Origin of the sequence: Sporolactobacillus sp. THM19-2, from assembly GCF_004153195.1 — a bacterium.
GTDB lineage: Bacteria > Bacillota > Bacilli > Bacillales > Sporolactobacillaceae > Sporolactobacillus.
In genome coordinates, this window is record NZ_SEMC01000002.1 from 1 (window position 1) to 115,343 (window position 115,343).

The 115,343-nt window shown below is 45.7% G+C and carries 106 protein-coding genes, 3 pseudogenes and 1 riboswitch (1 of these 110 running past the window's edge); of the genes and pseudogenes, 13 read left to right on the top strand and 96 right to left on the bottom strand.

The genetic code is table 11. The annotated features are described in order from the left end of the window. Window positions 1-791 precede the first annotated feature (791 nt). The gene (locus EWH91_RS01875; RefSeq protein WP_129928328.1) at window positions 792-1,073 is read right to left on the bottom strand and encodes a VOC family protein; all 282 of its coding nucleotides are present in this window, start codon (window positions 1,071-1,073) and stop codon (window positions 792-794) included. A 4-nt stretch (window positions 1,074-1,077) separates the two neighbouring features. Next, entirely contained in the window at window positions 1,078-1,776 is a 699-nt protein-coding gene (locus tag EWH91_RS01880; RefSeq protein WP_165364210.1) for a DUF2971 domain-containing protein, read from the bottom strand. 310 nt (window positions 1,777-2,086) lie between these two features. On the opposite strand from EWH91_RS01880, the gene EWH91_RS01885 reads away from it, so the two are divergent. Further along, the gene (locus tag EWH91_RS01885; protein ID WP_240697229.1) at window positions 2,087-2,572 is read left to right on the top strand and encodes a DUF6431 domain-containing protein; all 486 of its coding nucleotides are present in this window, start codon (window positions 2,087-2,089) and stop codon (window positions 2,570-2,572) included. On the opposite strand, the gene EWH91_RS01890 is transcribed toward EWH91_RS01885, so the two are convergent. Next, a complete protein-coding gene (locus tag EWH91_RS01890) occupies window positions 2,534-3,157 on the bottom strand; it encodes a CRISPR-associated endonuclease Cas3'' (protein WP_240697230.1) in 624 nt (207 codons plus the stop codon). The two genes, EWH91_RS01885 and EWH91_RS01890, sit on opposite strands and share 39 nt — an antisense overlap. Before the next feature lie 300 nt (window positions 3,158-3,457). Between EWH91_RS01890 and EWH91_RS01895 the strand changes: the two genes are divergently transcribed. Continuing rightward, entirely contained in the window at window positions 3,458-3,703 is a 246-nt protein-coding gene (locus tag EWH91_RS01895) for a hypothetical protein (RefSeq protein ID WP_129928331.1), read from the top strand. On the opposite strand, the pseudogene EWH91_RS01900 reads toward EWH91_RS01895, so the two are convergent. After that, window positions 3,664-5,274, bottom strand: a pseudogene (locus EWH91_RS01900) (IS1634 family transposase). The gene EWH91_RS01895 and the pseudogene EWH91_RS01900 sit on opposite strands and share 40 nt — an antisense overlap. Before the next feature lie 190 nt (window positions 5,275-5,464). Between EWH91_RS01900 and EWH91_RS01905 the strand changes: the two are divergent. Next, window positions 5,465-5,710 carry a hypothetical protein gene (locus tag EWH91_RS01905; RefSeq protein ID WP_129928332.1) on the top strand — a complete coding sequence of 82 codons (246 nt, stop codon included), beginning with the start codon at window positions 5,465-5,467 and terminating at the stop codon, window positions 5,708-5,710. 158 nt (window positions 5,711-5,868) lie between these two features. On the opposite strand, the gene EWH91_RS01910 is transcribed toward EWH91_RS01905, so the two are convergent. The 35 genes and pseudogenes from EWH91_RS01910 to galU form a co-directional block, all read right to left on the bottom strand. Next, window positions 5,869-6,966: a polysaccharide pyruvyl transferase family protein gene (locus EWH91_RS01910; protein WP_165364211.1), complete on the bottom strand. Its 1,098-nt coding sequence runs from the start codon at window positions 6,964-6,966 to the stop codon at window positions 5,869-5,871. Continuing rightward, a complete protein-coding gene (locus tag EWH91_RS01915; protein ID WP_129928334.1) occupies window positions 6,963-8,372 on the bottom strand; it encodes a lipopolysaccharide biosynthesis protein in 1,410 nt (469 codons plus the stop codon). The genes EWH91_RS01910 and EWH91_RS01915 overlap by 4 nt, the downstream gene beginning before the upstream one ends. 326 nt (window positions 8,373-8,698) lie before the next feature. Then, window positions 8,699-8,827, bottom strand: coding sequence for a hypothetical protein (locus EWH91_RS14850; RefSeq protein WP_256359828.1), 129 nt, complete (start codon window positions 8,825-8,827; stop codon window positions 8,699-8,701). A gap of 116 nt (window positions 8,828-8,943) precedes the next feature. Continuing rightward, entirely contained in the window at window positions 8,944-10,251 is a 1,308-nt protein-coding gene (locus tag EWH91_RS01920; protein WP_129928335.1) for an O-antigen ligase family protein, read from the bottom strand. A gap of 141 nt (window positions 10,252-10,392) precedes the next feature. Further along, window positions 10,393-11,954: pseudogene (locus EWH91_RS01925) on the bottom strand (IS5 family transposase). Between the two features lie 165 nt (window positions 11,955-12,119). Further along, window positions 12,120-12,794, bottom strand: a complete 675-nt coding sequence (locus tag EWH91_RS01930) for a glycosyltransferase (protein ID WP_165364212.1) — start codon at window positions 12,792-12,794, stop codon at window positions 12,120-12,122. A gap of 437 nt (window positions 12,795-13,231) precedes the next feature. Next, window positions 13,232-14,350: a glycosyltransferase family 4 protein gene (locus EWH91_RS01935; protein ID WP_129928337.1), complete on the bottom strand. Its 1,119-nt coding sequence runs from the start codon at window positions 14,348-14,350 to the stop codon at window positions 13,232-13,234. Window positions 14,351-14,427: 77 nt separating this feature from the next. After that, window positions 14,428-15,501: a glycosyltransferase family 4 protein gene (locus EWH91_RS01940; protein WP_129928338.1), complete on the bottom strand. Its 1,074-nt coding sequence runs from the start codon at window positions 15,499-15,501 to the stop codon at window positions 14,428-14,430. A gap of 41 nt (window positions 15,502-15,542) precedes the next feature. After that, window positions 15,543-16,457, bottom strand: a complete 915-nt coding sequence (locus EWH91_RS01945; protein ID WP_129928339.1) for a glycosyltransferase family 2 protein — start codon at window positions 16,455-16,457, stop codon at window positions 15,543-15,545. Further along, window positions 16,454-17,395: a glycosyltransferase family 2 protein gene (locus EWH91_RS01950; protein ID WP_129928340.1), complete on the bottom strand. Its 942-nt coding sequence runs from the start codon at window positions 17,393-17,395 to the stop codon at window positions 16,454-16,456. Before EWH91_RS01950 ends, EWH91_RS01945 begins: the two co-directional genes overlap by 4 nt. Before the next feature lie 32 nt (window positions 17,396-17,427). Beyond that, window positions 17,428-17,541, bottom strand: a pseudogene (locus EWH91_RS14945) (sugar transferase); the annotation flags it as partial. A 463-nt stretch (window positions 17,542-18,004) separates the two neighbouring features. Further along, the gene (locus EWH91_RS01960) at window positions 18,005-19,327 is read right to left on the bottom strand and encodes a UDP-glucose dehydrogenase family protein (protein ID WP_129928341.1); all 1,323 of its coding nucleotides are present in this window, start codon (window positions 19,325-19,327) and stop codon (window positions 18,005-18,007) included. 16 nt (window positions 19,328-19,343) lie between these two features. Beyond that, entirely contained in the window at window positions 19,344-20,111 is a 768-nt protein-coding gene (locus EWH91_RS01965) for a tyrosine-protein phosphatase (protein ID WP_129928342.1), read from the bottom strand. A 50-nt stretch (window positions 20,112-20,161) separates the two neighbouring features. Further along, entirely contained in the window at window positions 20,162-20,857 is a 696-nt protein-coding gene (locus EWH91_RS01970; protein ID WP_129928343.1) for a CpsD/CapB family tyrosine-protein kinase, read from the bottom strand. Next, window positions 20,844-21,605, bottom strand: a complete 762-nt coding sequence (locus EWH91_RS01975) for a YveK family protein (RefSeq protein WP_129928344.1) — start codon at window positions 21,603-21,605, stop codon at window positions 20,844-20,846. The genes EWH91_RS01970 and EWH91_RS01975 overlap by 14 nt, the downstream gene beginning before the upstream one ends. Before the next feature lie 230 nt (window positions 21,606-21,835). Further along, window positions 21,836-22,531, bottom strand: a complete 696-nt coding sequence (locus EWH91_RS01980) for a sugar transferase (protein WP_129928345.1) — start codon at window positions 22,529-22,531, stop codon at window positions 21,836-21,838. 330 nt (window positions 22,532-22,861) lie between these two features. After that, window positions 22,862-27,502 carry a S8 family serine peptidase gene (locus tag EWH91_RS01985; protein WP_240697231.1) on the bottom strand — a complete coding sequence of 1,547 codons (4,641 nt, stop codon included), beginning with the start codon at window positions 27,500-27,502 and terminating at the stop codon, window positions 22,862-22,864. A 35-nt stretch (window positions 27,503-27,537) separates the two neighbouring features. Beyond that, complete coding sequence (locus tag EWH91_RS01990; protein WP_129928347.1) at window positions 27,538-27,882, bottom strand: hypothetical protein; 345 nt, start codon at window positions 27,880-27,882, stop codon at window positions 27,538-27,540. Window positions 27,883-27,960: 78 nt separating this feature from the next. Beyond that, window positions 27,961-28,809, bottom strand: coding sequence for a dTDP-4-dehydrorhamnose reductase (rfbD, locus tag EWH91_RS01995; protein WP_129928348.1), 849 nt, complete (start codon window positions 28,807-28,809; stop codon window positions 27,961-27,963). Next, complete coding sequence (gene rfbB / locus EWH91_RS02000; protein ID WP_129928349.1) at window positions 28,799-29,821, bottom strand: dTDP-glucose 4,6-dehydratase; 1,023 nt, start codon at window positions 29,819-29,821, stop codon at window positions 28,799-28,801. The genes rfbD and rfbB overlap by 11 nt, the downstream gene beginning before the upstream one ends. Further along, complete coding sequence (gene rfbC / locus EWH91_RS02005; protein WP_206184268.1) at window positions 29,821-30,384, bottom strand: dTDP-4-dehydrorhamnose 3,5-epimerase; 564 nt, start codon at window positions 30,382-30,384, stop codon at window positions 29,821-29,823. Before rfbC ends, rfbB begins: the two co-directional genes overlap by 1 nt. A 34-nt stretch (window positions 30,385-30,418) precedes the next feature. Then, complete coding sequence (gene rfbA, locus EWH91_RS02010) at window positions 30,419-31,291, bottom strand: glucose-1-phosphate thymidylyltransferase RfbA (RefSeq protein WP_129928351.1); 873 nt, start codon at window positions 31,289-31,291, stop codon at window positions 30,419-30,421. Between the two features lie 605 nt (window positions 31,292-31,896). Further along, on the bottom strand, window positions 31,897-34,359 hold the full coding sequence (locus tag EWH91_RS02015; RefSeq protein WP_129928352.1) for a GW domain-containing glycosaminoglycan-binding protein: 2,463 nt from the start codon (window positions 34,357-34,359) through the stop codon (window positions 31,897-31,899). Between the two features lie 162 nt (window positions 34,360-34,521). Further along, entirely contained in the window at window positions 34,522-36,813 is a 2,292-nt protein-coding gene (locus EWH91_RS02020; RefSeq protein WP_129928353.1) for a YfhO family protein, read from the bottom strand. A gap of 240 nt (window positions 36,814-37,053) precedes the next feature. Continuing rightward, a complete protein-coding gene (locus EWH91_RS02025; RefSeq protein ID WP_165364213.1) occupies window positions 37,054-38,079 on the bottom strand; it encodes an acyltransferase in 1,026 nt (341 codons plus the stop codon). Window positions 38,080-38,189: 110 nt separating this feature from the next. Next, window positions 38,190-39,638, bottom strand: coding sequence for a flippase (locus tag EWH91_RS02030; RefSeq protein ID WP_129928355.1), 1,449 nt, complete (start codon window positions 39,636-39,638; stop codon window positions 38,190-38,192). A 3-nt stretch (window positions 39,639-39,641) separates the two neighbouring features. Continuing rightward, window positions 39,642-40,763, bottom strand: a complete 1,122-nt coding sequence (glf, locus tag EWH91_RS02035) for a UDP-galactopyranose mutase (protein ID WP_129928356.1) — start codon at window positions 40,761-40,763, stop codon at window positions 39,642-39,644. Next, window positions 40,763-41,830 carry a glycosyltransferase gene (locus EWH91_RS02040; protein ID WP_129928357.1) on the bottom strand — a complete coding sequence of 356 codons (1,068 nt, stop codon included), beginning with the start codon at window positions 41,828-41,830 and terminating at the stop codon, window positions 40,763-40,765. The genes glf and EWH91_RS02040 overlap by 1 nt, the downstream gene beginning before the upstream one ends. 61 nt (window positions 41,831-41,891) lie before the next feature. Beyond that, complete coding sequence (locus EWH91_RS02045; protein WP_129928358.1) at window positions 41,892-42,914, bottom strand: glycosyltransferase family 2 protein; 1,023 nt, start codon at window positions 42,912-42,914, stop codon at window positions 41,892-41,894. Between the two features lies 1 nt (window position 42,915). Further along, window positions 42,916-44,124 (bottom strand): hypothetical protein, encoded by a 1,209-nt coding sequence (locus EWH91_RS02050; RefSeq protein WP_129928359.1) that lies wholly within the window; start codon window positions 44,122-44,124, stop codon window positions 42,916-42,918. A gap of 27 nt (window positions 44,125-44,151) precedes the next feature. Next, on the bottom strand, window positions 44,152-45,219 hold the full coding sequence (gene waaB / locus EWH91_RS02055; RefSeq protein WP_129928360.1) for a lipopolysaccharide 1,6-galactosyltransferase: 1,068 nt from the start codon (window positions 45,217-45,219) through the stop codon (window positions 44,152-44,154). Window positions 45,220-45,249: 30 nt separating this feature from the next. After that, window positions 45,250-46,377, bottom strand: a complete 1,128-nt coding sequence (locus tag EWH91_RS02060) for a glycosyltransferase family 1 protein (RefSeq protein WP_165364214.1) — start codon at window positions 46,375-46,377, stop codon at window positions 45,250-45,252. 62 nt (window positions 46,378-46,439) lie between these two features. Continuing rightward, window positions 46,440-47,285, bottom strand: a complete 846-nt coding sequence (locus EWH91_RS02065) for a DUF4422 domain-containing protein (protein ID WP_129928362.1) — start codon at window positions 47,283-47,285, stop codon at window positions 46,440-46,442. A gap of 70 nt (window positions 47,286-47,355) precedes the next feature. Continuing rightward, window positions 47,356-48,048, bottom strand: a complete 693-nt coding sequence (locus EWH91_RS02070) for a sugar transferase (protein WP_129928363.1) — start codon at window positions 48,046-48,048, stop codon at window positions 47,356-47,358. Between the two features lie 32 nt (window positions 48,049-48,080). Then, window positions 48,081-48,962 (bottom strand): UTP--glucose-1-phosphate uridylyltransferase GalU, encoded by an 882-nt coding sequence (galU, locus tag EWH91_RS02075; protein ID WP_129928364.1) that lies wholly within the window; start codon window positions 48,960-48,962, stop codon window positions 48,081-48,083. A gap of 529 nt (window positions 48,963-49,491) precedes the next feature. Here galU and EWH91_RS02080 point away from each other — a divergent pair. Both EWH91_RS02080 and EWH91_RS02085 read left to right on the top strand, forming a co-directional pair. Continuing rightward, entirely contained in the window at window positions 49,492-50,148 is a 657-nt protein-coding gene (locus EWH91_RS02080; RefSeq protein ID WP_129928365.1) for a potassium channel family protein, read from the top strand. 40 nt (window positions 50,149-50,188) lie between these two features. Beyond that, window positions 50,189-51,541: a TrkH family potassium uptake protein gene (locus EWH91_RS02085; protein ID WP_129928366.1), complete on the top strand. Its 1,353-nt coding sequence runs from the start codon at window positions 50,189-50,191 to the stop codon at window positions 51,539-51,541. Between the two features lie 1,133 nt (window positions 51,542-52,674). Here the strand turns inward: EWH91_RS02085 and EWH91_RS14410 are convergent. The 15 genes from EWH91_RS14410 to EWH91_RS02155 all read right to left on the bottom strand — a co-directional run bounded on the left by EWH91_RS14410 (window position 52,675) and on the right by EWH91_RS02155 (window position 66,416). Beyond that, window positions 52,675-52,815: a hypothetical protein gene (locus tag EWH91_RS14410; protein WP_165364215.1), complete on the bottom strand. Its 141-nt coding sequence runs from the start codon at window positions 52,813-52,815 to the stop codon at window positions 52,675-52,677. Window positions 52,816-52,861: 46 nt separating this feature from the next. Next, a complete protein-coding gene (locus EWH91_RS02090; protein WP_165364216.1) occupies window positions 52,862-53,095 on the bottom strand; it encodes an IS3 family transposase in 234 nt (77 codons plus the stop codon). A gap of 116 nt (window positions 53,096-53,211) precedes the next feature. Then, window positions 53,212-53,712, bottom strand: a complete 501-nt coding sequence (locus tag EWH91_RS02095) for a helix-turn-helix domain-containing protein (protein WP_129928368.1) — start codon at window positions 53,710-53,712, stop codon at window positions 53,212-53,214. 100 nt (window positions 53,713-53,812) lie between these two features. Beyond that, window positions 53,813-55,315, bottom strand: coding sequence for a sucrose-6-phosphate hydrolase (locus EWH91_RS02100; RefSeq protein WP_129928369.1), 1,503 nt, complete (start codon window positions 55,313-55,315; stop codon window positions 53,813-53,815). A gap of 57 nt (window positions 55,316-55,372) precedes the next feature. Continuing rightward, window positions 55,373-57,325 carry a glucose PTS transporter subunit IIA gene (locus tag EWH91_RS02105; protein ID WP_129928370.1) on the bottom strand — a complete coding sequence of 651 codons (1,953 nt, stop codon included), beginning with the start codon at window positions 57,323-57,325 and terminating at the stop codon, window positions 55,373-55,375. 91 nt (window positions 57,326-57,416) lie between these two features. Beyond that, complete coding sequence (licT, locus tag EWH91_RS02110) at window positions 57,417-58,244, bottom strand: BglG family transcription antiterminator LicT (RefSeq protein WP_129928371.1); 828 nt, start codon at window positions 58,242-58,244, stop codon at window positions 57,417-57,419. 648 nt (window positions 58,245-58,892) lie between these two features. Then, window positions 58,893-60,287 (bottom strand): allantoinase AllB, encoded by a 1,395-nt coding sequence (allB, locus tag EWH91_RS02115; RefSeq protein WP_129928372.1) that lies wholly within the window; start codon window positions 60,285-60,287, stop codon window positions 58,893-58,895. Window positions 60,288-60,651: 364 nt separating this feature from the next. Next, window positions 60,652-61,083, bottom strand: a complete 432-nt coding sequence (fabZ, locus tag EWH91_RS02120) for a 3-hydroxyacyl-ACP dehydratase FabZ (RefSeq protein ID WP_129928373.1) — start codon at window positions 61,081-61,083, stop codon at window positions 60,652-60,654. Window positions 61,084-61,099: 16 nt separating this feature from the next. Further along, on the bottom strand, window positions 61,100-61,435 hold the full coding sequence (locus tag EWH91_RS02125; protein ID WP_240697232.1) for a DNA-directed RNA polymerase subunit beta: 336 nt from the start codon (window positions 61,433-61,435) through the stop codon (window positions 61,100-61,102). Between the two features lie 12 nt (window positions 61,436-61,447). Further along, window positions 61,448-62,305, bottom strand: a complete 858-nt coding sequence (locus EWH91_RS02130) for a flagellar hook-basal body protein (RefSeq protein WP_129928374.1) — start codon at window positions 62,303-62,305, stop codon at window positions 61,448-61,450. Between the two features lie 24 nt (window positions 62,306-62,329). Further along, a complete protein-coding gene (locus EWH91_RS02135; protein WP_129928375.1) occupies window positions 62,330-63,148 on the bottom strand; it encodes a flagellar hook-basal body protein in 819 nt (272 codons plus the stop codon). An 82-nt stretch (window positions 63,149-63,230) separates the two neighbouring features. Further along, the gene (mreB, locus tag EWH91_RS02140) at window positions 63,231-64,232 is read right to left on the bottom strand and encodes a rod shape-determining protein (RefSeq protein ID WP_129928376.1); all 1,002 of its coding nucleotides are present in this window, start codon (window positions 64,230-64,232) and stop codon (window positions 63,231-63,233) included. 191 nt (window positions 64,233-64,423) lie between these two features. Further along, window positions 64,424-64,693 carry a sporulation transcriptional regulator SpoIIID gene (gene spoIIID, locus EWH91_RS02145; RefSeq protein ID WP_129928377.1) on the bottom strand — a complete coding sequence of 90 codons (270 nt, stop codon included), beginning with the start codon at window positions 64,691-64,693 and terminating at the stop codon, window positions 64,424-64,426. 292 nt (window positions 64,694-64,985) lie between these two features. Further along, window positions 64,986-65,372: a hypothetical protein gene (locus EWH91_RS02150; protein WP_129928378.1), complete on the bottom strand. Its 387-nt coding sequence runs from the start codon at window positions 65,370-65,372 to the stop codon at window positions 64,986-64,988. Window positions 65,373-65,402: 30 nt separating this feature from the next. Continuing rightward, a complete protein-coding gene (locus tag EWH91_RS02155; RefSeq protein ID WP_129928379.1) occupies window positions 65,403-66,416 on the bottom strand; it encodes an NERD domain-containing protein in 1,014 nt (337 codons plus the stop codon). A 118-nt stretch (window positions 66,417-66,534) separates the two neighbouring features. Between EWH91_RS02155 and EWH91_RS02160 the strand changes: the two genes are divergently transcribed. Continuing rightward, the gene (locus tag EWH91_RS02160; RefSeq protein ID WP_129928380.1) at window positions 66,535-66,885 is read left to right on the top strand and encodes a hypothetical protein; all 351 of its coding nucleotides are present in this window, start codon (window positions 66,535-66,537) and stop codon (window positions 66,883-66,885) included. Between the two features lie 26 nt (window positions 66,886-66,911). Here the strand turns inward: EWH91_RS02160 and EWH91_RS02165 are convergent, their stop codons facing one another. The 14 genes from EWH91_RS02165 to EWH91_RS02230 form a co-directional block, all read right to left on the bottom strand. Further along, window positions 66,912-67,445, bottom strand: coding sequence for a chromate transporter (locus tag EWH91_RS02165; protein WP_129928381.1), 534 nt, complete (start codon window positions 67,443-67,445; stop codon window positions 66,912-66,914). Further along, window positions 67,442-68,023 (bottom strand): chromate transporter, encoded by a 582-nt coding sequence (locus EWH91_RS02170; protein WP_129928614.1) that lies wholly within the window; start codon window positions 68,021-68,023, stop codon window positions 67,442-67,444. Before EWH91_RS02170 ends, EWH91_RS02165 begins: the two co-directional genes overlap by 4 nt. A 149-nt stretch (window positions 68,024-68,172) precedes the next feature. After that, complete coding sequence (locus EWH91_RS02175) at window positions 68,173-69,159, bottom strand: ABC transporter ATP-binding protein (RefSeq protein ID WP_129928382.1); 987 nt, start codon at window positions 69,157-69,159, stop codon at window positions 68,173-68,175. Beyond that, window positions 69,150-70,142, bottom strand: a complete 993-nt coding sequence (locus tag EWH91_RS02180; protein WP_129928383.1) for an ABC transporter ATP-binding protein — start codon at window positions 70,140-70,142, stop codon at window positions 69,150-69,152. The genes EWH91_RS02175 and EWH91_RS02180 overlap by 10 nt, the downstream gene beginning before the upstream one ends. Before the next feature lie 13 nt (window positions 70,143-70,155). After that, window positions 70,156-71,061 carry an ABC transporter permease gene (locus EWH91_RS02185; protein WP_129928384.1) on the bottom strand — a complete coding sequence of 302 codons (906 nt, stop codon included), beginning with the start codon at window positions 71,059-71,061 and terminating at the stop codon, window positions 70,156-70,158. Then, window positions 71,061-72,017 carry an ABC transporter permease gene (locus EWH91_RS02190; protein ID WP_129928385.1) on the bottom strand — a complete coding sequence of 319 codons (957 nt, stop codon included), beginning with the start codon at window positions 72,015-72,017 and terminating at the stop codon, window positions 71,061-71,063. The genes EWH91_RS02185 and EWH91_RS02190 overlap by 1 nt, the downstream gene beginning before the upstream one ends. Before the next feature lie 17 nt (window positions 72,018-72,034). Further along, window positions 72,035-73,576 (bottom strand): ABC transporter substrate-binding protein, encoded by a 1,542-nt coding sequence (locus EWH91_RS02195; protein ID WP_129928386.1) that lies wholly within the window; start codon window positions 73,574-73,576, stop codon window positions 72,035-72,037. A gap of 74 nt (window positions 73,577-73,650) precedes the next feature. After that, on the bottom strand, window positions 73,651-75,258 hold the full coding sequence (locus EWH91_RS02200) for a gamma-glutamyltransferase family protein (RefSeq protein ID WP_129928387.1): 1,608 nt from the start codon (window positions 75,256-75,258) through the stop codon (window positions 73,651-73,653). A 272-nt stretch (window positions 75,259-75,530) separates the two neighbouring features. After that, the gene (locus EWH91_RS02205; protein ID WP_129928615.1) at window positions 75,531-75,980 is read right to left on the bottom strand and encodes an Lrp/AsnC family transcriptional regulator; all 450 of its coding nucleotides are present in this window, start codon (window positions 75,978-75,980) and stop codon (window positions 75,531-75,533) included. Window positions 75,981-76,264: 284 nt separating this feature from the next. Then, a complete protein-coding gene (gene spoIIQ / locus EWH91_RS02210) occupies window positions 76,265-77,146 on the bottom strand; it encodes a stage II sporulation protein SpoIIQ (protein ID WP_129928388.1) in 882 nt (293 codons plus the stop codon). A gap of 346 nt (window positions 77,147-77,492) precedes the next feature. Next, window positions 77,493-78,494, bottom strand: coding sequence for a stage II sporulation protein D (gene spoIID / locus EWH91_RS02215; protein ID WP_129928389.1), 1,002 nt, complete (start codon window positions 78,492-78,494; stop codon window positions 77,493-77,495). Between the two features lie 399 nt (window positions 78,495-78,893). Then, the gene (gene murA / locus EWH91_RS02220) at window positions 78,894-80,228 is read right to left on the bottom strand and encodes a UDP-N-acetylglucosamine 1-carboxyvinyltransferase (RefSeq protein ID WP_129928390.1); all 1,335 of its coding nucleotides are present in this window, start codon (window positions 80,226-80,228) and stop codon (window positions 78,894-78,896) included. A gap of 79 nt (window positions 80,229-80,307) precedes the next feature. Continuing rightward, window positions 80,308-81,048: a YwmB family TATA-box binding protein gene (locus EWH91_RS02225; protein ID WP_129928391.1), complete on the bottom strand. Its 741-nt coding sequence runs from the start codon at window positions 81,046-81,048 to the stop codon at window positions 80,308-80,310. Window positions 81,049-81,151: 103 nt separating this feature from the next. Then, a complete protein-coding gene (locus tag EWH91_RS02230; protein WP_129928392.1) occupies window positions 81,152-81,385 on the bottom strand; it encodes a DUF1146 family protein in 234 nt (77 codons plus the stop codon). 319 nt (window positions 81,386-81,704) lie between these two features. Here EWH91_RS02230 and EWH91_RS02235 point away from each other — a divergent pair, with 319 nt between their 5' ends. The 5 genes from EWH91_RS02235 to thiE all read left to right on the top strand — a co-directional run bounded on the left by EWH91_RS02235 (window position 81,705) and on the right by thiE (window position 85,306). Then, window positions 81,705-82,253, top strand: coding sequence for a peroxiredoxin (locus EWH91_RS02235; protein WP_129928393.1), 549 nt, complete (start codon window positions 81,705-81,707; stop codon window positions 82,251-82,253). 59 nt (window positions 82,254-82,312) lie between these two features. Next, a riboswitch (TPP riboswitch) is annotated at window positions 82,313-82,420 on the top strand. Between the two features lie 136 nt (window positions 82,421-82,556). Beyond that, window positions 82,557-83,063, top strand: coding sequence for an energy coupling factor transporter S component ThiW (gene thiW, locus EWH91_RS02240; RefSeq protein ID WP_129928394.1), 507 nt, complete (start codon window positions 82,557-82,559; stop codon window positions 83,061-83,063). After that, window positions 83,060-83,866, top strand: coding sequence for a bifunctional hydroxymethylpyrimidine kinase/phosphomethylpyrimidine kinase (thiD, locus tag EWH91_RS02245; protein ID WP_129928395.1), 807 nt, complete (start codon window positions 83,060-83,062; stop codon window positions 83,864-83,866). Before thiW ends, thiD begins: the two co-directional genes overlap by 4 nt. Further along, on the top strand, window positions 83,863-84,684 hold the full coding sequence (gene thiM / locus EWH91_RS02250) for a hydroxyethylthiazole kinase (RefSeq protein WP_129928396.1): 822 nt from the start codon (window positions 83,863-83,865) through the stop codon (window positions 84,682-84,684). The genes thiD and thiM overlap by 4 nt, the downstream gene beginning before the upstream one ends. Further along, window positions 84,665-85,306: a thiamine phosphate synthase gene (gene thiE / locus EWH91_RS02255; RefSeq protein ID WP_129928397.1), complete on the top strand. Its 642-nt coding sequence runs from the start codon at window positions 84,665-84,667 to the stop codon at window positions 85,304-85,306. Before thiM ends, thiE begins: the two co-directional genes overlap by 20 nt. Here thiE and EWH91_RS02260 read toward each other — a convergent pair. The 27 genes from EWH91_RS02260 to rpoE all read right to left on the bottom strand — a co-directional run bounded on the left by EWH91_RS02260 (window position 85,291) and on the right by rpoE (window position 111,504). After that, window positions 85,291-86,256, bottom strand: a complete 966-nt coding sequence (locus tag EWH91_RS02260; RefSeq protein ID WP_129928398.1) for a nuclease-related domain-containing protein — start codon at window positions 86,254-86,256, stop codon at window positions 85,291-85,293. The two genes, thiE and EWH91_RS02260, sit on opposite strands and share 16 nt — an antisense overlap. 250 nt (window positions 86,257-86,506) lie before the next feature. After that, the gene (locus EWH91_RS02265; RefSeq protein WP_129928399.1) at window positions 86,507-87,421 is read right to left on the bottom strand and encodes a low molecular weight phosphatase family protein; all 915 of its coding nucleotides are present in this window, start codon (window positions 87,419-87,421) and stop codon (window positions 86,507-86,509) included. 81 nt (window positions 87,422-87,502) lie between these two features. Continuing rightward, entirely contained in the window at window positions 87,503-87,931 is a 429-nt protein-coding gene (gene atpC / locus EWH91_RS02270; protein ID WP_129928400.1) for an ATP synthase F1 subunit epsilon, read from the bottom strand. 40 nt (window positions 87,932-87,971) lie between these two features. Continuing rightward, window positions 87,972-89,381 carry a F0F1 ATP synthase subunit beta gene (atpD, locus tag EWH91_RS02275; protein WP_129928401.1) on the bottom strand — a complete coding sequence of 470 codons (1,410 nt, stop codon included), beginning with the start codon at window positions 89,379-89,381 and terminating at the stop codon, window positions 87,972-87,974. A 67-nt stretch (window positions 89,382-89,448) separates the two neighbouring features. Further along, the gene (gene atpG, locus EWH91_RS02280) at window positions 89,449-90,318 is read right to left on the bottom strand and encodes an ATP synthase F1 subunit gamma (protein WP_129928402.1); all 870 of its coding nucleotides are present in this window, start codon (window positions 90,316-90,318) and stop codon (window positions 89,449-89,451) included. Between the two features lie 32 nt (window positions 90,319-90,350). Continuing rightward, entirely contained in the window at window positions 90,351-91,865 is a 1,515-nt protein-coding gene (atpA, locus tag EWH91_RS02285; RefSeq protein WP_129928403.1) for a F0F1 ATP synthase subunit alpha, read from the bottom strand. Between the two features lie 7 nt (window positions 91,866-91,872). Next, the gene (locus tag EWH91_RS02290) at window positions 91,873-92,418 is read right to left on the bottom strand and encodes a F0F1 ATP synthase subunit delta (RefSeq protein WP_129928404.1); all 546 of its coding nucleotides are present in this window, start codon (window positions 92,416-92,418) and stop codon (window positions 91,873-91,875) included. After that, entirely contained in the window at window positions 92,415-92,900 is a 486-nt protein-coding gene (gene atpF, locus EWH91_RS02295; protein ID WP_129928405.1) for a F0F1 ATP synthase subunit B, read from the bottom strand. Before atpF ends, EWH91_RS02290 begins: the two co-directional genes overlap by 4 nt. 111 nt (window positions 92,901-93,011) lie before the next feature. Next, window positions 93,012-93,236, bottom strand: a complete 225-nt coding sequence (gene atpE / locus EWH91_RS02300) for a F0F1 ATP synthase subunit C (RefSeq protein ID WP_129928406.1) — start codon at window positions 93,234-93,236, stop codon at window positions 93,012-93,014. Window positions 93,237-93,306: 70 nt separating this feature from the next. Further along, window positions 93,307-94,047, bottom strand: coding sequence for a F0F1 ATP synthase subunit A (gene atpB / locus EWH91_RS02305; RefSeq protein ID WP_129928407.1), 741 nt, complete (start codon window positions 94,045-94,047; stop codon window positions 93,307-93,309). A gap of 296 nt (window positions 94,048-94,343) precedes the next feature. Then, on the bottom strand, window positions 94,344-94,565 hold the full coding sequence (locus tag EWH91_RS02310) for an AtpZ/AtpI family protein (RefSeq protein WP_129928408.1): 222 nt from the start codon (window positions 94,563-94,565) through the stop codon (window positions 94,344-94,346). 373 nt (window positions 94,566-94,938) lie between these two features. Then, on the bottom strand, window positions 94,939-95,568 hold the full coding sequence (upp, locus tag EWH91_RS02315) for a uracil phosphoribosyltransferase (RefSeq protein WP_129928409.1): 630 nt from the start codon (window positions 95,566-95,568) through the stop codon (window positions 94,939-94,941). A 147-nt stretch (window positions 95,569-95,715) separates the two neighbouring features. Next, window positions 95,716-96,972 (bottom strand): serine hydroxymethyltransferase, encoded by a 1,257-nt coding sequence (gene glyA, locus EWH91_RS02320; protein WP_129928410.1) that lies wholly within the window; start codon window positions 96,970-96,972, stop codon window positions 95,716-95,718. A gap of 417 nt (window positions 96,973-97,389) precedes the next feature. After that, window positions 97,390-97,968, bottom strand: coding sequence for a TIGR01440 family protein (locus tag EWH91_RS02325; RefSeq protein WP_206184261.1), 579 nt, complete (start codon window positions 97,966-97,968; stop codon window positions 97,390-97,392). 133 nt (window positions 97,969-98,101) lie between these two features. Next, window positions 98,102-98,671, bottom strand: a complete 570-nt coding sequence (locus EWH91_RS02330) for a manganese efflux pump MntP (protein WP_129928412.1) — start codon at window positions 98,669-98,671, stop codon at window positions 98,102-98,104. 106 nt (window positions 98,672-98,777) lie between these two features. Further along, complete coding sequence (locus EWH91_RS02335; protein WP_129928413.1) at window positions 98,778-99,821, bottom strand: L-threonylcarbamoyladenylate synthase; 1,044 nt, start codon at window positions 99,819-99,821, stop codon at window positions 98,778-98,780. 108 nt (window positions 99,822-99,929) lie between these two features. Beyond that, window positions 99,930-100,562 carry a stage II sporulation protein R gene (gene spoIIR / locus EWH91_RS02340; protein WP_129928414.1) on the bottom strand — a complete coding sequence of 211 codons (633 nt, stop codon included), beginning with the start codon at window positions 100,560-100,562 and terminating at the stop codon, window positions 99,930-99,932. Window positions 100,563-100,626: 64 nt separating this feature from the next. Further along, window positions 100,627-101,496: a peptide chain release factor N(5)-glutamine methyltransferase gene (prmC, locus tag EWH91_RS02345; RefSeq protein WP_129928415.1), complete on the bottom strand. Its 870-nt coding sequence runs from the start codon at window positions 101,494-101,496 to the stop codon at window positions 100,627-100,629. Beyond that, the gene (gene prfA / locus EWH91_RS02350; protein WP_129928416.1) at window positions 101,493-102,566 is read right to left on the bottom strand and encodes a peptide chain release factor 1; all 1,074 of its coding nucleotides are present in this window, start codon (window positions 102,564-102,566) and stop codon (window positions 101,493-101,495) included. The genes prmC and prfA overlap by 4 nt, the downstream gene beginning before the upstream one ends. A gap of 101 nt (window positions 102,567-102,667) precedes the next feature. Continuing rightward, entirely contained in the window at window positions 102,668-103,240 is a 573-nt protein-coding gene (locus EWH91_RS02355) for a thymidine kinase (RefSeq protein ID WP_129928417.1), read from the bottom strand. 602 nt (window positions 103,241-103,842) lie between these two features. Then, window positions 103,843-104,088, bottom strand: a complete 246-nt coding sequence (locus tag EWH91_RS02365) for a type B 50S ribosomal protein L31 (RefSeq protein ID WP_129928418.1) — start codon at window positions 104,086-104,088, stop codon at window positions 103,843-103,845. Between the two features lie 161 nt (window positions 104,089-104,249). Next, window positions 104,250-105,524, bottom strand: coding sequence for a transcription termination factor Rho (gene rho / locus EWH91_RS02370; RefSeq protein WP_129928419.1), 1,275 nt, complete (start codon window positions 105,522-105,524; stop codon window positions 104,250-104,252). A gap of 474 nt (window positions 105,525-105,998) precedes the next feature. Beyond that, window positions 105,999-106,805 carry a zinc ribbon domain-containing protein gene (locus EWH91_RS02375; RefSeq protein WP_129928420.1) on the bottom strand — a complete coding sequence of 269 codons (807 nt, stop codon included), beginning with the start codon at window positions 106,803-106,805 and terminating at the stop codon, window positions 105,999-106,001. Window positions 106,806-107,052: 247 nt separating this feature from the next. Next, on the bottom strand, window positions 107,053-108,348 hold the full coding sequence (locus EWH91_RS02380; protein ID WP_129928616.1) for a UDP-N-acetylglucosamine 1-carboxyvinyltransferase: 1,296 nt from the start codon (window positions 108,346-108,348) through the stop codon (window positions 107,053-107,055). A 207-nt stretch (window positions 108,349-108,555) separates the two neighbouring features. Continuing rightward, window positions 108,556-108,942: a response regulator gene (locus tag EWH91_RS02385; protein WP_129928421.1), complete on the bottom strand. Its 387-nt coding sequence runs from the start codon at window positions 108,940-108,942 to the stop codon at window positions 108,556-108,558. A 132-nt stretch (window positions 108,943-109,074) separates the two neighbouring features. Beyond that, complete coding sequence (locus tag EWH91_RS02390) at window positions 109,075-110,673, bottom strand: CTP synthase (RefSeq protein WP_129928422.1); 1,599 nt, start codon at window positions 110,671-110,673, stop codon at window positions 109,075-109,077. A gap of 390 nt (window positions 110,674-111,063) precedes the next feature. Further along, window positions 111,064-111,504 (bottom strand): DNA-directed RNA polymerase subunit delta, encoded by a 441-nt coding sequence (rpoE, locus tag EWH91_RS02395; RefSeq protein WP_240697233.1) that lies wholly within the window; start codon window positions 111,502-111,504, stop codon window positions 111,064-111,066. Between the two features lie 368 nt (window positions 111,505-111,872). Here rpoE and EWH91_RS02400 point away from each other — a divergent pair, with 368 nt between their 5' ends. Further along, window positions 111,873-113,306, top strand: coding sequence for a hypothetical protein (locus tag EWH91_RS02400; RefSeq protein ID WP_129928424.1), 1,434 nt, complete (start codon window positions 111,873-111,875; stop codon window positions 113,304-113,306). Window positions 113,307-113,590: 284 nt separating this feature from the next. Beyond that, the gene (locus EWH91_RS02405; protein WP_129928425.1) at window positions 113,591-114,799 is read left to right on the top strand and encodes a phospholipase D-like domain-containing protein; all 1,209 of its coding nucleotides are present in this window, start codon (window positions 113,591-113,593) and stop codon (window positions 114,797-114,799) included. Window positions 114,800-114,852: 53 nt separating this feature from the next. Here the strand turns inward: EWH91_RS02405 and argS are convergent, their stop codons facing one another. Further along, window positions 114,853-115,343 carry the 3' portion of an arginine--tRNA ligase gene (gene argS / locus EWH91_RS02410; RefSeq protein WP_129928426.1) on the bottom strand. It continues 1,180 nt past the right edge of the window, so 491 of the gene's 1,671 nt are visible here — the last part of the coding sequence; its start codon lies beyond the right edge, outside the window — the gene reads right to left on this strand; its stop codon occupies window positions 114,853-114,855.

Below are 115,343 nucleotides of genomic sequence, written 5' to 3' on the forward strand. Positions count from 1 at the left end.
AAACCCTTCGTAAGTACATGCCTATATTATATTACAGGTGAGTTTCAACATCAAGCATAGTTATCCACAGATGTGTGCCTATGGATAACTTTTGGATGACCTATTATGCACATGTGGATAATTTAAATAAATCCCTAGAACAAGGGATTCTTTTAATCGCTCACTTGAAAGATTGTGCCTACAACTGTCGAAGTCGAGATTGAGGTCATTTATAAATCAAGAGAACAAAAATATATTATTAAAGAAGAATTCTATTCTTATGGATAAAATTAAAAACTCATATGCATGTAGTGGTGTCACTGTAAAAGGCATAATTGAGGATTTATTAAAAAAATGGAAATTTCCTTATAACCAAATACTGTTAGTCATAAGGTAAGATGACAGAGACGAGAGAGAAATGAAATCCCGCTGTTTTTCTGGAGGGGCTGGCAAAGAGCTATTCAAGATAGAAAAAAAGGAATAGCTACTTCAGAGCAAGTTAGAATTTTAGAAAAAGGACATTGGAAAGCACCATAAACCGTAAAATAAATGGAGGATAAATATGAACATAATATGAGCTAAAGGTATACTCATTTAAAAAAATAATGAACAACCAAGAGGGAAGTCTGCCCAAAATTCGCTCCTATTCTCCTAAATATTAGATAATAATGGTTTGAAAACGCAAATTGACTTCGATAATCGCAAGGGACTGGAAAATAACTTGTTTTTTGTTTGATATCGACAACTATTGCTGAGGTATGAATAATTCAGGTTCATAATAAAAATAGTGTAGATATATTTTCTTCTAGCAATTATTTAAGAATCTGACACACCTCAAAAATTTCCCGGTTGGGTCCAAAGAAATTGAAATACTTGATTCCATGTTCCCAATAGGGGAGTTCCTGAATGCCCTCATCTTTAAATTCAACATTTAATTCTTTTACGGCACGAAACGCTTTTTCAATCTCATCAGTATCCAAGGCAATGTGATTGATCGCGCCTGGATGTCCTGCCGTTTTTTCCTCCCAGCTTTCCAGTACAAAATCTCCCAACTGATAAAATCCAACACGACTTCCATTATTTTTTGAATACAATATTTTATTTGCGAATTTTCAATTCAGATGATTTAAATTCAAAATCAGTTAGGTTTGTATATTTTTTTACAATACTTTTTACGACATCATTATCTTCTTCTGCATTTAAAGGGCTTAATAATATCTCCATTTCCTCAAAAACATTTTCGTTAAACGGGAAATCTATATAATCATTATTAAAGGTCATCTTAATCAAATCTGATTGCATGAGTTCTACCATTTCTTCTGGTTTTCCTTTTAAATATTTTCCGCTTTGGTTATTTCGATAGTATTCTAGCGGAATCGCTATTAATCTATATCGCCATTCAGATTGTCCTGACCAATAATTTCTTTTGAAACGCCCTAAATATCTAGTATCGAGATTAAAATTAGCTGTTACTTTACCACACTTTTTACAAACTTCATTGTCTTTTTTTACTACAGATAGATTAATCAAATAATCATCTTTTGTATAAGTTATTGGTATAAGATCAGGCTGATAGGGCGGGGATATAGAAACATCACATTTGTCACCAATCTGTCTGCTTAATTTAAATATTTCTTTTTCATTTAACCCAGTGCTAAAAAGATTTCTTGGGAGTCCAATCCTAACACCATTTACTCCACCCGTATATGTCCTCCACATTTCTACAGATTCTTGCACTAAATCAGTCCAACAGGACACAAAACATATTTTTCCAATATTTTTATAATCAGAAGTCATTGACTCCTCCATATCATCAACGACCCCTAGACTAGAAAACCTAAATGTTTTGTTCTTCATAATTAATCCGAAAGTTTCTACACTACAGTAATGATATAAAAGATTTGTCAAATAACTATACCCCTCTATGTTTATATAATTAAAAGCCTACACTTAACCCTTTAAACTCTTTTCCAAATTTAACCAAATTCTCTAATGGTTCCCCCTACATTAATTATATAGAATGTACCTAAAATTCACACGATTTTTATATCAGACTATCCGCTAGTTGATAACCATTCATGTGTTTTTAGTTAAGAGTACAGAAAAGGTGCCTTGTCCCTGTTGCGGAGAAAAGCTTAACGTCATTGGTAGTCGGCGGAGAAACTATCGTGAACGATCTGGAGAAAAAAAGGTACTGGTGATTCGGCGTCTGCGGTGTACAGACTGCCAAAAGATTCATCATGAACTTCCAGACTTTCTCGTGCCCTATAAACGATATCAGGCAGACTGTCTGGAAAAAGCACTGAGCGAACCTGAAACTTGCGATATCGCTGCAGATAATGCAATGATTTACCGCTGGGAAAAGTGGTTTTGCGCCCTGGCTGATTATTGGATCAACTGCCTGCACGCCATACACCTTTGTTTTCAATTAGAAAAGGACCCGGTGAACCCGATGCCCACAGGTTCACTGACTGTACTCGAACAACTTGGGCAGATCGTTAGCACAGGATCCGGCTGGCTGTCACGAATGACCAGACCGATTGCCAACGTGAATCTATGGGTACAGACCCGTCCTACATTCCTGTCCGAGTGACTGGCATCTAGAATCATGATGTAACTGTATACTGAGTGCTTCCCCCTGCCGTTTTAAACTCGTCCCATAATCAAAATATCGTTCTGTATCCAGAAAATCAGAATCGACAAGTGCCGAAAAACACATTCTCATCAGCATTTCTTTATATGCAAATGAAGATTTACTATCCGTCTTCTCTTCAAGCGGCAGTCTGGGAAACCGATTCAAAATGTCTTTAACCTTTTTCATCTCTGTTTGTGGCAATGCCGGAATCGTTTTCAAATATTCCGGGGCGCCAGAAATCTTTTCATTAATCACCCTTTGTACATCTGGCAGGCCTGCGTGATGCCCCGCCACAATCGCTGCCGCCATGATAATACGCTCATCTTGAACTTCCTGAAACATGGCCCAAAGCGCAATAGAACCACCAATAGCATGTTGCACTGACCCGCGAATTTTTTTATCTGCTTTTATGTACTGTACAAATGGGGTAGATTTTTTCCCCAAATCATGCGCAATCGCAGCAATGGCCGTGATTCCGTATCGATCAAACGTATGACTAACGTGCCTTACTTGAAAATATGTCCCCCTAATATGCTCGTCCAAATAATGTGGCTCTTGATTTTCAGACTCAGAAGAATGGGCAATATATCTGATTTTTGTCACCTTCTGTGAATTAGAATTTAGTTAACCTGATTATAATTAGAGCTAGCTGATTTTACTTATTAGAGGTCGTTCCCGGCTGATATCTGAATGAAGCTTCTAGGATCCAAACACATATTCGTATTCATCGCAAATGCCCGGATATATGGCATTTATCCTTGTATATAATTTCGACAAAATTGCTGAATAGTCCTGCTATATCAACATTTTTTATGTTCAGTAAATTTATACAGACTAAGCGCAATGATTTACAGAGCTGCTGCAACCACCTATTATGGCAGCAAAATCTATCAGGCTCAGGATGAGATGCAGAAAGAAACACAGAAGTATTTGGAGATTAAAGAGCAGCAGGAGTTGGCCCGTCATGTGTCGAAAAAAGACACACAGCCCGTCAATTCTCTGCTGGTAAGCGCAACCAAAGCGGTGATCCTGGATCACCTGGATTCCCGTTACACATCACTAGGTAACGGGATGTCCAGAGCTTTATAAATATGCTTCTGAGCATTCAAAATTTCGCCAACTCTCAGCGCGCTGCCCGGAGATTCAAAGGCCTCGATCACATCCAATTTATCGAGTAGGGATTGGAGAGTGTAATCTTTGAAAAGCTTTTGCGCCTGCATTTTTGTCTTGATGTGTGCAAGCAGGATCAATCCAACAAAACCCACAAAAAGCTTTCCGTCTAAAGTGGCTTCTGATGAAACCAGCATGCGACGCAAGTTCATCCGCTCTTTTATGTCCCCAAAGCACTTTTCAATGGGGTCTTTCCCCCGATAGATCTCCAGCGCCTGGATCGCATCCATTTTTTCATTGGAAAGCAATGAGAAATATCCGTAATAGCGCTTGGCTTTCTCGACTGCCTGATGATTCACTGCAATCTGCACACCCCGCTTAGGTGTTGATTTAACCGTGAAATACTTTTTGTAAAACGCTTCATGTTCCGGAACGCGCTTACCGGTTTTCAGCTCTTGATGATGGCGCATCAGCTTGCGATCGAATTTTTTTTGATCTTCGGCCGCCTGATCGACATTATAGTAAAGATGCAGATAGACCCGGCGCTTCGCTTTGATGCGATCTCCTTTATACGGCCGATCCTGTGTATAGTTCCAGTTTGTTCTCACCGTCAAGGCGTAAAGATCGTACTGCTCATTCAAATTTTCGAAGGTGTCCAGCCCATCATAGACTTTATCCAGTTCTTTACGCACCCAGGATAATGAGGTACGGACAGAAATCAAAAACTTCAGATGTTTCTTCATCAAGGCATTGATATTTGCCTCACTGTAAAAGCCTCGATCCATCACCAGTTTGATCTTTTCAAAGCCGAGGGCTTTGAAATCACCTAAAAGATTCAGGACCGTCTTGACATCGGGAATATTTCCAGCCAATTTCCGATAATAAAAAGGCAGCCCGCTTGTTTCACCAAAGATCAGGGCTAAGTTGATTTGAGGAAGGCGATCATCTTCCTTGTTCTTGCCATAGGCGACCTGTTTCAGCACCTCTGAATAGCTGGAGATACTGGTCGTGTCATAAGCCCAATATTCATTCTCCTGGCAACGCTTCTTGCGACATGAGAAAAACCGGTTCCTGCCTTCTTCAGAGATGGATGAAAAAACAGTACTGCTTCGCTGAGAAGTCACGTTTTTCCCGTACGGATGCTTATGTAAATGATCCCATTTCTCAAAGCGACTCAGAGGACTTGGGTGTTCCAGAATCATATAATAGGCAATCGACAGAATCTGTTGATAGTGTCTCGGGAAACAGTGCTTGAGATCCTCTGTGAGGCCCAACTGTTCACCGATTTGATCCAGCAGATAGGTGGCTCCATAGAAAACACGCCTCGCTTTGGTGGCAGGAACAGGCCCACGTTTTTGCTTTTTTTCAGAGGCTTGCTTTCGACGTTTCCCACGACCGTCAGTCGGAACGATTTTACCGGCCTTTTCATCGACACGACCAATGAGTTTGCGCCGCGAACGTGGTTGTTTCTTCTTTTTATCCCAGTAAGATTATGACTTATAGGCATAGGTGAGGCCGCTGCGTTTGTCCTTTTGTTTGATGATCACCATCTTGGTCAACTCCTAGTGATGTAATTATAATACATCACTAGGTATAAGTAAAATGAAAGGGATCACAAGCACCTGTGCAATCGGCTTTATGATACCTTTAGGCAAATCATAGTGTGGAGATACGGGAATCTAGGCTGAATTTGAAAAGCACCATCTTGTCTTAAACGACAAATTCTATCCTCTGGGGCGTGTGGTCGCTCGGACAAACTGGTATGCGAATCAGGCAGAACTGCAGCTTGGCGAATTCAGAAATGGTGATGAAATTAAGGAATTCGTTGAAGATTTAGGATTCGAAGTGACCTCTGAGCATCTGATCCAATCTGAAACGGAGGATACGCAAATACTTAGATCCGTTGATTATGGCTGGTACACCCTATACGAAGAAATCTACCAAAGAGGATTGACCAGGACGCGCCATACGATCTGGGTTATTTGAATGCATATAGAAAATTATATTTGTCAACTGAAAAATTCCCCACTTAGTCACCTGGATTCCCGTTACACATCACTAGGTAACGGGAATCCAGGTTTCAGGCCCGAAGCTGTCTGAAAATTATAATTACCGAAAATTGGGATTGGTTCAGCAAACTCTACTTAGAAATTTTGACTGTCCAGTAATTGATCAAGATATTTGAAATTCAATAATGCGTTATCCGATTTATTTTTTAAATCAATTGTCACCGAATGAATATCTTTAAGTTTCTCTGTAAGCTGATTATGAAAATTGCTTTCATAAATACTAATATATGAGTCAGAACCTACGCTCTTATAGAAATAATCCATCTTGGGACTGTAATTTAAACTTATTGTTTTTGTTCCCATTAATTCCGAGATCATGCTTCCATGCAGTCGTCCAGAAATATGAAAATCTGCATTTTTAATTAGTTTAGTAATATGATCAATGTCATTGTTGATATCAAAAACAACATTGACCCTGAACTGTTTTAACTTGCCGTGTAATATTCTGCAACTTGTTACATCATGATTAATATCTAATGCACTTAAAACAACTTTCGAGGAGGGTTCTCTTTTTACTATCGAATGCACTATTTCGTCCATTAATTTAGACTCCGATTCGAAAGAAATATAATTATGTAAATTTCTCCAAGTGATTAGTATATAATTACTAGTTTCATCTTCCAACCTTATAGGCTTTATGGTGTTATTAAAGACATAATAGTAGACTAAATCCTCTACTAAATGGAATTGATTAAGATCACCCACCAATTGTTTCGCTCTTATCAATGATGAGGAATCTCTAAAAGTGATTAATGAACTTCTTTTAAGCAGCCAAGCCGTTTTTATTATTCGCTTTTTCTTTTTCAAGTGACCTATTCCAACCCCAATATAGCCTATAGAACCACCTAACATTTTAATTATTGAAAAATAAGAAAAGTTTCCATCACCATCTTCATCCGTAAAGATAGTTCCACCTCCCCAAATATTTATATACTTCGATTTTGATGATATTTTTCTGAGGAATCTCAGTTTTTCAATTTTTGAGTACCTATATATTTCGATAAATTCAGTATTATCCTTGAAATTACAATATCTATGCTTCAGCATTCCTCCAGAGTAAAGATCAACTAATGTAACCTTTACTTTTTTTTGAAAATAATATTGGAGTAATGATTTCATCATCATATCATCACCATAGTTAACTCCATAGTATCCCCAAAGCACAAGTCTCACAATATGCTCCTCCATTTCATGATGATTTTTTTAAGTATTTTAAATATAAGCAGCCTATTAATAAAATAAAACAGAAATCCTGAGACTATGATTCTTATTATAATTACTACAGGTGAATTAATATAATAGAATATAATAAAAGCAGATAATATTAGGGAATATAAAATAAATTCTTTTTTATTAATCGTGATTTTAAAATACTGCTTAGTTTGAAAAATACGTATACCCCACATACTTAGGAAAGCAAGCATAGTTGATATAGCAGCACCTTGAATTCCCCAAAAAGGCACCATTATTAAATTACCTACAATATTAACTATGCACCCAATAATTGAACTATAAAAAGCCTTTATTGTTTCAAGTGAACTTTGAAAACCTGTGCCATAGAATGATGAAAATGCAGAAAAAGTCACAGCTATATATAAGAAGGGTATGTATAGATAAGATGCTTGATAGTCAGAATTAAATAACGAAAAAATGATTAAGGGAGTCCATGCAAGCAATATAAATAGGCAAGAAAATTGTATCTTTATAAAAGAATTGAAAATAGTTGAATAAAATTTATTTTTTTCTGAAGAATTGAACTCAGTTATGGCACTTTCTTGCCATGCTAGGTAGAAAATATTATTTAGCATCATTAATATTGATGGAAATTTATTTGAAAGAGCATATATTCCATTAGCACTCATCCCAATAAAAATAGTTATTATATATCTATCTGAAACATTCATCACCCACCAATTTAATAAATTTGGGATTAGTGGTATAGAATATTTGATTAACTTTTTCCTTAGTCTGTAATCTATGTATTTTCCTCTTATATAGGAAAATACGTTAATTTTGGACTGGATTATTAGAATGCCAACAATATTGGCTATAGTTATTGAAGATAATAAACCTGTGACATTAAAATGAAATATTACAATAAAAAGAATGTTAAGCAGCACGTTCATTAGTGTTGTCACTATCCCAGAGAACGCATAAATAATATTTTTCCTTAATCCCCTTGAGATCTGTAAAAAAAGATTTTGTAGAATCACTGAATTCAAATATAAACATATAAGCAACCCATACTTAATACCAACATACAAATTTAGAAAAAGAAAGGCAATATCAAACAACAAAAGGTTTATGATAATTATTGAGACTGCTGAAGAAATAACTTTTGCTCTTCCCACGTAACTATTAGCTCCTAACAAATATCTATATAATCCATCAACAACTTGTAATGAGATTAGGGGCACTAGTAACGACACAGTTGAAATAATTAAATCAAAATATCCATACTCTTGTGTTGATAAATAATATGAATATACAGGGAGAAGTAAGAAAACAAGTATTTTTGACGAAAAATTTCCTATTGAATATATAAATGTATTTTTTAATAAAGTGGATTCTTTAGACATTTGTTGCTCATTCCTTACTATATGTTAGAAACTATCCCTATTGAGCTTACTCAGCCGAGTGTAATGGCTGGTGAATATATAATCCTAAAACCTTGGAACGAATCTTGTTACTGTCTAGATTTTCTTTATACAATAGGACATACATAATATTGATCAAAGTTGACGATTCGATGATCTACATGTTTCTCATAGTACGATACATTTCATCTAGTTTCTCATAAATCTAACTGAAATGCACTTATATATGAATTGAATATTTTCCAAAGCTGATACGTTTAACGCCATGGGAAAATTAGCAAGAATTATTATACCGATTGTTTCAGAGTCTATCCTTCATGAAAAAGACCGCACTTGAATTCTTCAATCAGCACGTCCCTGTTGACCAGACTGATCGCCACTTTGAATCCTTGTTCACTCAATTGATGAACCTGTAAATACAAGAGTAATTTTCCCACCTTTCAGATCCTCCAGACAAACAATGTTTAAAAGACAATCATAACTTATCTGGATTGATATTGGGTGAAAAGTGTTTATTTCTATTTAGCAGAATCTGTTGATTTTAGTTTAGCAGTTACAGCTTTAGTTTGTAACTAATTGTCTCTCTAATTATTGAGTTTAAATATGCGCTGATAATAACTATTAAAATCCATCCCATATCTTTCATTAATGCCCAACCTTGGAATGCATAAATAGCAAAGATAACGAAGCATCCAGTTATAAAGTAACAATCGGCTTTAAAATGATTGGTTTGTTTTAGAATTTTATTTGCTTTTATTAAATTAGAAACGAAAATAGATATATATAAGAGTAATCCAAAGATCCCCAATTCTACAGCCATTATTAAATAAGAATTATGAATTGGGTTATTTCTAATAAAAAACGAATTAATTATTGAAGTATCAGTAATTAGATACGATATAGAGGTAAAGTGAGAATTTATATAATCTACATCATTGTTCAAACCGACACCAAAGATGAAATTACTTATATTTGAAAAAAAAATATTTAAGCCTATATTCCAATGAATCGTTCTGGCGATAAACATCTCACTAAAACTATTTTCTACAAATAAGTTCTGATAGAAACTTGATCTAAATAAAAAAAACAACAATATACCTGCAGTTTCTAATAGAATCAGTTTAAATATCCAATTTCTTTTATATTTTTTCCAAACCATTATTGAGGTTATAAACATTGAAGCAATTAACATTGTTCTCGCACCTGATAAAAAAAGATCGATAATACATATAACAATATACTTAATTGCATTATTTTCATTATTAAAAATATATTTGCATATAAAGAATAAATATATAATAGTTATATAAAGGCTAAAATCACCTGGATGTGAAGTAGCACCCTTCATTCTAAAAAAACCATTTCTAATAGAGGTTGATCCATCTGAAATATAAGGGATAGAAATATTTGCAAAAACAGATAGAATGCCTACTATTGTCTCAAACACTAGTGCAATCTTAAATCCATAGTCCAATGAAAATTTGAAATGATTATATGATAAATATATTGAAAAATAATTATATAAACCCCAAAATATCAACATTTTGTATACACCTATAAAAGTAAGTTGCCATGATCTATCATATATCGGAAAGAGTATTGACAAAATGGCAAAAATAAAGAAAAACGTTAATGGTGACTTATGAATAATCATTTTTATATTTTTTAAGTGTAAAAAATATATTAATACTAATAATATCAAAGAAATAGAGATTCCTATTCTATTACCAAATGGTCTATTAAGAGGGCCATATGTATAACTCAATATTGTATATTCCCTTGGAAGAACACATGTGATAATTAAAAATATTAATAAAGAGTCTATAATGTGATAGTGTATCTTAAATTTAATATTATTCATTTTTAAACTCCTTACTGGAATTTTGAAAATCAGGTATGTTAATTTTCAATCGACAGACATTTCATTCGATAGATACGTTCTTTGGCCTACCAAATAAATTGAATTACGTAGGGCTTGCTGAATCAATAGTCTTTTTGTTTATTAAGCGTCGTTCTCAGGTGATGCCAGAATGAAACCTTTAAAAATCAAACACATATTCGTAAAATAGCTAAAAAAGTACAGAGAGACCCTTAGGCTTTCCACCTTTATGACTAAAAACTTAAGCGCGACCACTGTTTCACTGATCTCTCTCAGCATTGTGTAGATCCGATTCAAACCAAAACGTTATTTGCCTTCGCCAAACTTTTCTTCAACCGGAATACGACCTTTAAAATCATTTTGTTCCAACTTCTGATCCGCTTTGTGAATCTGCTTGTTTTTCGACTTTCGTCCCAGTTTCGAACCACTTAGGCGAATGTGATTGGCTTTGCAGTAAGCCAGATTGTCACGATTCCAATAGAGTTATCCGCCAGGACAGCTTCCGGATAACACCCATAGCGCTGCCGGTAAGTTTCAACAGAGTTTTGAAATGTCCAACCCTCGTTGAAGTTGTTCCAGTCCAATCGTTCGATCATCGCATCCCCGTTGACCAGGCTGATGGCCTCTTTCGCGCCAAACTCAACGTTGGTCTTGGCTTTTCCACGGACAATCGAGCGAACATGGGAACATGGGGCTGCAAAAGACTGACGATCCGATCATAAATACGATTCTGTTGGTGCTGATACATCCAGTTCTGCTGACGGTACAGTTCGTGGATCACCAGTAGATAACGACGATAATGTGCAGAAGAAGGAAGCTTAGTCAGTGGCGTTTGAGCAGCCAGCTTTTCAATGACTACCAGATTCCTTTGGATAAAACCATAATTGCTCGCCCACCGCCTTCCGGCGTTTATCGGGTCCGGGACGGCGCTGTTTGGCAACGGCGAGATAAGCTTTATGTGCTATTTTCCGGCAGATTCTGGGCTTGACCTTGAACAATGTTCGAATGGGCTGATAAAGTTCATCGATGATCTGTTCCAGCTTCTCACAGGCCTGTTGAGCAGCTAAAGGTCAGTTGGGTAAGCCATATTATCGGCCGGGTTACAGGTCGCATCGAGCAGCAGTTTACCTTGATTCTCAGGTGTTTCCTCTGGTTGGCTTTCGACTGGATCTTTCGATGATTCAGCAGGCGGCTTGGGACCATGGGGCCCTGGGATCATGTGGCCCTTTAGGATCGTCGTGATGGTCGCCATCCCTGGATTCTAACTCAACCTTCTGTTGGTCGACCAGCACTAGCCATTCGTTAATCTAGTTGATGTCCCTTTTTTTCAGACGTTTGCGGAAACGGGACATCATCGAATGGTGAAAGGGTGGGCATTCCTAAAAGGCGGGTGGCCCCAGGAAGTACTGTTTATAGGGGTTTTCCGTAATCTGCAACACGGTTTCCCGATCCGTCGTTCCTTGATGCTGCTGGATAATCAGGGCGCCCAGAGCCATACAGGCAAAGAAAAGTTGGGCGCCCTTAGCTGTAGCCTTTTTTAACGCTGCGGAATAGTGTTCTTCGACCTTCCACCAAAGAATGATCTGAGCCATTCGTACCCACCGGTTATTTTTATACAAAGTTTCTCCGAAAGGAAGGAAAAAGTCTTCAGGCATGATCAGTTGATGTTCCTGATTTTTGTACAATTGAATCGCCTCATGTGCAAGGTTATTTTTTGAAAATGCCTGGAGATACGGTATTTTTTCTTGCATATCATTTCGACAAAATCGCTTAAAAGTCCTGCTATATCAACATTTTTTATGTTCAGCAAACCCTACGTATTATTAGTAGGCAAAATATTATATCTCATTCTACTTGTATGCATCTATTGTTTTAATTGAGATATTTTTCCAATTCATTTTTATTAGTTTTTCATCTATAGCTTTTTTTAGTTCTGTTCTCTTTAATTTCATAACATCTTCCATTGCTTTTAATAATCCATCAGTATCATCTTGATTATATAACACACCACAATTTGAAGGAATATATTCTCTCATTAATCCAATATCTGGTGCAACAACAGGTTTATAAAAGGATATAGCTAAAATTGCACTTCCAGAAGTTGCGACTTGATTATATGGCAAAACAACTGAATCAAAAGCATTTAGAAAATCTGCAATTTCTTTGTCGTCTATAAACCTTAATTCTAAATGAATTCGACTACATTTTATTTGATCAAAAAAGCTCTCATTAAAGTCAGGTGAAATTCTACCAGCAATAATTAAATGAGTATTATTATCCGGTATTTTTATGAATGCGTCAATTAATTTATCAATTCCCTTGTAAGGTGATATTTGTCCAATAAACCCAAAGACATAATTATTTGCTGGTATTCCTAGCTCGGTTCGTATATTTTTCCCAGTTTTTTTGTATGCATCTTTGTAATGACCATGTGGTATTACAACAATTTTATCTTGATTAACCTTAAAGTTTTTAAACACCTCAAACCTAAGTCCTTTCCCGAGTACAATTATTTTGTAGGACATTTTTGCTAGTAAAATTCTATTAATTAAGTCTAGAACTGTTTTACCATTAGAATGCGGCCATATATTATGTACCGTCCAAATAATTTTTATTCTTCTTAATTTAAAATATGTTATTAACGATAAGAAAAAAAACGACTTAATTATGCTTAATATTACATGATTAGTTCTATAATACAGACTTGGCCAATGGATATGAAATATATCACCTTTTTTCATCTTGAATATTTCATTTTTATGGAAATCTTTAACAATTATCCCTTGACGTTCAATACTTTCGCTTAACAGCTGATTATACTTATTACTTTTGTTGGTTTTAGGAAACATATATACAATACGTGAGTTCAAAATTATCACCTATTATTACGTTAATTTTTCATCCAAACTTTACTTTTCGAATATATTATATATTGAGTTTTCTAATATTATTATTATATTTGCTATTCTTTACTAGGTAACTGTGATAGAATTTTGTCAACAGTTTTACCCCAATCATATTCTAAAGCTCTCTTTAATCCTCTTTTTCTGTAAAGCTCACGTAATTCGGTGTTAACAATTATCTTTGATATTTTACTTTCAATCTCTTTTATATCTATTGGATTCACAGTTAAAGCACAATTCCCAGCTATCTCACGAAGGGAACTTGTATTGGAAGTTATTACAGGCGTTCCACAAGCCATTGCTTCTATTATTGGTAAACCAAACCCTTCATATAATGAAGGATAGACAAACGCCAATGCCCCTCCATATAAGCTTGGTAATTCCTGATAGCTCACATAATCTAAAAAATATATACTGTTACTTAACCCAAGTGAATCAACCAACTTAACTAGGTTATTAAAATTCCAATGTTTTGTATCACCCACTAAAACGAGTTTAATTTCTGGAAACTTTAGATGTATATGACAAAAGGCTTGTATTAATCTTTCTAAATTTTTATGAGGATACATATTCCCAACATATAGAATATATTTTGATAAGCCATATTTAGTTTTGATATTGTTTACTTCGTCGTCATTTCTCTGAAAAAAATGTTTGTTATCATAACCATTTGGTGCAACTATAATTTTATCATTATCAATGTTATATACACGTATAATATCTTTTTTCGTATTATTAGACGGAACAATAACTTTATAACTTTTCTTTAGAAGCCGTGGAACGTAATATTTATAATAGTAATAACTTTTTGGGTATTCCCTTTTAAACAATAGTGGTAAAATGTCGTGTATTACAGTTACCTGATGGTTTAGAAATAATGAACCTTCCGGAACAGGATTAAATATTAAATCTTTATCTCTTCCAATTTTGGGGAGAAAACAATTTAGATAAATTATTCGAGCCAATTGCGCTAACCATCCGTTACTACTGAGAATATAATTTGGTGTGTAAATTACATCGTTCTTATAGAAAGAGTGATCTACATTAATCAATTTATTTACTAAAATTTCTTGATTAATATTTTCCCTCTTGTTTATTTCTTTTATAACATTGATAGTATAAACACCTAATCCTGTAGGCCGCTTATCACAAATTGTTGCATTTGTTAGCATCTCCATTTTTAAAATCTCCTTTTAAACCGAAATACACCTATCATTAATAATGTTGAAGATTTTATTTGTAATAATCAAAATTATCAAATATCATGTTGTAGAACTTTAGCCCATAGTTGGGATGTAATATTTATGCTATAATTTGACATTACCCTTTGGTAGGCATTATGTTGCATAAATTCTAGCTTTTTAGGGTCAGATACTATACTTATTATTGCTTTTTTTAGAGATATTGAATCAACACTTTTCAACAGTAATCCATCAACTTGGTTTCGTATTATAGTACTCGGCCCAACTCCACTTGATGATATTGGAACAACTTTACATGCCATTGCTTCTATTAAAACAATGCCAAACAGTTCTTCCCAATTTTTCTGAGGTATTGAAGGAAGTAATAATACATCACACTGTTTATATATTTGGGCAAGCTTATTTTGCTCTGATATTTTCCCAAAATACTTACAATTTTTTCTTCTGTCACATATTAATCTTATTTTATTTGACAAATTGCCTTCACCAACAAACCACCATTCATTATATTTTGAATTTCTATCGTTTTCAATTATGTCAATAATGATATTAATCCCCTTAGATTCAGTGATTCTACCAACAAAAAGGAAACGCAAAGATGAATTAATCTTATTAGCAGTGTTTCCATTAAAAATAGATGGATTAATGCAATGTGGAATAACCGTTATATTTGATGTATATTGACTGAGTCCTTTTTTTACTTTATCGGTGACAGCGACTACTTTAATATCTTTCAAAAATACTTGCCACATATGCACTTGGCTTTTAAAAAATATTCTTTTGGGGTATTTTGTTAAATTCCAATATGGCCAAGAAGAATAATATATCAACTTGTGCTTCTTTTTTAAAATAAGCATATATATGATGAAAATATCATATGGAGCAATTCCCACTATTATTGTTTTGTTTTTTGTAAACAAAAAATTCACAAGATAAAATAGATTCATTACTGCTTTTTTTATGTATCCTAATTTAAAGGTTAGAAGGCCCTTCCCTAATTTTCTAATAATGTTAAACTCAACTTGTACTACATCATTATATTTTCTATTTTTCTTATTCATATAAAAAAGTGATTCAAAATGTCTAGGAGCACCAGTTTGGTGTAATATATATATTTTTTTTCTCATTAAAATTTGTTCTCCCTGTCTATACGCTTAAATACTTTCATTTATTTTAATAAAGCATCTCTTATTCCATTTAAAATTAAATATATTCTTTCTTTTTTATTCTTTTGGTTTTTAATTACAATCTGAATCATCTTTTTAATTGACTTATAAATCATATACAAAAAAGCTAACACAGGTAACCCAGCATTATTTCTTTTGCATAGCCAAAATGCATTTCGAATATCATAGTATGCATAATAAGGTGATAAATTATTTTCTCCACCTGAAGAAACTGATACTTTATGATATATAATCGAATTAGGTACAAAAATTATTTTCCACCCCGCTTTATGGGCCTTCACATTAAAATCTGTCTCTTCGTAGTAAAGAAAGTAATCCTCGCTAATATATCCAATCGATCTTATTATTTCTGAACGAAACAACATACTGCATCCAGTTATATAATCAACTTCCCTTATGTGATTATATGATTCGTTATTAAACTTTTTTATGCCAATATGCTTAACTTTTCCGGTTTTAAGATTAACTAATCCCCCTGCAAACCAAATTTTATTTGTATTATAATAAAATATTTTTGAACCGACAATGCCAACATTTCTATTCTTGGTTATACATGAAACTAAAGTGCTTAAAGAACTGGAATCAACAATTGTATCATTATTTAGTAGCCATATATATTGAAATCCTAATTTGCATGCTCTCTTGATAGCAATATTATTTCCACCAGCAAATCCCATATTCTCCTTGTTTTGGATAAGTTGAATTTCAAATTTATATTGAAAATTGTGTGTAATGTGTTCATAAATCAGGGCATATGAATTATCAGTAGAACCATTATCAACAATAAATACTTGAAAATGATTATACGTTAAATTGTTTAAACTCTTCAAACATTCAATGGTATCCCTATATCCATTCCAATTTACTAGTATTATTGCAATGTCTGGATTATTCATTTGCTTCCCCAATTTTCCCAATAATTTGTATTCATACTTATTTTCTTTTTTATTCTTAAAGGAATATATTTCTCCATGGTCCCCAATTTATAACCAACATACTTCAATGCATTTCTAAACAAGAATTCTGGTATTAGATGAAAGTAATGAAATGATATTATTTCTCTTAGCTGATAAATTATGAATTTTCTTCCTTCACTTTCAGCATGAGCAAATTTCTTGGTTATCCAATTCTCCCTCCCGTAAAAAACACCAGTATCAAAATATCTTTTAAATTCCTGAATACAGGTATAATTGTGAGAGTGATAAACACACGCATCAGCTTCGTATGCAATTGAATACCCTTTTGTTAGCATCTTTGCAGCCACAAATGTTTCCTCACTCAGTATGGTATTCCTTGGGAATCCTCCTACATCGATTAATGCCGATCTTCTATATGCAGCAAATGAATCTGATACAAAAACAGTTTTTATCCCTAAGTTATCTTTATCTTTTAAAGACTTTACTCTACTTTGTGAAGGGTAATTGAAATCTCTAGCTAATTTGCTAAATAACTTAGCATCCCTTTTTGGTAGTTGCCTCCCATATGCCATTCCGATAGAAGGATCTTTTTCCATATTCTTAATAATTTTTTTAAAACATTCGGGACTGCTTGGAACTGCATCCTGAGTCAAAAAAACTACGTATTCACCTTTAGAAATATTAAAAGCTTGGTTCCTTGTGCCACCATGATTAAAATTACTCGATTCAATTTTAATTACATTTACTGATGAATCATTTCTAACGAAATCTGTTGTATTAGCAGATGGAGATGAATCTACAACTATAATTTCAGTGTCATAATGGCTTTCCGACTCGTATAATTTAATAGAGTTGAGAATTTGTTTGAAATCGTTCCCCGGATTATATACAGGAATTACAAAAGATATTCCACTCATCTAACCACTCATTTTCAACGATTTATTATTATTTATTTCCATGGACCAACTAAACTCATTTCGCATTTTAAGACAATGACAAGTTTAGGGAATTCATCGATACTGGTTTTTCTAATGAAATAACCAATCTGGGTAACTGCGCCTAGTCTTTCATTTTGAACATGGTCCCCATCATTTCATTTTTATCGATTAATTAATTGATTGAGTAACTACTCGGCATTTTTGATCATTGATCGAAATTTGTAGATATGAAATGCCTGTCCATTTTACCTATACGGACTTGTGAAAAGAACACACGACTCCTTGGATCCTCCTTTTTTATCAGAAGAGTAACGATAATAAGATGGGGGGCAGTATTAGTAAACCGAGTAACACACCTGTAATGTCCATGACTCTTTTCGTGAAAAAACAGATTTTCTTATCTTCAATTTTATTACTTAACTCTTTTGTTGTATTTTCGATACTTATATATAGTATAGGGTGTATCATTTTTGATCGATAATTCGGATGAGGCCATTTTACATTTTTCCGAAAGATCAATGCTCCATTAAGTAAATTCGTGTACAGAAATTGTACAGACCATTCTGATATGGTCTAATAGGTTAATTTTCAGCTAATTAACTCAGATGTCTGATTGGGACGTCCAATGGAGTAGTATTCCAGATGGGCTTGTTTTACCGCATCTAGTGGGTAGCAATTCCGTCCGTCAAACACAACCGGCTCTCTCAGTAGTTGTTTGTACTTTTCCAAATCAATTTCTTTCACATCCGGCCAGTCCGTCAAAATCAAGGCAAAGTCAGAACCTCGCAAAGCAGCCTCGAGATTTATCGTATAATCAATATTCTCTTTAATCTGTTTCCTTGCATTCTCCACTGCAATCGGGTCATAAGCAATGACGTTTGCGTCTGCTTTGACAAGTTCTGGAATCATGACTAATGCAGGTGATTCTCTCAGGTCATCTGTGAACGGTTTGAAGGCCAGTCCAAGAACAGCAACACGTTTTCCCCTCAGGTTGCCGCCGAATCGGTCAAGAATTTTGTCGAGCAGAATGACTTGCTGCTTGTTGTTGACTTCGATGACCGACTTTAGAAGGTTAAACTCATGATGATGGTTGCCGGCAAGTTGGACCAGGGCGTTCGTGTCCTTTGGGAAACAGGAACCGCCGTAGCCAATTCCAGCCTTGAGAAAGTCGGGACCAATGCGATGATCGTAGCCCATGCCCCTCGCGACATTCTCGACATTAGCACCGAGTGTGTCGCAGATATTGGCAATCTCATTGATGAAACTGATTTTGGTTGCCAGGAACGCATTTGACGCGTACTTAATCATTTCCGCACTGGAGATATCGGTCTTCAGAATAGGCATATCAAAAGGTTTGTTGACCTCTGCCAGAACATCAGCCGTTTCAGGATCTTCGGCCCCGATAACGATTCGGTCGCCATGGAAGGTGTCCTTGACAGCAGAACCTTCACGGAGAAATTCGGGGTTGGAGGCGATTTTTACTTGAACGCCGTTATGTGTATGGGCGTTGATGACCTTTTTAATATGAAAGTTTGTACCGACGGGAACCGTACTCTTGATCACAACAATTGTGTCCTCTGTGATGTTTTCTGCGATATCTTTTGCCGCCTGTTCGACGTAATCAAGATTGGCGGACCCGTCGGTACGTTTCGGCGTGCCGACTGCGATATAGACGACGTCCGCCCCGTCCAAACCTTCTTTATGTATTGAAGTAAACGATAAGCGTTGTGCAGCCATATTCTTCTTCATCAGTTCTTCAAGACCAGGTTCATAGATCGTTGGCGTGCCCTGACTGAGTGTTTTTACTTTCTCTGGATCTACATCGATGCAAGTCACCGTATGTCCAATTTCAGAAAGGGCCACTCCGGTAACAAGCCCGACATATCCTGTGCCAATTACAGCGATTTTCATCTTATCTTCCCCCTGACTAAAAGATCCCGAAAAATTTCTTTTCTTTTATTTCAACCGGTTCCTCTCGATTGACGAGCTCCCCATTAATGAGCAGTTCCGCGTTTTCTCTGAAAGTATGGGGTAGCTCTCTACCAAACTGTTTCTTTAACTCAATAAAAGCCTCCTGCATATGAAAGGGGCGAGCCGTGACGTTATGCGCGTCTGATGCAACGAATTGAGACAAATTGTTTTCAATAAACTGCAGGGTTCGCTTTTTGACTTTCTTCCCCTCTTTGCCAATCAAACTGGACGCTGTAACCTGAGACAGTGCCCCATCTGTGATAAAGTTGTAGAGGATCTCCGGATGTTCAAAAATTTCCTGATTGCGTTCCGGATGGACGATTACGGGCGTGATCCCTTTGACCTGCAGATCAAAGAAAAGCTGCTGGGCATATCTTGGAACATGGTGGGTTGGAAATTCGACGAGGATGTATTTCTTGTTATCATTGACCGTCACCAGTTCCGCTTCCGAATCCGGGTCAGCCATTTCGCCGAATATGCGCGGTTCCTGACCGGGAAGGACGGTTAAGCCTATCTGGTTCTGTTCAAAGAGTTGGTTCAATGTTTTGACCATATTTATAATGGAGGGCTTTGGGTTATCCCAGTGCCGGTTACGGTGATGCGGTGTGGCGACAATCTGAGTGATGCCTTCGGCCACCGCCTGTCTGGCCATGGCCAGCGAAACCTGTTCATCAGCAGCTCCGTCGTCAATGCCCGGAAGGATATGGCAATGTATATCAATCATTTACTCCTCTCCTCTCCATGTCGTATTTTTAAAAAGCAGGTAAAACCACATTAATCATTGCCATAATAATAATAGTAATGACTGTCGGATTTGGATATTGGTTTACCATTTAAGACGACGCCAAGAACTTTCGCTTTCGCTTTGGAAAGCAGGTCTTTGGCCTTCAGTGCGGCTTCCTTTTCTGTCTCTCCGCTCCGTACCACCAGTACGGTTCCATCACAGAGATTAGCCAGAATCTGGGCATCCGTTACAGCCAGTACCGGAGGCGTATCAATAATGACCGTATCAAAAAGCGTGAGTGCATGCTTGATAAAGCTGTCCATGACTACAGAACTGAGGAGTTCTGCAGGATTCGGCGGAATCGGACCGCTCGTCAGAACATAGAGATTTTCGACCTCTGTTTTCTGGATGGTCTCATCAAAAGTCGTCCGTTTGGTCAGCAGGGTGGTCAGGCCCTGTGTATTGATCAGGCGGAACGTATAATGCATGGTCGGTTTTCGCATGTCTGCGTCAATCAGCAGGACGCGTTTGCCCTGTTGTGCCATCACTGTTGCCACATTGGCTGCTGTGGTTGACTTCCCCTCACCCGGGCCGGCTGAAGTAAACATGATCGTCTTCAGATCACTGTCGACATGGGAAAAGTCAATATTCGTCCGTATTGTCCGGTACTGTTCAGCAGTCGTAGACTTGGGCTTATAAAACGTGATCAGATGTCGCTGTTTTGATACAAATTTACTTCGCCTCAACTCGGCTTCCCCCTCTCACATGATTGTGCGATGCGGCATGGGCGCCGGATCGGGATGTCTTCTCATGATGTGATTTAATTTCTGAGACAGCACCAAGTACCGGAAGGCCCAGCACCTGCTCAATATCTTCTTCTGTCTTAATCGTGTTATCCAGATATTCAAGCAGAAAAGCCAGCCCTACAGAAACCATCAGACCGACAACAAAAGCGATCGCCAGATTGATCATCGGCTTCGGTTTCACCGGATCTGCACTTCCCCCGACTGTTGCCGGTGCAAGAATGCTGACGTTATCCACATTCATCACTTTCTGCACCTGGGATTTAAAGGCGGTTGCGACATTATTCACAATTTTGACGGACTGTGACGGGCTGTCCGTTTCCGCTGTTAAGGTGAATGCCTGTGAATTTTGTTCCGTATTCACCGTCAGCATGCCTTTCAGTTCCTCGGCTGACATGTCCAGGTTCATTTTTTTAATGACCTGGTTCAGGACGGCAGGATTATTGATGATCACACTATAGGTATTGACCAGCTGTACGTTGGTCTGTACGGCATTACCCTGATATAAATTATTGTTGTTTGAATTCGCTTGATTGACAAGGATCTGCGTTGATGCGTCATATTTCGGTGTCATGATAAAGTAGGTGACTACTGCACTGGCTGTTACTGCCAGAAGTGTAATAATAAGTATAAGAGAGATTCTTTTTCTGAGTGTCTGAAAGATCTCTTTAAGGCTGATCGTCTCTTCCATAATATCCCCCAACACAAGAGTAATAGTTTCTGTCTGAAAGAATTTAAAGCTAATCGTATTATAGCATAGATTCTGTCGGGCAATGATTATCTTCAAAACATTTAGCAGCAGGAATTTGGGATCAGCTTCTGTTACTAAAGTACCGGTAATTATAACACAGGTAGGCTTCATCTGAATAAACAGTTTGTGGAAAATTCATATGTACTCATACCGGTAAATACGGTAACCTCTTAATACGCATCTTTTGATCCCTTCAGCAAGGTAAAGGTTTTTAATATAATTTTAAGATCCAGGGACACACATCTGTGTTCAATATAGTCGATATCCAGTTCGACCATTTTTTTAAATCCGACATTACTTCTGCCACTGACCTGCCACAGACCCGTGCAGCCCGGCACAACCAGCAGCCGCTGTTTGTCATAATTTGTATAGTTCTTCACTTCTTTAGGGAGCGGAGGCCGTGGACCGACCAGACTCATATCTCCTTTTAACACATTAACCAGTTGGGGGAGTTCATCCAGACTGGTTTTCCGGATAAAGTGACCGATTCTTGTCACTCTGGGGTCGTGCTTCATTTTAAACATGGCCCCTGTCGTATCGTTTTTATCGAGGAGTTTGTTCAGTAACTGTTCGGCGTTACTGACCATAGAACGAAACTTGTAAATATAAAACAGCCGGCCGTTTTTACCAACCCGCACCTGTTTAAATATAATTTTCCCTTTTGGGTCGTCCAGCTTGATCAGCAGGCCAATAATGAGATAAACAGGGAAAAGTAAAACAAGTCCAATTAAAGAACCGGCAATATCTGTAAGTCTCTTAACCCGAAAATAAAGGGGTTTCTCTTTTATTTTCACCCGGCCGGAAGTATGTATCTCTTCTTGTTTAAATAGTTGATCTTCTCCAATGGATGGTTTAATGATTGCCATAATATTCACCTCATCAAGCTATAACTGTAAACTGGCGGTCAGCAGGAATGTAATGTAGCGGACCATTCGATGGGCTATTTTTTAATTGTTCGTGACCGTCTCTCATATTCAGTTGTGTCCAATGAAAGCGAGCAAATCATACCAACTTTATCAAAAACGCACGAAATATATGTTTCTTTTTACATATTTGTCAGGATAACAGTATTATAGCACAGTTTATGGCGAGCAAAAGCGAGATTCTGATTATTAAAAAAATACCGGAGCGCATTTTTTTCTGCTCTCCGGTCATTTGATCAGTGCTTAGTCTCTCGCCAGCCATTTTCTCACGGATTAGCGCGTGATTTTTATCGTGCGGGTGATTGAGTCGTTTTTGCCGCGATTGTCTGTCACGGTCAGTCTGACGTTGTATTTGCCTTTCTTCGTGAATTGATGGGTAGCCGTTTCCCCTTCGGCCGTGCCGCCGTCGCCGAATGTCCAGGCGTACGTGACCAGGCGCCCGTCCGGATCCAAAGACGCCGAGGCGTCAAAGGTGACGACTTTGTTTTTCTTCGCTTTGGCAGGCGCATCGAACTGTGCGACCGGCTTTTCGTTCGGGATATTGATGAAAAGTTTACCGGCAGCGGTCTGACGCGTCTCGTTACCGTAGGCATCCCTTGCTTTAACCTCAATCTGCGCGCCATCGGCGGTGAGGTTTGAGGTGGCTGTCCAGTAGCCCACGTAATGCCCTGCTGAAGTTTCAGTTAGCGGCAGTTCATTCGCTTCATGAGTGGTTCGGGCTCTCGTGTTGGTCAGCGGTGCCTGAATCACAAAGGTGCTTTCCAGACCCGGCTCACTGTCGAAGGCCACTTTCACCGTCTGGCCGGCATCCAGATAACGGTCTTCGTCCGGTTTCAAGTTTGTGATTTCCGGTGCGGTGAATTTCGCGTCGACGCGGATCGACCGGCTTTCTTCGTTTCCGGCTTTATCCTTAGCGACCACCTCGATGGTGTTGACTCCGCTGTCGAGCAGGATCCGTTTCGAATAGCCGTCGTCTTCTGTGACATCGGCGGTCTGTCCGTTGACCTTCACCGAGTCAAGATTGGCCTCATCCACCGTCCCGCTGACCGTGACGGCTTCACGGTTGGTCTTGGATCCATCTGCCGGGCTGTCAATCGTCAGACCCGGTTTCGTCTGATCCAGGAAGACGGTCACCGGTGCTGACGGATCGGTGGTGCCGTTGTCGGTGGAAGCCGTCGCTGTAATCTCGTTCTCGCCTGTCTGAAGGGCGACGTCTGAAGCAAACGTCCCGTCTTCGGCAGATGTGGTCTCCGCCACTTTTTCTCCATGATTAAGCAGATTGACCGTTGTTGCCGGCGCTGTTTTCCCTTCAACGGATACCCTTTCCTGATTCGTGTAGATGTTCGTCGCTGGCGCGGTGATCACCGGTACACTGACTTCATAGCTGACGGTCGAGCGGATCATATAGTTGCCCTCTTCGGCAGGTGACGGCGCCCAGCTACCTGATACCAGCTGCCAGCTGCGGCCCGCGTTCGTCCCGTCTTCATCGGTCGCGAGCCCCGGCGCCTGTGTATTGACATCCGTCTGAATGTAGACCATATAGAAATCGCCGTGGACCAGTATCCCTTTATCGGAGAGATTGACCCGCGTCCATGATCCATCCCGGAGTGCCGTCGCATCGACCGGACCGGCAAGCAGGTTGCCCGGCGCACCGTCCGGACCGGTAGCATCATACACGGCGACCTTGAAGTCCGTGCCGCCCGGTACCGGCCATTCATCCGTCCAGAACCGGAACAGCCCGCCTGTTACCATGGCCGTGTCCTGCCCCTCAGCGAGTGACATTTTCACCGCCCAGCCGTTTCCGGCGTCATAGAAGGCATGGGCATTTTCTGCTGTGCCATCATCATAGCCGATTTCGCCCGGATAGCCGATGAAGGGTTCCAGAGCGACATTTTTCTCCGTCGATTCATTACCCGCCACGGTGACCTGAACGTCGCCGGCGTAATAATTCGGGGCACCGACATGCAGCGTATAGGTTCCCTCATAGACCGTTAATTCGAAATGCCCGTTGCTGTCCGTCTGCACCGGCGCGATGTTCGCGTCTTCCATAACCTGGACGGTCGCGCCGGAAACGGGGGCGCCTGTGGCGTCATTCGTGATCGTACCGGTAATGGTGCCCTGCGGGATCGGCTGAAGCATGAAACTGGATTCCGTCGTCCCGTCACGGGTAATCTCTACCGTTTGTGCCTGCGATGCAAAGCCATATCTCTCGGCTTTCACGGTGTACGTCCCCGCCGCGTGCCGCATCGCATAACTGCCGTCCGCCGGATTAGTGGACACCGCACGTCCCGTTTCCAGAACCGTGACTGTCGCGTCAAGCGGCAGCGCGTTTGTCTCTGCCGCCGGAGCGGATTTTAACGAACGGGACTCAATCGACGGCAGCCGGACATTTTTCACTTTCTGCGGTTGGATCGTCTTCGGATCTACCGGCTTTTTACTGCTCAGTGATGGTGCATCGGCCTGCTTCCCGGCTCCGGCCAGGCCGAGCGTCGCCTTCGTCGCGCCGGTTGCCGCTGTATCGGTCAGCGAGACATCATCAATATACCAGCCGGGTCGAACGACACTCGAATCGGTGCTGAGATTAAAACCGATAAAAATGTTCTGGCCGGCGTATGCCGACAGGTCAACCGAAATATCTGACCAGCCGGACCCTGCCCCGGTGAAATCGGCGACCGATGTCCAGTTTTCCTGATCTGTTGAGACGAAAACCTGCCCGTGATCGTAATTGTTCTCGATCTCATACCAGTTTTTAAATTGCAGATAGCTCTGCCCCTCCGCTACGTGTACAGGAGGCATCAATAGTGTTGCGTTGGCATCATTGTCGTAATTCCCTTCCAGATTCGTGGCGTAGACCTTTTCACCTGATGCGGCCTGTTCCGGCCCGGAGGCGGGCACGCCCCATTCCCAGCTGTTCTGATCCCCATAGGACTGCCAGCCGGACGGGACGGATTCAAAGTCCTGTGAATAGCCCGTTGTGATTGGCGGGAGGACGGTGACCTCATAGGGATCGGAGTCGACTTCATTTCCACCAAAATCTGTGAGGTGCCACTTATAGGTCAGCGGGCCTTGTGCAAGATCGTCGCCCGGGATCGTTGCCTGATAAACGCCCTGGCGATAGTCCCCTTCTGTCTGCTCGCCTTCCACCGTCTGCCACGCTCCGTCAGCTATTTTATACTGAAGCTGGACGGACTGGATGCTGATATTGTCCTGAACGCTGATCTGAAGCGGAAGCGCGACCCCTTCATACGTCTCGGAAACCGGTGTATGCTGATAGGCCGGCGCTTCCGTGTCCTCGCCTTCCTTCATGACTTGGCCGGTGAGCGTCCCGAGGCCGGTTGTGATCGATGTAACCGCTGAGAAGGCGTCGATGATCCCGGAGCCATAACCGTTATTCGGCGATTCCGGAAAGGTACTGTCTGTCGCCGGTGTCGCCGTATCGACGATGATCTGTTCCAGTTCATCAACCGTCAGCGATGCATCCGCCGACAGCAGGAGCGCTGCCGTCCCGGCTACATGCGGCGCGGCCATCGATGTTCCGCTGTACGTACCGTCATAAGCGCTGCCCGGTACAGATGAGTACACGTTGACGCCCGGCGCGGATACATCGGGCTTCGTTTCATCATACGGTGACGGCCCCTGCAGAGAGAACCCGGCCAGCTGGTCGCTACTGTCCGTGGCTCCGGCCGCGAACGCTTCCGGATAATTCGCCGGGGCCGCTACTGAACCCGGGCCACCCGGATTAAACAGGTCCGTGTTTCCCGCAGAAAATTCCGGGAAGATGTCGGCCGCACGCCAGTTCTGCACCATCGGCCGGTACCATTCATCAAGGCCAGGTCCGCCGCCCCATGAATTATTAACAATATCCGGGGCCATTTCCGGATGCGGATTGCCGGCAGCGTCTTTCGGCGCAAGAATCCATTCACCCGCCTCCAGCAGATCAACATCGGTCCCGCCATCCGGAGTAAACGCTTTTACAGAAATCCATCTGGCGCCTGGCGCGACGCCTATTTTATGCGTCCCATCGTTTTCCGCGCCAACCATCGTCCCCATGGTGTGGGTTCCATGGCCGATATCATCATAGGGCGTCGATTCGCCGGCCACCGCATCAAACCAGTTGTATTCATTGTCCGGCTGATCCGGGCTGGCCGGATCATAGCCACGATATTTGCCCTGCAGCGCCGGGTGATCCCATTGCACGCCGGTATCAATGCTGGCAATCACAACACCTGTTCCGTCAATGCCCATTCCCCAGGCTGACGGAGCACCAATCCGCGCAACACCCCAGGCGACCTCATCATCCGTTGCCGTTTTTGCCTTTGCTTGTGACTTTGTTTTCGCTTTTGCTTCACCCGTTTCGCTGCCAGAGGTGATCGCTGTATTCGCTGTCAGTTGCCGGGTGCGGTTCGGCAGAATTTTATCAACTTCAGCAAATGTCGCCAGCTTCTTCATCACGTCTTTCGTGCCGGTCACGGCGATGCCGTTTACGATATAGAAAGATTGATAGTTTTTGACCAGGCCTTTTTTCTTTGCATCATCCAGATATTTGATGACGTTGGCCTGAGTTTCAGAAGCGGTCGTCCGCAACGTGCTGAGCACCGCGGATTTCTGTGCAAACTTCTTTTTCGCGGGCGTCATTTTTTGCTTACTCGCCAATTTTTTTGCATTGGCAGCTGCCTTTTTGGTATCCGCCTGTGTTTTAAATTTCACCAGGAACGTTGCGTTCTTCTTTGACTGAAACACGTCATCCAGATCAGCACTGATTTTGTTTTTGGCTAAGGATGGCGCCTGTTCTTTCACAGATGTTTTTATCGGTATGGTCTTATCAAACACCGGGGCGGCCTGAACATATCCAGGCGTGAGCAATAAGAAACAAATCAGCACGCAAAGCGCTTGACCCCATTGACTTTTATGCACGTTCATATTCCCCCTGACTCATGAATGAGCAATTCTCATAACCCGTGCGCGTTCAAACATTCCATTCCATGCAGCTGGCTTGTTGAAAACTGTCTGTCAAACTGAGTCTCATGCTCCCCATATTCCGACTGTACAGCTCCTCCTTCCCCATTTTGTTCAAAATATTCTGTATCTTTTTTATAAATACAGGGAATATTATAGCGCTTTGATAAGAAATATGTTGTCGAATAAAAGGGAATTATCCGTATTTTATAAAAACAGTTCAAAAGTTGCATAAAGGTAGCCGTGCGAAGAAATACAGGGCTAAGTGACCAGCCCAGAGCTGCATTTTTAGGGTGTATCAAAAGCATGAAGCGAAAAAAGATCCCCGTCTGATTCATGACAGGAATTCTTCAATGTGGGAGCAATATAGATAAAAGCATCTGCGTCACATACGGAATCCTGTAACACAGATGCTTTTATCTTTTCATACTGAGAAAGTCTTTCAAGCCACTTTTCCAATTCTCTACTTCATCAAATCCGTTCAGTCGCAGTGCCATATGTTCGAATACGGAGTTGTGGGGACGCTTCGCCGGTCGCGGGAATTCCTCAGTCGTGCAGGGGGCGACCTGAATGTCGATGCCCTTGATTTCAAAAATAGCTTTCGCAAACTCGTACCACGTGCAGCTGCCGGAATTGGAAATATGGTAAGTGCCGTATTGGTCCGTCTGAATTAATTCAATAATTTTTGCAGCAAGATCCCTTGTCCAGGTGGGGCAGCCGCGCTGATCATTGACAACTTTCAGCCGGTCATGGTTTTCCGCCAGTTTCAGCATTGTTTTCACAAAATTGCCGCCGTACTGACCATACACCCAGGACGTTCTGGTAATAAAGTATTTAGTCGAGAAGTCATGAACGAACTGCTCTCCGGCATATTTGGACTGTCCATAGACGCCAAGCGGTGAGGGCTGATCGAATTCGGAGTACGTGCCCTCCTTTTCACCGTTAAATACATAATCGGTGCTTACATAGACAAGCTTTGCGCCAGCCTCCTCGGCTGCTATAGCGACATTGCGCGTCCCATAGGCATTGACCAGAAAAGCCCCGTTACGATCGGTTTCCGCCTTGTCTACAGCTGTATAAGCGGCGGTGTGGCAGACCACATCCGGATGAATGGTTTGAAACACGTCACGCACCTGACTCAGATTCGTAATATCCAGATCCCGGTGACCGAGTCCAAAAGTTTCATAGCCCCTGTTCTGCAGCATCAGGGTCAGTTCCGTACCGAGCTGGCCGTGTCCGCCGGTGACGAGAACTTTAGTTGACATAACTTTTCGCCCCATACTGCTTCTTATAATAATCCATGTATTCGCCAGATTTGATCTTACGCCACCATTCTTCATGATCGAGGTACCACTGGATCGTCTCTTTGATCCCTGTTTCAAACGTGTATTGCGGTTTCCAGCCCAGTTCCGTTTCGATCTTTGTCGGATCGATAGCGTAGCGGCGATCATGGCCAAGGCGGTCGGTGACATGTTTAATCAGATCGCGGGACTTGCCCAGCGTATCGACAATCAGCTCGACAATGTAGATATTCTGCTTTTCATTATGTCCGCCGACATTGTAGATTTCTCCAGGCTTGCCTTTGTGCAGAACAAGATCGATCGCCGCGCAGTGATCTTCAACGTAGAGCCAGTCACGAATATTTTTGCCGTCACCGTAAACCGGAAGCTCTTTACCTTCAAGGGCGTTTGTAATGACCAGCGGGATCAGTTTTTCCGGAAAATGGTACGGACCGTAGTTGTTCGAACAGCGCGTAATATTGACGTTCATGCCATAGGTTTCATAATAGGCACGGACCATCATGTCTGCGGAAGCCTTGCTCGCCGAATACGGACTGTTCGGTGCCAGCGGCGTGGTCTCCGTAAAGTAGCCGTCCGGGCCCAGTGAACCATACACTTCGTCTGTCGAGATCTGCAGGTATTTATTGATCTTCCTGCTTTTCGCCACATCAAGCAGTGTCTGCGTCCCCAGCACGTTTGTTTTTACAAATATGTCCGGTTCAGTGATACTGCGGTCAACATGCGATTCCGCGGCAAAATTGACGACGGTATCTATACCGAACTGGTTGATCACATGTTCAAGCAGCTCGCGGTTGCGGATATCGCCATGAACAAAATGATAGTTCGGATGATTTTCAACGTCCTTCAGATTTTCCAGATTACCGGCATAGGTCAGTAAATCATAATTGACCACCGTATCTTCCGGATGCAGGCGGATCATATGATGGACAAAATTGCTGCCGATAAAGCCGGCGCCGCCGGTCACAAGCAGTTTCATCAGTCTTCAGCCCCCATCTCAAAGTTGATCTCCGCATCCTTCAAAAGCGGATGATGCTTGTCTTTTTCAGAAAGAATCGGATCACTGACCGGCCATTCAATACCGATGTCAGGGTCGTTCCACATGATCCCCCGATCCTGTTCCGGTGCATAATACGCGTCCACTTTGTAGAATACATTAACATTCGGAGTCAGCGTGCAGAATCCGTGAGCAAAACCTTTGGGAATCAGCAGCTGGCGACGATTATATTCGCTCAGAATAAAGCCGCCCCATTTTCCGAATGTCGGGGAGCCCTTGCGGATATCAACAACCACATCAAGAATCGCTCCGGTCAGTGCCCGTAACAATTTGGTCTGACACTTCGGATTCAGCTGATAATGCAGGCCGCGGACAATCCCCGGTTCACTTGAAAGCGACTGATTATCCTGAACAAAGTTAATATGTAATCCTTCTTCTTCGAAATCCTTCTCATTGTAGCTTTCCATAAAGTACCCGCGATTATCCCCGAAGGCTTTGGGCTCAATAATCTTGACCCCTTTCAGGGATGTATCCGTTACTTTAATTTTCGACACACAGAAACACCTGCCATTCAATAATTTACACTCTGACTTTAAGCATATTAAGAAGATATTTCCCATAACCGTTTTTCTTGAGCGGCTGGGCCAGTTCATAGAGCTTATCGGCATCAATATAGCCTTTACGATAGGCGATTTCCTCCGGGCATGCCACTTTCAGACTCTGCCGGTTCTCCACCGTCTGAATAAACATAGAAGCATCAAGCAGAGAGTCATGCGTCCCCGTATCCAGCCAGGCGAATCCGCGACCGAGCAGTTCCACGTTCAGCATGCCCTGCTTCAGATACGCTTCATTGACCGATGTGATTTCCAGTTCTCCGCGGGCCGATGGTTTGATGCTTTTCGCGATATCTACTACCTGGTTGTCGTAGAAATAGAGGCCCGTAACCGCGTAAGTTGATTTCGGCACAGCCGGTTTTTCTTCAATAGAAATCACCTTACCCTGATCATTAAATTCGACAACACCAAACCGTTCCGGATCTTTCACGTTATAACCAAATACAGTGGCCCCTGCCTCCTGCGAGGCGGCTTTCTTTAAAATATCTGTAAACCCGTGACCATAGAAAATGTTATCTCCTAAAATAAGAGCAACATGGTCATCACCGATAAATTCTTCCCCTAACAGGAATGCCTGAGCGAGACCATCCGGACTGGGCTGCACCTTATATTGGAGATGGAGACCCCAGTCAGACCCGTTCCCCAGAAGTTCCTGAAAGCGCGGCGTATCCTTTGGGGTTGAGATAATCAGGATATCTCTGATCCCTGCCAGCATGAGCACAGACAGGGGATAATAAATCATCGGTTTATCGTAAATAGGTAACAGTTGTTTAGAAATTGACCGGGTGATCGGGTACAGGCGCGTCCCGCTGCCACCGGCAAGAATTATTCCTTTCATAATCTCACATCCTATTGATCATCTATCAGATTATTTGACATGATATTAAAATATGACTATAGTTCCCTTAATAACTGAATTTCAATATTCATTCTATTTTTAAATCAATACGTATCCTTCGATCCCGTCAGCAGTGCAATAATGAGAAACGGGCCCCAAGTCATGTTAGACCTATCAAAAACGCATGAGTTTATGTTTACATAATCCATAAGGATAACAATATTATAGCACAGTTCATGGCGGACAAAATGTAAAAAACCGGCAATCTAAAAGTCAATGAACAACCCGCTTCCGTAAACAAAGTAATAGGCTCAGCTATGGCGGCATGACTCTTCTCATACATGTCATCACTGATAACCTGTATCCATAGGCACATGCTATCTGAAATATATTTGTTCTGGCTGTTTTCCACAAATAGTAATCAGTTACGCCATTGACCGGGTTTACAATGACGAACGACCACCAAGATTTCTCCAATATTTTCCCAATACGAAACCTTGTAAGGATGATGCTTAATCCTATCCCATTTCCCAGATTACTGTATTTTGCTGGAGATAAAAAAAAATCGATGGAGACCCGTCGACTAATATTTACTGTATCCATTTTTATTGATATTGTGGAACATCAAAAATAAGTTTGTAACTGGACAGAAGATCATATAATTGTTTGATCTCATCGGTTTGTTTCACGGCCCACCCGATGTCAGTCGCATATTGATGACTGGCCGGAGCAGCCGGATTCCACCGCATTTTATAGAGTGTATTCTGCTGATATCGTGGATTATGAATATAATTCTGCCCGATAAACTGTGCACCACCTAATATGGCCGCCTCTGGAGTAAACCATTTGTGCGAATAGGCAAACTCAGCACCATGCCTGATTGGATCGGAATCATTTGCACCTATCCCGAACATATTATAAACGGTTTTCCCGTTATACACTACACCGTTAGCAAGTTCGGATCTGCCATTTCCTGTTTCATGCAATGCATGTGAGATTAAGTATATCTCATTAATATTTGTATTTCTGGCAGCCTGTAAAAATACTTCGGCCTTACCTGATAATATGCCCATGTTGCTGAGTATTCGACTGTTGACTTCATCCGCATATACATTAGTTACTGCAGATAATTTCAGAAACTGGAAATACTCTGTTGTTTCACGGGAATAACTGACCGGATCCATTGCATGTCTGACATCAGCGGGACTGGCATTGATCCATCCAGTCTGAAAGTCGACCTGATACCAGGAACCCGTTTTCTGGATGACCTTTACTTTTTTACCTGTGTTTACTTGTGTAATCATCCAAAAGTTTGTTCCCGGACCACCCCGAACATTCCACTTCCCATTAATCACTGTAGCCTGATTCCCTGATTTCTTCAGAGCATCCTGATAAATATACATTGGGTAGTCACTGTCCGTCTTTGCACCGGAATTAACCTGCTTCTGAACGGCCTCGTTCAGGGTGTAATCATAGTGGGTCTGCTGATATTCTTTAACCAGAATAATAGCTGATTTATCCATCCAGCCTAAGATCCGTCCATCAACACGAATCTGATAATAAGTGCTCCGTGCCGTTTTTGCTTCTCTCAGAATTTCAGCTTGTTTCCCATTATAATACGACGCAAAATTAATCCAGTAGACTTTTGGAAGAGGATATGGACCGCTCCAGATGCCATCCCAGTTGTGGGCGTGAATTTGGCCGACAAAATTGACCGATTTATTATACTCCAGGCCACTTTTCACCGAAGAGAACACTCGTTTATCTGCCCAGCCAATGGTTTGACCGTCAATTCTGAATTGATAGTAAGTACCGTGGTTGGTTTTTGCCTCTCTGATAATCTCAGCCTGCTTACCATCATATTTAGAAGCAAAAGCCTTCCAATACACGCCGGGTACCTGATAAGGAGCACTCCAGACACCATCCCAATTTTCAGGATTCAGTTGTCCTACATAGTAAACTTCCTTATCGTAATACTTCCGATCTCTAACCTCCGGAACAGCGCTCTTGTCAACCCAGCCTATCGGTTCTCCATTTGTTCCAATCTGGTAATAAGTCCCCAGATAGGTCTTTGCTTCTCTTAAAATATCTAGCTGTTTTCCATTATACTTTGAAGCGAAGCCAGACCAACTGGCCCCTGGAAGCGGATACGGAGCACTCCAGATGCCATCCCAGCTTCTCGGCTTGAGTATTCCTGCCAGGGAAACTTCTTTATTGTAAACCTGACCATTTTTAACTGACTGAAAAGCTGTTTTATCAACCCAGCCGATCACCCGACCGTTGATACGGAACTGGTAATAGATTCCGTGGTTGGTCCTGGCTTCACGGGTAATGTCTACTATTCTTCCACTATACTTGGAAGCTGAACCCCGCCACGCAGCGCCAGGTGTTCTGTATGGTGCACTCCAGACCCCGTCCCAGGATTTTGGACTCATCTTTGCTGAATAAAAGACTTCTTTGTTGTAGTATGTACGGTCTCCAAGATTTTGAATGGTATTTTTATCTGTCCAGCCAATGGTTCGCCCATTTAACTGAAATTGATAGTACGTTCCCCGCGTTGTCCTGGCTTCACGGATGATATTTACCTGCTTACCATTATAGTTGGAAGCCCTGTCCTTCCATTGTGCTCCCGGAACAGGATAAGGCGCGCTCCAGATACTGTCCCAGCTCCTGGCATGAACAGTGCCGGCTAAGGAAACAACTTTATTGTAGGATAAACCGCTTTTTACTGAGCGAAAACCCGCTTTGTCTATCCAGCCAATAGTCTGATTGTTGATCCTGAACTGATCATACACACCATGACTAGTCTGGGCTTCACGAATAAGTTCTACCTGCTTCCCTTTGAACTTTGAGGCATAACCCAGCCATTGCGCACCATTGACCCCGTACGGCTTACTCCAGATCCCATCCCAGCTTCTGGGCGCGACCTGAGCGGTATTATAGATCTCTTTGTTATAGGTCAACCCATCTTTTGCAAGTGCTTCAGGAGCTGGGGTGATGACTATAAAAAAGATCGAGATCAATGCTGCCACAATCACTGTTTCTACTATTCTCTTAATCTGTTTCACCGGTTGTTTTGACACCTCCTTTATTTTTTTTTAGTAAGTTCCCTTTTGCAATTGTCAGTAAAGAACCTGACGGGCAGACAGGAGCTGACAGTTTTTATACTACTATCAACTTTCAAATATATCAAGGCAAGGCCAATCTGAATGGCCTGTTCTCTGCTCACTTCAGTTCATGGGCCTCTCCAATTTCCTCGCACCTGTCAAATAAAGCAGGAGAACCACCAGAGATAGTGCAGAGATGATGGAGCCGGCTTTCAGTCCGGAAGGCATATACCGAAATCGTATGGTATTATTACCTTTTTCAACAGGCAGGGCCATAAACCCATTTGCTTCTATAATCTGAACGGGTACACCATTCACAGATGCCTTCCATCCTTTATCAAATGGAACGCTGAAAAAAGCAACCTTATCCGATCCTGAATGGATTTTTGAGATAAATCCGGTATTTGAGCGACTAAAGGAGTAAGAGGACTCTCTGTTTCGAGTCTGCACGTCATCCCGATAGTGTGCTTGATCAAGCGCCTGTAATTGTCTTAACGGTATAGGACGTAACCGCCCCCTGACTTCATCAACACGCTCGTCGGAAATCACGACTGCCTTCAGCAGTGCCAGATGTCTTTTCTCCGGAGGAATATTCCTGAACTGCGTCTCTGTCATATAATAATCGTATGTAAAACCAACAGGCAGATAATCTTTGTTTCGATAAACATAAATAACATTTGATCCGTTGTCATAGCTTTTATAGAGCCTGTCTTCATTGTTTCGGGTTAAGGTCAGATAATATTTTTCGGAAAGAAACGGCTTTAAAGCATAATCAGACGGCTGAATTTCCGTGAAGATGCCAAACGTACGGGGATGGCCCAGATTATTGTAAAATTTAAAGATTGAGCCATTAATCGTACTTGAAAAAGAATTGTCCGACAGGACGCGACTCGTTAAAGATAAATTATGATTGACTGATGTTGTATTCACCCGATAAGTTTCATCGTCCGGCAAGTCGAGATCCCTCCCCGTTTTCACCACGGTATGATATATTTCCGCAGAAGACTGATCCGGCTTCAACGTTTGCATTTTATAAATATTTACCCATCCGGTCACTGCGGCCATCCCGACAAGGCATGAAATGATCAGCCTGTCCGAACAATGTGTTTTTATTAATCCGTATGAAAGAAGTAAGCCGCCCAGAGCAATCCCCGCATAGATTAAAAATAATTTTTCATGCAGAATCGCTCCTTTTACCCCGGGATTCCAGGGATAAAACATAAGAAATAAGATAAAGACGCCTGTCATGATTCCCGTCAAGGTGATGCTGCGCGGCAGGTTAAACCGCTTCTTATTATTCAGCACAATTGCCGAAATAAGAGCCATAATCAGCACAGGCATATAGAACCATCGCGCATAATAATGCGCATTAAGAGCATAAAAAAGGCTGTTCAGTACAGGAATAAAAGCAAGAATAATCATGATTATGGTCATTCTGGACAACCAGTTGCGTCTCCCCTTTAGAAAAGCAACAACCAGAGAAACGCTGAACAGGGGGAGATACGCTGACGATGATGAGAAGTCAGACTTTATAATCGCCGATTGATCAGGCATGATATCGGCCGGCAGGAAGAGTGCCTTAAGAAGCATCAGATATCTGTTCCCATCAAAAACTACCGAACTGGGTCCGTACAGGAAAGAACTCGCCCGTGGATTTTCGATCGTGAACAATATAGACGGCAAAAGCAAAAAGCAGGCCATCCCAACACCCAGGCATCCTTCAAAAAGGACTTTTGGTAATGACCGGAAGTATACCTTAAAATCTGTAAACAAATAACGAATGCAAAAGTACAAGATAAGAAAAACCACTTCACCGACAAAAAAGAAGTAATTGAGCAGCGCATTGAGCAGTACGGCTACGGCAAACCATCCCGATTTTCTGTCCAGCACCAGTTTATCCAGTCCTACCATTAACAGTGGAAAAAGTGCAACGACATCATGAAAATGATTAAACATCAAATTAACCGTCGAAAAGCCTGAGAAAGCATAAATCAAAGCACCTATAATGGCAGGATTCATGCTTACATAGCGTTTGATAAAAGCATAGGCAGTCAGACCGGCAACACAATATTTTAAAATGAGCAGCGGACCGATAAGATAGGGGAAAAATGATGAAGGAAATAAAAGACTTAACCAGAAAAATGGACTGCCTAACGTATAAAAACTGAAGGCTCCGATAAAACTGCTGCCCAGGTCGACATGCCAGTTCCAGAAAACATTTCCGCTTTTAATCGCCTCATTACTCTGCATATTAAAAGGAATCTGCTGAAAGTTAAAATCATCAACAAGAGTGAACAATCCACCATTTTTTATGATAAAAGGAACAGTCATGAGGCCGGCTGTCAGAAGACAGAGTAAAAATACTTTCAGGTAACCCGGATCTATGGACTTGCTTCTATTTCTCCAGTGTAGCATTTTAAATCGAACCCCTTGAAATCAATGTTGTTCAGACATGGTTAGTCAAATCAAAGTTGCGGAGTTTTTTAGTTATCCTTCTGATTCTGAAAAGATGACTGGCATGATTTTCCTTATGCGCCGGATTTAAAAAAATCGGCATTAGTCCTTGTAGGGCTCAAATTATCGTCTCTTACATCTGTAATCTATATGGAAGCGTATAAGATTTGGACCATCATGCTTATCCTGAACCTGATATCGCTAAGGCATGATATGTTTGATTAAAGGCATTCTCTTCATGAAATAAACAGTCAGGGAACTAATAGCAAACACGATCACGGGGTGCACGGTCATATAATATAAAGAAGTATTGTCTACGTGAAAATAGCGATCCAGTTCAATAATCACAAAGAAGTGGATGATGTATACGCCAAAACTGGTTGAAGAAATGATTGTGAGCCATCTGGTCAATTTCGGTGTAATCAAGCTGTCCCATTTTATTGATTGGAACAGGACAAAAACCGCAACAGATAAGAAATAAACAAAAATAGAATTGTATTCAAAAAACAGCTGATTTAACTGTTTTGTGGGTAAACTGAAATAATAAGTTCCTATAGAAATGGCGATCCCACTGATGAATCCCAACAAATAAATGGTGTACCTCATTTTTTTATTTATACTAAACGTGACCAGGTACCAACCGGTCAGCACATAACTTAAAAATCCGCCTACAAGTGGTAAAGAGGTATACCATGGAACTGGCTGCTGCGCCATCCCAAAGACTATTGGAATAACTCCGGTTTGTAATAGACATAGTACAATAAAGTATTGTATTAACTTCTTATTCTCCTTCTTTGCAATAAGTGACAGAATAGGGATGCAGAGATATATTCCCAAGATAGTGTAAAAAAACCAAAAGATATTCTGTATATTATTGTAAAGAAATAATTTGGCAATATGCTTGATGGAAAAATCGGGCATCCAGCCTTTGAGATAGTTAAAAACAGCCCAGATGAAGCTCCATATTAAAAAAGGAATAAGGACACGCTTTATTCTCTTTTTAAAGAAAGTAGACGTGGAGTACCTTTCACGGTACGAAAGCAAATTAGCTCCACTAAGCATGAAGAAAATAGGAACTGGCCAATGAAAAAAGGATTGAATAAGCAGGCTTTCAAGCCAACTTCTATCTACTCTGAAATTAAAGACTGTTAAGGTACTATGCAGTACTACAACAAACAGGGCTGAGACACATGCAAGAAGATCCATATATAATACTCTTTTTTTCATCATAATCTCCCTAAACGAGCTTTAAATATCTCCAATATTTTTTAACACCTGATTTATTATTACTATGCCTTCTGGCTCTTGAACAATAAGCCATTGAATAATCCTGTTATTTATCTGCTGCCCTTGCTGAATATTTTCTTTGCTGACTCCACAACGAAAGTAAACACTTTAAGATTGGTCCTGCTCTTCAATAGAAAGAGCAGTAAGAAATATACAACTGATCCTGCAGCCACCTGAAAAAGGGTTGATCCGATTCCAACTGGCAGATGATTACCTATAAACCAGATGAGGAGAAACATAACGACCGAAGCTACAAGGTATTTCCAGAGAGAAGCGACAATTCTTTTTAACTGAATATCTCGCCACACGAACAGCAGTTGTACACCCGTTACTGCAAACTCAGCAATAACCGTAGAAATAGCTGTTCCTGCAGATTGGAAATTTGGAATCAGAATTAAGTTAAAAATAAAGTTCACGATGGCACCGACTGTGACAGATAATGTAAAAGGACGCATTCTGTTGAGTGGCATCAGGTATTGGACACCGAGCACATTACTCCAGGCAATGAACAGAATGATTGGACCGATGATACAGATTAACTGACCCGTTGTACTGAACCCGGGGCCGAAAAACCATGGGGTAAATCCCTGGGCAATACCGATGATTCCAAACATCATCGGCATCGCCATGTATGTAGCAAAATCTAAGGATTTTGTCAGATAGTCTTTGACTTTTTCTGTATGTCCCATCGCAAAAGTGTTTGAAACTCTGGGCAACATAACGACTCCCGTTGCTGTAACAACTGCGAGAATCATTTTTATTATTTTATCCGCATTATCAAAAAAGCCGACTTCGTTTGTAGTTGAAAGTGTACCGAGCATTGTTTTGTTCAGCACGGCATAGATCTGGATGGCAACCTGCGGCAGGAACAAAGTCATGGCAGGCATAAAATGTTTTTTAATGTCCCGCCACCTGATCTTCACCCTATTTACACTATCAGACAAATGGATATACATCGTCAGCTGCCCGAGCAGTTCTGTTAATGACAGGGCCAGTACATATTTCCATAAATCATCGGATGTTTGAACAAATACAAAAATGCTGGCTATCCCGATAAATTTCACAACTATATTTCTGAGCACAATCTTTTTAAAGTTCTCCAGCCCCATAAACAGCCAGGTGATATCCACGGCAGCCGAAATAATGTATATTGACTGAATCAGGAAAATCACCTGAAACCTGTCTATAAAGAGCAGGAATACGAGAAATGCGCTATAGGACAGAGCTGCTGTCAAAATTTTCAGAGCCATGATGCCCCAAAAAGTTTTGCTTAATTGATCCCTGTTATCTCTGACGTATGCTACGGACCGATTTCCATACATGGATATCCCAATTGTTCCAAACAGAATAAAATATTGAATGATGGAATTCGTGTAAGCATTTATACCCACCCCATTACTGCCCAGTACCCGCGAAATATACGGAACGGTGATTAATGGTGTGATGAGCACAAAAACCTGGTAAATAACATTGTAAATAAAATTTTTCGCAACACTCATGGATCAACACGAAGCCTTTTCATCAAATTCCCTTGCCACTGCCGCTAACGAAGCCGCGATCACCTGATGCATATCGTAGTACTGATACATGCCTAATCTTCCGCCAAAAAGAACGTTTGGCGTCCGATCTGCCAGCTTCTTATATTTCCTGTACAAAGCATTATTTTTTTCATCATTCATGGGATAATAGGGTTCATCACCCCTTTCCCAATTTAATGGGAATTCTCGTGTGATTACTGTCTTGGGCTGGTCGCCAAATTCAAAATGCTTATGCTCAATAATCCGAGTATAAGGCGTTTCAGCGTCTGTATAATTCACCACAGCATTTCCCTGAAAATTGTGCTGATTCAGTACCTCAGTTTCAAACTTTAAACTTCTGTATTCAAGTGTTCCAAACTGATAATTGAAGAACTGATCAATCATTCCAGTATAAATGATTTTAGGGTAACGCCTGAGATATTCATCTTTTCGGCTGAAGAAATCCGTGTTTAATTCTACATCAATCAGGTCACTGCTTAACATCTTATCAATGATTTGTGTATAGCCTCCAATAGGAATACCCTGGTATTTATCATTAAAGTAATTATTATCGTATGTAAACCGGACAGGCAGTCGCCTGATAATGAAAGGCGGCAGCTCGGTGGCTTTCCTGCCCCATTGTTTCTCTGTATATCCCTTAATTAATTTCAGATACACATCCGTTCCGATTAATGAGATGGCCTGTTCTTCAAGGTTCGTCGGTTTACCCAAATGTGCTTCAGCTTTCTGCTGCTCTATTTTTTCTCTGGCTTCCTCCGGAGTAACTACACCCCATAGTTTATTGAACGTATTCATATTAAAGGGAAGATTATATATTTCTCCCTTATAGTTCGCTATCGGGCTGTTGGTGTAACGGTTGAACTCTGCAAATTGATTCACGTAGCCCCAGATTTTCTTGTTGTTTGTATGAAAGATGTGGGCACCATACTTATGTACATTGATCCCTTCAATTTTCTCTGTGTAGATATTTCCGCCAATGTGGGAGCGTTTATCAATGACTTTAACTCTTTTTCCTCTTTTTGCCGCTTCACAGGCAAAAGTACTGCCGAACAGCCCGGATCCTACAATCAGATAATCATAATTCACTACTGTTTTACCTCCAGTATGTCTTTTTCGATGGATTCTATTGCCCGCTTAAAATAATAACCATGAGTACATCGTTGACTCATTTTGTTCACATTGTTCTTTATCTCTGCATATTTTTCTGAAGACAGTCTGCTTACCTGGTCCAGATCCGTCAGACGGTTGATGCAAAATCCAAGTCCATTTTTTTCAACGAAGCCGGAAATGGCTGATTTACTCCAAACGATGACAGGCAGACCCGCTGCAATATATAAGGATAATTTGTGTGGATTGTTGTATTTTAAATAATCGCCCATCATACCCGTACAGGCATTCAATTCCGGTCCATCCCAGATCAGGCCATAATCAGCATTCATACAGAAAGGTAAATCATCCGGGTCCTTCTTCCCATAATAGTCAATATGGCACTCCGGAACAACAGCTGTCTTATCAAAATGGGCACCATAAAGAGAATAGCGGAGTTGCTTATTGTTCACCTGATGTAATTGATAAAGAAAGCCACTTTTTTCGGTAGCAAGATTCCCAGCATAAGCGATACGAATACAATCTGGATCATACCTCTTATTGTTTTTTTCTCTGGACGGATCAATTAAATAATCAAACAGCTCAAGCTCGACTATTTTTGGCGTCACACCATTTGTTTTCAGCCAGCGTGTCATGATTTGATTGTGACTGATAATGTAATCAAATTGGTTAAGAAGTGACAGTTCTTCATCTTTTTCATCGGGATGGTATCTCAAGGCTTCGATATCATGAATGATACAAACTGTATGAACAGCAGGTTTCTCTGCTTTCATTTTTTTTATGTATTTTAAAAAAAATACTGGTTTTAAATTCATTAACGGGTGTTCAGCAATAAAAATGCTTTTTTTATTTTCGAATAAGCGGATTTTATGTAAGTTGTGCAATAGGGAAAACAATTTACTGAATTTTGAACGACCTTTATACAGCCAGACATAGTCCACATCAGAATATTGCTTTATTATTGAATAGATATCGTTCCGTGCTTTCGATCCTGCATTATATCTGTAGATGTTTGCTGTATTTTGCACAAGGAATAACTTTTTCATGAATGAATGTCCCCCAGGAGTTACGAACATTTTTTGATTAACATCTTCACAATTCCAGCGATTATTTAACTTTATACAAGTATTTTAACAACAGAAAGATGCTCTTTCGACGGGTATTCATAAATATTAGTTTCCTGATTTTCTCCCTCATTGAACCTGTTAAAGCCCTAAAGCTTATATTATTCAATGTTTTCTTAATTGGAGGCTCATTAATAAATGAATGTATTGTTTGTTTTTTTTCATTTTCATTCATTGGACAATCTTTATGGAAAACACTTTTCACTCCGTAAATTAATGTCACAATCCATTCATTATAAAGTAAATCCCTGAATTGATCCTGATATCCCCAACTCCTGATTAGTGTATCCAACTTCTGTGTTTCTTTAAATCTGATGTGAAAGTAGTCAGGCCGATATTTATTAGCAGCTGAATCTGGTCTCTGGACAATATAGTGATAATAAATTTTCTTATTCAGGCAAACCCGATCCAGGTTCTGATAAACAGAAAGGTTGAAGCGCGTATCTTCACCCATTGAGATATTCTCAAATTCGTACCTGTTCCCTACTAAATATGATCTCCTGTACAATTTGTTCCAAAGTGTATACATAATACTTAATGAGAAAAGCTCTTCAAAACGTAAGCGAAATGCCTGTTTGGACTTAAGAAATTCATTTTTTAGAGGGATCCGCTCCTTTCTGCGGACTTGTGTTTTATTTAGTTTTTCATCGTAATACCCAAAAATCACAAGATTTGCATCGTTATCATTGAGCAACTTTACATTATCTTCAAGTAATTGTGGATCCAAATAGTCATCAGAGTCGCAGAAATAAACATATTTTCCCTTTGATTCTGCCAGGCCTTTATTTCGCGAATTCCCCACACCACTATTGTTTTGATGAATAACTCTGATTCGAGCATCCTTCCGGGCATATGCATCACAGATTGCCCCGGACTTATCAGGAGAACCATCATCAATCAAAATCAGCTCAAAGTCGTTAAATGTCTGATTTAAGATACTGTCCACACACTTGGGAAGATATTTTTCCACCCTATATACAGGAACAATAACGCTGACTTCAACCATCTCATCCTAACTCCTTTTTCTTGGGTTGAATAAGTGGATTATTGATGACAAACTGACTCCATATGTTTCTTCCATTAAATGGTAAAAGGATGAATAATAGAATCGACGGCGGATAAATAAACAAATTGTACGCGTATCTTTCAAAGACACCGTATAGTAAACCAACAACTACAATTGACAGCTCAATCATCATATCTCTTCTGGCAAATAGAGTACTCTTTACGGCAACAAATAAGAAGGCAATGAAAAGCACAAGAATACCATGCTGAATCAGTATTCTTAAGTATGCCGAATCTACTACCCAATGCTCCATCCAATTTGTCTTTGGATTCATGATTTCAATGCTAAGTGGCATCGGTTGTCCGAATATACTGATTCCATATTTTTCTATATAATAGTGACCCTGAATTAATCTATTGGCTAACACATCATTAAGTAAATTATAAAATTTACTGTCTTTATATAGAATCGCAGGAAGGACTCCTAAGATAAAAGTTATCGGAACAGACAACAATAAAGTTATCTTTGCATAAGATTTTTGTAGTAGCTCTGTTTTTTCATTTAATACGAACAATATGATAAATAAGATTGTACATATAAGTGAGGTTCTTGAGAAAGTGATAAAATATGTTCCTATATTCAACAACCCTAAAATTGTTAGATGAAACCATCTGATCTTCTTAGAGAATAGATACAGAATTTCAATGGTAACACACATCATAATAAGTCCAAGAATATTTGGGTGAGAAAAACCTAATGATTGTCTAAGAATGCCATCTCTATTCAAAGTGGTATTCGGAATAATTTTCAGGAAAAAGCTTACTGATGTAACGATTATTAAAATAACCTGAAGAACAAGAGAAATTTTTAGCAGTTTCTTTACATCAACAGCACCCATTGCAGTTGTAAAAATAAGAGCATATAGTAATGTATAATCGAGGTTGACCTGTCCAGGAGCAGAAAAAATCTTGTAGTAGAAAATGGTTCCTATGATAATCATCGATACAGACGCAAAAGAAATAATTCGAACTAAATTAAATGATTCACTAAATACAAATGCTAACATTGCAAATCCGAATCCAATCACAATCATATAATTTGAAAGTGGTATTAATTCCTGAAAATTCGTTAAGTAAAAGAGAAAATAAGCTGACAACGTAATAAATGATATGTATATTAATAATGGGTGTAAGTTCTTTCGTGAAATCATTTTTTTCACCTCGTTATTTATTCTTTCTCAATTGTTCCACTGATAATCAATTCTACTTAATGCATTGTAAAAGTTTGTATAATAGTGTCCAACGTAAAATTTTTTGATCGACTTCTGGATCTCCACAGGATCAGGTAATTCCTTATGATTTATCAAATTCTGCAGTAACTTCTGAAGATCATTTAAATGTCCGGATTTATATAACCTTCCGTTTTTCCCTTCTTGAATGAGGTCCCTTGGGCCTGTCTCACAATCTGAACTAATACAATAAACTCCTCTTGAGATCGCCTCAGCAAGAACCATTGGTAAACCTTCATAAGCAGATGTTAATATGAGCGCTGTAACTTCCTTCATCTGATCCCAGGGGTCCGCAACATACCCGTGCCACTTAATTTTATCATTTATATGTAGTTGATCAGCATACCTCTGACACAAGGGCAAGTCCTGACCGTCTCCGTATACCTCAAGAATCCAATCCCCATTCAATCTTGATAATGACTCCAGTAAATCCTTTAAACGTTTTTGGCCTTCAAACTCGATTCTTCCCGCATAGAGAAAAATAGTATTCGACGTCGGCCTGGGGATAATCTGTTCAGAAGGTTTAAGCGGATTATAGATCGTAAAGATCCTTTCTTGAGGTATGTACAGTTCGCGTAATTGACGGGCAATTCCGGAACTGATCGCCAGGTGATAGTCTGCTTTAGGAACTAAACCCGTTCGAACTTTACTACTTTTCAACGAGAAATGAATCCATGAGACGATAGGGTATTTCCCGCGTGTTAATTTTCTTACGACGTTTACCAGTAAACAAATCATCGGATCCAGGCTGATAATCATATCCGGTCTTTCGTTATGTATGTATCTGAGCAGAGAGAAGAAATAAATCATATTACGAAGGATGATATTTCTGCTAAAGTGGGACTCCTGGTAAGGGAGTCCTTGCAGCCAGGCTTTATCCAGTGAACCTCCCAATACAAAAATATACGGCTCATACCCGGCTTTCTTTTTTATCATGAGTTGCACTACTGTTCTTAAAACAGTTTCTGTCCCCCCTTTTCCTGATATATGGGGAGCGATAAAAGCGATCTTTTTCATATGTTTTCTCCTATCAGCGCTCGATCATCATCACTTTAAACTGCAATAATATTTTTCTAAAAATTCGGCTGTCTCCCTCGCACTGTACCCATGTGATGCAATTTCATCGATGTGGCTTGTCCTGTTGTATTTATCTGTGATTCGCATAATTTCTTTCGCCCAGTATTCAGGCGTTTCACTCAGATTCATTTGATGCACCTGATCCGTTACATAGGCTTCATGAGGTATCCGTTCTGACACAAAACAAGGTAATCCACTCGCCTGCGCTTCCACCAGAACGATGCCCAGTCCTTCAAACAGTGAAGGAAAGACAAAAGCATCAAACGCCTGCATCAAATCGGGGATATCACTTCTGATACCCAGAAAATGTACTGACCCGGTCAGATTCTTTGCCTCAACAACTTGTTTCATTTCATCGATCAGAGAGCCCTGGCCAACAAGCAAAAGAACAGAATTTTCCCGCTTTCTGTGCACTTTTTCAAATATATCAAGAAGCTGCCGATGATTTTTTCTTTCTTCGAACACTCCAATATGTCCTATGACAAACTTGTCTGTCAAATTCAGTTTCTTACGCATCTGTTCCCGGATCCGGGGATTAAATTCAAATTGTTCAAGATCAATACCATTTTTTATAATTGTCACTTTATTTTTTTTAAATAACCCAGGATTATAAAACCATTTGGCAGCTTCAACTGAACAGGCAAAGAACCCGGTACCTGTTTTTTGTATAATCTTTTTCCCAATGTTGTGAAGTAGAAGTAATGCTATTGTCACTATTTTATGAGAGGATTCTGAACTAAAGTAAGTGTTATGCGAATGTAAGATAATATTTTTGATACCGTATTTCTTCGCATAAAGAATGGGGAGAAAATTCCAAAGCGCAGAATAATGAAAATGAATCACATCATAATGATTGCCAATCCGGGATAGTAATTTTTTCCATTGCTTAATATGGATGACTAAATCTTTGTTTGCCGGCGTAATATTGTACATTTTCCAGCCAAACTTTTTTACCCTGTGCAGATAGTCCTCTTTTCCACCAATATTAATGACATCAATGTGTACCTTTTCAGGATTTATCTTGGGGTAAATATTCATAATGAATTTTGTTAATCCACTTCCATTAAGAAAGTCCCCAACTATTAAAACCCTTTTCATAACTGACTCCTTGGACATTTTATGAACGGTCAAATCCAATATATTTTTTAGGCGCGTTATGTTCACTGCATATTATTAAATTTATACGCTTCAACAGCCTTTTTTTGTTTTGGGATTCTTTCAGTGTCTGCAGGATCTTCATGATTCGTTGTAAATTTATTCTTAAGAAAACCGAAAATTTTTCTGGGCCAGTTTTGTTTTTCCATAAACATGACCGGCATTTCCACGTAATGCACAGAGTTAACCGTCAGCCATACATCAAGTAACAACTCACTGATAAAACCGAACACTCTTGCTTCGTATGCCGAATAACCACTGATATCAATTCTTTTTTCCAGCCGAAAGAGGATATTGAAGAGCCATCTGGAATACACATGAAAAAGGTCTTTTCGCATAATCATCATATTAAACATGTGTGCCGACCTTCTGTTCATTACCAAATCAAAGGCCGGTAAATAAGCAGGACAAAAATCAGCTATAATCCTTCTCGTTGCCTCAAGATCACGACTGTAATGTGAATGGTTATAATGTGATGCCAGCGTTTCGATCCAGTAATGCCTTTTTTTAGGTAAAATGGCATCATAATGGCTTAAAAGCTCTTCAGCTTTTTCGTTAGTCAATATCTTATGCTTTTTATCTTTTGTCGGGCCGAGAAATATTCTGTCTGCACAAAAATGCCTGCGATAGTGGGCTAATCCGATGTAATCAGCATCCAGATTCTTCCACGCCCAGTACATCGCAGTCAATTCACAATAATTGGGATTTTTTCGAGATATATTATCTCCGGTATTATCCCCGGTATATAAATCCTGACTGCTGTATACTTTGCCCACCTGCAGGGGCAAATACATTTGATCATCAGGCATGTCATATTCTTTATGCGTTGCAATAACAACTTTAATGCTCATATGCTCCTCCAAAAAAGGTCGACTTAATGGTTTGAACTGATCCCATTATCATTATGTTCCGTGACCCTTTTCAATATGCACCCCTGCCGGTAAACAGCACAATAAAGGTTTTGAGTATAATTTTTATATCGAGTCGTAAATTTCTTTCTTTAATATACTTAAGATCCAATTCAACCATCTCGTGAAAACCCACACTGCTTCTGCCATTAACCTGCCACATGCCCGTACAGCCCGGTGTCACCAGGAGCCGCTGCAGGTCGCGCCTCGTGTACTGTTTCACTTCTCTGGGAAGCGGCGGCCTGGGACCGACAAGGCTCATGTCGCCCTTTAAAACGTTGATCAGCTGAGGCAGTTCGTCAAGGCTTGTCTTACGAATAAAATGCCCGATTTTTGTTACTCTCGGGTCATCTTTCATTTTGAACATGCAGCCTTCTGTCTCATTCCGACTGAGGATTTTATCCAGCATTTGTTCAGCGTTGGAGACCATTGATCGAAATTTATAAATCTTGAATTTTTTCCCGTTTCTCCCGACACGCAGTTGCTTAAAAAACACGTGACCCGCGGGATCTTCAATCTTAATGGCTAAAGCCAGGATAAGAAAAAGCGGCGAGAACAGGATGAGTCCTGTCAAAGCGCCAAAAAAGTCCATACATCTTTTAGCAAACAGGTACAGGGAAGAATCATGTACCAAAGATTTGCCGGTTCCCAAATATTCTGCTTGTTCCACAAAACGGCCCTCAAACTCTGTTCTCGAAATTGCCATTTTCTTACCCTCCTTTCCTCCGATCATTCAAATCATTCAAGCGGTAATTTATTTTCGTGCAGAATCCGTTCAATCCCTTTCAGAACGCCTTTCTGCAGATCCTTATTCTGCAGAGCCATTTCAATGTTGGTCAGGACAAAGCCAAGGGTTTCGCCGACATCGAACCGTTTGCCCTCAAACTGATAAGCAAAAACGCCCTGAAGTTCGTTCAGTTTCTGGATGGCATCGGTCAGCTGGATCTCGCCACCGGCACCGATTTCCTTCTTATCCAGGAAGCCAAAGATTTCCGGGGTCAGGACATACCGGCCAATAATCGCCAGGTTCGAAGGCGGGTTGGATTCCGGTTTTTCAACAAATTTGCTGACGTTATAGAGTCGACCGTCATTTGCTTTCGGGTCAATGATGCCATAACGTTTCGTTTCTTTCATCGGCACTTCCTTGACACCAAGCACGGAGCAGCCGGTTTTGTCGTATTGATCAATCAGCTGTTTGATGCACGGCTCTTTCGCCTGAACGATATCGTCGCCCAGCAGGACGGCAAAAGGCTCGTCGCCAATGAACTTGCGGGCGCACCAAACCGCGTGACCCAAACCTTTTGGCGACTTTTGTCTGATATAGTGGATATCGATCTTGGATGGCTCACGTACTTTTTCGAGCAAATCAAATTTCTTTTTATGAATCAAATTCTGTTCCAGTTCGTATGCAATATCAAAGTGGTCTTCAATAGCACGTTTCCCTTTTCCGGTTACGATAATAATATCTTCAATCCCGGCATCGACTGCTTCTTCGACGATATATTGAATCGTTGGTTTGTTCACAATCGGAAGCATTTCTTTAGGAAGCGCCTTGGTTGCCGGCAGGAATCGCGTTCCGAGTCCGGCAGCAGGAATTACAGCTTTTCTGACCTTTTTCATCAAATAACCCCCCGAGTCATTTCGGAAAATAATGTAACTCATGATACCCGCAGCACGTGTCTGCGTGCCGTTTATCAACGTCCTATGTGCTCAGCATCACATAATGAGCTATTATACATGATTGTCCGATCCAGGAAAAGTATAAACCAGGAATCGACAATATCCGGCGCGTCAAACTATTTGCATTATAGCATAGAATCGTATTCTGAGAAGAGGAAGATATGGGAAGAAAGTCACAGAACGCTGATGTAAAGGCATTCCTGTCTCCGTGTATCCTTGCCTTTACAGTTCGATTACATTTTTGTTTCAATGGTCAGATGGATTGTTCAATCAAAATGAATCACTCTATGGATCTCTCTCGCCTGTTTTTCACAGATAAACCGAAATAAAAGAAATTTTTTTCCCACGTTTTCGGCCGGTTTTCAGTGCGGATGGTCCGGGATTTACGGGTATTTGACATTTTTGTTTTCTGCCGTTACATTATAGGAAATCAGCGATTCTCGGATCTTTTTATGAAGGAAGTTTTTACATGAATAAACAGTTCGCGGTGATTGGACTCGGCCAGCTCGGGGCAAGCATTTGCACAGAGCTGAGCAATATGGGCTGCGAGGTTCTTGCTGTCGATACTGATCTGGATAAGGTCAATGATTTTTCAAATATTGTGACGCAGGCGGTGCAAGCGGATTCAACAGATGAGAAGGTCCTGCAGGCACTCGGGATCCGCAATTTCGATCACGTGATTGTGGCGATCGGCAGAAATATTCAGGCGAGCATTCTGACGACGCTGCTCCTGAAAGAGGCAGGCGTGAAGGAGATCTGGGCCAAAGCGCAAAATGATTATCACGAGAAGATTCTGAAGAAGCTCGGGGCAGACAAGATTATCCGGCCGGAAGTCGAGATCGGATTCCGTATTGCGCATCTGGCAACGGCGAACAAGATTCTCGATTATATCGAGCTGTCAAAGGATTACAGCATTATTGAAATTGAAGTGACGGACCAGCTGATTGGGAAGTCGATTATGGAGATTGACGTGCGGGCCAACTACGGCTGCAACGTGATTGCCATCCGGCGCAACCAGCAGGTGATCGTGCGGAATATCGGCGAACTGAAGCTTGATCGCGGCGATGTGCTGCTGATCATCGGAAAAAGTGAAGATCTGGAGCGGTTCGAACAGGAAGGCCTCTGAGTGCAGAGGCCTTTGTATTAAGTAAGGGACTGATACATTCATGTTGTTGTGGATAAGGAAAATACTCGCCCGGCTGGACCTGAAGCCAGTGACGTTTAATCCGCCGTTGCTCCTGTCCGGGCTGCTGGCTGCTCTGATCCTGATCGGGATGGTACTGCTGAAGCTGCCTGTGTCGACTGTCCGGCCGATTTCATGGCTGGATGCACTCTTTTTGTCTACTTCCGCTTCGACAGTGACGGGTCTTACGCTATTTGACGTCCCTGCGACATTCAGCCTGTTTGGTCAGATTGTTCTGATGGTACTAATTCAGGTTGGCGGCATCGGCGTGATGTCGTTTGCGGTCTTCTTTTTTGTCCTGATGGGTAAGAAAATATCCATCCGCCAGCGGCAGCTGATGCAGGAGGCGCTCGGTTCACCGTCCATCGGCGGTGTAATCCGGCTGGTCAGCTGGCTGTTCACGTTTTCTTTTGTGATTGAACTGGTTGGTGCTTTTTTCCTGGCCTTCCGTTTTATACCGGATTACGGCTGGGGACGCGGAATTTATTACAGCATTTTCCATTCGATCAGCGGATTTAACCAGGCGGGGTTCTCCCTTTTCCCCGGAAGTATGGCGCAGTACGTCGGTGACCCGATTGTCAATCTCACCCTGACGATGCTGATTACGCTGGGCGGTATCGGCTTTACGGTGCTGGCCGATCTCTTGTCGACGCGCCGTTTTCGTAAACTGCAGCTGCATTCACAGGTGATGCTCGTCGGTACGGTGATCATTAATGTTGGCGCCGTTCTCGCAATCTTCCTGATTGAAGCGGGCAATCCCCGGACTCTTGGCGCTTTGAGCGGATGGGATAAGGCATGGGCGGCTTTCTTTCAGGGTATCGCGCCACGGACGGCCGGATTCAGTACGTTTGATCCGGCCGGACTGAGCCAGGCGGCGCTCCTGCTGACGATGCTGATGATGTTTATCGGCGCCGGCAGCACATCAACGAGCGGTGGTATCAAGCTGACGACGTTCATGATTGTGGTGGCAGAAGTCGCTACGTTCCTGCGCGGGCGGCGTGAAGTGGTGTTAAACAAACGTACAATTAAACATCAGGTGATTGTCCGTGCGGTGTCGATTATCTCGATTTCCGTCGCTGTGGTGTTCCTGGCTCTGTTCTTACTGTGCCTGTCGGAGGATCTGCCATTTATGATGATTCTGTTTGAGGTGATCTCGGCATTCGGTACCGCCGGACTGTCCATCGGAGCGACTTCTGAGCTGTCCGTGTTCGGGCAAATTGTGATCATGTGCGTGATGTTCTTCGGCAAGGTTGGCCCACTGACCCTCGCCTTTTCCGTCACCCGCCGCTCAAAAGTGGATATCCGCTATCCGGATGGAGAGATCTATACCGGGTGACAGGAGGAGGCGCTGTCTTCGAGGGTTGCCGAAATTCGGATCGACTTCTTGAGATTTTGGACCGACTTTTATTGGGGTTGGACCGACTTTTCATGGATTTGGACCGACTTTTTCGGGATTCGGATCGACTTTTTTCGGATTCGATCCGACTTTTTTCTGCTTTTGGACCAACTTTCTGAGATTTTGGACCGACTTTTCATGGATTCGGATCAACTATCCTGAGATTTTGGGATCAACTCTTCATGGATTCGGACCAACTTTTTTTGGGGGTTGGACTGACTTTCTGAGATTTCGGACCAACTTTTTCGGAATTCGGACCAACTTTTTTGGGATTCGGTCCGACTTTTTTCTGCTTCCGGACCAGCTTTTTCAGAATTCGGATCAACTTTTTCGGGATTCGGACCGACTTCTTGCGGATTCGGTCCGACTTTCTGAGATTTCGGACCAACTTTTCATGGATTCGGATCAACTTTTTTTAGGGGGTTGGACTGACTTTCTGAGATTTCGGACCAACTTTTTCGGGATTCGGATCGACTTTTTTCGGATTTGGACCAACTTTTTTTGCTTCCGGATCGACTTTCTGAGATTTTGGATCAACTTTTCATGGACTCGGTCCGACTTTTTCGGGACTCGGTCCGACTTTTTGAGATTTCGGACCAACTTTTCATGGATTCGGACCAACTTTTCATGGATTCGGACCAACTTTTCATGGATTCGGACCAACTTTTTCTGGTTCCGGACCGACTTTCCTGAAATTTGGACTGACTTTCTGAGATATTCGGATCAACTTTCCGCGGATTCGGACCAACTTTTCTGAAATTTGGACTGACTTTCTGAGATTTCTGGGGGAATGTCATTTGTTTTGTGTAAATGATTAATTTTCTTGGTTAGGTTCACACTGATAAAGCTCTTACCTGACAGGGGGATAGAGCGCTGCTGGAGAGTAACTCGAGCACCTGTCAGGGTTCAGCTAAAAAGGGGGAGAGGATCACTCTCTTCTTTTATTTTGCCCTTTTTTAGGAGAACTTAAAGCGTTAAACTCAAACGTCATAAATCTTTGTCTGGGAGACTGGACGTGAAGCGGTCCCCAAACATGATCCCGAGTTGCGCCCTGTTTCGCATAAGTGTTAAACTCACGCACGCCAGGCATCCAGAATTTCATCAGAATAGAGAGCCATAATTGATTCAAGATAGAGCCGTTCTTTGATGGTTTGGTGACCCCATCGGAATTCAGATACATCAGCGAGCAGCTTTTGGTAAGGACGATCGGTCATAAACCAGCGTTTCAGGTGATTCTTAGCGACCTTACCAACGGTCCCCTTAATAAGAACTGTGCTTACGGATCCGTTTGGTGTACGCCATCGACTGAAGGCCTTCTGCTCTCTTGATGCGTTGAACCTTTTTGTGATTCACTGTGAGATGACGGCTGTTCAGGGGCAGAATCACACGTCGATAGCCATAATCCGGGTTATCCAGCTTTATATTCATAATTTCGGCAGTGATTCGGTCCTCATCTTCATTCTGTTGTTTGCGATGGCGCTGATAGTCATACACACTCCTGGGCAGCTTTACCACCTGCAGAATATGGGTCAGAGAGTAGTTCTGCCTTTGCTCCGTAACGATTTGCGTTTGTTCCGCTCGCGTTGTACTCTCTGGCGAACTAAGGCATCTCATTTTTTTAAGTATTCATTCTCAATCCGAAGAAGCTCATTTTCCAATTCAAGATTCTTAAACCGCTGCGCGTCAGACTGAAGCGGATTTTTGGCCTTGTCGTTCCTGCTGGCTGTACTGTCCAGGTTCTTATGTTTCCCCATTGGTGGACGTCCTCGCTTGTTTTTTAGTCCGTCCACACCCATTGTCTCAAACCGTCGATCCCATTGATAGATCGTAGACGGTGAAGAGATATTGAAATGAAGAGCTGTACTTTCGAGTGATGATGAATGGTTCTCCTTCATCCAATTTAATACTTTCAATTTAAAATTGCAGGTATATTCCGGCCGTTGATCACAACTTTTAATTCCAGCCAGACCGTTTGTCTGATAGCGATGTACCCAGCTTAAAAAGTTTTTATCAGATGGAATATGATACTTATGACACAATGAGGTACATCCCATCCTTTCGAAATACTCACCAATCACTTTCACCTTAAAATCAATGGAATACTTGGTCATTGTAAAACCCCCTGAAGTTGAATTTTGTTGTCCAACTTCAAGGGGTCAGTTCATGACAAAGGATCTTTTGCCTTCATTTTTTTATTGGTACAGGAATGTTTCATTCAGATACATTTTTAAGATTCCAATGGTTCCCCGAATAGATAACTGTTCCACTTTCATTGACGACTGATGTCTCCACCTGTTCACCGTCCGGAAAAAATCGGCCTGACAGTACGGATGAGCCGTCATCAACAAACAGCTCAAATGAGGACTGATCGATAAAAATATGCAGCCTCACTTTTCCCGATGAAAAATGAGCATATCTTTTTGTTCCGAATTTTTCACCGAAAAGTACGCCACTGTTCCTGCGGTCAACTTCTATTAAGCCGTTTTCAAAATTCAAGCGAATCCTAAGTTTCTTGTTTTGCTTCCTGTCTTCTCTTAGATTGAGCGTTGTCATCCCGGTTCCTGTCAGAGTTAAATCCAGTTCGAACGCTGGCTCGCCGGGAACAGGAAGGATAGATAGGGCGCCAGGTTCTTCCATTTGCCCACTGACAGGCCTTCGAAAACCGCGCAGATCCTTCAATTCATCAACTGGCTGCTGCAGAAGTTTCCCGCCTGATAGCTTCAGTTCGCGGGGAAGCGTAAGGCAGCCGGACCATCCATATTTTTCTGTCGGGTAGTTCACTTCCGGTACACCCATCCAGCCGACCAGAACAGTCCGATCGGCGTTTGACACGACCTGGGGGGCATAGAAATCAAATCCTTTATCGACCAGATGGATCTCCGGGTTCACCGGGTTGAAGCGCATAGTCTTCAAATCAAGATGCTGACCGACTACGTATGCACTCGGGTAGACATTTTGATAATGACACAGTGATTTGTCCAAGCCTTGAGGACAGAACAGAAATACAGGTTTTTCGTTCAGCCAGAACAGGTTGGGACATTCCCACATGTAGCCGATCTTTTTATCAAATGGATTGAGACGGCCGACGCAGTGCCATTCCCCGGCATCCGGTGAACGGTATATCAGTGACGTCCCTTCTTCATCGTTCGTCTGGGCGCCGATAACAAGATAATAACTGCCATCGGCCGCTTTCCACATTTTCGGGTCGCGGAAATGCGCGGTATAGCCCCGGGGCTGACGGAAAATTACTGGTTTGCTAAACTTGTCAACTGGCTCTCCGTCCCTGTAATCTGCCCTGATCTGATAGGCATGACGGTTATTTTCGTTGTCGCGCACATTGCCTGTGTACAGGATCGTCAGCTTATCTCCTATAGTAAGCGCACTCCCTGAGTAGGCCCCATGACTGTCGTATGGGCAATCCGGTCTTATACTAATACCCATATCTTTCCAATTAATCAGATCCTGCGACACCAGATGGCGCCAATAGGCTAGACCAATCGTGGGACTGAGCGGTGACCATTGATGGAAGAGATGCCACTGATTGTGAAAAAAACTGAAGCCATTGGGATCACCCAATCTCCCGATCGGCGGTTGAATGTGGTAAGTTTGCCGCCATGGTGCATGAGCAATCGTTCTAATTTTTGTCTTCCACACCTCTATATCTGCATCTTCAAGTTTCCTGTAGCGTTCTTCCACTTCATTTTTTCTGGACATCTTTCTGAACTCCAATCTTGTTTATTTGTTATCAGGTAACAGATTTAGTTATTACAATCATGCTGTAATTGCTAGAAACTTACTGTTTCGATCGATTACCGTCTCATTTTCAATACGATCAATCTCATGAAAATCATTTGAATTGGTGACAACGACAGAAATCGTTGTATCATAACCAAGTTTTTTAAGTTCCTCAAGATCAAAGTTCACAAGCAGATCACCTCGATTGACCTTCTGCCCTTGATTAACTCTGACATCAAAAAATTTCCCCTTTAGTTTCACAGTATCAATGCCAATATGAATCAGCAGTTCGGCGCCGCTGTCCGTCCGGAACCCGATAGCATGTCCGGTCACAAAAACAGTGAGGATCTGGCCGTCCGCAGGCGCTACCACTTCACCTTTGTTCGGCACGATGGCGGCCCCTTTTCCTAATGAGCCTGACGAGAACACCTTGTCGTTTACGTCTGATAAGGCAATAGATTTACCCGAAGCCACCGGGGACAGGACATCATCACGCCGTTCAACTGGAGCAATGCTTTCTGTCAGAGACTTATCAGATACAACGGGCCCTTTTTCCGTTACGGTTTCCCGATGAAAAGCCCCGAGCAGGAGGGTGAAAATGATTCCACCGGCGATCCCGATCAGATTGGCAATGATATAGTTCAGATAGCCATTGTTAGCGGGTTCGGCAATGGCAATGCCAGGCAGAGCCGTTGTTCCAAAGCTCAGCGCCGTTAACCTGGTCAGGTAAACATAGCCGCCTGCAAGCGCACCGCCTATACATCCGGCCAGTAGAGGAAACTTATATTTTAGGTTCACACCGAAAATCGCCGGTTCAGATATCCCGAACAAAACAGATGTGAATGCGGAGATGCAGAGTTCACGTGTTTTTGCATGCTTCCACTTCAGAATCATGTAGCCGATAACCGCGCCGCCCTGCCCGGCAAGTGCGACAGACATCAGCGGATTCAGAAAATCGTGGCCAGTGCTGGAGAGTAGCTGGGCCTCAACTGCCCCGAACATGTTGTGCAGGCCGGTGATGACGATAATCTGCTGAATACCGGCAAAAATCATGTAGCCGAATATACCAAGTGTATTCGCCATCCAGACGAGCGAGTTGGTAATCCCGGACGCAAGTAATTGCCCGACAGGTCCAATAATGATGAACAGTAATAGTGAAGAAACAAGGATTGTCAGCATCGGTGCCAGCACAAACTGGATGACGCCGGGTAATTTTTTTGTAAAAAACTGATCTAATTTGGCAACTGCATAGCCCATCAGCAGGGCCACGATGATTCCACCCTGAAAACCGATCAGCTGGACGGGCAGTCCGAAAATATGGACGATTTCGGCCTTCGCTGCCCCGCTCCCGACGGCAAAGGCATCGGGAAGGCTGGCCGACATCATGACCGTCCCCATTGCCAGCCCGAGAACGGCACGCCCGCCATAACGTTTTGTAGCCGAATATACAACGAGCAGTGGCAACATCGCAAAAATGCCGGATGCACCAATGTTAATGATCCGGTTGATACCGGCCAGTGAAGGCACCATTTCAACAACCGATCGCGGTCCGAACAATCCTTTCTGACCGAGAATGCTTGTCAGGCCTGTCAGAATACCGGCTGCCAGGATGCCTGGCATAATTTCAATGAAAACATCTGTCAAAGATTTCAGGAATCTCTGGAAGGCATTCTGTTTCAACCCTGCCTGACTGTGGGCATCGCCCTCTTTATCCGTATTCCCGGGGATGCCCGTATGTTCCGTGAAAACAGCGGTAATCGCATCGACCAGGCCCGCTCCAAAGATAATCTGCAGTTGGTTGCCGTTAATGAAGGCCCCCTTCGCCAGATCCACTTCCTCGATCTGCTTTAAGTTGATTTTCCTCTTGTCTTTGACGGTAATGCGCAATCTGGTTGCACAATGTATTGCACTGATTGCATTTTCTTTTCCACCTATATTTTTCAGAATATCATCAGATATTTTTTCGTAACGCTCTTTTTTACCTGCCATCGTTATCACTCCTCGCCCATTGATGTTCAAAGACGTTATTTTAAACGTTTTCGTTTTTTGCAGGAAGTTAATTCTTTTATATAAATGCCAATTATCTGTTTAATCGTTCGATGTTGATGGTCAGAAATAACTTCTCCGATTCACTCAAGTTCGGGAAACCTTGTGAAACAACATAGCTTTGAATTTTTCTTGTGCACTCATAAGCGCGCGGAAATTTCTGATCAATGTCTTTGATTAAAAGATCACCTGAATCCTGATTCTCCTGCGTTTGCAGCCGCCGGTACAGAAATCTTAAATGCGTGACCAGCCTCAGGTAACTGATAGACTGCGGCTCCGGTTTCAGATTCAGCGTATAGTGAATAATGTTGATGATGTCTTTAATGAATTCGGTCATTCTTGATGTATAGCCAAAGTCACCGTTTTCTGTAAGCGCATTGACAAGATGCATGGCGATTGTCGTAGCCTCATCCTCTGGTAGCTGGACGTTAAAACTGGTGTTGATCAGTTTGAGCGCCTTTTTCCCGAACTTGTATTCCTGGGGATAGATGCTTTCAATATCCCACTTTAGCGGATTGTTGAGCACGATCCCTTGCCGGTACATTTTTACCGAGTTATGGATATGATCGGTCAGACTGAAGTAGAGATTGTCGCTGATTTTTCCCGCCAGTTCCTGTTTGGCCTGATCAATAATCGTTCCGGCCACTGAAAAATATTTGCTGTCAATTCCATCAAGAAGAAGGGTTATTTTTTGCATCAGTTCGTCTGATTGGGTGATAAACACCCTTTCAATCCGTTTTTCATTAACTGTATCGCCATTTTTACTGTCAAATGCGAGCCCGCGACCCATGACGACAATTTCCTGGCCTTTGTTATTCAGCGCGATGACTGCGTTGTTATTCAGTTTCTTTTTGATGATCATGATTCGTCACCTGCAACAGATTCTTGATTCCCATGTAAAGCTTAACCATATGGTATCCATGGGTAATCATACACTACTCCCAGATTTCGTTCACCTCTGTTCATTAAAGTTATTACACTGACGAACCGATCAGCAAGGCGATATAAGGACCGGATTGGGACTAAATGTGATACCGATACTTTAAGACCCGTAGAACGCATGAGCCCGGACGATTTCTAGACGTGAGAAAGATCCTGAACCCATGTAAATGATCCCATGAACAAAAAGATCCTGAAAAAATAAAAACCCCGACATGACAAATAAATGTCATGTCAGGGTTTCGCCTGCCGAACAGTAACAATCCCAAAACATGTATACAAACGTTTAAATTTATGGAACGATTACGTAATCGCTTACAAATTAATAATACACGATTATATATGATTCGTCAAGTTTCCCTGATAAGGATTTTTCACAAAAAACTACTGGATTGATATTGTAGTCGGTGCGACTTTTCCAGATTTCGGTACGACTTTTTCGGCATTCGGTTCAACTTTTCCGAGATTCGGTGCGACTTTTTCGAGATTCGGTGCGACTTCCCTATTTCGCTGCAAATTCCCGGTAAAGAACCCCTGGCAACAGCGAATGCTGCTGCCAGGGGTTTCATTCTTACAGTGGTTTAACGAGCTGGCCGCACGGCTTATGGACGATCTCGCCGTTTTTCATGATGGTTTCGCCGCGGACGATGGTTTCGACGGGGATGCCTTTGACGGGCCAGCCGTCGTAGGCGGTGATTTTGCTTTTGCTGTGCAGTTTTTCGGCGCGGATTACAGTTTCCTTTTCCATGTCGACGATGGTCAGGTCGGCATCAGTACCGGGCTGGAGTGAGCCTTTCTGCGGATAGATGCCGAAGCGTCTGGCCGGGTTTTCCGAGAGCAGGGCAGTGAGTTTCTGCAGAGTGATACGTCCTTCATTGACCGCGTTCAGCATCAGCGGTGCCAGCGTTTCGGTACCGGGCATGCCGGCCGGGATCGACCAGAGATCGCCATTCTTTTCCTCCGGGGTGTGCGGGGCATGGTCGGATGAGAGGATCGTGATGGTGCCGTCATTGATGCCCTGCCAGAGCTGCTGCTGATCCTTTTTGTATTTGATCGGCGGATAGATTTTCATCACTGGTCCGATTTGCGGATAGTCTTCGTTGCTGAGAAACAGGTAGTGCGGGCAGGTTTCGGCACTGACTGGTGCGCCCTGCTGCTTCGCTCGCCTGATCGCTTCGACAGATTCTGCGGTCGTGACATGGAGGACATGGAGCCGGGCGCCGGACGCGCGGGAGAAGGCGAGTCCCATCTGGACGGTGATCTCCTCGGCGAGGTTCGGACGGCCTTCGAGCAGGGCGTTGTAATCTTTGCGCCCGGTTTTCCGCACCTGTTCGGTAAGCGTCTGAATCAGGCTGCTGTCTTCTCCATGGATGGCGATGACCTTCCCGGTTTTTGCGACGTTCTGAAAGATCTTATACACTTCACCATCGGAAAAGGGGGCAATGACATCGCTGTCCATTCCGGGGCGGTAGTTGTAGGTCAGCTGAAATGTCTTTTTGTTTATGGCGTAGCCCCAGAAGTATTTGAAGCCGATGACGCCGGCTTCAGCCAGATCCGGAAGATCGGCACTGTTCATGTGGCCGAGCAGGATGCCCCAGAGACCGAAATCAACGTGGGCTTTCGGAGTGAGATTCGCCACCTGTCGGTTAAAACTTTCCAGATCGCGGGTCGGAGGTGTCGTATTCGGCATATCGAAGATCGTTGTGATACCGCCCGCCGCTGCAGCCTGAGTGGACGTAAAGAAGTCTTCCTTGTAGGTCGGACCGGGGTCGCGGGAATGCACGTGGACGTCAATCAGGCCGGGGAGTATGTATTTTCCTGATGCATCGGTTTCTTTTTTTGCGGTGTCTGCGATTGGCTGATCAGACAGGGCCGCAATTTTTCCGTCCTTTATGTAGAGATCGGCTTTGAACTTCTGACGCGGCGTGACAATCGTTCCATTTTTAATGACGACATCCCATTCCATGATGATTCCTCCTCGTATAATAAGTTTTGAAGTTAATAGTCATCCCTGTTCCGCTTGGGTACTGCGTGATATCCTCTCGTTGATCATTGGAATTTGATCCAACCGGCATCTTCTGCAGCCTTTCTACGTAACTGCCAGGGATGAGGCAACTTTAGGCTTATTTTATCATGACGAGCGTTGAATAGCATTTTCAAGAAAGGAAGGGGCAGCCGACATCCGGAAAATGGGAAGCAGCGTCATGAGGCAGGCAACGGAACCTTGTGACGTGTACTGCGCAGAAAAATCGAACCCGCTCGAGATCAGGTAGGGATGATTACAAAAAAAAGCTGGGTCAGGCCATCTGCCCCGATCCGGCTTCAGTGTTTTATTCTGCTTTTTTCAGAGCAAACAGCATTTCCGCTTCGCAGGCGACCTCGCCGTCAACGGTGGCGACGCCCTTCGCTTTAGCGAATCCGGAGCGAAAGCGGAGAATTTCCGACTCCAGGCGAAGCTGGTCACCGGGGCGCACCTGACGTTTGAAACGGCATTTGTCGATGCCGGCGTAGAGGGGCAGCATCTTTTCAGCTGTTCCCTGATGCAGGACGGCAATGCCGCTGACCTGGGCAAGGGCCTCAACGATCAGCACGCCGGGCATCACCGGATAATCCGGAAAATGGCCGGTAAAAAACGGCTCATTCGCTGTGACGTTTTTAATCCCGACGGCGCGTTTTCCCTCTTCGACTTCGAGGACCTTATCGACGAGCAGAAACGGATAGCGGTGCGGCAGGATTTTTTTTATTTCATCTATGTTCAACATGGGTAACTCTCCTTCGTTAATCAGTTCTCAAAAAGTCCAGAATGTGCTGCCATGTATTCGGATTAAAGACCTCCCAGGGGTTGCCCTTCCCGATAACACCATAGCCGAACATGGCACCCCCGACCAGTGCGATGGCGCAGATACTGATCAGCAGAACCAGGCGCTGCCAGATCGGGAATTTCCGCTTATGATAATTGAAAAAGGGATTGTACACCGGCTGGCTTTCCTTTTTGCTCTCTTGTTTTTGCTCGGCTTTTCGGGCTTCAGCTTTTGCCTTTTTTACCGACTCCCGCGTTTCGCCGGTCGGCGTTCCCGCGGTTTTACTATGTAGATTTTTATCTTTCGCCATCATATGTTTCACCACTTATCCGCGCACGAGCCCGTTTACAAGACCTGCCATCTGATCCCCGAGAGTCAGTGAGCGTGCGTTCAGCTGATAATTGCGCTGCAGATTGATCAGTTCCGTCATCTCATCGGCCAGATCGACATTTGCATTTTCCAGTTCCCCCTGCCGGACGGACCGGTCATTTGCCGCGACAGGCTGGAGCACCTGGCCCAGTCCGACACCCAGCGGGGCCAGATCAGGCAGGGTAAAAAGGCTGTTCCCCTGATTTTCCAGCAGCTGCGGCCGGCTGACCGTAACTCTGCCGAGCTGTCCGGAGGCAATCCGGGCACCATTTGCCATCACTACGGTGATCACTCCCGCGCCATCAATCTCGAGATCGCGGTAACCGGCAGGAAGCGTGATCGGCTGACCATTCTGATCCAGCACCGGATCACCGTTTTTCGTGAGCAGGCGCAGCTGATTGGCGTTCTGCGGATCCGGCTGAGCGTTAAAACCGCCGGCGCGTGTATAGGCGGTCACCCGCTGGCCGCCGGGTCCGGCGATGCCGATCGTGAAAAACTGATGGTCAGCCGTCAGAGCCAGATCAAGCGGATTGCCCGTCTGCCGGATGGCGCCGGGCGTCAGATCCAGACGGGTATCGCCGATTTTTGCCCCGCTGCCCGCACGGATGCCGGAGGGAGTCAGCCGGCCCGCCTGATCGGTCTCGTCTGCTGCGGGATCGACATTACGGATGTTCTGAAAAAGCAGGTCGCTGAATGAGGCGTCCCGTCCTTTGAACCCGGCCGTGCCGACGTTTGCTATATTGTCTGCCACAGTGGCCAGCTGCTGCTGGATCTGACCCAGTGTGACTGCTGTTGCCATCATTTGCCGCTGCATATGTTCACCCGCTTTTTAATGTGATCAGCCGTTTACCCTGCCGACCTGATTGACTGCTTTATCCAGTGACTGATCCAGCATCAAGATGACTTTCTGACTGGCTTCGAACGCCCGGTAGGCGGCCATCATGTCGGTGACCGTCTCATCCGGCGACACGTTCGATCCTTCGGTGAAGCCTTGCTTCAGCGTATAGGCGATATCAGCCTGACCGGCTGCTGCGGGCAAAGCGTCTCCGCCGTTCAGGCGAAACAGGCTCCCGCCCTCTTTGACGAGTTGATGGGGATCAGCCGCGTAGCTGACCGCAATCTGATCAGCTGCTGCACCGTTGAGCAGGATCGTTCCGTCTGGCGTCAGGTCAAACTGGTCGGAGGGAAGGCGAATCGGCTGACCCGCTGTGCTGAGGACCAGATTGCCGTTGCTGTCGGTCAGTTCGCCCCTGGGACTGAGTGTAAAATGCCCGTTCCGCGTGTAGCGGGCCTCGCCAGCCGGTGTCCGTACATTGAAGAGCAGCGCACCTTCCTGAGCACCGGTCTGCGGATTGACCGGAAGCTGTGAGGTGATTAGTGCCACATCTGTCGCCTTCCCAGTTTCCTTCAGCTTCCCCTGGGTGAAGTCAGGGATCGTCTCATCCTGGTACACACCTGTCGCGATCGTGCCGACACGCTGAGGATTCGGTCGGTCGCCGCCGAGACGGTCGATCAGCATCTCCGGAAAGGAACGGAGTCTGTCCTGATCCTGCTTGTATCCGGGCGTATCGACATTGTTCAGGTTATTTGACAGCATCTCCTGGCGCCTCTGCTGGGCGATCATCGCGGAAGCCGCAGTGTAGAGCCCTCTGATCATGGCGCTTCACCTCTTTTTTATGTATGAAAAGCAGGCGGGATGCCGGCTTTTCTTCTTTGCAAACGTTTTTTCCGTATGTTCGTCAATTTGCCTTACGTTTCGGTGCTTTATCCAGATGCTCCAGCATTTTTCCCGCGCCTTCAACGACACAGGTCAGCGGATTGTCCGCAACGACAACCGGCACCTGAAGTTCACTTGCCAGCAGCTGATCGATCCCGTGAAGCTGCGCGCCGCCGCCCGTCAGGATCACGCCGCGGTCAATGATGTCCGCTGAAAGTTCCGGCGGTGTCTGTTCGAGAACGTTTTTCGCCGCGCGGATGAGCGTGCCGATTGAGCCGGCCAGTGCTTCTTCTATTTCATTGGAATGAATGGTCAGCGTTTTCGGCAGACCGGTGACCATGTCGCGTCCACGGATATCCATCGACTCATCACGTGCATTTTTGAAAACGGTTCCTACCTGAATTTTAATTTGTTCAGCGGTTCGTTCACCGATCAGCAGTTTATACTTTTTCTTAATATAGTTGAGAATCTCCTGGTCAAATTTATCACCGGCAAGCTTAATCGACTGGGAGGTTACAATGTCGCCCATAGAGAGGACAGCAATATCCGTTGTTCCGCCACCGATATCAATCACCATATTACCGCTGGGTTCGAAAATTTCCATGCCGGCGCCGACCGCCGCAACTTTCGGCTCTTCTTCGAGGTAAACCTCCTTGCCTCCGCTGCGCTCAGCCGCCTGGCGAATCGCTTTCTTTTCCACCGAGGTGATATGAGTCGGTGTACAGATGAGAATCCGCGGCCTTTTCAAAAAACCTTTGACATTAATTTTATTTATAAAGTGAGTGAGCATCATTTCTGTAATTTCAAAATCAGCGATGACACCGTCACGCAGCGGGCGGATAGCCACAATATTGCCGGGGGTGCGTCCTACCATACGTCTTGCTTCCTCACCGACTGCCAGCATTTGCCTCGTATCCGTATCCAAAGCAATGACCGACGGCTCGTTCAGGACAATCCCCCGGCCTTTCACATAAATCAGCACATTCGCTGTCCCAAGATCTATTCCAATATCTCTAGAGAACACCTGTGTATTTCCTCCCCATCCGCTGGTCGTGCCAGTACGTTTATCATACATTATTTCATTTTAGCATAAATAGATGCAAACAGGGAGCTTGTCGGATAATAATTTTTGAGTACGACTTTTGTCGCAGATTGGCGGGCTGCTTGTGTGTGAGGTTTGTGCTGTGAATGGTGCGGGATGGCGTTGTACGGGATTCAGGACTGGACCGCTTTCTCTGTCTCCTTCTGATATTTGAGCCGCGTTGCTTCTCCGCCGCGCAGATGGCGGATTGATTTGTGATAGTCGAGAACTTTTTTCACCGCGCTCGCCAGTTCGGGATTGATGTCCGGCAGCCGCTCGGTGAGATCTTTGTGAACCGTACTTTTTGAAACTCCGAACTCACGGGCGATTACCCGCACCGTCTTTTTTGTCTCCACGATATGCTTTCCAATCTTGATGGTACGCTCTTTGATGTAGTCGTGCACACCACTCGCCTCCTGTAATCTGAAGATGCGAAATGAGACCATGTATGGAGGGAAACGGAAACCAGACGCTTTCCAGGCCCGCCGCGCTCACCTCGAAACCCCGTTTGTGAGTTTGTAACATCTTATTAAACGAGTTCCGGTTATATGCCAAAAAGTCAAGTAGGACAAGGGATCACGCCTGAAAGAGAAGGAACGGAGAAGTTTTGTAAAAGCACATCGTTGCTTAATTTGGAGTTCACCGGATTCGGAGTTCGGATCGACTTTTCTGGAGTTTGGACCGACTTTTCTATGATTATAGGACCGACTTTTTTCGGGTTCGGACCAACTTTTTCGGGATTCGGACCGACTTTTTCAGGTTTTGGATCGACTTTCTCGAGATTCGGATCAACTTTCCTGAGATTTGGACCGACTTCTCCTGGATTTGGTCCAACTTTTCTATGATTATAGGACCAACTTTTTTCGGATTCGGATCAACTTTCCTGAGATTCGGACCAACTTTTCTCGGATTCGGACCGACTTTCCTGAGATTCGGACCAACTTTTCTCGGATTCGGACCGACTTTCCTGAGATTCGGACCAACTTTTCTCGGATTCGGACCGACTTTCCTGAGTTTCGGATCGACTTTTTTCGGGTTCGGACCAACTTTTTCGGGATTCGGTCCAACTTTCCTGAGTATCAAAAAAAGAACTCCCTGGTACAAAGGGAGTTCTCAGCGGATGCGTCTGTTCATTCTGGATCTATCGTACTGATCGAAGTATTCATGGGATGGCCTGACATAGTATTGACCGGCCCCGCGGCCGGAGCCGGCAATATTTATATTCATTTTTTGCGTAAGTCGGTGGATCAATTGTCGATTCTCTGTGCCCAGCCACCAGCGGCCCTGTTTATTGGTCATCGTCTCCCCGCATAACAGAAAGTAGTCCAGAATCATCTGTTCGTGGGCCGTTCGAGATGCCGTGCCGCAGCGCGGGCAGACCCAGGTGGCATAGACACGCCGCATGCCGAACAAATGGCAGTGCGGGCAGCGAACGCCGCGCAGCAGGTTGTCCGGAAGTATCTGGTATTTCTCCAGAATATTCAGCGGTGGATCAGTATGTTCGTCGAGCAGCCGGCGTTCGATCTGATTCAGGTGAGAAAGGGTCGGGCTGTGTTTGTATTTTTCCATCAGCATGGCTAATTTGAAGGGAACCTGTTCGGCGTGAATCACTTTATCACGCACTTCCCGGGAATTACTCGGGTTTTCAATGATTGTTGATGAGCTGGAAATGATTACGAGCGGTTCGATGGGGATTTGTGGCAGGCGGCGCGCATGAAGCCAGACATGCATCATATCACGCTGGCGATGGACCTGGACGATTGGATTGGGGAATCCGTCCCGCCGTCCGTTTAACAGTCGGATCATTTGCCCGGTAGCGGATTCGAACACGAGCGTTCCTGCATAATTTTTCACTTCTAAAATTAAGGCGAAATTTTCTTTAATGAGAAGAACATCCATCTGGAAAAAATGATTCATCGCGTTTTCCCGGAGACCATAAAAAATTCTGAAATCCTCAGTCAGAAGATCGAGGTAGTAAGCGAGATTCTGCTCGCCGCGCCATCCGGTCAGCCTTCTGGCATGCTCCTCCTCAATCGGCATACAACCGGACCATCCTGGCGGCAGATGATCGAGCAGGGCCCCGGCCGTGAGCAGACGCAGCGGGGCGTATTGCTTTTTGCATTCCATTTCTTCCTCCTTTCGGGGGCATGATGATCTAATTCGTCCTGCGGGCAGGAAATTCCTGCACAATTTTTCAATATTTGTGTGTCAATCCAGTATAATGGAGAAAAAAAGAGGTGGCCTGATGAATCTATTGCTTATTCTATTAAAGATTATCCTACTGTCCGTCGCCGAATCGCTCCTGACTGTCGGGCTGATTCTTGGCATCTTTCATCTAATCTTTCGAATCAGGCGCATGACTGAGGAAAAGTGGCACACATTTTTTAAAACGCGGACTTTCGGAAAACTGGCCATCATTTGCGGAGCAGCACTGGTGCTGAGTTCCGCCATTGTATGCGCTGCGGGATTCACTGTTTACCGGATCACTGGGACAGATCACGCCCCGATTCTGTCCGTCATCCCGGTCGTTCTGGCACTGCCCGACTTAGTCAAAATGGTTCGGCATCGCACAGAAATTCAACAAAACTTCCATTAAAAAAGCTCTTCCCAAAAGGAAGAGCTTTAGCCCATGAACAGGCCGCCGATCAGAAGGGCACCGGCGATAACAAAGGCCGGATGGAGCCGGAATCGCTGCATCAGCACGAAACTTGCGGCTCCGATCAGGATCATCGGGAGCCAGCCGGATTCTGCCTGCGACGTTGAAAAGAAGTCCCAGGCCATCATGCCGAGCATGACCACGATGATCGGACGGATCAGGAGCGTCAGCCATTTGACCTTCGGCGAATCTTTAAACCGGTACAGCAGGCGAAGCAGCACAATCAGCAGAATCAGCGAAGGGCCGACCGTCGCCAGCAAAGCGACGATTGAACCTGGGATGCCTCCGACTTCATAACCGATATAGCCGGCCATTTTTGTCGCAATCGGTCCGGGCAGTGAGTTACCAAGTGCCAGAACGTTACTGAATTCACTGACGCTCATCCAGTGATAGCGGCTGACGACTTCGTTTTCAATCAGCGGAATCGATGCCGGGCCGCCGCCGTAGCCAAGGATCCCCGGGATGAAAAAGGCGAGGAAAAGTTGCCAGAGAAGGGTCATTTACTCCCGCCTCCCGCCTGTTTTTTCTGAGGCTTAATCAGGACAACAAGCAGCGTCAGTGCAATCAGAATCGCCGGATGAATATGGAGCACTTCCATCAGCACGAAGCTGACGGCGATCAGAATCAGACTGATCAGCCAGCCCAGCCCCTTTTTCGCGCTGAAAAAAAAGCGCCAGGTCAGCTGGGCCATCAGGACGCCAACGACAGGCAGCACAGCTTCCGTCATGCCGCGGACCCAGCGCTGATCCCGGAAGGCAGACAGAAAACTAAGCAGGCCGGTCAGCAGCAGGACCGTCGGCAGAACAACCGCAATCAGAGCGGTGAGCAGCCCGCCGAATTTTTTCAGCTTCCAGCCGACGTACCCGGCCAGTTTCGTATTGATCGGTCCGGGCAGCGCGTTGGCGATCGCCACAAGATCACCGAACTCCTCAAGCGTCATCCATTTATATTTTTTCACCACTTCCGCCTCGATCAGCGGAATGCCGGACGGCCCTCCGCCGAAACTGAGGATCGACGAGCGGAAAAAGGCGATGAAAATGTCTGTGTAACGTGTGGAAGCTGAACCCCTTTTATGCACAGGCTCAGGCTGACTCTCTGTTTCCAGCTGTGTCACTATAACAATACCTCCTGATTACAGAGCAAATATATTCTGCACGTCCCCTATATGATTGCATCATCTGCCTGTCATTTTACCCAATGATCATCAAAGGCAGTATCTTTTTCAAACTATACAAAATGACATGCAACCCAATGCCCGTTTTCTTTCTGTTCAAGAGACGGAACCTTCTTACGGCAGATATCTTTAGCAAAAGGACACCGCGTGTGGAATCGGCAGCCTTCAGGAATATTTATCGGACTCGGAACTTCTCCCTTTAAAATGATCCGCTCACGATTTGTCTGATTTACCTGGGGAATAGCTGATAACAATGCCTTTAGATAAGGATGAAGCGGATGATCAAAAATCTCCGTCTTGTTTGCGAGTTCAACGATTTGTCCGAGATACATAACGGCAACCCGATCACTGATATGCTTCACCACAGATAAGTCATGGGAAATGAAAATATATGTGAGCTGATACTCTTTTTTCAGCTTTTGCAGGAGATTTAAAATCTGAGCCTGCACCGAAACATCCAGTGCAGATACAGCCTCATCACAAACAATCATTTTAGGTTTCACAGCCAGTGCTCTGGCAATACTGATCCTTTGCCTCTGCCCGCCGCTGAATTCATGGGCATAGCGGTTGTAATAGGTTTTTTTCAACCCGACTTGCTCCAACAGATTTTCCACATATGTTCTACTGTCTTTTTCATTTACAATATGATGCGTGTTTACAATTTCTTTCAGCATACTTCCAATAGTCATACGAGGATTTAATGAACCAAACGGATCCTGAAAAACCATTTGCATATCTTTTCTTAGTTTACGGATCTGATGATTCTTTAATTTTGTCAGCTCTATGCCTTCAAATTTCACTGATCCATCGGTCGGTTTCTGGAGCTGGAGGATTGAGCGCCCCATGGTTGATTTACCGCAACCAGATTCTCCGACGATGCCGAGTGTCTCACCTTTATTTACATAAAAATTAACATCATCTACTGCTTTTACAGTCTGGTACCGAAAACCTGCCAAACCTTTTTTAATATAGAAGAATTTTTTTAAATCCTTTACTTCCAGAAGTTTTTCTGAAGATACTGCGTCAGCATTTATCGACAAGGGGATTCACTCCCTTTCACAACTTTAGATGAATACAACCAGCAGTGCACTTCATGACCATCTGTAAATTCAGGTGGTTTTGCTTTGGCACATATATCCATAGCAAAAGGACAGCGTGATACAAACCGGCACCCTCTCGGCATTTCATCAGGTCCCGGAACGGTGCCCTTAATTGTTGGAAGCACTTCCCTGGTCTCATCCAATCTGGGAATGGAGTTAATTAACCCCTTGGTATATGGATGCTTCGGATCATTAAAGAGCTGTTTCGTATTACCATATTCAACAACTTGTCCGGCATACATCACAATCACTTTATCTGCTACTTCAGAGACTACCCCCAAATCATGGGTAATTAAAAGCAGGGACATGTTAAACTGATCCTTTAAATTCTGAATTAATTCGAGAATTTGCGCCTGGATGGTCACATCAAGTGCCGTCGTCGGTTCATCAGCAATCAGTAAACCCGGATGACAAATAAGTGCCATAGCAATCATAACCCTCTGTCTCATTCCACCGCTTAATTCATGAGGATATTGGCCGTATCTTTTTTCCGGAGACGGAATCCCTACTAATTTGAGCATATGAATTGTTTGCTCTTTCGCTTCATGTTTACTTATCCTGGTATGGATACGTAAGACTTCCGCGATCTGGTGTCCAATCGAATGCAGGGGATTTAGTGCGGTCATCGGTTCCTGAAAAATCATTGAGATTTCTTTACCGCGAATTTTACTTAACTCTTTTTGACCCTGACGGCTTATGTCCTTGCCCTTATACAGAATATGTCCATTAATAATTTTACCGCCACTGGGAAGCAGTCCCATGATAGCAAGAGATGTCAAACTTTTCCCGCAACCAGATTCACCAACAATACATAACGTCTGGCCTTCTTCTAGCACAAAACTTATGTCATCTATGACCGAAGTCCGTCCATAGCTTTGCTTAAAACCAATATTTAAATGGTCAACAGTCAAAATATTATTCATACCCGCACCTCGATTACTTTAGCTTCGGATCTAACCAGTCATGGATTCCGTCTCCAAATACATTGATGGAAATGACAGCCAGGAAGATAAACAAGCCTGGAAAGATTGATATCCACGGTGCCTGTGAAATATATCCCTGCCCTTCGGCAAGCATAGCTCCCCAGCTCGGTGTCGGTGGTTGTGTCCCTAACCCCAGATAGCTTAATGAAGCTTCAGCTATGATAGCCGCGGCAACGTTCAAAGTGGCCTGTACGATAAGCGGACCAAGTATATTGGGAAAAATGTGTCTGAGCATAATCGAAAAGTTTCGTAATCCTGATGCTCTTGCTGCTATAACATATTCCCGTTCTCTTTGCGAAAGCACCTCACCACGTGCCAGTCGAATAAAGTATGGTGTAAACACAAGTCCAATGGCCATCATTGCGTGGCTCAAGCTTGGCCCAAGGACCGCTGCAATAGTGAGTGCGAGAACAAGTGATGGAAAAGCCAGCATCGCATCAGTCAGTCTCATAATGATAAACTCATCCCAGAATCCCCTGAAATATCCTGACAGAACCCCCAGTGGAATACCGATAAGTAAAGCAATTCCAACAGATATCAGCCCGGCTTTTAATGATACCTGGGCTCCGAATATAATTCTTGACAGCAAATCTCTTCCTAAAGTATCTGTTCCAAACCAATGATCCGCAGATGGTGGCTGCAACGCCTGGGCATAATTCTGCTTTGTCGGATCAAAAGGCGCGATTAGTGGCGCAAAAACTGCCATAATAATCAAAATAGAAACAAATATCCCGCCGAATACCGCAAGCTTATTATTCAATAACTTTGAGAAATGTCCGGTTCGTTTTCGCTTTATTTCCTCAGTCTTCTGAGTAATATGATTCTCGACATGTTCATTATTCAGTAAAGGTTTGCCCATTATTTAGATGCACCTCCCAGACTGATTCTGGGATCAAGCAGGGAATAGGCTATATCTACTATGAAGTTAACGAAGACTACTGCAAAGGCCATAAACAGGATAGCACCCTGTACAACCGGGAAATCCCTTGTCAGAATCGCATTAACGATGAGTTGACCCAGACCGGGGACAGCAAATATTGTTTCCGTAATTACAGCACCACCAAGAAATGATGATAGTTCAAGACCGGCGACAGTCAGAACAGGCAGCATGGCATTCCGCAATGCATGTTGAAAAACAACCGCCCGTTCAAGCAGACCTTTTGCAAACCCCGTTCTGATATAATCTGCCTGCATCACTTCAAGCAGACTGGAACGCAACATTCTCGTCAGCTGTGCAGACAATCGGATGCCAAGTGCAATGGAGGGCATAATCATCAGCACCAGGTTCCTCGCCGGATTATCACTGAAGGGAACATATCCCGATGGAGGCAGCCACCCCAATGTCACCGACAAAAGGTAGATAAGCAGAATGCCCAGCCAGAATGCAGGGATGGATACCCCTGAAAGAGCAAATACTGTTGTCAGATAATCCCATACTGTACCTTTGTGAACCGCACTAATGATCCCCACCGGTACAGCAATGACAATAGCCAGAACGAAAGCAAGTATCGTCAGCTCGACAGTAACAGGAATTTTACTTAACAAGATATCTGTTACTGGCGTGTGATCGGCCAGGGAGTAGCCAAGATTTCCCTGAAGAACACCGCCGACCCAATGCAGATACTGGATAAAAAGTGGATCATTAAGACCAAGGTTTTGACGTAAAGCAGCGAGCGCTTCCGGAGTAGCTTCCTGACCCAGCATGAGAACTGCCGGGTCACCTGGAATAACATTTATCAGGGCAAAAACCATGATGCTTACAAGAAACAAGATCACTACCATCAGAAAGAAGCGTCGCGCGATGTAATATAACATAGTCGTCCTCCCCGCTGTTATTTAGATGAAATGGTATCAGGACGAATCATTGTATCCGGATAATGTACAAATCCATCAACGTTCTTCTTCATCGCTTTAAAGTCATTCGGATAATAGATAGAAATGTATGGCGCGTCTTTCCACAACTGTTGTGAAATTTTATGGTAGAGTTGTGTGCGTTCCTTCTGAGAAGTAACCGAACGCGCCTGGTTCAGCCATTTATCCACCTGTGGATTTGAGTATCCCATATCGTTATTTCCGCCATTTGTTATGAACCAGGAGTATATTGTTCCATCCGGATCAATTCTGCCGCTCCAGCCGATGTTGATCGCATCAAAATTATGTTCTATTCCCTGCTGAATCATCGTACCGAATTCAACCATTTCCAGTTTGACTGTGATGCCAATGTTTTTCAGCATTGATTGAATCATCTGTCCCAATTGCTGATTCTGCGCGCTTCCAGACGGTATTTTCAGTGTGAAATGAATATTTTTCAACCCTGATTCCTTGATAAGCTGTTTCGCTTCAGTCACGTCTCCGTCCGGTACTTTTATACTCGAGTCATGTGCCCAGCTTCCCGCTGGAATCGGACTCGTTGCCGGGGTTACATAATTATGGAAAATAACCTTTGCTATAGATTTACGGTCGATGGCCAAATTAATTGCCTGACGTACTTTTACATTATCCAGCGGTGCTCGATGCACATTCAACACAAGCCCCTGGAACCCGATGGCATCTTTTTCATCGATTTTGAGATTTGAATTTTTCTTAACTGTATCAATATCTTTGTAGTCAACAGTATTCACAAGGTCCAGGTTACCTGAAGTCAGGTTTGTTAATCTCACGTTGCCATCGGCGAACGGACGATAGACAATCGTTGGTGTTTTCGGCTTGCCGCCCCAGTAATCTTTGAATGCTTTAACCGTAATATGATCCTGTTTAACTCGTTCAACGAACTGATAAGGACCTGTTCCGACTGGATGGTTTGAGAAGTTTTCCCCCTCTTTTTTAACTGCTGTGGGCGAGAGCATCATACCCGAACGGTCTGTTAAAATAGCCAGAAGCGGCGAGAAGGGTTGCTTCAGCGTTAACTGAACTCTGTAATCATCGAGCACTGTTACTTTGCTGATTAATCCAATTTCTGAAAGTCTCGGAGAAGCCATTTTCGGGTCAAGTTCTCTTTCAAAGTTGAACTTTACAGCTTCCGCATTAAACGCTGTTCCATCATGAAATTTAACATCTTTTCTCAGATCAAATGTATAAGTCTTTCCGTCTTTTGATATTTTCCAGCTGGTTGCCAGCTCAGGTACGATTTTCCCGTTTTTATCAATGTCTACCAGTGAATTGTAAATACTCTGATAAACCTGTCTGTCAACTGCCGCCGATGATTTTTGCGGATCAAGCTGCGGCGGATCATTGTCCAGTCCAATGACCAGTTGTTTTTTTGTTGTGCCGGTTGCAGACTCTCCATTGTCGCCATTGTTGCTTCCACATCCTGAAACGATGACAAGCAGGAAAGTTAATGATAAAATAAGGAAACTTTTCAGTCTTAATCTCATTCTGTTGATCCTCCCTGTATATGAATTGCATGGGTAATCTGAAAATTAAAAACTTAATGACTGCATGCCGGACATCACCAGGCGGCTACCACCCCGTCCGCCCGGGATTCAGTGCCACCGACGAGCACGCCGGTCTGATTGTTGCGCCAGATGATCTGGCCGCGCCCAAACGATCCGGAATCGGTGGCTACTCTGATATCGTGTCCCCGTCTTGCCAGTGCCTGAGCAATAGGGTTAGGAAAGGTCGGCTCAACCAGAATGGTTTGTCCGCTCATCCATTGCCATCTGGGCGCGTCGAGTGCCGCCTGCGGGTGCAGGTGAAAATCAATGGTGTTGGTGAGTACCTGCAGGTGGCCCTGGGGCTGCATGAACCCGCCCATGACACCGAACGGGCCGACAGCTTCACCATCTCTGGTCAGAAAGCCGGGTATAATTGTATGATAGGTTTTCTTCCCCGGGGCGAGTGCGTTCGCGTCATCAGGGTTCAGGGAAAAGGTATGGCCCCGGTTCTGCAGGGCGATGCCGGTCCCGGGAACGACCAGTCCGGAGCCGAAGCCCATGTAATTGCTCTGAATATACGAGACCATGTTGCCTTCGCCGTCAGCTGCAGCGAGATAAACAGTTCCCCCTTTGGGTAAGGTACCGGGCAGAGGCTCCAGGGCCTCGCTTCCTATCCGTTTGCTGCGGGCAAGAGCATATTCGTCTGACAGTAACGCGGAGACTTCATCGTGCATGTCACGTGGGTCGGTGATATATTTTTTCCCGTCTGAAAAAGCAAGTTTCAGTGCTTCTATTTGTTTGTGGTATGTTTCTATTAAATTCTGATCCGGATAGTTCAATTTTTTCAGAATGTTTAAGGCGATCAGTGCCACAATTCCCTGTCCGTTCGGCGGCAATTCCCAGACATCATACCCTCGATAATTGATGGAAACGGGATCGACCCAGTCCGGATGATAGTTTTCCAGATCGGATTTTCGGATGAAGCCGCCGTTTTCTCTTGAAAATTTGTCTATTTTCTCGGCAAGTTCGCCTTTGTAAAAAGCTTCTGCCCCGGTCTCCGCTATGCATTCAAGTGTCCGTGCATGATCGGGGGAACGCCATAATTCGCCCGCTTTCGGTGCCCGTCCATCCGGCGCAAAAGTCCTGAACCAGGGCTCAAACATCTTATTGTGAAAAGACGCTTTAAATTTTTTATAAGAGATATTCCAATACTTCGCGAGACCTGCCGAGAGTGGATAACCCTTCCTTGCGTATTCGATGGCAGGTTTTAACACCTCCGTCAATGGTAGTCTGCCAAATTTAGCCGAACAGGCTGCCCATGCTGAGGGAGCGCCGGGGACCATGACTGGTTCGAATCCGTGTGCGGGCATTGAATTGTATCCTCTCCGTTTGATCGCATCGATTGAGATCGACTCTGGAGCAACCCCGCTGGCATTTAATCCATGGAGCTTCCCCTTTGTCCAAATCAGAGCGAATGCATCACTTCCGATCCCATTGGAGGTGGGTTCAACAACGGTCAGACAGGCTGCTGTCGCTATTGCTGCATCGATCGCGTTACCTCCTTTTTTAAGGATATCGAGGCCGGCCTGTGCAGCAAGCGGCTGAGCTGTTGCCACCATTCCTTTATTTCCGAAAACCGGTGCTCTTCTTGAGGAAAATGGCTGATACTCAAAATCAAACATCCCTGATAAGCTCCTTTATCATAATATTTCGTTAACTATTAGACAGGATATAGAACATATAAAGTAACAAACGGAACCAATTTATGACATTATGTGTCTATTATTAATTAAACATGTCATAAATATTAACACATGTAAAATCATTAGTTCTGATTATATGACTTTATGTTCTATGATTCAATACATTTTTCAAAAAATTATAATGGCTTTTTTAGCCCTGCTGAACTTTGGACCTTTCCCTTCATGCTTATTGGTTTCCATATGTTCCGGTTTTACAGTTTCAAGCCTGTCCGGCTTTTGAACCTCCGCAGCAAAATGTGACTGTTTACTCTCGTTATCCCCTTCATTGAATACAACTCTTTATTTGTGAAGTTTTCCAGCTGATGGAAATCTTCAACAAGAACATGCACATGCAGCATGCTCGGCCCTGTCATTTGATAGCAGCTGGCGACGCTCGGATTGCCGGCCAGTTTTCTGGCTACAGAAATCAAGGCTGCAGGTTCGCATTCCACTTCAAAAAAAGCGGATACCGTCTTCCCGGCAAGCTCAGAATTAATGACCACGCTGAATTTCTCGATAATTCCGTCTTTTAACATTTGATGTACACGTTCCCGAATGGCTACTCTTGACAGGTTCAGTTTTTTCCCAATGTCGACATATGACATTCTTCCGTCCTGAGTCAGACAATCCAGTATTCTCCGGTCTGTATCATCCAGTTTCATCTGCTTCTCTACTGTCGAACGCAAAGTGGATGTTACCGCATCCACCAGGCCCCCTGATTCAACAGTCAATTCCTCCTCGGGCTGCACTGAGGCTGTGTAAGTTTGTTTATGCTGCTCATGAACAGAACTAAGACAATGTGAAAGTATATTCTCTCCTTTTTCACATAATCCCTTACTTTTGTCAAGATATCAACTATTTACAAACATTTTGGTAGAATTAATGCAAAAAAGCGATACGCGTTCTGCGTATCGCCGAATGTTGGTATTTACTTGTGTTCAGGGGATCAGTTTTCACTCTGGTCGATGGATTCGCCTTCAGACCGGTTTTCCATTGACTTGCTGCTGTCGGATTTGCCCTTTTCCTCGGATTTGGACGGGGCTTCCTTTTTTGCCGGGGCTTCCGGTGCCTTTTCTTCGAACTTCGTTTTTTCTGCGGCAGACGGCTGACCTGAAGTCTTCTGAGCACCGACAGTTACTGCTTTAACTTCTGATGCTGCCTTGTCCATGTAGACTTCGGGGTTTACCGGAATGCCGTTCTTACGAATTTCGAAGTGGGCGTGAACCCCCATCGGCTTGTTAAATGCCGATGTGCCGGCAGTGCCGAGGGTTTCACCCTGCTTGACTTCCTGTCCCAGTTTGACGTCGAGTGAGGTCATACTCTGATAAAGCGTTTCAACGCCGTTCTTATGCTTCAGTGTCACGGTGTAGCCGAGGAGGCTGTCCTTCTTTGCTTCTGTTACTTTGCCGCTCATCGCCGCGTTGACCGCGAAAGCCTGTTCATCTTTCGCACCAATGTTGATGCCTGTATTTTGGGCGTATGTGTTGTCATAGTTTACGAGAGCGGCTTGCTGTTCCTGTTCGGTCCCGTCTGCATCATAGAACGGCTGAATGACTTCGGTGTCGGCTTTTGCGGCCGGCCATTCGAAGACTTCTTCACCCGCATTCAGCGGAGCGGACGGATCATCCTGGTTGAAAACGACACGGTTCTGTTCTTCGGTGTCCTTCGCCTGATCGGCGCCTCTCATCTGAAAAAAGAGAATGCCGGTCAGAATCAGAGAGGCCACGCACAGATAGAGTGCGGGATAGAACCATCGCCGTCCGGCAAGTCTGCGCAGGCCGGACTGTTCTTTTCCCTGCAGCTTCTTCTGGTCTTTGTTTTCTGTCACTTAATATCACCTCAGCAATCATTCTGATCAGATTGCCGGTGATCTATACCTGTTTTCTTAAAAAATTGCTTTTTGCCGGATAAAATAGCTATTTTCTGAGATTTATCCCGCCTAAGCGGGCCATACCCCCAGGGTTATGCATGCTCAGGTGGCCCGCAGCAGTCCGATGGGGTCGACGATTTGCTTGGATTGCGCGCAGACTAAAAACGAGGGCGGCCTGTACGCCTGCACGAACACATTGGCGGGGGTCGATACTCCGGATGAGGCGCTCTATGGGCGTCCCCGTCGCAACGCCTGCTCAGGCACGTCCCTGTGCGTCGAACCCCCCCTTGATTGACGTTTCACTTTATTTCCGGACAAGAGCCTCATTCGGCCGAATCGTCATCTTACTGATCCGGGTTCCCGGATAATAATAGGTCACGATCTGGTCGGCCTTCTTTCCTTCACGGGCCATCCCTTCCGCCCCATACTGGCTCATGCCGACACCATGCCCGCTGCCGACGGTACGCGCTGTCACCGTATTCCCTTTTCTTTTCAGGGTGAAGTCAGTCGAGCTCAGCCGGAGCTTCTCCCGGATCTGCCGGCCTGTGAAGGTTTTGCCGCCGATCTGATATCGGGCCACACGACCTGTCTCTGTTTTTTCAAGCGTTTTCCCGGCACTGCGTTTTCCCAGTGAAACGCCGAGTGCCTGCTCCACTTCGGCAACGCTTAATTTTTTCTCATTGTGAAATTTCGGCGACAGCTGATCCCAGGGACTTGCAACAGACTTCAGATAGGGAACGTCTCCCGACCAGTAATCTTTGGCATTTTCCGTCCGGCCGTTGGCTGTTGAGAAAAAAACAGGCGAGATCAGTTTCCCCTGATAAGTAATGACCTGATTCTCCGTGTCGCTGACCGCCTGCTTCACTTTTTTTATTTTCCAGGCGTAATCCTTACCCCACAGGCGTTTCAATTCCGCCGTGCTGTGGTACACCTGATTGGCCACCGTGTCGCTGACCTTCGCCTCCGGATTTTCCATGATCCGGGCCATAATGTAGGTGCGGGCGGCGAGCGCCTGTGCTTTCAGAGCTTCCAGGCGGAATTTCGGCGGCATTTCCGAGCCAACGACACCGATCAGATAATCATCGAGCACGATGCGCTCCGTATGTTTTGTTTCCGAACGGACAACGGAAACCGTAATGGCCGGCGGCCGGGCCACCGTCTGTGATTCTGTGGACCGGCTGACCGGAGAGGCAGCAATGTCCTGAACCTGTTCTTTCGATTGACCGGAGAAGGGCAGGACGACCGCTGAAGGAATGATCAGTACGGCGAGTGCACAGATGATAAGCAGTGTGGCGATTTTTTTCATGGGTCTCCTCCGGTGGTCGGATTTTGTTCCGCTGTAAGAAACACCAGCTTTTCTTTAGATATCCTATGCCTGTTTACCGGAAGACAGAACCCGCCGGTCCGCCATGAAAAGGGTATAAAAAAATTCAAATGACATACAATCCTCATTGAGCGCAGTGGTTTTTTTCAACCCGCCCATTCCGCCTCCTGACGTTCCGCGTTCATGATATGTTCCGTTTTATCAGGTTATGCTTTTTTTCGCGGGACAGGAAGGAATTTCCGCTTCTTCCGGAGAAGGGTATAAAAAAATCGGCCATGATAGCCGAAATAGATAATGTAGCCTCGCTGATCTTTCAGCAAATTAAAACATGAAAAAAGGGCGATTGCTGTCGCCCCGGGTGTTCTTTTAATGAACCGGATTTCAGGCAAATTTGGGTTTGACGCTGCGCTGCGGTGATTCACTTTCGGCCGTTGCAGGGATCAGCTGTCCATCTTCACCGAGACGGACACGCTCGATATCTGCGCCAAGCGCCCGAAGTTTCCCGGTCAGATCCACATAACCACGATCAATGTGGTGCAATCTTCTGACCCGGGTATAGCCACTGGCAGCCAGTCCGGCAATGACCAGCGCCGCCCCGGCCCGAAGATCTGTTGCGGCCACTTCGGCACCCTGCAGGTCACAGTCCCCGCTGATGACGGCTGAACGTCCGTCAATTTTAATCGAGGCATTCATGCGGCGAAATTCTTCGACATGCATGAAACGGTTTTCAAAGACAGTTTCAGTGATTACGGATGTCCCCTTTGCTTTCAGCATCAGTGCCATGAACTGCGGCTGAAGGTCGGTCGGGAAACCGGGGTGCGGCATGGTCTTGATGTCAACGGCCTTCAGACTGTCCGTACCAATGACCCGGACTCCTTCCGGCTCTTCGTTAACTTCTACACCGGCTTCACGCAGTTTGGCAATCAGCGGACGCAGGTCTTTAATATCCGAATCTTTAATCAGCACATTGCCGCCGGTAATCGCTGCCGCGATCATATACGTGCCGGCTTCGATCCGGTCAGGCAGGATCGTGTGTTCCGCGCCATGCAATTTTTTCACACCATGAATTGTGATTCTGCCGGTTCCGGCCCCGCTGACACGGGCACCCATGGCATTCAGATATTCAGCCAGGTTGACGATTTCCGGCTCACAGGCGGCATTTTCAAGCACGGTTTCCCCTTCCGCGAGAGATGCGGCCATGATAATGTTTTCCGTGGCACCGACACTCGGGAAGTCGAGATAAATCACGGTTCCCCTGAGTCTGCCTTCAACCTCTGCTTCGATGGAGCCGTTGCCGATACGAACTTTTGCCCCCATGGCTTCAAAGCCTTTCAAGTGCTGATCGATCGGCCTGGACCCGATCGCGCATCCGCCGGGCAGGGCAATTTTTGCATGCCCGACCCGCGCCAGAAGCGGCCCCATGACGAGGAATGAGGCCCGCATTTTCCGAACATATTCAAAAGGGGCTTCTGTATAGGGCTCTGCTGCGGCATTCACCATGATGGTCTTATTCTGATAATTAACCGACGTGTTTAAATAACGTAAAACTTCATTAATTGTGTATACATCAGCAAGTTCCGGTACATTATATATTTTGCTTGTTCCCTCACTCGCCAGCATCGATGCGGCAATAACCGGGAGTACGGCATTTTTAGCGCCTTCAATTTCAACTGATCCGGATAGCCGTCTGCCTCCGTGAACAATAATCTTCTCCAAAACTTTTCCCCTCCGCGTCCATTTATATCTCTTCGCTCATCCGGAACAACCGTGCCGCGTTGAATGCTAAATCTGATCATCAGTACTCCTGCGTGATGATTGGTGTGCCGACGGTGATAACAGTCCGGTCTCTGTCATCCCGCAGTGCAACCTGAATGTTCATTTTCTTATTTCCAGAATTTATGCTATCGTTCCATGCCCTAGTATATGCTGAAATTGATACAAAGGTTTTTTCGTAAAAAGCCTCGGTCGCGCCGGCGGAAAAAGTCCTCAGAAAGTCATTTCCGGCCTCGCGTAAGCCAGACTCCATTTTATCATTGCTGTAGGCTCTGACACAAGAGAAAATATGCCCTTGCGAAAGGAAAATTTTTGTGATATCGTCGCGAATGTTTCGCTCCTGTTCTGTCCATTGCGGGCGGCTGAATGCGCCCGCTCCGGACTGGTAAATAATACCTATCCTGTATAACTTTCCAGCCGGCCAGGCCATATAAGACACACGGGTTTTCAGACCGGACTTTTCTTTCGATCCTGTCCAGCTGATCACGCCGTGCTGCTTTTTCTCCATGTGCCACGCGTATTCGGGCTCTTTTTCCCTGATTTGTTCGATTCTTTGGGCGAATTCCGTTTCAGTCATCAGGTCTGCCTGCTGCTCGCGGGCATAAACATTCCACCCGGTTACCGTCGCCTGCCTGTCAAGTGTTTCAGCAAACAGCGCCACCCGGTCAATCGGATCGATATCCTTCTTTACGCTCTCAGCACCTGCCGGAAAGGCCGGCAGGAGCAGACTTAAAAAGATGATACACAGGACTTTTTTCTTCATCGTTTTGCGCCCCTCTCCTGTTCTCAGTATTGCCTGCCAAGAGAGAAGGGCATACGTGGTACTTTTCGTTATTTTTCGCGCTCTTGCAACATCTGTTTCACTTTTAGCCGTAGATCTGTGGCAAAGTCATCGACCAGTTGACGTAGTCCAGAAAGAAGCGGGCCACCGGATAACTGACGGCGAGGGCCAGCAGAATATACAGCATTCGTGCCTGCAGACTTTTCGGATGTCTGAATAAAAGGTCAAATTTCAGGCTCTGAAGGGCCCACCAGGTTAAAATGAAGACAACGATGTGAACGAACAGACTGATCAGCGCCTGTAAACCGACTTGACTCATTATTTCTGTCACCTGCCCCGTATGCTGTGATATCCGCACTTCTCGGGCGGAGGCGGGGTCCGCATCCATCACCTGCTTGTCATATTCCTGTAACATAAATTTAATCTAAAATAAACCTTTCCTTGTGAATATTTTAACGCGGTTTCCATAAAATAACCATACTTTTTTCGATAATCGTTTATTCCGAATTATCTCTTACATAATGAAAATTTAATCAGTTCAGAACGGTTTCATATCGTTGTCCATCTGCTTTTTTTTGTGCTAAAACAGAATACAGGGAGTGTAACAACCCCTGCATCTTATATAGGAGGTTTTCCATATGGCGGAACGATTAGTCAGTGCAAAGGCACCACAATTCAAACTGGATTGCGTCAATCCGGACGGTTCATTCGGAAAGGCGGATCTTGAGGAAAATATAAGGAACGGCGTTTGGACGGTTTTCTTTTTCTATCCAATGGACTTTACCTTTGTCTGCCCGACAGAAATTACAGCGTTCAGCGATCGCTATGAAGATTTCAAAAAACTGAACGCAGACATTATCGGCTGCTCCTGCGATACCATTTATACCCATCAGCAGTGGATGAAGACTTCACGCAAAGAGGGCGGAATCGGTAAGATCAATTTCCGCCTCGCTGCCGACCATACCCATGAGGCAGCCGAAAAATACGGCGTTCTGATCGAAGAGGAAGGCGTTGCCCTGCGTGGTCTGTTTATCATTGACCCCAGCGGCAACCTGCGCTACTCGGTTGTCAATGATAACAACATCGGCCGCAGTGTCGATGAAACGCTGCGTGTTCTTCAGGCGCTGCAGACCGGCGGCATGTGTCCGGCCAACTGGCAGCCTGGTGACGATACGCTGCATGTGTGATCAGGAAGCTATTGCACAAACCGAAGAGCTGTGTTAGGTTTTATATGTAAACAATTTCATGCTTATACTAGGGGAGCCGGCGGCCGGCTGAGAGTAAGACACTAGGTCTTTGACCCTTTAAACCTGATCTGGGTGATGCCAGCGTAGGGAAGTATGCTTCAATCAGATGATAAACGCAGACCAGATGTAACTGGGCTGCGTTTTTTGTTTAGAGAAAGTCCTTTGTGGTCTCTGTCGGTGCCTGCAATATGCTTCATTTTTCCATGGCCGCCCGCTTTCGCTGCCTGTCTGGAGGTGATCTTTATGAAACCGCTTTACAAGATGACCCTGTCCGCACTGCTTGTCGCAGTCGGTACACTTGCGGGTCATATACTCTACATCCCGCTCGGTGTCACGCGTATTTTTCCTGTTCAGCATATTCTTAACGTACTTGGTGCTGTGATTCTGGGTCCCTTCTATACCGTGGGCAATGCGTTTGCCATCTCGCTCCTGCGTAACCTTCTGGGAACCGGATCGATTTTTGCTTTTCCGGGGAGCATGATCGGGGCGCTTCTTGCCGGACTGATGTTCATCTGGCTCAAAAGTCCGTTCGCCGCTGCCGTCGGGGAAATTTTTGGAACCGGTATCCTCGGCGCCCTGGTTTCCTTTCCGATTGCCCGGTTCGTCCTCGGGCAGGATCTGGCCGCCGGATTTTTCGTCATTCCGTTTCTTCTGTCAACGACCTGCGGCAGTCTCATCGCCTGTGTCCTGTTGAAAACTTTCGCTTTGAATCCACGTCTGTCACATTTTTTAAAGGGGGCTAGAAAATGAGAACAGCTTTAACAATTGCCGGATCGGATTCCGGCGGCGGTGCCGGCATTCAGGCCGACCTGAAAACTTTTTCCGCACTCGGCGTCTTTGGCATGAGCGCCATCGTCAGCGTGACGGCGCAAAATACACTCGGCGTGCGGGATGTCGCGGATCTTTCACCAAAAATAATCGGTGAGCAGATGGATGCCGTTTTTCAGGATATCCCGGTCGGTGCGGTAAAAATCGGTATGGTCTCGAACAGTGGAGCGATTGACCGGATTGCAGAAAAGCTCAGCTTTTATCAGCCGGGATGGATTGTGCTTGATCCGGTGATGGTCTCAAAGAGCGGGTACGACCTGCTGAAGCCGGAAGCCCGGAAGACCCTGACTGACCGACTTCTCCCGCTTGCTTCCGTTGTTACGCCGAATCTTTTTGAAGCATCAAAACTGGTCGGCCGGCGTATTGACTCGATAGACAGCATGCACGAGGCGGCGCTGGAAATTTTTCAGATGGGGCCGAAAAGTGTGCTTGTAAAGGGCGGACATCTGCTCAAAGAACCTGTGGATGTTTTCTATGACGGCCGGCAGTTTCACACCTTTGAAGGCCGGCATATTGACACGAAAAATACCCACGGGACCGGGTGCACCCTCTCCTCAGCGATCGCTGCTTACCTCGCACGCGGCAAGCAGCTGAAAGAGGCTGTCGGACTGGCTAAGGACTATGTACAGGGGGCTATCGAGCATAGCCTCTCGCTCGGCCACGGATTTGGGCCAACCCATCACTTTTATCGCTGGTATCCGGAAAGCGAGGTGCTGCAGAAATGATCTCAGCAGAAAAGTTGTATCACAGCTTTTTGAAAATTCGCGAGGAGCGCCCGCTGATTCACCACATTACCAATGCGGTAACGATCAATGACTGTGCCAATGCCACGCTCGCAGTCGGCGCAAGCCCCGTTATGGCAGACAGTCCGGACGAAACGGCGGACATGGCCGCCCAGGCCTCAGCTCTCGTGCTGAATATTGGCACCCTGACTGAAACGTCCATTACCGCGATGATACGCGCCGGGCAATCCGCCCACCGCTGCCAGGTGCCGGTTATTTTCGATCCGGTCGGTGCCGGATCCACGCCGTTTCGCAGGCAGACCGTGTTCAGGATCCTCGATGCCGTTCATCCCGACATCATATGCGGTAATATGTCGGAAATAAAGGTGCTTGCCGGGATGGAGGCACGATCCCGGGGCGTGGATGCCGGTGACAGGATGGATCATGCCGGGAAAATTGCCCGTGACCTCGCGCGGCGTCTCGGTTCAGTGATTGCCATTACCGGAGCCGCGGATGCGGTCTCTGACGGCAGGCGGACGTTCATCCTGCATAACGGAGTCGCCCGGCTTGCTTCGGTGACCGGCACCGGTTGTATGACCGACTCACTGATCGCCGCCTTTGCCGGGGTTCTCGAGGACCGACTGGAAGCGGCCGTCTGTGGGATCATAACCATGGGGCTGTCCGGTGAAAAAGCGGAGGCCTTACTTGCGGACGCGGACGGGATCGGCACATTTAAAGTGCGCCTGTTTGACGCCTTTTCGACTCTTGATGCACATGACTTTTCAAAGGGGGCTATTGAAGATGGCCGTGTCGAATCCTGATTATACCCTGTATCTTGTGACCGGGCCGTTTGATCCGAAAGCAGCAGATTTATATTTTCAGAAAGTCGAGGAGGCGCTGCGCGGGGGCGTCACCCTGCTCCAGTTGCGGGAAAAGACAGCTTCTTCAAGAACGATGTTTGAGGTAGCCTGTAAGCTGAATTCCCTCGCCGACCGTTACCATGTGCCGCTGATTATCAATGACCGGGTGGACATTGCCCTGGCTGCGGGCGCGGACGGCGTTCACGTCGGGCAGGAGGACCTGCCGGCGGACAAGGTCCGGCAGCTGGTCGGCAGTGAAAAAATCGTCGGCGTCTCGGCCTCAACCGTTGCGGAAGCCATCCGGGCAGAGAAGGACGGTGCAGATTATATTGGGGCAGGCAGCCTGTTTCCCACCCGCTCGAAGTCGGACGCGACACGCGTCTCGGCCGATGTGCTGCATGCCATTCGCCAGGCGGTCGGCCTGCCGATTGTCGGAATCGGGGGGATCGACCGGTCAACGCTCAACCAGATTGACCCGAACGACATCGACGGCGTGGCTGTGATATCGGCAATCTGGTCACAGGATGATACGCTGAATGCCGCCAGGGCCCTGCGTGATCAATGGAATCATGTCGGGAGATGATAGAGGGTCCCTTTCGTACTGCCAGTTGCCGGCAAGTTCATTTTTTGCAGCATTTTTCTCGTAACCGATTCTGATGCTATTCTCAGGAATGCCCGGCATTCCTGATTTGTTATTGTCGATTTGAATAACAGAGCGTAATGCTTCAGCGCTTCTGCGTGCGCCGTTTTTGACCGATGATGGCATATGGGACAGTGCCACTGTCCCATTTTCCATATCATGCCATATCTTTCACACTTGGGACACTGGACACCTGTTACAATCTGATTTGGGAGAACGTGATAGACTTCAAATACATTTTGCACCAGTTTTTCATGCGCATCATTTAAATTTTTTTCCATACGTATCATCTGGGATCGGGTGAATACCTGTTGGGGGTGTTTTTGTGTCAGGGCAGTGAGTCTCTGGGGAACTCTTTCGATGAGACATGCGTTTTTGAAAAAATTTTCATCGGCATCCTCGACGTCAAGAATCACATTAGGGGAACTGAAAATAATTTGTTTTTCAACAGGGACACTCGGCCATTTCCGGTAACGGAACCATTCCTGCAGCTGCTTATAATGCCGTTCAGCCTGAGTGACCGGATCTGAAAAACGTTGCAGCTCCCCAGTGGGCGTCTTACGTGTCATCTGGTGTAATTTTGAGTGAATTTTTACTATACCTGAAATGTGCTTCACTTCCAGCATCAGAAGGGTACCTGGTGTAATCACGATCCGGTCAAGTTCAAAATGATGAAGTCCATCATTCAATCTGAGATTCTTAATGATTGCTATGTCGTCGCGAGGCATATAACTAAGGTGGTAATCCACCTCCCTCTCGCCTCTGTGTCCAGTGAGATAGTAATTCAATTGTTGCTGTAATTCTTCTTTTTTCTTTGCCGGACCGGTGAATCTGGCCACCAGTGCCTGAAGCTGGCGAACGTGGTAGGGCAACTCATCAGACGGTTTCTTCATACATTCACCTCTTTCTATAAGGTAAGATTCGACCCTGTTTGACCCTGTTTACAAGATTCGACCTGAAGGAACAAAATCCTTTTCCTTTTTCCCATTTTTACAGTTCATTTTATTTTCAGTTCAACCTTTGTTCACATTTACAGGACTGGATTCTTGCGTGAAAGCTGTGGATCTGGATCAACCAGGAAAAATGTTGGCCTGGGGGTGGTATATTTCTGCAAGGGCTGGGTTTTTCAGTTGGTGGATGGAATTACGGCCTGGCGGGCCGCAATTCAGCCGGGCGGTCCTCCTTTTCAGCCGGGTTGACCCACTTTTCAGCCAGATCCCCACTTTTTTCAGCCGGCGGGCCGGAATTCAGCCGGATCTCATCATTATTCAGCCGGGTGGACCCACTTTTCAGCCAGATCCCGAATTTTTTCAGCCGGGTCTCCTCTTTTTTCAGCCGCCCCCGAATTTTTTCAGCCAGCGCGCCGGAATTCAGCCGGGTACCGGCACTTTTCAGCCGGGTTTCCACTTTTTTCAGCCGCTTCTGAATTTTTTCAGCCAGCGGGCCGGAATTCAGCCGGTCCTCAACTTTATTCAGCCGGGTGGACCCACTTTTCAGCCGGGTCTCCTCTTTTTTCAGCCGCTCCCGAATTTTTTCAGCCAGCGCGCCGGAATTCAGCCGGGTACCGGCACTTTTCAGCCGGGTTTCCACTTTTTTCAGCCGGGTCCCCACTTTTTTCAGCCGCTCCTGAATTTTTTCAGCCGCCGGACCGGAATTCAGCTGGATCTCATCATTATTCAGCCGGGTCGCGGCACTTTTCAGCCGGGTGGTCCTCTTTTTCAGCCAGATCCCCACTTTTTTCAGCCGCTCCCGAATTTTTTCAGCCGGCGAGCCGGAATTCAGCCGGGTACCGGCACTTTTCAGCCGGGTTTCCACTTTTTTCAGCCGCTTCTGAATTTTTTCAGCCAGCGGGCCGGAATTCAGCCGGATCTCAGCATTATTCAGCCGAGCAGACCTCTTTTTCAGCCGGGTCCCCACTTTTTTCAGCCGCTCCTGAATTTTTTCAGCCAGCGGGCCGGAATTCAGCCGGTTCTCAACTTTATTCAGCCGGGTGGACCCACTTTTCAGCCGGGTCTCCTCCTTTTTCAGCCGCTCCTGAATTTTTTCAGCTGGCACCACAAGCGGCTGGCTGCCACCACAATTTTCATCCGGCGCACAAAAAAGGAAGAGCCAGTTGGCTCTTCCTTTTTTTCGATATCGTCATACTTTCGGAACCGTGTCATCAATCGCGGCTGTTTCCAGGCGAAGTTCGGCGCGTTTCTGTTTCAGACGGGCTTCAAAGTAACCTTCTGAGGTTTCGTGAAGTCTGTCGAGTGCGGCATCGGCTTCAGCCTTAGCCTTTTTGGCACGTTCAACGTCGATTTGATCTTTCATTTCGGCTGCTTCCGAAAGAATCGTGATGCGGTCGCGGCTAACCTGGATGAAGCCACCATGGACCGCGGCGTAGTCTGTGATTTTTTCATCTTCGTGTTTGAGACGAACAAGAGCGATCTGGAGCGGTGCGACAATTGGCATGTGATGGGGCAGGATGCCCATGTCGCCGTTTGCCGACCGGACGCAAACCATGTGGACGTCTCCTTCATACACTTTGCCTGCGGGTGTGACGATCTCCGTATGCACAGTGCTCATCTGTCAGCCCCCTTTTCCGGCCCGGGCGATGTGTCGCGCATCAGGCCAGCTGTTTCGCTCTTTCCAGAACGTCTTCGATTGTACCTGTATTGCGGAATGCTTCTTCAGGCACATCATCATACTTGCCGTCAAGGATGCCCTTGAACCCTTTGATCGTATCTTCAACAGATACATAAGATCCGGGGACACCGGTGAACTGTTGGGCAACATGGAAGTTCTGGCCAAGGAAGAACTGAATACGACGGGCACGGCTGACAGTCAGCTTGTCTTCGTCTGAGAGTTCATCCATACCGAGAATGGCGATAATATCCTGCAGTTCGCGATATTTCTGCAATGTTTCCTGAACCCGTTCGGCTACCGCATAATGCTCTTCGCCGACGATGTCGGGTGAAAGCGCGCGGGATGTTGATGCGAGCGGATCCACGGCCGGATAAATACCAATCTGAGTCAGTGAACGTTCAAGGTTCGTCGTGGCATCCAGGTGTGAGAATGTCGTTGCCGGAGCCGGGTCGGTGTAGTCATCGGCCGGCACATAAACGGCCTGGATCGAGGTGACGGAACCCTTTTTCGTTGATGTGATTCGCTCCTGCAGACGGCCCATTTCGGTTGCCAGCGTCGGCTGGTAACCAACGGCGGAAGGCAGACGGCCCAGCAGCGCGGACACTTCAGAACCGGCCTGTGTGAAACGGAAAATATTGTCGATAAACAGAAGCACGTCCTGGTTTTCAACGTCACGGAAATATTCCGCCATGGTCAGACCGGACAGGGCGACACGCATACGGGCACCCGGCGGCTCATTCATCTGACCGAAAACCATGGCGGTCTGTTTGATAACGCCTGAGTCGGTCATTTCATAGTAAAGGTCGTTTCCTTCACGTGTCCGTTCACCGACACCGGCAAAAACCGACACGCCGTGATGTTCTTCGGCGATGTTGTGGATCAGTTCCTGAATCAGAACGGTTTTACCGACTCCGGCACCGCCGAACAGGCCGATTTTACCGCCTTTGACATAAGGGGTCAGGAGGTCAATAACCTTGATCCCCGTTTCAAGAACTTCCGTCTTCGTCGACAGATCGGCGAATTTCGGAGGTTCTTTATGAATAGAACTTTTCTGTACATCGGGAGCAAGCGGTTTGCCGTCAATGGGTTCGCCAAGGACATTAAACACACGTCCAAGCGTAGCAGATCCGACAGGAACAGAAATAGGTGCCCCCGTGTCGACAACATCCGTACCACGGACAAGTCCGTCCGTTGAGTCCATCGCGATGGTCCGAACGGAATCATCACCCAGGTGAAGGGCTACCTCCAGCGTCAGATGGATATCCGCTTCATCAGAGGACTTCGCTTTATAATTAACCGTCAGAGCGTTATGAATATCAGGAAGCTGGCCGCGGTCGAATTTGACGTCGACAACCGGTCCGGTTACCTGAGTAATATAACCCTTATTCATGAATGGACCTCCTATCAGCTTTTTACTTTCCGGGAAGACTTAAAAACCCGATTTTCGTGTTCCCGTATTATTCGAGGGCGGCAGCTCCGCCGACAATTTCAGTAATTTCCTGAGTAATCGCTGCCTGACGCGCACGGTTGAACGACAGCGACAGGTTGTCGATAATATCGTTCGCGTTATCCGACGCGCTCCTCATGGCAGTTGAACGTGCCGCGTGCTCAGCCGCTTTGGCATCGAGCAGAGCACCGTAGATCTGCCCTTCTGCGTAGAGTGGCAGCAGTTTATCAAGCACTTCGTCTTCATCAGGTTCATAGGCATAATTGGTCTTCTTTGTTGCCTCGCTCAATACATTCTGTATCGGAAGGAGCTGGCTGTCGACAAGCCTCTGTGTCATCGCATTGACAAAGTGGTTATAGATCAGATGCAGCACATCAATTTTTTTATCATCATAAAGTGCGACCATTTTCCTTGCCAGCCCAATCGTATCATCAAAGGTCAGTATATCCGGCATGTCCGTCTGGCTGTAAACGACCGGGTAATTGCGCTTCCTGAAAAAATTCAGCCCAACCTTACCAGTGACAATAATGGTATATTCCTCCGGGGAGTGATGGTTTTTCCGAATCAGCTCCTGGGTATATTTCAGGATATTACCATTGTAAGCTCCGGCAAGTCCGCGGTCGGCGGTGATCACAAAATAGGCGGCCTTTTTTACCGGACGGCTCTCGAGCATGGGATGCCTGCTGTTCGCCTCCGACTGTTTTCCGCTGGCAATACTGGCAACGACTTCTTTCAGGCCTTCCATGTAAGCCACGTAATTCTGCGCACTGTTCTGTGCATGATTGAGCTTCGCAGCCGAAACCATCTGCATGGCTTTGGTAATTTTGCGCATCTTTTTGGTAGAAGCAATCTTCTCCTTAATGTCGCGCATCGAAGGCATATTCGTTCACCACCTTTTAATCCTGAATCAAGTTATTCAGCATGTGTTGCTGCGAAGGTTTTCTTGAATGCAGTGATCGCCTTTTCGAATTCCTTTGCGTCCGGAAGATTTCCTGTCTTCCTGATCTTTTCAGGGAGTTCCAGAACATTCTGTTTCAGGTAGGCGAGAAATTCCTTTTCAAAACGTTTGATGTCACCGATCGGCACATCATCGATAAATCCTTTGGTCAATGCGTAAAGGACAACGACCTGATCTTCAACAGGATAGGGTTTGTGGATGTCCTGTTTCAGGACTTCAACTGTACGGGCACCACGATCCAGCTTGGCTTTTGTCGCTTTATCTAGATCAGAACCGAACTGTGAGAAGGCTTCAAGTTCACGGTAAGAAGCCAAATCCAGTTTCAGTGTACCAGCAACTTTCCTCATTGCCTTGATCTGAGCGGCACCACCAACACGGGATACCGATGTACCGGCATCTACCGCCGGACGAATACCTGAGTAGAACAGATTGGATTCAAGGAAAATCTGACCGTCTGTTATCGAAATCACGTTCGTTGGGATGTAAGCTGAGATATCCCCGGCCTGTGTTTCAATGATCGGCAGCGCGGTAATGGAACCGCCGCCGAGTTTATCGCTCAGTTTTGCCGCACGTTCGAGCAGTCTTGAGTGCAGGTAAAACACATCGCCAGGGAAGGCTTCACGGCCCGGCGGACGGCGAAGCAGTAAGGAAAGTTCACGGTATGCCGCTGCCTGCTTGGAAAGGTCATCATAGACAATCAGAACGTGCTTGCCGTTGTACATGAATTCCTCACCCATTGTGACGCCGGCATAAGGTGCCAGATAAAGCAGCGGCGCCGGCTCGGAAGCTCCGGCGGAAACGACGATTGTTTTATCCATCACACCATATTTCTTCAGCGTATCGACAACGCCGGCTACTGTTGATTCCTTCTGGCCGATAGCGACGTAAATACTGATGACATCCTGATCTTTCTGGTTGATGATCGTATCGACCGCAATCGCCGTCTTACCGGTCTGACGGTCACCAATGATCAATTCACGCTGGCCGCGTCCAATCGGAATCATGGAATCGATCGCTTTAATTCCGGTCTGCAGCGGTTCGAATACGGATTTACGATCCATAACGCCCGGCGCTTTTTTCTCAACCGGACGGGTTTTATCTGTAACAATCGGTCCTTTTCCATCAATCGGCTGGCCGAGAGGGTTCACAACCCGGCCGAGCAAAGCCTTACCTACCGGGACCTGCATGATACGTCCGGTACGTTTGACTTCATCACCTTCGTGGATATCTGTATAAGGGCCAAGAATGACGATACCTACATTGTCTTCTTCAAGGTTCTGAGCCAAACCCATGACACCGTTGGAGAATTCAACGAGCTCGCCGGACATGACACGGTCAAGACCGTGGACGCGGGCAATGCCGTCGCCGACAGTGATGACTGTGCCGACTTCGCTCACTTCAACAGTCGATTGATAGTTTTCAATCTGCTGTTTGATCAGCGAGCTGATTTCTTCCGCTTTAATGCTCACGATATTTTCACCCCTGTTTACCTACTTTAATCTCCTGTTTGAATTCTGCCAGTTTGCCGGCAATTGTTCCGTCGTACACTTTGTCACCAATGCGGAGCAGAATGCCGCCGATGATCTCTGATTTCACCTTCACGTGCATGCGGAGCTTTTTACCCAACACCCGGCTGAGTCGGGAAGACAGGTCGCTTTCTTCCTCTTCGTTCAGAGGGACGGCTGTTGTGACCGTCACGTCGAGGATCCCCCGTTTCAGATCCGCCATGTGCGTAAAAGCTTCAAGCACATCACCGATGATCGATTCGCGTTTTCGATCGATGAGCATTCTCAGCAGATTCATAACTTCAGTGCCAGTGGTATTTGCAAAAAGTTTTTCGACCAGTGCTTTCTTATTACCGCCTGAAACCTGCGGATGCGTCAGTATGACGCGGAGATCTTCATTTCCCGTCAGTGTATTCGCGACTGCATTCAACTGGGCTTCAACAGCATCAATGGCGCCGCGTTCTTCAGCTACTTCAAAAAGTGCTTTTGCATAACGGTTCGCTACGATCTGGCTCATTGCTGGTTCCCCACCTGTTTCATCAACTGGTCAATCTCTTTTGTATAATCTTTGGCATTGATCTCTTTTTCAAGCACTTTGGAAGCCAGCATCACGGAGAGATCAGCCACTTCATCACGTATCGAAGCAATGGCTTTGGCCTTTTCACTGTCAATTTCTTCGTGTGCTTCCTTAATCAGGAGATCGGAGCGGTTTTTCGCCGCATCGATAATGCTTTTCGACTCGGCAGCTGCCTGGCTTTTCGCCTGTTCGATCAAGTCTCGCGATTCGCGGCGCATCTTGTCAAGTTCACTTTTCTGCTGATCCAGATATTTCTGAGCTTCATCGCGGTTGCCTTCAGCTTCATTGATCTGATTATTGATATATTTTCTGCGTTTTTCCATTACTCTTGCAATCGGTCCAACAGCCTTCCAGGCAACAAGCGCCATCAGAATCAGAAAAATGACGATTTGAGCCAGAATTGTTCCCAGGGAAAATTGCATATACTCTGCCACTCCTTTCACTCATTGATTGGCCGGCACCCTTTCGGAAAATCCGGTTTTTGTTTCATTTGAAAGAAAGCGGGGGCGATGTGTCCCCCACCTCATTTTTGATCAGCCTACGATCCCGAAGAGAACCAGGATGCCGAATGCGATAGAGATGATCGGCAGGGCTTCAATCAGTCCGAAAAGAATCATGGTCTGGCCAAAGAGTGTGCCCCTTGCTTCCGGCTGACGCGCGATCCCTTCCATATAACGTGCGAACAGAATACTGTCGCCGATACCTGCTGCAAGAGCTCCTAAACCGATCATGAGTGCACCAGCAAGAATTGTAGTCATAGTAAATATTCCTCCCAAAATGTCGATGTTTTTTTCAACACGAAAAACATTTCTTCATGAGCCCGTGCGGCTATTCCGCCGACACTTTCTGCCCGATGTAGACCATGGCCAGTACGGTAAAAATGTAAGCCTGGATCACGCCGACGAAGACTGAAAAGCCCATCCAGGCGGCAAGCGGGAGCGCCGTTAAATACAGTGTACCCTGCCGCAGAATCAGGATCAGCACTTCTCCGGCAAAGATGTTCGCCCACAGACGGGCGGCGTGTGTTACCGGCTTGGCCAGTTCATCAATGATATTAAATGGCAGCATCCATGCATAAGGCTTGAAATAATCTTTTACATAGGTGCCCGGATGCTTCACCACACCTGCGAAGTGAGAATAAATCAAGACAGCTCCGGCCATGGCGACAGTGACGTTCAGGTCCGAAGTCGGTGATTTAAACCAGCTCACTTCATGTGTCGACTTCAGCATATCCGCTGTAATGCCCAGTTGCGGAATCGGTCCTGCTACTTCCGCAGTAACAATGACGATAACGCCCAGCAGGTTGGAGATCATGATAAAGAGGAAAGTCGTCAGGGCGAAGCTGATATACTTGTACGATTCCTTTTTTTCCATCATGATCCCCGTGATCCCGCTAATAAAATCGATCACGTATTCCATCACATTCTGCTTACCCGACGGCCGGATAGTCAGTTTCCGTGTCAGCGCTGTGACAAGCAGAAAAACAAGGATGGCTGCAACCACACTGCCAATAATCACCGTGAGATCAAAGGTCATACCGAGAAACTTAACTTTCGGAGTCAGATCCAAGAGTCTCCCCCCCTTCATCCGAACATAATGTGTTTCTCTTTTCACCGACTGAAGATACAGATTCCTGATAACAGGGCGACACAACCTGTCCGAATCGTATGAAGCGACCCGGCGGACCCGTTCCATTGTATGTAAACTCCGGGCTGCGATACATGTTGCCCGCCCCATTAGAATAGTAGTTATATAAACCGGCTGATCCGCCGGGAAGGTTTGTCGGGGCTTCCCGGTTTCTACAACCAGATTATCCCAGGATTGCAGAATTCAAACATGGACAGAAAAATAATCTCTGTCATTGCTCATTTTTTCATAAAAGATTTCAGCGTATAAAAACAGCTGAGCAATCCGAAGAAGAATCCGGCAACCGCAAGAATGGGCAGCCACAGACGGGATGTGCCAAAGCGGTGGTCCAGATAATTTCCGCCCAGCGCGCCGATAATGATAAAGGCGAAAATTTCAAATCCCATGGCACTGACGACGGCGGCCATATAAAGTGGATTATCCTTCTTATCGCCCTTCATGATTCAGCCTCCCGATGATTCAAACATTCGCCGGCTTACCGAAAAACGTGGGACATGACACAATTTATGCATATTTGTGTCTGACAGAATTGAGAAAAAAGAGCGGGTCCATCTGCGCCTCAGCTAAATGAGCACTACCTTTACATTTTATCGAAAGCGCTGTCTTGATGTCAACATATACCGACATTTTTTGTGATATCGGTCATTGAAAATGTCAGCGCAGGGTACATGGAAGATCAACTCCGCTTTTTCTCTATAATTAAAATTCTAACCAATTTTCTTGATCACTGCACAGTTGAAATGTGACAAAACAAGAACAAAGAAAATATATACCGCAATATTTTCTGCCGGTGAAAAATAATTTTCATTTTTGTTATTTGGTTCCAAACAGTCGGTCTCCGGCGTCGCCAAGCCCGGGAATAATATAGCCATGTTCATTCAACCGTTCATCGAGCGCCGCGAGATAAATATCTACATCCGGATGTGCCTCCTGCACCATCTTTACCCCTTCCGGAGCGCCGATCAGGCACATCAGCTTGATATTACCGGCTCCATGTTTCTTCAAGAGCGTAATCGTTTCAGCTGCTGTGCCGCCTGTCGCCAGCATGGGATCAACGATAATCAGGTCACGTTCGGCAATGTCGGTCGGCATTTTAAAATAATATTCTACCGGTTTGAGCGTTTTCGGGTCACGGAAAAGGCCGACATGACCGACTTTTGCCGCAGGAATCAGATTAAGCATGCCATTGACCATACCGAGCCCGGCGCGGAGAACCGGAACGATGCCGAGCTTTTTCCCGGTCAGTTGATACGCTTTTGCTTTTGCTACAGGTGTCTGAACCTCTACCTCTTCAAGCGGCAGGTCACGTGTGATTTCAAAAGCCATCAGCATCGCGATTTCGTCAACAAGTTCGCGGAAGGCCTTGGTTCCGGTCTCCTTATTGCGGATCATGGTCAGTTTATGCTGTATCAGCGGGTGATCCAGTACAACCAGCTTTCCCATATTTCTCACCCCCATTTCATCATTCTGTGGCTTGATCACCGGCCTGATGATGCCCGCCCCCGTTCCTGAATCATACCCGGGGACGGGCTCTCCAGTCAGCGCAGCCAATATATATAATAGAGGAAACCTGACCGATCTGCCACCTCGTCAGGCAAAAACTCCGGCACCCTGTGCATAGAGCGGGTGTTTCTCAGTCAGCGCAGCTGCACGGTCAGCTGCCTCTTTCAATACCGCCTCATCATCCGGGTGTTTCAGAGCCGCTGCGATAATGGAGGCTACTTCTTTCATATCCTCTTCCTTGAATCCACGTGTCGTCACAGCCGGTGTCCCCATACGGATGCCACTGGTGACAAACGGTTTTTCCGGATCGAATGGAATGGTATTTTTATTCGTTGTAATGCCAATGCTGTCCAGCACGGCTTCTGCTTTTTTCCCGGTGATACCCAGATTGCGGACATCTACGAGGACGAGATGATTATCCGTTCCACCTGATACAAGATTCAGGCCATTTTCCTGGAGGGCTGCCGCAAACGCTTTGGCGTTGGCAACGATCTGTGCCGAATACGTTTTGAATGCCGGCTGCAGATCTTCACCGAATGCCACGGCTTTCGCTGCAATAATGTGCATCAACGGTCCGCCCTGGATGCCCGGGAAGATCGCCTTGTCCAGCTTTTTCGCAAATTTTTTCTTGCAGAAGATCATTCCGCCGCGTGGCCCGCGCAGGGTTTTATGCGTCGTGGTGGTGACAAAATCGCAATACGGGATCGGGCTTGGATGCAGACCGGTGGCAACAAGTCCGGCGATGTGTGCCATGTCGACCATCAGATAAGCGCCGATTTCGTCGGCAATTTCGCGGAATTTCTTAAAGTCGATGATACGCGGGTAAGCACTGGCACCGGCAACGATCAGTTTTGGCCTGTATTTCAGGGCCTGGCTGCGCACTTCGTCATAATCAATGCGCTGCGTGTCCCTTCTTACTCCGTAATCAACAAAATGATAGAGCTGACCACTGAAATTGACTTTGCTGCCATGGGTCAGATGCCCGCCATGTGAAAGACGCATGCCAAGCACGGTGTCGCCCGGTTCCAGAATCGTGTCATAAACCGCCATATTCGCCTGAGCACCTGAATGAGGCTGGACGTTAACGTGTTCCGCACCAAACAGCTTCAGGGCTCTGTCTCTTGCCAGATTTTCTACAATATCGACGTATTCACAGCCGCCGTAATAGCGATGTCCGGGATAACCTTCTGCATATTTATTGGTCAGAACCGAACCCGCTGCTTCGAGTACGGCTTCACTGACAAAATTTTCTGAGGCAATCAGTTCAATCTTCTTTCTCTGCCTGCCCAGTTCCTGCTCGATTGCCTTGAAAACTTCCGGATCCTGCTGTTTCATGCTTGTCATGAATGAGTTGCACTCCTCTCAGAAATTAGGGATAGTAAAAAATCAGGTAGGTTTCCTGTTCGAAAAGTCTGATTCATGTAAAGTTTATCACATTTTCTCCAGATTAAGAAAAAGAAATCGGCCGAACAGGTCGATTCGTACCTGACTTTACGGAATGGCTGAATACGGAGCTTCCGGGACCAGGTGAGGCATTCAGCCCATTGCTCCGTTTATCCGGCCGAGATGCACCATGATTCAGCCTATTGCGCCGTTCATCCGGCTGGAACGCCCCATGATTCAGCCTATTGCGCCGTTCATCCGGCCGGAATGCACCATGATTTCAGCCGGATGATCTGTTGATCCGGGCGCGGCCCTGAATTTCCGCCGGAACGCACGAAAAAGCAGGAGAACGGATTGGGATTGACTCCGTTCTCCTGTTTATAAACAGGTGCGGCCCGAGGTTTCTTTTTCCGGATAGACCGCGCGTTCGCCGCCGATCAGCTTCGGGCGGGTGCGGGCCATGACAAGATGGGCCTCGCCGATCTGCCTGACCTGACTTCTGACCGGTACGGCTACGTGTTTCAGATGCATGCCGATCAGCGTGTCACCGATATCCAGTCCGCCATCGGCACGGATAAATTCCACAACGACCGGATGGGAAAGATGTTCCCAGGCATAGGCGGCCATCGAGCCTCCGGCGTGTGGAATCGGGCGGACGGTAACAGGATCGAAATGCCGTTGTTCGGCGACTTCCCGGTCCAGCACAAGGGCCCGGTTCAGATGCTCGCAGCACTGAAAGGCAAAATGTACACCTGTCCGGTCGTGGCAGGTTTTTATTGCCTGATATATGGCGGCAGCGATCTCCGGCGAACCGGATGTGCCGATTCGGTTGCCGCGTACTTCACTTGTACTGCAGCCAAGAACCAGTAAATGGCGTTCATCAAAAGGCATAGCCGCGGCCAGATCGTTCAGCGCGCGGCCAACTTCATCTATGAGCTGCTGACTGTAATTTTCCATCATCATGTCCTTCCCAGAGTACAGGCGTTCATTTCTATTACAATTATAACAGCTTGCGCCACTTTGGGCAGGATTATGTCATTTCCCGGGAAATTTTGGCGGAATCCACAGGGCGGCGTCGCAGGAAGGCTGATTACAGATGAAGATGGAAGATCAGTTTCAACCCGAAAAAGAGCAGAATCAGCCCGCCAATCATTTCGCCAAACCGGCCAAAATAATTTTTTGTACGCCTCCCTAAATAAAAGCCCGTCCAGGCCATGATCATACTGACCACACCGAAAAGAAGAATAGCCGCCACCCCGCGCGCGCCGAACAGGCCCATGCTCAGACCGACGGAGAAACTGTCGATACTGACGCTCATGGAAAAGAGCAGCATGCCCGTATCCGATGTGATATCCAGTTCCCTGCCACTCTTTTTCCGGCTGAGTACGGTAAAAATCATCTGGGCACCGATCAGAAGAAGCAGAATGCCTCCGGCGATGGCGGCAATCTCGCCAAATTGATCAGAGAGCAGATGTCCGAGTATCATACCTGACAGGGGCATCAGCATGTGAAAAAGCCCGATCCACAAGCCGGTTTTTGCTACATTCCGTAAGCGTGAGTCCGTCATTCCCATCCCCATACATACGGAAAAAGCGTCCATACCCAGTGCCAGTGCCATCATAAGAATGGCAAATCCCTGCCCAATCAGCTGTTCGACCATGGCTGTTCCCCTTTCCAGTCCCATGATGCAATTTATGCATGTCCCGGGGTGGTTAGAAGGAGAAAAGGGGATCCCGATCAGGAATCCCCTTAATCAAACGTTTATTTTATTCAACGATTCTGCCGCCTGCCGCCTTAGACAGCCGGTTCATAATCGCTTTACCGATTCCGGTTTCCGGAAAGGTTTCACTGTAGATCACGTTGACTTTTTTCGAATTAAAATCACGGAGGACCGCAAACAGCCGGTGGGCAACAGTTTTCAGGTCACTGCGTCTGCCGCAGCAGAGGACGACGTCCGCTTCCGGGAAGGCTTCACGGTTTTCTTCCGTTGTCAGAACGCCTACCCGCCGTTCGCTATTCTTTTCGTCGGTAATCAGTTCCTGAATTTTTTCTTTACCGGCCGGAACAAGAAGCATGGTTGCGTCCGGGGCATAGTGCTTATATTTCATTCCGGGCGCTTTCGGAATCTGATCAGGCCGGGTCAGGCCGGGGTCATCAGCTACCGTACCGGCCACCTGTTCCAACTGCTCTTTGGAAATACCGCCGGGGCGCAGAATTGTAATCGGGGTCAATGTGCAATCGACGACGGTCGATTCAACCCCGACACCCGTCTCTCCGCCATCGATGATTCCGGCAATTTTTCCATTCAGATCGTGATAAACGTGTTCGGCTTTAGTTGGGCTCGGGTGCCCCGAACTGTTAGCAGACGGTGCGGCAATCGGCAGCCCGGATGCCAGAATCAGGGCACGGGCAACCGGATGGGCCGGCATTCGGACGGCAACAGTAGACAGTCCGGCAGTCACGGTATCCGATACCTCACCGCGTGAAGGAAGAACAAGCGTCATCGGTCCGGGCCAGAAGGCATCCATCAGTTTTTTCGCCATCGGATTAATATCTGTACAGATTTCCCGTACCTGCTCCGTCGTGGCGACATGGACAATCAGCGGGTTGTCGCTTGGTCTGCCTTTTGCTTCGTAGATTTTCCTGACTGAGTCCCTGAATTTAGCGTTTCCGCCCAGGCCATAGACGGTCTCCGTCGGGAAGGCGATGATTTCACCTCTTGCAAGACAGGCGGCCGCCTCCCTGATCTGCGGGTCGTCCGCGAGACCTTCAGCCCCGGGGTCCACCCGCCACAGTTTTGTCTCTGTCATTTTTTGTGATCCCCTTTTTTCCGCATTAAGGAGACCGGCGTCTCTGCCGGCCTCACAATATAATCAGTATAACACAATGTGTCTATGAGTCTGTGATGATGCTCTGAATCAGTCAAACAGTTGTCGTATTTTGTTGAAAAGATCGCCGGCGAAAGACCGAACTTCAATCTTTTTTTCTGATTTTTCCCGTTCAGGTTCCGCAGCTTGTGTCTCCGGCATTGCCGAACTTGCCTGTGCAGGGACGGCCTCACTGTTTGAAAAGTCGAGGAAACAGAGCGGCGGGAAGAGCACACACCACCAGTTTGCCCCCTTTCCATCGCCGAGGGTAATGACAAGGGCCTTATATTCACCGGCAGGATATACGTACTCCCCGTACATTTTAGTTGGAAAATCCGCCTGACCGAGTTTGATCGTAAAGGTGGGGTCGGCATGAACCCTGCGCAGTGTACGCATGACGGTCTGTCGCAGTTCAGGCAGATGCGCGTGGATGATTTTCTCGGCCTGTTCCGGGGATTCCAGATTCTGCACCCATCCGCTGATATCGCGGTTGATCGCATCGCGTACCTGACGCTTGACCACCTGATCGGCCGGCGAATCGCTGTTTGCCAGGATGCGCAGCCGGATTGCGTCTTTCGGAATCGGGTCCTGATCATCCGCCCTGGACGAATGGCTCTGAGTAAAAAACAGGACGCCTGTGAGAATAATAGTGAATAGAAAAATAAGTGCCAGTGATCTTTTCATCCTTCCCGCCTCCTTACCCGACAGTGTGGGCAGGAAGCGGAACGATTAAACCTGTTGTACGACTTTATTTTTTTCGAAGGACAGCCAGGACATTACGGTCCAGTCCCGCAATATCCTTTTCGACTGCCAGCGCTTCGATCCGATTAGGAAAAGTGCTCCGGATCAGCCCGGAGATGGCCTGCCCCTGTTCCGCACCGATTTCAAAGCCAAGGAGGAAAAGCGGACCGGTGGAAAAAGCAGTTACTCCCCGGAGGATCTGCCGGTAACAGTCCAGCCCGTCTCCCCCGCCGAAAAGAGCCAGATGCGGCTCGAAATCTTTAACCGTATCGTCCAGCTGCTCCATCCCGGTGCGGGAGATATAGGGCGGATTTGACACGAGAATATCATAGTGCAGGCCGGCGAGCGGCACGGTCAGGTCCCCCGGGCGAAAGTCAACTTTTGCACCCAGGTGGCGCGCATTTTCTCCGGCAACAGCCAGTGCCTCGCAGGAGATATCCGTTGCCGTGACGTGCCAGTCCGGATGTTCCAGGGCGAGCGTAATAGCAATCGCCCCGCTTCCGGTACCGATATCGCAGACCTCAAGTTTTTTATCTGGAAAAAAACGCCCGGCCCATTTTCCGATGCGATAGACCAGTTCTTCTGTTTCCTGACGCGGGATCAGTACGGCAGGCGTGACTTTAAACATACGCCCGTAAAAAGGCGCCTGTCCGAGCATATACTGGACAGGTGCGCCGGTTTTCACATGTTCCGCAACGCGTTCCCGAAACCATGCCTCATCCTGCCGGGTGAGCAGGTCACGGTTATTGACGAACAGGTCGGTTCGCGACAGGTGCAGCCGGGAGCAGAGCAGAATTTCACCAATATTTTCATCTCGATGATTTTCTTTTAAAAAAGCAGATGCCCATTTGAGCGCTTCATATCTCCTGAGTGTCATCGGGCATCCGCCTGCTCCATTTTTTTCGACTGATCGTCCATGATTAAAGCATTTATGATCTCGTCCAGATTGCCGCTCAGGACCTGGTCCAGCTGATGAATCGTCAGGCCAATCCGGTGGTCGGTCACCCGGTTTTGAGAAAAATTATAGGTCCGGATCCGCTCGGAACGATCGCCCGTTCCGACGGCCGATCTCCGGGTGGAGTCGTATTTTTCCTGCGCTTCTCTCTGATACTTGTCATATACACGGGCACGCAGGACTTTCATCGCTTTTTCCTTATTCTTGATCTGTGAGCGTTCTTCCTGACAGGAGACGACAATGCCTGTCGGGATGTGCGTCAGCCGGATAGCGGACATCGTCGTATTGACACTTTGTCCTCCCGGTCCGCTCGACGCGAACCGGTCCACCCGGATATCTTTTTCATTCAGATTGACCTCGACTTCCTTTGCTTCCGGAAGCACGGCGACGGTTGCGGTTGATGTATGAATCCGGCCGCCGGACTCTGTTTCCGGAACGCGCTGGACCCGGTGAGCCCCGTTTTCATATTTCAGCCGGGACCAGGCACCCCGTCCGGTGATCATAAAAACAATTTCCTTATACCCGCCGATACCGTTAGGACTGGCATCAATGACTTCCGTCTTCCATTGATGATGTTCAGCATAGCGCGAGTACATGCGGAACAGATCACCGGCAAAAAGTGCCGCCTCATCGCCGCCGGCCGCGCCGCGGATTTCAACAATAACGTTGCGGCTGTCATTCGGATCTTTCGGAATCAGGAGCTGCCTGAGCTGTTTTTCCAGCCTGCTTTTTTCTTTTTCCAGGCGGGCAATCTCATCGCGGACCATACCTTTCATCGCATCATCCAGAGATTCGTCAAGCATCGACTTCGACTCATTAAGCTCGTGATCCGCCTTCTGGTAGCGACGATAAACAGTAACGGTTTCCTGCAGATCAGACTGCTCCTTCGAATATCGGCGCAGTTTATCATGATCGCTGATCACCTCCGGATCGGCGAGCAGCTGATTCAATTTTTCATAGCGTTCTTCCATGGATTGCAAACGTTCAAACATTTTTCCACCTCATCCGTCACAGAGAAAACGCTTTACGGGCTGTTTCTCTACCCATCATTATATGATATGCGACTTCAGACCGTCAAAGAGCGGGGATACCGTCAGATCGGCGGATGAGCGTAGCAGTGACGGCAAACCGGATAGTAGCTTTCGTTACCGCCGATCTGGATCTGTTCTCCTTCGTAAATGGGCTTGCCGTCTTTGTCAATCCGCAGATTCATCGTCGCCTTCCGTTCACAGAACCAGCAGATCGTCTTCATTTCCTCTATCTTGTCGGCATAGATCAGGAGATATTTACTGCCTTCGAACAGTTCATTGCGAAAATCATTTTTCAGCCCGAAACCCATGACCGGAATGTGGCAATCATCGACAATCCGGGCAAGCTGAAGGACGTGCGCTTTGGTCAGAAATTGCGCTTCATCGACAAGGACGCAGTGCGGCCGCGGCTGATAATCGGCAACGATACGGTAAATATCTGTTTCTTGAAAAACAGGAATAGCCGGGCGTTTAAACCCGATCCGGCTGGAGATCGATCCTACCTCCTCCCTGTTATCCAGACCTGAGGTAAACAGCAGGACCGACTTCCCCTGCTCCTCATAATTATGAGCTACTTTAATAATCTCTATTGATTTTCCACTGTTCATCGCACCATATTTAAAAAAGAGCTGTGCCATCGCATGCATTTTCCTTTCTCTGTACCGGATTCGGATCGACTTTTCGTGGAGTTGGACCGACTTTTTCCGGATTGGGATCAACTTTTCAGGAATTCGGATCAACTTTTTCCGGATTTGGACCAACTTTTTCCGAAGATTCGGACCGACTTTTTTCGGGTTTGGACCGACTTTCCTGTGGTTCGGACCGACTTTTTCCGGATCCGGTCCAACTTTTCGAGAATTCGGACCGACTTTTTTCGGGTTTGGACCGACTTTTTCCGGATTTGGACCAACTTTTTCCGAAGATTCGGATCAACTTTTTCCGGATTCGGACCAACTTTTCACGGATTTGGACCGACTTTTCTGTGGTTCGGACCGACTTTTTTCGGGTTTGGACCAACTTTTTCCGGATTTGGACCAACTTTTCTGTGATTCGGACCAACTTTTCTGTGATTCGGACCGACTTTTTCCGGATTCGGACCGACTGTCCGGCTTCCGGAAGTGGTTATACAAAAAGCAGACAGGAGATCCTGCCTGCAGATTCATCTATTTCATAAATCGGGCAAATAAAAACGGCTGATTCCGCCGGGCAGCGAAAAGTGCCGTTTCTTTTCCGGAGCAACTTATTTGATATTGTATTTCCGTTTAAACCGATCGACACGTCCGCCTTTGTCTGCAAATTTCTGGCGGCCTGTGTAGAATGGATGTGAGTCGGAACTTACTTCGACAGTGATTAGCGGGTATTCGTTACCGTCTTCCCATTTAACTGTCTGATTGGATGTTTTGGTTGATCCGCTCAAAAACTTAAAACCGGTACTTGAATCCATAAATACAACCTTATGATAGTCGGGATGGATACCTGGTTTCAATTCATTCATCTCCTTTGCGCCCTGATTAATCTTCCAAACCAGAGTCAGTTCATTATGCACAACGAGTATTATATCAGCCGGATAAGCAATTTGCAAGCTGACGTTTGAGATGAGGATGGGTTCGGCGGCCCTTCCTCACATTTTTCCTGTACTTACCGCTGTCAGTTTTGTGAGTGTGCGAGTCCGTTTTTCTCTTTTTCAAACAGATCGAAAAATTCCTGATTATTTTTGGTTGATTTGATTCGTTTGTAGAAGTTCTCAACGAATTCAGGGGATTCATCCATCGTCTTGCGCATAGTCCACAGATTATCCAGATGCTCCCGGTCGACAATCAGTTCCTCTTTACGCGTGCTGGAGCGGCGAATGTCAATGGCCGGGAAGATCCGCCGTTCAGCAAGACGGCGGTCAAGATGCAGTTCCATGTTACCTGTACCCTTGAATTCTTCATAGATCACGTCGTCCATCCGTGAACCGGTATCAATCAGCGCGGTGGCAAGAATGGTCAGGCTGCCGCCTTCTTCGATATTGCGCGCAGCCCCGAAGAATTTCTTCGGTTTGTGAAGGGCGGCAGGATCAATACCGCCGGAGAGCGTCCGGCCGCTGGGCGGAATCACGAGATTATAGGCCCGGGCGAGCCGGGTGATACTGTCCATCAGAATGACGACATCATGTTTCTGTTCAACAAGGCGCATCGCACGTTCGAGAACAAGTTCCGAAACTTTGACATGGTTTTCCGGTACTTCATCAAAAGTTGAGCTGACGACATCGCCTTTTACCGAACGTTCAATGTCCGTGACTTCTTCAGGACGTTCATCGACGAGCAGGACAATCAGGTCGACGTCCGGATAATTAAAGGTGATACTGCCCGCAACTTCTTTCAGCAGTGTCGTTTTCCCGGCTTTCGGTGGAGCAACGATCAGCCCGCGCTGGCCAAAACCGACCGGAGCGATCATATCAATAATCCGCGTGGAAAAATTTTCTTTTGAGGTTTCAAGAACCATATGCCGGTTGGGATACAGCGGGGTCAGAGCCGGAAAGTGAACACGTTCCCTGGCCATATCCGGATTTTCTCCGTTGACCGCTTCCACACGAAGCAGTCCAAAATAACGTTCGTTTTCCTTCGGCGGCCGTACTTTTCCGGTCACTTTATCACCGTTACGCAGGTCAAACCTGCGAATCTGTGAGGCGGAGATGTAAATATCTTCCGAGCTTGGCGAATAATTGATCGGTCTTAAAAAGCCGAATCCTTCCGTCGGGATGATATCCAGCACACCTTCCATTAATGACAGGCCGTCACTTTCCGCTTCTTTTTTCAGGATCGAAAAAATCAGTTCCCTTTTTGTGAGCTTGCTGTAATAGGAAACTTTGTGCAGTTTAGCCTGCTGATATAATTCTTTAAGTTTCATATTTTCCAATTCTGCCAGTGTAATTGCCATCCTTGCACCACATTTCTTAATATTTATTTTTCATACCTGTACTGTCTGATAGATGATGATGAGAAGCCGGGTTCGGTCCGCGTGCATGACCGTCCTGTCTGAGAGACTATACCATTTCATTCACTATTGCGGATGTTAAGATTTGCTTTGGAGAAAAGGCAGGAGCTTAAATTAATTGAGTTTTGCCTGCCGAGGAGCAGGCGGGCTGGTGATTCATGATTGAAGAGTGCGTGATTTAATCCCATATGACAAATGATCTGTTATTCCTTTACTCAAGTTATTTGTAGCATATTATACCCATTAAATCAACTATTAGTACATAAAAATGCCTGAACAGAGAAAATGGTGAAAAAAAACGTTCCGGCCGGCAGCCGGAGTTTCGTTTTTCTCATCCTTTTTTTCCACTTCCTGAGAGATAAAAAAATCAGAGAGGATCGTTTCCTCTCCGATCATCAGGCGGCCGGTCAGGTAGGATCAGAATCCCATGGGATTGAAACGCTCCAGTTCCTCAACAATGGACTGTATCATCGACATGCCGACAATAACAAGATAGATCGTCTGCGCAATACCGGTCAGGACAAGGGTGATCAGAAACGTATAAATCCGGTCGAACCTGTCATTTGATTTACAGGTAAAGGCTATAGAGGTTTCCGGTATGAACAGCAGGAAGATCCCGGCATAGAGCAACACGAATGATAAGAAATTATTGATATGTACCAGTTCCAGCAGGAAAAACAGGGCCATGACAAAGACACTGAGTGTTGCCTGCCCCATAAACTGACTGACGAAGGTGTGAAACGGCATGGTCGTTTTAAAAATCAGATGGACAATGGCAAAGACAACCAGCGCTGTAACGAAAATAAAGAATCCTGCCGTGAAAAACAGTTTAAAAAACATCCCTGTCATATTAGGCAGCGGAACATCAGAAGAGCCAAAATAACCCAGAGCGCTTGAAGCCGCGTTCCGTGTCAGGAGGACAATACCGAGCGAAAAGAAGAAAGAGTAAAGCACCATGCTGATATAGCCATATAAGTGACTGGTCTCTTCATAGGATGCGTTAACCGGATGTTTCAGAGTCCGGATCAGGAATCCCCAGTAACTTTTCGCGATTTTTTTCCCCTTGCTGGCGGCAGCGTTAATCTGATCTCCGGTTGCTGCCCGATTGCTGCTCGCGCTGTGACCCGTCGCGGCTGTCTGCTGTGCTGCCTGCAGCGGCGTCCCGCAGTGTGTGCAGAATTTACTGTCGTCATCATTTTCCCGTCCACAATTCGGACATTTCATAGTGTAACCCCCACATCAAGACTTATTTAATTTATAAATAACTGCGAAAAATAAATAGACTCTATCATTGTAAATATAAACCTATTGAAAATCAATCATAGTTTGAAAATTTCCCCATAAATGCCGACAGCGGGATTCGCCGGGCGGCTGTCCATCGCTTCCGCGCAAAAAGAAGATTCCGTTTACCGGAATCTTCTTTACCTGTTCCTGTTTGTTTGCTGTTCAGGCAAGGGCTCGGCCCTTACCATTACTCCTGCTCTCTGATGTTCTCGCGTATTTCAGATTCATCGGCATGCTCACGCCAGACGTGTGCGCCAATGCTGCTCAGTTTTTCCATAATATGATCGTATCCGCGGTCAACATGCTCCACACCGCTGATTTCTGTTATGCCGTCTGCCATCAGACCGGCAACAATTAACGACGCGCCGGCACGCAGATCAGTGGCTCTGACTTTCGCACCCTGAAGGCTCGTGATACCGGTGAGGATCGCTGAACGCCCTTCAAGTTTGACATCCGCCCCCATCCGGCGCAGTTCATCGATATGTTTAAATCGGGCGCCGTAAATCGTATCGGTAATGATGCTTGTTCCCTCTGCCTGGGTCAGGAGAGAGGTAATCGGCTGCTGCAGGTCCGTCGGGAATCCGGGATAAACCAGCGTTTTGACATCCACCGCCTTAAGCGGTCCCTTGCTTTTCGATACGAGCATCTGATCCTCACCGGTCTGCACGTCCGCGCCCATTTCACGGAGCTTCGCCGTGAGAGATTCGACATGCTGAGGGATGACGTTATCAATCAGCAGTTCACGACCGACTGCCGCACCGATGATCATGAAGGTGCCCGCTTCAATGCGGTCGGGAATAATCATATGGCGGCATCCGTGAAGTTCACGCACGCCTTCTATACGTATGACATCGGTACCGGCACCCTTGATTTTCGCCCCCATACTTGTCAGAAGGGTCGCTACATCAATAATTTCAGGCTCCTTGGCCACGTTTTCGATAATCGTTTTGCCTTCAGCGCAGACAGCGGCAAGCATGATATTGATTGTCGCCCCGACACTGACGACGTCCAGGTAGATCCGGGCACCGTGCAGTCGTTCCGCCCGGAGATAGATGGCCCCGCGCTCATTGGTCACTTTCGCGCCGAGCGCTTCAAAGCCCTTGATGTGCTGGTCGATCGGACGCGGACCAAGGTTACATCCGCCCGGCAATCCGATCACTGCTTTGTGGAACCGTCCAAGCATCGCTCCCATCAGATAGTAGGAGGCGCGCAGTTTTTTCACGGCTCCGTTGGGCAGAGGCATATCGACCATGTCACGCGGATCGACAGTCAGCGTATGATTCTGAAAAGAGATCTTCCCACCAATTTCGCGAAGCAGTCTGCAGAGCGTACGGACATCTGATATATCCGGAAGCTGATCAATGGTGACCGGAGAATTGGCTAGAATGGTGGCGGGAATCAGTGCAACCGCACTGTTTTTGGCACCGCTTATCTGAACGGTCCCGGTAAGCTGGTGACCGCCTTCAATAAGTAATTTGTCCATAATCTGTCTACTTTCCTTTCCCATTTTGCACGTATCCCCCTGTTCTTCCCCGGGGAGGCGTGCATCTGGCATAAAGCCGGTTTATGTATCACCTGTGCCGGTCCCATGAACAGCTCTGTCTGATCAGTAAAATGCGTTTCGGACGATGCTGATAACCCTATATAGTATAACATAAAAAAGCCCCCGGCTGAACCTCAATCAGCCGGTTCACGCCAGAGTCACTTCATGCCTGATCGCTGCCATCAGTTCGGCAAGGTCGAACGGTTTGGTAAAACAGGTGATTGCCCCTTCTCCGATTAATTGACTGATCATCTTTTTATCCGTATAAGCCATCATAATCATCACTTTAATGTCGGAATTTATCCTTTTTATTTCCCTCAGTGCGTCTGCCCCATTTATCCCGGGGATATTCATATCAAGCAGAACCAGATCCGGATACTGTTTCCGGACCACTTCAAGGGCCTGTCTGCCGTTTCCAGCCACAATCGGCCGGAAGCCTTCTTTTTTGATACATTCGCTGAGTAAAAGGCGAATGCCGGGCTCGTCATCAACAATCAATATTTCCCCGGATGGTTCCGAATCAACGTGATCCATCTCGATCCCTCCTGATGCTATTCCTGGGCGGCCATGTCTGTCAAAAGGGTTCTTCGCGGAAACCTGCTTTTCCTGCCTGTTGAAAAAAGAAAAACCGGATGCACAGCATCCGCCCCCTTACTGATCTGTCCTTTATTTGTTTTTCAGTGATGCATGAATAAATTCGCGGAACAGCGGCTCCGGCCGCGTCGGGCGCGATTTAAATTCCGGATGGAACTGGCAGGCCACGAACCAAGGATGCCCCTTCAGTTCAATCATTTCAACGAGGCGATTATCAGGACTGAGACCTGAGAAGACAATCCCTTTTTCCTTCATCGCACTGCGGTACTGGTTGTTAAATTCATAGCGGTGACGATGCCGCTGGTAGATGATTTCCTTGTTGTAAGCGGCATAGGCTAACGTATCCTTGCGAAGCTTGCACGGATAGAGACCGAGACGCTGCGTGCCGCCGAGATCTTCAACGTCCTGCTGTTCCGGCAGAAGGTCGATAATCGGATCTTCCGCATGTGCATTGAATTCTGCTGAATCCGCACCACTCAGGCCCAGCACGTTGCGGGCAAATTCGATCGAAGCCAGCTGCATACCGAGACAGATGCCGAAGAAGGGAACCTTGTGCTCACGCGCGTATTTGATCGCAAGAATCTTGCCTTCGATGCCGCGATCGCCGAATCCGCCGGGAACGATAATGCCGCTGACATCCTTCAGACGGCTCTCGACATTATCCGGGAGCAGATCTTCTGAATTGATGTAGGTGACATGCACTTCGGTATCAAAATTGTACCCCCCGTGTTTGAGCGCTTCAACGACAGAAATATAGGCATCCTGAAGTTCTACATATTTTCCGACAAGGCCGATTTTTACCTCATTTTTCGGATGCAGCACTTTGTCCACCAGTTCATGCCATTCGGTCATATTCGCATCACCTGCCGGCAAATGCAGCTTTTCGCAGACGATATCATCAAGATGCTGCTCCTGCAGCTGCAGTGGTACCTCATACAGCGTTTCCGCATCCCGTGCCTCGATCACCGCTTCTTTGTCAATGTCGCAGAAAAGAGCGATTTTGTCTTTCATTTCCTGCGGCACCGGGAGTTCCGTACGAACGACAATGACATTCGGCTGAATACCGAGGCTGCGCAGTTCCTTTACACTGTGCTGAGTCGGCTTCGTCTTCATTTCGCCGGCCGCTCTGAGATACGGGATCAGCGTACAGTGGAGATAAAGGACATTGTCGACGCCAACGGAACTTTTGATCTGCCGGATGGCTTCAAGAAACGGAAGGCTCTCGATATCGCCGACCGTACCGCCGATTTCCGTTATCACAACATCGGAATTGGTGGTCTTCCCGGCCCGAAACACGCGATCCTTGATTTCATTCGTAATATGGGGGATAACCTGCACCGTCCGTCCGAGGTAATCGCCGCGGCGTTCCTTTTTCAATACGGATGAATAAATTTTTCCTGTTGTCACATTGCTGTTTTTATTCAGATTAATGTCGATGAACCGCTCGTAATGGCCAAGATCAAGGTCCGTCTCAGCTCCGTCGTCGGTGACGAATACTTCGCCGTGCTGATACGGGCTCATCGTGCCCGGATCGACATTGATGTATGGATCAAATTTCTGAATGGTTACTTTCAATCCCCTGTTTTTCAGCAGCCGGCCAAGGGAAGCAGCCGTAATTCCTTTCCCAAGCGATGACACCACACCGCCGGTTACAAAGATATACTTTGTCATCGTTCACAAATCCCCCTTATCACACCATTCGGTCAGGCGAAGCCTTTGCACCCGGATAATATATGAAATCATGATTAAATTTAAAGAAAATCCTGCCGACTGGTCAGTCGCAGGCAACGCCAGAGACTTTGTTTTTCTGAACTTTTTCCCACAAAAATTGATCCTTTTATCAAGTATAAAAAGATCGCGGTTGAGCCTCAGTTGCCCTTACTGTACGTTCCAACAGCTATAAAAAAAGAAAAGCGCTGCCGCTCCTTTTCGGGAGGGCCCGCTCTTTTTCCAAAACGGTCTATAATTAGCCCTTTGCAATTCTAACAAACTTGACCAGATGAATCAAGTAGATTTTTTCCGGTTTCTGTAAAGACCTGAGAGGTTATTCGTTATCCTCATTCATATCCATGGCATTTTTTTGATCCGGCGGACATCATCATCATCCTGATCACCATAATCCTCTTCATCCGTGTCATCCACATCATCAGAATCATCTTCATCTTCATCGTCGTTATCTTCATCGTAGTCATCGAATCCGTCTTCAGCGATTTTATTCTTCTTGTACTGTTCGTCACCCAGCGTCTTGGCCACATCGTCTTCACGCTGATCGATCGGATACCAGTTACGCAGCGCCCATAAATTATGTCCGACATTCAGAAACCGGCCGTCCAAAGTAAGCGTTGTGTACAGACGTGCGAGCGATTCGCCGTTATCGGTTTCGATTTCATCCTTTGTTAAAATCTGATCTGTCATTTCATAAAAGTTTTTCGGTTCTTTAGCCGCCGCCAATATATCATACAGTTGATCTACTTTCGACTTCTCAGCTACATGTTCTCCCACTGAAAACATCCTTTCTTTCGTCCATTGCCCGCATCCGGGCACCTGCCAGGTTCCTGTAAAGAATACAGGCTCCGCGCGTGAAAAGTTATACACTACATACAATAATCCGTATTTATTTGAAAAGCAAGCCCGGGGGCTGAAAAACAGGTATCCGGTTTTCCCCGGTTTTTTCTGCCGGTCTCAGCAGGTGAGCGTTTTCCCCGCTGTGAATGCTCTTGCGCCCTGTCAAACAGGCGAATGACCTTTTTTCCATCTCCTGCATATGATATCTGAAATATCATGACCCTCTCGCCCTTTCATAGAGGATCGTGTCCTTTAAACCACAGACAGTTGCAAGCGTGTCAATCTGAATAGAAAGGGTTGTTCACATGTCCGGATTATCACTGACCCACTGGCTGTATGCTCTTTCCACCCTGGTCATTATCGTGATTATGATCTGTCGCAGGGGAATTGTTATGCCCACCCTGATCGGGACCTTTTTCGTTGCCTCCGTCTATCATTCCTCTGTTATCGATGGGTTGAAAGCCACATTCAATGCCAGCCTGGTGGCCGCGCAGGAGCTGTTCCACATCTTTCTGATTATCACACTGATGATGGCCTTGCTAAAGTCTCTCGGGGACCTGGGGGCAGATCAGAAGATGATTGCTCCCATCCGAAAAGTGATGAAGAACGGCCATTTGTCCTTTCTGATGCTGATCATTGCAACCTATATGATCTCTCTTTTCTTCTGGCCGACACCGGCTGTCCCGCTGATTTGCACGTTGCTGCTTCCTGCTGCGGTGAAAGCCGGGCTGCCCCGGATGGCAGTAGCGATGACTGTTTCAATCGCCGGCCAGGGCATGGCCCTGTCTTCTGATTATATCATGCAGGCCGCACCGGCGCTGACCGCAAAATCGGCGGGGCTGGACGTTAGCCTGGTGGCTGACCGGGCGATGATTCTGTCGCTGATTACAGGTGCGGTTGCCCTGCTGACCGCTTACCTGATGTTCCGCAAGAGCATCCAGCCCGCCGGTCAGCAGCATACCGTCGATGAACCGGCCGATATCCATGGTCCGGGCGCTCGTAAAGGCAGTGGCCCCTCCGTAATCCCTTCAGGAAAAGAAAAATGGTCGCGGATTTTTGCCATCCTTGTTCCCCTGACCCTGCTTGCCATTATGTGCTACATGTTTGCGACAAAACTGTTGCCAAACTCAGGAAGCAGCATGGAAGGGGGAGAAGGTGCAGCCTTTATCGGCGGTGTTGCGGTGATTCTGCTGATCCTGACCTGCATACCGGTCTGGGGTATAGATGCGTTTGACAAAATCAGCCAGCACCTGACGGATGGATTTATTTTCTCCTTCCGGTCCATGGGACCTGTCATCCCGATCTCGGGATTCTTTCTCCTCGGCAGTTCGGATTTCTCAGGCAAGATTTTATCGAATACGCAGAAAGCTCCGGACTTTCTCTTTGATCTTATACAATCCGTTCAGGATAATATCCCGCAAAGCGGATTTCTTGTTGCCGCAGTCATTCTGATTGTGGGTCTCATTACCGGACTGGACGGTTCCGGCTTCTCCGGTCTGCCGCTGGTCGGCGGACTGTCCGCCGCCCTGGCCACCACACAGATTGACGGAACGGCTCTTGCGGCTGTGGGTCAGATGGGAGCCATCTGGAGCGGGGGCGGCACGATTGTTGCCTGGTCATCGCTTGTTGCCATTGCTGCATTCTGCCGCGTCTCGCCTGTTGACCTCGTCAGAAAAAATTTCATCCCGGTGATGGCCGGGTTAATCGTATCGACGCTGATTGCGGTCGTGATCTGGTAACGCATTCGGGTAAAAAAGGGCTATCAGTGCCTTTCGGGACCGGTTTTTTTGGGAAAAAGAGGGCAACAAAGCTGCAGCGCCTGCGACTTCGTTTTTCTTCAGGTAGGCATCAGTTATCCGGCCGGGCCCCTTCATTCAGCTGTTCCTCCGTCTGTTTCAGCCGGACCCGCCTAATCAGCCGATCTGAATGAAATGCGCCGGAAATCTATACATTACTGAAATCAGGATATATTATGAGTATACACTCTCCGGAAAGGCTTCCGGAAACACAAGGGGACATACGCATGAACCTGCTCTGGACCGGTATAACTATTCTGCTGATTATTCTGCTGCTGATTGCCGGCGCATTACTTGACATTGTCACCGGCCTGAAGGTCAGACATCCGAAACTCCCGGAACGGAAAGCAGTATCAGGACAGAACCGGCTGCTTTACTTTACACAGGGGCGGGAACTGTTCCATGACATGCTTCGGGAAATCAGTGAAGCGAAAGATCATATCCATTTATCTTTCTTTATTTTTGAGGCAGACAACGTCGGCAGGCAATGGCTGGACCTGCTGAAGAAGAAAGCGGCAGAAGGCGTTGAGGTTCGGCTGCTTGTTGACTTTCTCGCGGCATTCAAACTGCGGTCCAAAAAAGCGGAACTGGCACGTGCCGGGGTTCAGCTGGCCTTCTCCGGCAAAGTCGGATTTCCCTTCACCGTTTACGCGCTGAACCGGCGCAATCACCGGAAGATAGGGGTCATTGACGGCAGGGTCGGTTATTTCGGCGGTTTCAATGTCAGTCGTGACTACCTCGGCCAGACTCCTGAGAAGGGGCCATGGCATGACAACCATCTGAAAGTTGTGGGAGAGAGTGTGGCTGAACTGCAGCGCCGGTTTCTCGAAGACTGGCGCCGTTCAGGCGGCAGCGTAGCGGATCGGCGCGCTTTCTTCCCCAAACATGAAAAAGGACCGTCGAAGCTGGTTCTGATTGCAACAGACGGGAAGCAGATTGAAACGATTTTTGCTGAAAAGCTGGCAGCCGCGCGCGAGTCGATTATAATCGGTTCCCCTTACTTTATCCCGAGCCGGAAACTGATGGACGTACTCATGGATCGCCTTGAGCATGGCGTAAAACTGATGATATTATTGCCAATGAAACGGGATCATGCACTGGTCCGGCCGGCATCTTTCCACTACCTTCAGCCACTTATTGAAAAAGGAGCCGGACTCTTTCATTTTTATCAGGGCTTTTTCCATTCCAAAGCCTTTGTTGTCGATCGAAAGCTGGCCTATATCGGTACCACAAATTTCGACCAGCGGAGCTTTTTCCTGAATGATGAGCTGTCCGGATTTACCGACGATCCGGTGATTGTCCGCAATGTTCTCGATCAGCTGCAGCGGGAGATCCGCAACTTTTCGGTAGAAGTGGACGCCGCAAAGGTACGGAACCGTTCACCAATCGAGAAACTGAAAACCATCTGTTCCGCCTGGTTCAGTTTTTTCCTGTGAAATAGAAAATCCGGCGTTCCCACAGTTTCGAGGGAACGCCGGATTTTTTCAGATTACATTTGATCCGGCGCATGAACACCGATCAGATCCATACCATTTTTTAATGTTATCCGCACGGCCTTCATCAGAGCGACACGGGCTTTACTGAGCGGTATGTTCGTCTCATCAAGCACTTTTTCCGCATTATAAAAGCTGTGAAGTTTCGATGCGAGATCAAACAGATACGACGGGATATGCTGAATCGCAAGTTTTGCCGCACTGCCCGCAACCACCGACGGGAACTCACCGAGCTGCTTCAGCAGATCAATTTCCTTTTCGCCGGACAGTAAGCTCAGATCGATCGACTCAGAGGGCTTTGTATCGAGGCTTTCCGCCCGTTTCAACATACTCGTGATTCTTGCAAAAGCATACTGAACATAATAAACCGGATTTTCGTTGGAACGGGAAATTGCAAGATCCAGATCAAAGTCCAGATGCGTGTCCGCACTCCGCATGGCAAAGAAATAACGTGCGGCATCGACGCCGACGTCTTCCATCAGTTCAC

What these genes read in the sequence shown, in the direction of transcription:
- EWH91_RS02100 (WP_129928369.1), bottom strand. Translation starts at nt 55,315, where the DNA reads ATGTCCAGAAAAAATGAAGTGGAAGAACGCTACAGGAAACTTGAAGAT.
- licT (WP_129928371.1), bottom strand. Translation starts at nt 58,244, where the DNA reads ATGATCATCAAAAAGAAACTGAATAACAACGCAGTCATCGCGCTGAAT.
- EWH91_RS02375 (WP_129928420.1), bottom strand. Translation starts at nt 106,805, where the DNA reads ATGAAATGTCCGAATTGTGGACGGGAAAATGATGACGACAGTAAATTC.
- EWH91_RS02405 (WP_129928425.1), top strand. Translation starts at nt 113,591, where the DNA reads ATGAACCTGCTCTGGACCGGTATAACTATTCTGCTGATTATTCTGCTG.
- EWH91_RS02105 (WP_129928370.1), bottom strand. Translation starts at nt 57,325, where the DNA reads ATGGCAGGTAAAAAAGAGCGTTACGAAAAAATATCTGATGATATTCTG.
- EWH91_RS01945 (WP_129928339.1), bottom strand. Translation starts at nt 16,457, where the DNA reads ATGAATAATCCAGACATTGCAATAATACTAGTAAATTGGAATGGATAT.
- EWH91_RS02080 (WP_129928365.1), top strand. Translation starts at nt 49,492, where the DNA reads ATGAATAAACAGTTCGCGGTGATTGGACTCGGCCAGCTCGGGGCAAGC.
- EWH91_RS02400 (WP_129928424.1), top strand. Translation starts at nt 111,873, where the DNA reads ATGTCCGGATTATCACTGACCCACTGGCTGTATGCTCTTTCCACCCTG.
- EWH91_RS02190 (WP_129928385.1), bottom strand. Translation starts at nt 72,017, where the DNA reads ATGTTATATTACATCGCGCGACGCTTCTTTCTGATGGTAGTGATCTTG.
- EWH91_RS02160 (WP_129928380.1), top strand. Translation starts at nt 66,535, where the DNA reads ATGAATCTATTGCTTATTCTATTAAAGATTATCCTACTGTCCGTCGCC.
- glyA (WP_129928410.1), bottom strand. Translation starts at nt 96,972, where the DNA reads ATGACAAGCATGAAACAGCAGGATCCGGAAGTTTTCAAGGCAATCGAG.
- EWH91_RS02260 (WP_129928398.1), bottom strand. Translation starts at nt 86,256, where the DNA reads ATGAAGAAACCGTCTGATGAGTTGCCCTACCACGTTCGCCAGCTTCAG.
- EWH91_RS02165 (WP_129928381.1), bottom strand. Translation starts at nt 67,445, where the DNA reads ATGACCCTTCTCTGGCAACTTTTCCTCGCCTTTTTCATCCCGGGGATC.
- EWH91_RS02390 (WP_129928422.1), bottom strand. Translation starts at nt 110,673, where the DNA reads ATGACAAAGTATATCTTTGTAACCGGCGGTGTGGTGTCATCGCTTGGG.
- EWH91_RS01980 (WP_129928345.1), bottom strand. Translation starts at nt 22,531, where the DNA reads ATGGCAATCATTAAACCATCCATTGGAGAAGATCAACTATTTAAACAA.
- EWH91_RS02095 (WP_129928368.1), bottom strand. Translation starts at nt 53,712, where the DNA reads ATGACCAAGTATTCCATTGATTTTAAGGTGAAAGTGATTGGTGAGTAT.
- atpE (WP_129928406.1), bottom strand. Translation starts at nt 93,236, where the DNA reads ATGACTACAATTCTTGCTGGTGCACTCATGATCGGTTTAGGAGCTCTT.
- atpC (WP_129928400.1), bottom strand. Translation starts at nt 87,931, where the DNA reads ATGAGCACTGTGCATACGGAGATCGTCACACCCGCAGGCAAAGTGTAT.
- upp (WP_129928409.1), bottom strand. Translation starts at nt 95,568, where the DNA reads ATGGGAAAGCTGGTTGTACTGGATCACCCGCTGATACAGCATAAACTG.
- EWH91_RS01940 (WP_129928338.1), bottom strand. Translation starts at nt 15,501, where the DNA reads ATGAGAAAAAAAATATATATATTACACCAAACTGGTGCTCCTAGACAT.
- rfbD (WP_129928348.1), bottom strand. Translation starts at nt 28,809, where the DNA reads ATGTCAACTAAAGTTCTCGTCACCGGCGGACACGGCCAGCTCGGTACG.
- EWH91_RS01895 (WP_129928331.1), top strand. Translation starts at nt 3,458, where the DNA reads ATGATTTACAGAGCTGCTGCAACCACCTATTATGGCAGCAAAATCTAT.
- atpD (WP_129928401.1), bottom strand. Translation starts at nt 89,381, where the DNA reads ATGAATAAGGGTTATATTACTCAGGTAACCGGACCGGTTGTCGACGTC.
- allB (WP_129928372.1), bottom strand. Translation starts at nt 60,287, where the DNA reads ATGGAATGGGATGTCGTCATTAAAAATGGAACGATTGTCACGCCGCGT.
- EWH91_RS02330 (WP_129928412.1), bottom strand. Translation starts at nt 98,671, where the DNA reads ATGGTCGAACAGCTGATTGGGCAGGGATTTGCCATTCTTATGATGGCA.
- EWH91_RS02335 (WP_129928413.1), bottom strand. Translation starts at nt 99,821, where the DNA reads ATGACAGAGACAAAACTGTGGCGGGTGGACCCCGGGGCTGAAGGTCTC.
- EWH91_RS02130 (WP_129928374.1), bottom strand. Translation starts at nt 62,305, where the DNA reads ATGCAGCGGCAAATGATGGCAACAGCAGTCACACTGGGTCAGATCCAG.
- EWH91_RS02050 (WP_129928359.1), bottom strand. Translation starts at nt 44,124, where the DNA reads ATGATTTCACGAAAGAACTTACACCCATTATTAATATACATATCATTT.
- EWH91_RS01935 (WP_129928337.1), bottom strand. Translation starts at nt 14,350, where the DNA reads ATGGAGATGCTAACAAATGCAACAATTTGTGATAAGCGGCCTACAGGA.
- galU (WP_129928364.1), bottom strand. Translation starts at nt 48,962, where the DNA reads ATGAAAAAGGTCAGAAAAGCTGTAATTCCTGCTGCCGGACTCGGAACG.
- EWH91_RS01990 (WP_129928347.1), bottom strand. Translation starts at nt 27,882, where the DNA reads ATGAATCAGACGGGGATCTTTTTTCGCTTCATGCTTTTGATACACCCT.
- EWH91_RS02020 (WP_129928353.1), bottom strand. Translation starts at nt 36,813, where the DNA reads ATGCTACACTGGAGAAATAGAAGCAAGTCCATAGATCCGGGTTACCTG.
- EWH91_RS02065 (WP_129928362.1), bottom strand. Translation starts at nt 47,285, where the DNA reads ATGAGCATTAAAGTTGTTATTGCAACGCATAAAGAATATGACATGCCT.
- EWH91_RS02205 (WP_129928615.1), bottom strand. Translation starts at nt 75,980, where the DNA reads ATGAAACTGGATGATACAGACCGGAGAATACTGGATTGTCTGACTCAG.
- EWH91_RS02385 (WP_129928421.1), bottom strand. Translation starts at nt 108,942, where the DNA reads ATGGATCACGTTGATTCGGAACCATCCGGGGAAATATTGATTGTTGAT.
- EWH91_RS14410 (WP_165364215.1), bottom strand. Translation starts at nt 52,815, where the DNA reads ATGACCGATCGTCCTTACCAAAAGCTGCTCGCTGATGTATCTGAATTC.
- EWH91_RS02235 (WP_129928393.1), top strand. Translation starts at nt 81,705, where the DNA reads ATGGCGGAACGATTAGTCAGTGCAAAGGCACCACAATTCAAACTGGAT.
- thiE (WP_129928397.1), top strand. Translation starts at nt 84,665, where the DNA reads ATGGCCGTGTCGAATCCTGATTATACCCTGTATCTTGTGACCGGGCCG.
- EWH91_RS02225 (WP_129928391.1), bottom strand. Translation starts at nt 81,048, where the DNA reads ATGAAGAAAAAAGTCCTGTGTATCATCTTTTTAAGTCTGCTCCTGCCG.
- spoIIR (WP_129928414.1), bottom strand. Translation starts at nt 100,562, where the DNA reads ATGAAAAGATCACTGGCACTTATTTTTCTATTCACTATTATTCTCACA.
- EWH91_RS01915 (WP_129928334.1), bottom strand. Translation starts at nt 8,372, where the DNA reads ATGTCTAAAGAATCCACTTTATTAAAAAATACATTTATATATTCAATA.
- EWH91_RS02155 (WP_129928379.1), bottom strand. Translation starts at nt 66,416, where the DNA reads ATGGAATGCAAAAAGCAATACGCCCCGCTGCGTCTGCTCACGGCCGGG.
- EWH91_RS01920 (WP_129928335.1), bottom strand. Translation starts at nt 10,251, where the DNA reads ATGAATAATATTAAATTTAAGATACACTATCACATTATAGACTCTTTA.
- thiD (WP_129928395.1), top strand. Translation starts at nt 83,060, where the DNA reads ATGAGAACAGCTTTAACAATTGCCGGATCGGATTCCGGCGGCGGTGCC.
- EWH91_RS01950 (WP_129928340.1), bottom strand. Translation starts at nt 17,395, where the DNA reads ATGAGTGGAATATCTTTTGTAATTCCTGTATATAATCCGGGGAACGAT.
- EWH91_RS02325 (WP_206184261.1), bottom strand. Translation starts at nt 97,968, where the DNA reads ATGGAAAATTACAGTCAGCAGCTCATAGATGAAGTTGGCCGCGCGCTG.
- EWH91_RS02230 (WP_129928392.1), bottom strand. Translation starts at nt 81,385, where the DNA reads ATGAGTCAAGTCGGTTTACAGGCGCTGATCAGTCTGTTCGTTCACATC.
- EWH91_RS02195 (WP_129928386.1), bottom strand. Translation starts at nt 73,576, where the DNA reads ATGAGATTAAGACTGAAAAGTTTCCTTATTTTATCATTAACTTTCCTG.
- atpF (WP_129928405.1), bottom strand. Translation starts at nt 92,900, where the DNA reads ATGCAATTTTCCCTGGGAACAATTCTGGCTCAAATCGTCATTTTTCTG.
- EWH91_RS02185 (WP_129928384.1), bottom strand. Translation starts at nt 71,061, where the DNA reads ATGGGCAAACCTTTACTGAATAATGAACATGTCGAGAATCATATTACT.
- EWH91_RS02180 (WP_129928383.1), bottom strand. Translation starts at nt 70,142, where the DNA reads ATGAATAATATTTTGACTGTTGACCATTTAAATATTGGTTTTAAGCAA.
- thiW (WP_129928394.1), top strand. Translation starts at nt 82,557, where the DNA reads ATGAAACCGCTTTACAAGATGACCCTGTCCGCACTGCTTGTCGCAGTC.
- EWH91_RS02355 (WP_129928417.1), bottom strand. Translation starts at nt 103,240, where the DNA reads ATGGCACAGCTCTTTTTTAAATATGGTGCGATGAACAGTGGAAAATCA.
- EWH91_RS02290 (WP_129928404.1), bottom strand. Translation starts at nt 92,418, where the DNA reads ATGAGCCAGATCGTAGCGAACCGTTATGCAAAAGCACTTTTTGAAGTA.
- EWH91_RS02045 (WP_129928358.1), bottom strand. Translation starts at nt 42,914, where the DNA reads ATGGTTGAAGTCAGCGTTATTGTTCCTGTATATAGGGTGGAAAAATAT.
- rfbB (WP_129928349.1), bottom strand. Translation starts at nt 29,821, where the DNA reads ATGAAACTGCTTGTGACCGGCGGCGCCGGCTTTATCGGCAGCAATTTT.
- prfA (WP_129928416.1), bottom strand. Translation starts at nt 102,566, where the DNA reads ATGTTTGAACGTTTGCAATCCATGGAAGAACGCTATGAAAAATTGAAT.
- EWH91_RS02060 (WP_165364214.1), bottom strand. Translation starts at nt 46,377, where the DNA reads ATGAAAAGGGTTTTAATAGTTGGGGACTTTCTTAATGGAAGTGGATTA.
- EWH91_RS02025 (WP_165364213.1), bottom strand. Translation starts at nt 38,079, where the DNA reads ATGAAAAAAAGAGTATTATATATGGATCTTCTTGCATGTGTCTCAGCC.
- EWH91_RS02070 (WP_129928363.1), bottom strand. Translation starts at nt 48,048, where the DNA reads ATGGCAATTTCGAGAACAGAGTTTGAGGGCCGTTTTGTGGAACAAGCA.
- atpG (WP_129928402.1), bottom strand. Translation starts at nt 90,318, where the DNA reads ATGCCTTCGATGCGCGACATTAAGGAGAAGATTGCTTCTACCAAAAAG.
- EWH91_RS02125 (WP_240697232.1), bottom strand. Translation starts at nt 61,435, where the DNA reads ATGATGGCGAAAGATAAAAATCTACATAGTAAAACCGCGGGAACGCCG.
- rho (WP_129928419.1), bottom strand. Translation starts at nt 105,524, where the DNA reads ATGGCAATTACACTGGCAGAATTGGAAAATATGAAACTTAAAGAATTA.
- EWH91_RS02040 (WP_129928357.1), bottom strand. Translation starts at nt 41,830, where the DNA reads ATGAAAAAGTTATTCCTTGTGCAAAATACAGCAAACATCTACAGATAT.
- EWH91_RS02200 (WP_129928387.1), bottom strand. Translation starts at nt 75,258, where the DNA reads ATGTTTGATTTTGAGTATCAGCCATTTTCCTCAAGAAGAGCACCGGTT.
- EWH91_RS02085 (WP_129928366.1), top strand. Translation starts at nt 50,189, where the DNA reads ATGTTGTTGTGGATAAGGAAAATACTCGCCCGGCTGGACCTGAAGCCA.
- EWH91_RS01880 (WP_165364210.1), bottom strand. Translation starts at nt 1,776, where the DNA reads ATGACTTCTGATTATAAAAATATTGGAAAAATATGTTTTGTGTCCTGT.
- rfbA (WP_129928351.1), bottom strand. Translation starts at nt 31,291, where the DNA reads ATGAAAGGAATAATTCTTGCCGGTGGCAGCGGGACGCGCCTGTACCCG.
- EWH91_RS01965 (WP_129928342.1), bottom strand. Translation starts at nt 20,111, where the DNA reads ATGATTGATATACATTGCCATATCCTTCCGGGCATTGACGACGGAGCT.
- spoIID (WP_129928389.1), bottom strand. Translation starts at nt 78,494, where the DNA reads ATGAAAAAAATCGCCACACTGCTTATCATCTGTGCACTCGCCGTACTG.
- waaB (WP_129928360.1), bottom strand. Translation starts at nt 45,219, where the DNA reads ATGAAAAAGATCGCTTTTATCGCTCCCCATATATCAGGAAAAGGGGGG.
- thiM (WP_129928396.1), top strand. Translation starts at nt 83,863, where the DNA reads ATGATCTCAGCAGAAAAGTTGTATCACAGCTTTTTGAAAATTCGCGAG.
- EWH91_RS01960 (WP_129928341.1), bottom strand. Translation starts at nt 19,327, where the DNA reads ATGAAAATCGCTGTAATTGGCACAGGATATGTCGGGCTTGTTACCGGA.
- EWH91_RS02310 (WP_129928408.1), bottom strand. Translation starts at nt 94,565, where the DNA reads ATGAAGGGCGATAAGAAGGATAATCCACTTTATATGGCCGCCGTCGTC.
- EWH91_RS02135 (WP_129928375.1), bottom strand. Translation starts at nt 63,148, where the DNA reads ATGATCAGAGGGCTCTACACTGCGGCTTCCGCGATGATCGCCCAGCAG.
- EWH91_RS01930 (WP_165364212.1), bottom strand. Translation starts at nt 12,794, where the DNA reads ATGTCCTACAAAATAATTGTACTCGGGAAAGGACTTAGGTTTGAGGTG.
- EWH91_RS02380 (WP_129928616.1), bottom strand. Translation starts at nt 108,348, where the DNA reads ATGGACAAATTACTTATTGAAGGCGGTCACCAGCTTACCGGGACCGTT.
- EWH91_RS01975 (WP_129928344.1), bottom strand. Translation starts at nt 21,605, where the DNA reads ATGGAAGAGACGATCAGCCTTAAAGAGATCTTTCAGACACTCAGAAAA.
- EWH91_RS02030 (WP_129928355.1), bottom strand. Translation starts at nt 39,638, where the DNA reads ATGAGTGTTGCGAAAAATTTTATTTACAATGTTATTTACCAGGTTTTT.
- prmC (WP_129928415.1), bottom strand. Translation starts at nt 101,496, where the DNA reads ATGACACTCAGGAGATATGAAGCGCTCAAATGGGCATCTGCTTTTTTA.
- fabZ (WP_129928373.1), bottom strand. Translation starts at nt 61,083, where the DNA reads ATGTTGAACATAGATGAAATAAAAAAAATCCTGCCGCACCGCTATCCG.